We start from the raw sequence: 88,482 nt of genomic DNA, 5'->3' as shown, positions 1-88,482 counted from the left end.
GGAACGGACGCTTCCTTTGTACTCACCCTCAGAACATTTTCTGGGGCTTTCCTCCGGGCGCTTCCCTTCGGTCTTGCGTTTCCGACTCTATCAGACTCTTTCGTGTCCGATTCCCGGTCGAAGCGGGTTTCGCATTTCCGCTTTCCAGTTCTTCGCTTTCGCGCTTTCCCTTTCGGCGTGTCCACTACTTTAGCGGATTCCCTCGGTGACTCATAATCGAGCCATTCAGGTCGTATTTCGGCACGCCAAAATACGCACCCGCTGAGGGTGAATCGTAGGTAGTGGTTGGCCGCTTCGGGTTGCCAGGCGTGCGATCCGATGGACCGAACCAAAAGCTGTACCCGTGTCAAGCGGCTCGGACTACAGTAGGCGTCCACCAAGGGCGAGTCAAGTCGGCCTGCGGCGTGAGTCATGGGCCGGTAAGGGCTCGTTGCGGGTCATCGTTGATCCGGAAGCGCCACGGAGAGACCGGTTCCGTCACCGCCCACCCCCGTGCAAGGGCTGTTTCACACCTGGTCACCGCGGGTGACTACCCCGCAATACGGGGAGAGGGAAGCCGGGGGCAGGCGATGGCGTCCGCTCATGGAGCGCCCGGCCCGGCGTCGAGGGCCGGGCGCGCGAGGGGGCGGCCCTTTGGCCGGTTCTCTGTCTTTGCGGGCCGAGAACCGACGTGTGAGTGCGACGCCGAGCGCTGGGCGCGCCTCTACTCGGCGGACTCCGGTCCGTGAGGCAGCAGCCTCCCGCCGAGCAGCACCGCGCAGCCCGCGAGGGTCAGCAGTCCTCCGGCGAGGAAGGTTCCCCGCGCATCGGCCAGCGGCAGGATCAGTCCCCCGAGCGCGGCGCCCCCGGCGATACCGGCGTTGTACGCACCGGAGTTCGCCGCGAGTGCGATATCCGTGCGGCCCGGTGCGCAACGCAGCATCTCGTTCTGGGTGGTCATGAACACCGGCCCGAGCGCACTGCCCATCAGCGCCAGGAACACCACCGCCGCCACCGGGTTCGTGCCGGTCGCGTACAGGCCGAGCATGCCCACCGCCTGTGTGGCCACGGCGGTGGTCAGCGCGGCCTGCGGAAAGCGGTCGAGCAGGGCCCCGGTGACGCTCACCCCGGCCAGACACGCGGCGCCGAAGGCGACGAACAGGGTGCTGATCACGCTCGGGGAGAACCCGCTCACCTCTCTGAGGAACGTGACGATGTAGGTGTATCCCGCGAACGCCCCGGTGGCGGACAGAGTCCCGGCCGCCAGCACGATCCCGAACCGCCGGGTGTCGGGACGGATTCCGTAGGCGGCGGGCTCCTCCTCCGGACGCGAGGTCGGCAGCAGCACGGCGACCGTCACCAGAGAGAGGAAGCCCAGGGCCGCCGGCACGGCGAGCGGCACCCGCCAGTCGCTCCGCTGTCCCAGCCACGTCCCGGCGGGAACACCGAGCACGAGGGCGAGCGAACCCGCGACGGACAGAGCCCCTAGTACGCGCCCACGGACTCCGGGCGCGAACAGGCCGACCGCGACCGGTCCCATCACGGCCCAGAACAGCGCCTGGGCGAGCGCGGTCAGGAGCCGTGCCGCGAGGAGCAGCCAGTACGAGGTGGCAAGTGCCGCGGCCAGGCTGGACACGACGAGCGCGGCCAGCAGTCCTGTCAGCACATGACGTCGGGGCAGGGCCCGCGTGGCATGGACGAGCGGCAGTGATCCAACGGCGACCGTCACGCCGTAGCCGGTGACCAGGAGACCGACCTCCGACGGGGAGACCCGAAGGCTTCGGGAGATGAGCTCCAAGAGGCCGATCGGCAGGTTCTCCGCCGTGTTGAAGGTGAAGGCGGCCGCCATGAGGCCCACGAGCACGGCCGGCCCGTGCCACGGAGCCGGTCGCCCCGTGATCGCACGGTCTCTTCCCGCGCTCGTCCGTGGTGCCCGCTCCATGGCATGGTCCATGGAGGTATCCCAGTCGGCTCACCGATCCCCGCGCAACCGCATTCAGCAGCACGGGGCGGGAACAGGGTGGCGGCCCTGCCCCGGAGTTCGGGGTCATCGGTTCATGCCGGATGACACGCCGGCACAGGACCTCCCGGCCGGCTTCCGGTTCCGGTGGGCGGTTCCGCGTCACGGCGCACAGCGGCTCAGGCTCCGGCGGACGGTCTTGCTCTCGGGCTCAGCCGGTATGCCGAGACCGTCGCGTCACCGGCGAGGTAGAACCGGTGCTGCCAGTCGTGGGCCTTGCTCACGCCCACCCGGGGACCGGTCTGGATGAGCGCGGCGGGTACCCGCTCGCCCCCGGACAACCGCACCGAGGTGCCGGCCAGGAGATCCGCGCCATTGTGCTCCGCCGTGATGCCGAGTGCCTGGCAGAAGTTCCCCGGACCTCGGGCAAGACGTGGACCCTCGACCGTCTCCCCTCGGCGCCTGCGTGCCAGGTCCTCGCCCTCGACGACCCTGCCTGCCCGGACGAGGACGGCCGAGGCGATGCCGTCCGTCCCGGTGACGACGTTGGCGCACCAGTGCAGGCCGTGGGACCGGTAGACGTACAGGTGGCCCGCGGGCCCGAACATGACGGCGTTACGTGGGGTCCGGCCCCGGTAAGCATGGGAGGCCGGGTCGGCCGTGCCGGAGTACGCCTCGGTCTCCGTGATGGTGATGCTCACGGTTCCCTCGGGGGTCTTGCAGGTCAGAACGCTCCCGAGCAGTTCGGGGGCGACCTCTTCGGCGGGCCGCGTCAGCAGCCTGCGGTCCTGGCCATCGATCATGACGTCCGAGGCTACCGGGAACCGACTACGGTCATCACGCGTATGTAGGGGTCAGGACCTAGGAGGAGAAAACATGGGCTTCAAGCGGCTGCTCGCGAGCATGGGTGCCGGTGGCGCCTCGGTGGAGACGGAGCTGACCGAGCTCAACGTCGTACCGGGCGGGGTCGTCCAGGGCGAGGTGCGGATCCAGGGCGGTTCCGTGGACCAGCAGATCGAGGGCCTTTCCGTCGGTCTGCAGGCCCGGGTCGAGGTCGAGGGCCAGGACCAGGAGACCAAGCAGGACATCGAGTTCACCAAGCTGCGCCTCGGTGGTGCCTTCGAGGTGCGGGCGGGCGCGGTGCACGTCGTGCCGTTCGGGCTCGAGATCCCCTGGGAGACGCCGATCACGATGTTCGCGGGCCAGCACCTGCACGGCATGAACATCGGGGTGACCACGGAGCTGGCGATCGCGCGGGCGCTGGACTCGGGCGACCTCGACCCCATCAACGTGCACCCGCTGCCGGCGCAGCAGGCCATCCTGGACGCGTTCGGGCAGCTGGGCTTCGGCTTCCGCAGCGCGGACATGGAGCGAGGCCACATCCGCGGCACGCGTCAGCGGCTGCCGTTCTACCAGGAGATCGAGTTCTTCCCGCCGTCGCAGTACCGGGGGCTGAACCAGGTCGAGCTGACGTTCGTCGCGGACGACCGCGAGATGGACGTCGTTCTGGAGATGGACAAGAAGCCGGGTCTCTTCAGTGAGGGCAGCGACTCCTACCGTGCGTTCAAGGTCGGTCTGAACGACTTCCAGGGGACCGACTGGGCGGCGTACCTGAACCAGTGGCTGGCACAGGTCGGCGGGCAGCGCAACTGGCTCTAGGGTCGAGGGGAAGGAGACTTTCCGAATCCTTCCCATCCTTCCGCGAGCAGAACCGATCAGGAGAGGTGCTGACGTGACCGAGCCGAAGAGGGCCCCGCTGCCGCACGACTTCCATCCCGAGGTCCCGTCGTTCACCGTGGCGAGCGAGGACCTCGCGCCGGGGGCCGTGCTTGCGGACGCACAGGTCCACGCGGCGGGCAACACCTCGCCGCAGCTGCGGTGGGAGGGTTTCCCCGCGGAGACGAAGAGCTTCGCCGTGACGTGCTTCGACCCGGATGCCCCGACGGGCAGCGGCTTCTGGCACTGGGTGGTCTTCGACATCCCGGCTTCGGTCACGGAACTGCCCGCGGGTGCGGGGAGCGGGACGTTCGAAGAACTGCCCGCGAGCGCCGTCCAGGCCCGTAACGACTACGGGTCGAAGGAGTTCGGCGGCGCCGCCCCGCCGGCCGGCGAGAACCACCGCTACGTGTTCACCGTGTACGCGGTGGACAGCGAGAAGCTCGGTCCGGACAGCGACACCTCTCCGGCGGCGGTCGGATTCAACCTGCGGTTCCACACGCTGGGCCGTGCCCAGCTGATCGGTGAGTACGCGGAGCCCGCCACGAACGGCTGAAGTCAAAGGTTCCACCCCTGTTTGCCCTGCCCTGGTCTTGGAGAGATCAGGGCAGGGCATTTTTTATTGCGTTGTCCATCACGGCCTGCCCGGCCAGAGTTGATCCGGGCCTGCCAGGGGGCGGGCGGCACACGGGAGGTGGGCGAAATGCGGGACACACTGGTGCTGAACGCGAGCTTCGAGCCGCTGTCGACGGTGACGCTGAACCGTGCGGTGGTGCTGATTCTTCAGGACAAGGCCGTCGTCGAGCAGTCGCACCCCGACCTCCGTATGCGTGGTGCCGCCGTGGACATTCCGTTGCCCCGGGTGATCAGGCTCTGCCGGTACGTACGGGTGCCGTTCCGAAGACAGGCACCGTGGTCCAGACGGGGTGTGCTGATCCGGGACCAGCACAGATGCGCGTACTGCGGGCGGCGGGCGAGCACCGTCGACCACGTGGTGCCGCGGGCCCAGGGCGGTCAGGACACGTGGCTCAACACGGTGGCCTCCTGCGCCGAGGACAACCACCGCAAGGCGGCGCGTACGCCGGAGCAGGCGGGCATGCCGTTGCTGAAGCAGCCGTTCGTGCCGTCGCCCGCGGACGCGATGCTGCTGGCGCTGGGGGCCGGTGACCGGTCGGCGCTGCCGGAGTGGCTGGCGCAGTCCGCGGCGTAGCCGCCGTACGCCTGGTGACGTAGGGGAAGCCCGCTTCGGTGAGGAGCGGGCTTCCGTGCGTCAGCGCAGTACCAGCTGGACGATGGCGACCGTGCCGACCGTGACGATGAGGGCGCGCAGGAACGTGGGGCTGAGCCGGCGGCCGATCTTGGCGCCGATCTGACCGCCGAGTGCGGAGCCGACGGCGATCAGCACGACGGCCGTCCAGTCGAAGTCCGCGACGAAGAGGAAGAAGAGCGCGGCGATGCTGTTGACGACGGCCGCCAGGACGTTCTTCACAGCGTTGAGGCGCTGCATGGTGTCGTCGAGCAGCATGCCCATCAGGGAGAGGTAGATGATCCCCTGGGCGGCGGTGAAGTAGCCGCCGTACACGCTGGCGAGCATCAGGCCGACGAAGAGCAGCGGGCCGCCGTCGGGCCGGACTGTGGCACCTGTGTGTTCGCGGCGGCGCTGGACCGCTTTGCTGATGCGCGGTTGCAGGATGACCAGGACGAGCGCGAGAGCGACCAGGATCGGGACGATGGTCTCGAAGGCGCTGGACGGCAGCTTGAGCAGCAGCGTGGCGCCGGTGAGGCCGCCGATCAGGGCGCCGGCGGAGAGCTTGAGGACGCGGCGGCGCTGTCCTTGGAGTTCCTTGCGGTAGCCGATCGCGCCGCTGATGGATCCGGGGATCAGACCGAGTGCGTTGGAGACGGTGGCGGTCACCGGAGGCAGGCCGGTGGCGAGCAGCACCGGGAAGGTGATCAGTGTCCCCGACCCGACGATCGTGTTGATCGCGCCCGCGCTGACGCCCGCGACGAAGACCGCGAGCATCTCCCAGATGGTCATACCGACTCCCCCGTGCATGATCGGTGCTTGGTGCACTGATCATGCATGAGGGGGTGTACACGTCATTCGACCGGGGGCTGCTCGCGTCGCTCCTTGCCGCCGGTGTCGAAGCCGGGCATGCCGGTGCCGAGGTTCCCGAAGGCGCCGCTGAGGCCCTTGAGGGCGTCGCCGATCTCGCTGGGCACGATCCACAGCTTGTTGGCGTCGCCCTCGGCGATCTTCGGGAGCATCTGGAGGTACTGGTACGAGAGGAGCTTCTGGTCCGGGTCGCCTGCGTGGATCGCCTCGAAGACCGTACGGACCGCCTGGGCCTCGCCCTCCGCGCGCAGGGCGGCCGCCTTGGCCTCACCCTCGGCGCGCAGGATCGCGGACTGCTTCTCGCCCTCCGCGGTGAGGATCGCCGACTGGCGGGTACCTTCGGCCTGGAGGATCGCGGCGCGCTTGTCACGGTCGGCGCGCATCTGCTTCTCCATCGAGTCCTGGATGGAGGTGGGCGGCTCGATCGCCTTCAGCTCGACGCGGTTGACGCGGATGCCCCACTTGCCGGTGGCCTCGTCGAGGACTCCGCGCAGCGCGGCGTTGATCTCCTCGCGGGAGGTCAGGGTCCGCTCCAGGTCCATGCCGCCGATGATGTTGCGGAGCGTGGTGACGGTGAGCTGCTCGATGGCCTGGATGTAGCTGGCGACCTCGTACGTCGCCGCCCTGGCGTCGGTCACCTGGTAGTAGATGACCGTGTCGATGTTGACGACCAGGTTGTCCTGGGTGATCACCGGCTGCGGTGGGAAGGGGACGACCTGTTCACGCAGGTCGATCCGGTTGCGGATCGAGTCGATGAACGGAACGACGATGTTCAGGCCCGCGTTGAGGGTGCGGGTGTACCGGCCGAAACGTTCCACGATGGCGGCGCTGGCCTGGGGGATGACCTGGATCGTCTTGATCAGGGCGATGAAGACGAGCACCACCAGAATGATCAGGACGATGATGATCGGTTGCATCGTTTCCTCGTGCCCTTCGGTTGCCGACGGATCGCGATGAGCGAGGTCGAGATCGGATGGGCCGTGGGTCAGGTCGGTTGTCCTGCCGGTCCGGTTTCCATGATGATCGACATCGAGTCTCGCAGAACGGGCGCTGCTGTGGGGGCCGTTCGCCTCACATGACGACGGCCGTGGCCCCGTCGATGTCGACGACATCGACCTGTTGGCCCGGTTCGAAGCTGAGCTCCGCGTCGAGGGAGCGGGCCGACCAGATCTCTCCGGCCAGCTTGATCCGGCCGCCGCTGCCGTCGACCCGTTCCAGCACGACGGCCTGACGGCCCTTCAGCGCGTCGATGCCGGTGGCCAGGTGGGGCCGGTCCCCGCGATGCCGGTTGGCGATCGGGCGGACCACGGCGATGAGGGCCACCGAGACGATGACGAAGACCAGGACCTGGGCCACGACTCCGCCGCCGAGTGCCGCGACGACCGCCGCGACCACCGCTCCGACGGCGAACATGCCGAACTCGGGCATCGCGGTCAGGACGAGGGGGATGCCCAGTCCCACCGCGCCGATCAGCCACCACACCCACGCGTCGATGTCCACGTGGTCATCGTATGACCGGGAGTCCCTCCGGGGACAGTGCGCAAGCGGTCGGGTCCGGCGGCGCCGGGACCAACGCCCCTCAGCCGAGCGGCAGTCCGCGGGCCGTGTAGCGCTCGCCCTGGTGCTCGACGACAAGCGGCAGACCGAAGCAGAGGGAGAGGTTGCGGGAGCTGAGCTCGGTCTCCATGGGGCCGGCGGCGAGGACCTTGCCCTGGCGGATCATCAGGACATGGGTGAAGCCGGGGGCGATCTCCTCGACGTGGTGGGTCACCATGATCATGGAGGGCGCGTACGGGTCGCGGGCCAGCCGGCCGAGGCGGCGGACCAGGTCCTCGCGGCCGCCGAGGTCGAGACCCGCGGCCGGCTCGTCGAGGAGGAGCAGCTCGGGGTCCGTCATCATGGCGCGGGCGATCAGCGTGCGCTTGCGCTCGCCCTCGGACAGCGTGCCGAACTTCCGGTCGAGGTACTCGGTCATGCCGAGCCGGTCGAGGAAGGCGCGGGCGCGGTCCTCGTCGACCTTGTCGTAGTTCTCGTTCCAGGTGGCGGTCATGCCGTACGCGGCGGTGAGCACCGTCTGCAGCACGGTCTGGCGCCTGGGCAGCTTCTCGGCCATGGCGACGCCCGCGATGCCGATGCGGGGGCGCAGGTCGAAGACGTCGGTTCCGACGCCGCCGAGCTGCTCGCCGAGGACCGTGGCGGTGCCCTTGGTCGGGAAGAGGTAGCTGGACGCGATGTTGAGGAGGGTGGTCTTGCCGGCGCCGTTCGGGCCGAGGATGACCCAGCGCTCCCCCTCCTTGACCGACCAGGAGACGTCGTCCACCAGAGCGCGTCCGTCGCGGACCACTGATACGTCCACCAGCTCCAGTACATCGCTCATGAGCGCGTTGTCTCCCCATGCAGTCTCGAGATCGTCGCGTGCCTGTGGGCACAGCTCCCAGGGAAAACCTACGCCACTGCGCGAGCGCTTCAGGCGCTGGGCCCGTCGTCGCCCGGTTGTCGTACGGTCCCCGCCCGGCCGGACGCAGGGCCGGACGGTACTTCGCGGGCACCACCTAGGCTGTCGCCATGCTTTCGGAACCACGCTCAGGACTGCTGGCCGCTTGGGGCAACGCGTTGCTGGCCGGGCTCGTGTCGCCGGACGACGCGGCGCTCGCCATCGTCGGACAGGACGCGGTGCACCGCGTCGAGGGGCTGCCGGGTGAGGCGGGGCCGGTCGGTCTCACGCTCGCGCTCGGGCGGCTGCGCGGGCTGGGGGTGACGGGCTTCCGGGTCGCGCTGCCGGTTCCCGGGCATCCGCTGGGCCTCAGCGGCCCGGCGGAGTTCAACGCCAGGGCCCTGGAGGCCGAGGAGGCCGTGGTGACCTTCGGTGCGCCGTACGGGCTGGTGCCCGAGGTGCGGGAGGCGGGGCCCGCGGGAGACCTCCGCGTCGATGTGGTGTGGCAGTGCCTGGCGGTACGCGAGGCCCCGCCGGCCGATGTGCCGTCGCTGGGCGAGGCGGAGCGGGAGCTCGCCGAGGCGTTGCGGGACGCGACGGCGCTGCTGTCACGGCTCGATGTGGCCGGATCGGGCCCGGTGGCCGAAGCCGCGGTGGACGCGTACCGGGCGCGGGCGGAGCGGGGGCGCGAGGTGCTGGCCCCGGGATATCCGCCGCGGGCGGTACGGGTGCTGGAGCTGGCGCAGCGGGTCGGGCTGCTGGTCTCGGTGGCGTACGAGAACGGGCACGGCGGTGCGGTCAGCGCGTCGGAGATGGCGGCGCGGGGGGAGGCGCTGCGGCCGGTGGAGCGGGTGGCCCGGCGGGCGCAGGTGGCGGCGTACAACGCGTATGTGGAGGAGCGGGCGCGGTAGGCGCGCAGGTCCGGACGGCACGGCGCGGTGGACACGCGAGGGCGCACAGGACCGGGCCGCACGACGCGGCACGGTCGGCACGCGGGGCCCGGTCGGACGGCGCGATGCCGCCGGCCCGGCCCTCGTGGGCCGGGCCGGCGGCATCGCCGTGGCTGCGGCGCCTCAGCCGTTCAGGCCGAAGTTGCCGAAGGCAGGGTTGAGCAGGCCGATCACGTTGACGGTGTTGCCGACCACGTTCACCGGGACGTGGACCGGGACCTGGACGAGGTTGCCGCTGGCCACACCCGGGGAGTGGGCCGCGACACCGTGGGCGCCGGCACCGCTGTGACCGGTGGCGGAGGCCGCTCCGGCACCGGCGGCGATGATGCCACCGGCGATCATGGTGACGGCAGCAGCCTTCTTCAGGTTCTTCACTTCAGGATCCTCCTAGCGTCGCTGCGGCCGGCCGCCGCAGCACGCCATGAAGAACGCATCCGGCCGGAAGAGGATGCGCCGTTCGGGTGACGTACACACGGGAGTGTGAAACCCGCGCTCGGGGAGTGACGCCCGGATGCGGCCGCCGGTTCAGCCCGCCGCCCCGTTCCGGACCGCCCAGAGCGCTGCCTGGGTGCGGTCGGAGAGGTCCAGCTTCATCAGGATGTTCGAGACGTGCGTCTTGACGGTCTTCTCGGAGAGCACCAGGGCCCGCGCGATCTCCCGGTTCGACCGGCCGTCGGCGATCAGGCCCAGAACCTCCCGCTCCCGCTCGGTGAGGCTGCTCCCCCGGCCCGTGCCGCTGCCCGGGTCGTCCTGGGCCAGCAGCGCACCGGCCACTTCCGGCTGGAGCAGGACGTGGCCCGCGTACACCGAGCGGATGGCACCGGCCAGTGCGTCCGGGTCGACGTCCTTGTACACGTAGCCGGAGGCACCGGCGCGCAGGGCGGGGACGACGGTGCGCTGTTCGGTGAAGCTCGTGACGATCAGGACCTTGGCCGGGTTCTCCAGCTCGCGGAGCCTGCGCAGGGCCTCGATGCCGTCGGTGCCCGGCATCTTGATGTCCATCAGCACCACGTCGGGCCGCAGCTCCTCCGTCCTGGCCACGCCTTCGGCACCGTCGGCCGCCTCGCCGACGACCTCTATGTCGTCCTGGATCTCCAGGAACGTGCGCAGACCTCGGCGGACCACCTGGTGGTCGTCGACCAGCAGCACCCTGATGAGCCTGTCAGCCACCGGGCACCTCCATCTCGATCGTGGTGCCCTTGCCGGGCGCCGATTCAACGGTGAGCTTGCCGCCGACGCCGTCGGCGCGGTCCCGCATCGAGACGAGGCCCAGGTGCCTGCCCGCCAGGCGGGTGGCCGCCGGGTCGAAGCCGCGGCCGTCGTCCGAGATCCGCAGCACCGTGCCGCCGTCGCGGCGGGCGAGCGTGACGTCGACGTGCCCAGCTCCCGAGTGGCGCAGGGCGTTGTGCAGGGCCTCCTGGGAGACCCGGAGCAGGGCCTCCTCCTGGGCGGCCGGCAGGGCCCGTACCGCAGTGCTCGCGAAGGTGACACGGGCGGTGTGGGCGCGGTCCAGGACCTGGATCTGGGTCCGGAGGGTGGCGATGAGGCCGTCCTCGTCGAGGCCTGCGGGGCGCAGTTCGACGACGGCGGCACGCAGTTCGTCGACGGCCTCGGCCGCCAGGGCCGCGACCTGCTGGAGCTCGCCCTTGGCGCGGGCCGGGTCGCGGTCGACCAGCGCGGCGGCGGCCTGGGCGGTGAGCCGGAGGGAGAAGAGCTTCTGGCTGACCGCGTCGTGCAGCTCGTGGGCGAGCCGGGAGCGTTCCTCGGCGATGGTCAGCTCACGGCTGCGCTCGTAGAGCCGGGCGTTCGTCAGGGCGATCGCGGCGTGCTGGGCGAGTATCCCCAGCAGTTCCTCGTCCTCCGCGGTGAAACCGCAGGTTCCCTCGGGCTTCGGGCAGCGCTTGTTGGCGAGGAAGAGGGCGCCGATGACGTCGTCGCCGTCCCTGATCGGCAGCCCGAGGAAGTCGGACATGTCGGGGTGGGCGGCCGGCCAGCCCTCGAAGCGCGGATCCTTGCGGACGTCGGCCAGCCGCTCGGGCTTCGCCTCGTGGAGCATCGCGGCGAGGATGCCGTGCTGCCGCGGGAGCGGGCCGATGGCCTTCCACTGCTCGTCGCTGACGCCGTCGACGACGAACTGGGCGAAGCCGCCGTGGTCGTCCGGGACCCCGAGGGCCGCGTACTCGGCGTCCAGCAGTTCACGGGCCGACGCGACGATCGTCTTCAGGACGTCCCGCATTTCGAGGTGCCTGCTCATGGCGAGCAGCGCGGCACTCACCGCAGCGAGGCCCGACGGTGGGCGATGGCTCATGGCCTCACCGTACCGGCGGGCCCACCGGCTCCGTATCGGGCTGTGGACGGCCCTGACCGGGGCTCTGGGACTAGGACCACGAGCCGGGCCGCTCCCCCGTGCCTCCCGGGGTGCCCCCTCAAGCCGCTCGACCGATCCGCACTGCACTGCACTGCACTGCACCGCACCGCACCGCACCGCACCGCACCGGAACCTAACATTCCGAATTGCTGTCGCAACGGACGGTGAAACTGTTACCCACCCGATGTGAGGCCATGCATAGGACCCACGTCACTTACGAAGCTCCCTAGTGGAGCGATAAGGGCGATTTGGGTGGTCATGAGCAGGGATGAAGGGTTCAAAACACCCTCCTGTTCCACTACCCGGCTTCGTACGTCACACCTTTGCCACGCCGTTTTGCTGCCGCTAACAATTGCACTCGTCCCCGACGGAGAAGCGAAGTCGCCTCCCGTCTTCGTCCTCCGTGAGGACCTTCCGCGATTCGAAGAGGTATGCCTGTATGTCCGCGTCCCGCATTCCCGGCCGTATCCGTAACCTGAACAAGACCCAGAAGCTCTCCGCCGCCGGCATCTCCGCCGTCGCCGCCGCTGCCCTCTCCTTGTCCCTGGTGCCGGGTAACGCCGCGGCCGAGACCGAGCCGCAGGCCCTCTCCGCGTCTCCCGTCGTCTTCGACTCCACCGCGCCGCAGGCGAAGACGATCCAGAACAGCATCCTGGAGCAGCACTCCACCGCCGAGCAGCTGGTCAAGGCCGTCGACGCCGCGAAGGCCGAGAAGGCCGCCGCCGCCAAGGCCGAGAAGGCCAAGGTCGAAGCCGTCGCCAAGGCCGAGAAGGTGAAGAGCGAGGCGCACATCAAGGCCAAGGCGAAGAAGGCCAAGGCGAAGAAGGACGTCTCCGAGCGCCGCAACCACGCCGCGAGCCGCTCCGAGTCCCGTAGCCCGGTCTACTCCGACAACCTGGACGGATGGATCAAGGAGTCGCTCGCCATCATGAAGGAGCGGGGCATCCCGGGCACCTACGAGGGCCTGCACCGCAACATCATCCGTGAGTCCAGCGGCAACCCGAACGCCATCAACGACTGGGACATCAACGCCCAGAACGGCGTGCCGTCGATCGGTCTGCTGCAGATCATCAAGCCGACGTTCGACTACTACCACGTCAGCGGTACCCCCCACACCCAGTACGACCCGGTCGCCAACATCACCGCGTCGGCCAACTACGCCGCCGACAAGTACGGCTCGATCGACAACGTCGACAGCGCGTACTGAGCAGTTCCCGACCGACGCCGAAGGGCGGCACCCCCGCGGGGTGCCGCCCTTCGGCGTCGTGCTGTGCGCAGGGGCTGCCCGCTACTTGCGCATGACCTCGGGCTCGTGGCGGCGCAGCAGCCGGGCGACCGCCACCCCGCAGATGATGCCGAGGACCAGCAGCACCGCGACGTTGATCCCCCACTGGCCGGCCGAGTGCTCCCACAGCGGGTCCAGGTCCGTGGGGTTCTTCTGGTCCCACGGCGGCATCAGGTGGGCGAGGTCGAGCGTGGAGCCCGCGCCCGCGATGGCCCAGCGGGACGGCATCAGCCAGGCGAACTGCTCCAGGCCGGGCGATCCGTAGACCTGGAAGAGGATGCCGGTGAAGACGACCTGGACGATCGCGAACATGACCAGCAGCGGCATGGTCTTCTCGGAGGTCTTCACCAGCGAGGAGATCACCAGGCCGAACATCATCGAGGTGAAGCCGAGCGCGATGATCGTCACGCAGAGCTCCACGGCGGGCGGCATGATCAGGCCCTCGGCGGGCAGGTCGCGGGTGGCGAAGCCGATGCCGCAGATGATGACGCCCTGGATGGCCGTGATCACGCCGAGCACGATCACCTTGGACATCAGGTAGGCCGAGCGGGAGAGGCCGGTGGCCCGTTCCCGTTCGTAGATGACCCGTTCCTTGATCAGCTCTCGTACGGAGTTGGCCGCGGCGGAGAAGGTCATCCCGATCACCAGGATCAGCATGATCGTGCCGGCGTCGCCGTTGAACCGGGACGGCGGCTTCGGCGGGGCGAGGCCGAAGTCGGCGGGGATGACCACGCTGACGATGCCGAGCACCGCCGGCAGGATCACCATCAGGCCCATGAAGCCCTTGTCGGACGCGATCACCGAGACGTAGCGGCGCATCAGCGTCCACAGCTGGGTCATCCAGCCCTGCGGCTTCGGCGGGCGCATCTGCTGGTGCGGCGGCATGTGGACGGGCTGCGCGGCGACGGCGTCGATGTCCGCGGCGTACATCTGGTAGTGCTGCGAGCCGCGCCAGCGGCCCGACCAGTCGTAGTCGCGGTAGTTCTCGAACGCGGAGAAGACGTCGGCCCAGGTGCTGTAGCCGAAGAAGTTGAGCGCTTCCTCCGGCGGGCCGAAGTAGGCGACGGAACCGCCGGGCGCCATCACCAGGAGCTTGTCGCAGATGGCCAGCTCGGCGACCGAGTGCGTGACGACCAGGACGGTACGTCCGTCGTCGGCCAGGCCGCGCAGCAGCTGCATGACATCGCGGTCCATGCCCGGGTCGAGGCCGGAGGTCGGCTCGTCCAGGAAGATCAGCGAGGGCTTGGTCAGCAGCTCCAGGGCCACGGAGACGCGCTTGCGCTGGCCGCCGGAGAGTGAGGTGACCTTCTTGTCCTTGTGGATGTCGAGCTTGAGCTCGGCGAGGACCTCGTGGATCCGGGCCTGGCGCTCGGCCTCCGTGGTGTCCGCGGGGAAGCGGAGCTTGGCGGCGTACTTGAGGGCCCGGGTGACGGTCAGCTCCTTGTGCAGGATGTCGTCCTGCGGGACCAGACCGATGCGCTGGCGCAGCTCGGCGAACTGCTTGTAGAGGTTCCGGTTGTCGTAGAGGACGTCGCCCTGGTTGGCGGGCCGGTAGCCGGTGAGTGCCTTGAGCAGGGTGGACTTGCCGGAACCGGACGGGCCGATGACTCCGATCAGCGACTTCTCCGGGACGCCGAACGAGACGTCCTTGAGGATCTGCTTCCCGCCGTCGACCGTCACCGTGAGGTGGCGGGCGGCGAAGGAGACCTCACCGGTGTCGACGAACTCCTCGAGCCGGTCGCCGACCAGCCGGAACGTCGAGTGACCGACGCCGACGATGTCGTTCGGGCCGATGAGCGCGGAGCCGGACTTCGAGAGCGGCTGACCGTTGACGTACGTGCCGTTGTGGGACCCGAGATCGCGGATCTCGAACCGGCCGTCGGGTGTCGCGTGGAACTCGGCGTGGTGGCGCGAGACCTGGAGGTCGGAGACGACCAGCTCGTTCTCCAGCGCACGGCCGATCCGCATCACCCGGCCGAGCGCGAACTGGTGGAACGTGGTCGGGCTGCGGTCGCCGTAGACGGGCGGTGCCCCCGCCGCGCCGCCCGGGCCGCCGCCGTGAGGTCCCGGTGCCATGCCCTGCTGCGGCGGCACATAGGGCTGCTGCTGAGCCGGGGGCTGCTGCGGCCAGGCCTGCTGCTGGGCCTGCGGGGCCGGCGGCTGCTGCTGTACGCCCGGCGTCGGCTGGTACGGCTGCTGCTGCGGGGCCTGCTGCGGCTGCTGGGCCGGGGCCTGGGCGCCCGCGGCCGCCTGCCCGCTGTACGCGCCGGCTCCGCTGAGGCTCAGCCGGGGGCCGTCGGTGGCGTTGCCCAGGTTCACGGTGGAGCCGGGCCCGATCTCCATCTGGTGGATCCGCTGGCCGTGCACATACGTGCCGTTGGTGCTGCCGTGGTCCTCGATGAACCAGCCGCGTCCGCTCCAGCTGATCGTGGCGTGCCGCCACGACACTCTGGCGTCGTCGATCGTCATGTCCCCCTGCGGATCACGTCCGAGGGTGTACGACCTGGACGGATCGAGCGTCCAGGTCCTGCCATTCAATTCCAGTACGAGTTCCGGCACTCCGCGCCCCACTAGTTGTCCCCCGAATTACCCCCGTTGCAGGGAGTCTAGGGATGCTGAACATCGTGGGGAACTATTCCAGGAGCAGTCCCCGATGCGAAAGCCGGGCGGGCGGTTGACCGAACCGAGACCGCACCGTTGCGAACGACCCGGAGTAAAACGCCGGTTATCACCGCGACTGCCGGCAGAGCATGCGGACGGCACCGAAGGCGAACATTCCCGGCACCGGACCGGCTGTCCGGTCCTCGGGACGGGCCGTCGGGGGCGTACCGCGGACCGATACGGTGGGAGCACCATGAGCGCATCTCAGCCCCCTCAGTCCTCGCTGTCCCCTGAGCCTCCTGAGTCACGTCGGGACGCGGACACGCCGACCCTCCTCGTGAAGATCTTCGGGAAGGACCGGCCCGGCATCACCGCCGGGCTCTTCGACACCCTCGCCGCCTACTCGGTCGATGTGGTCGACATCGAGCAGGTCGTCACCCGTGGCCGTATCGTCCTGTGCGCGCTGGTCACCGCGCCGACCGCGGGCGGGACCACCGAGGGCGACCTGCGGGCCACCGTGCACAGCTGGGCGGAGTCGCTGAAACTGCAGGCCGAGATCATCTCCGGCACGGGCGACAACCGTCCGCGCGGCGACGGCCGTTCCCATGTGACGGTGCTCGGGCACCCGCTGACCGCGGAGTCGACCGCGGCCATAGCGGCCACGATCACCTCGACCGGCGGAAACATCGACCGTATCTTCCGGCTGGCGAAGTATCCGGTCACCGCCGTCGAGTTCGCGGTGTCGGGCACCGGGACCGAGACGCTGCGCACCGCGCTGGCCGTCGAGGCCGCCGGGATCGGCGTCGACGTGGCGGTCGTCTCGGCCGGGCTGAGCCGCCGGGCGCAGCGGCTCGTCGTGATGGACGTCGACTCGACGCTGATCCAGGACGAGGTCATCGAACTCTTCGCGGCCCATGCCGGCTGCGAGGCCGAGGTCGCCGCCGTGACCGAGCAGGCGATGCGGGGCGAGCTCGACTTCGAGCAGTCGCTGCACGCGCGCGTGGCGCTGCTGGCGGGGCTCGACGCGTCGGTGGTGGAGAAGGTGCGCGCCGACGTCCGGCTGACGCCGGGTGCCCGCACCCTGATCCGTACGCTGAAGCGGCTCGGCTACCAAGTGGGCGTCGTCTCCGGCGGGTTCACGCAGGTGACGGACGATCTCAAGGAGCGGCTCGGGCTCGACTTCGCCTCTGCCAACACCCTGGAGGTCGTCGACGGGAAGTTCACCGGCCGGGTGACCGGGGACATCGTCGACCGGGCGGGCAAGGCCCGGCTGCTGCGGAGCTTCGCCGCGGAGGCCGGGGTGCCGCTGGCGCAGACGGTGGCGATCGGTGACGGGGCGAACGACCTGGACATGCTGAACACCGCGGGGCTCGGGGTCGCCTTCAACGCCAAGCCGGTGGTCCGCGAGGCGGCGCACACCGCGGTGAACGTGCCGTTCCTGGACACCGTGCTGTATCTGCTCGGCATCACCCGCGAGGAGGTCGAGGCCGCCGACGGTCTCGTCGAATAGGGGCACGCGTACAACAGGGCCCGGGTCCGCACGCCGAGGCATGCGGACCCGGGCCCTGTCGTCGGCCGGGGCGGTCAGTCGTTCGGAGTCCAGTACTCGACGAGCTTGCCGACGCCGTGCTCCACGCTCTTCCAGGTGCCGGGGAGCTCGACCACGGCGAACGCGGCGGTCGGGAAACCGCCGCTGGTCATCCGGGCCAGAGCGTCACCCTCCGCCCCGCCCGACAGGGCGTCGGCGACGGCGTGCATGCCGGGGTTGTGGCCGATGACCAACAGATCGCGGACGTCGTCGGGGGTCTCGTTGATCAAGGCGATCAGCTCGCCGAGCGAGGCTTCGTAGAGCCTCTCCTCGTACACGGTCCTGGGACGCTCCGGCATCTCGTGCACGGCCAGCTTCCAGGTCTCACGCGTCCTGACCGCGGTCGAGCAGAGGGCCAGATCGAAGACGATTCCGGAATCGGCGAGTCTGCGGCCTGCCACGGGGGCATCCTTGCGGCCGCGCTCCGCGAGCGGCCGCTCATGGTCGGAGTCCTGCGACCATTCCGCCTTCGCGTGCCTGAGAAGGACGATCCTGCGAGGTGTATCGACGCTCATACACCTCAGCTTCGCATGAAATGTGCCAGCTGGCGCAGGGTGTTGGAGGGCTTCCCCGCCCCGTGCTCCGGAGGTCAGGCGGTCAGCAGCTCCACGATTCGCTCCAGCAACCGGCCGACCACGGGATCACCCGTGGCGGCCTGCGCCTGCCCCGGTCCGGCGATCAGCAGCAGGAGCGCGCCGAAGGCCACGGCGGGCAGCGCGACGGCCCACCACGGCAGCCTGACCTCGACACCGGCGGCGTCCGGGCGGGTGGAGCGGGTGTGCGTACGGGTCGGCATGTCCGCCTCCGTGGGTGCTGGATTCCGGTACTCAGAACCTACGGATCCGGGGGCGCCGCTCCCATCCGGTGAGCCACCCACTTCACCCTGACCCTGGCCCCCTAGGGGATGGTGGGGCCAGCCCCACCATCGCACCGGGAGCCGGGCGTCACGGAGAGGCGATGGAGGCGATGATGCCGACGACGACGGTGATCAGCAGCATGGTCCCGAAGACCATGAGCAGCTTCTTCTGACCGTTCTGGGGATTCGGATCGAGCACAGGAGACATGGCCCCAGTCTCGCATCTCAGCATTCGTCCTCGATCGTCCGGTCCCGGCCGGCCAGGATGCCGGCCACCATCTGGGGCACCATCAGGGCCGCCATGAGCGCGATGGGCAGCTCCCAGCCGCCGCTGTGCTGGTAGAGCACGCCGACCAGGAGCGGTCCGGGGATCGAGATGAGGTAGCCGGTGGACTGCGCGAACGCGGACAGCCTGACCACTCCGGCGCCGCTGCGGGAGCGCATGCCGATCATGGTGAGAGCGAGCGGGAAGGAGCAGTTCGAGATGCCCAGGAGCACGGCCCAGACCCAGGCCCCGCCGGACGGGGCGAGGTAGAGGCCCGCGTAGCCGATGAGGCCGCAGACGCCGAGGAAGACGACGATCGGGCCCTGGTTCCTCATCCGCGCGGCGACCCTGGGGATGACGAAGGCGAGCGGCACGCCCATGGCCATGGTGACGGCGAGCAGGACGCCCGCCGTACCGGCCGAGACCCCGGCGTCACGGAAGATCTGGGGCATCCACCCCATGGTGATGTAGGCGGCGGTGGCCTGGAGGCCGAAGAAGCAGGCGAGGGCCCAGGCGGTACGGCTGCGGGTGATCCGGAGCGCGGGGGCCTCGGTCCGGTGGGCCGCGGCGTGTCCGGCGGCGCCGCTGCGGTCCCGTACCAGCGGGATCCACGGCAGGATCGCGGCGGCGGCGAGCGCGGCCCAGACGCCGAGGCCTGCCTTCCAACTGCCACCCATCGCCTCGGTCATGGGTACGGTCACGGCCGCGGCCAGCGAGGTGCCGAGGGCCAGGGCCATGGAGTAGAGGCCGGTCATGGAGCCGACGCGGTCCGGGAACCAGCGCTTGACGATCACCGGCATCAGGACGTTGCTGACGGCGATGCCCATGAGGGCGAGCGCGCTCGCGGCGAGGAAGCCCGCCGTGCCTCCGACGAGGGGCCTGATCACCAGGCCCGCGGTGATGGCGACCATGCCCGCGCAGACGACCGCGCCCGGTCCGAATCGGCGGGCCAGGCGTGGGGCCATGATGCCGAAGACCGCGAAGCAGAGGGGCGGTACGGAGGTGAGTACGCCGGCGACGCTGCCGCTCATGTGCAGCCCGTCGCGCACCTCTTCGAGGAGGGCGCCGAGGCTGGTGATGGCGGGGCGGAGGTTGAGCGCGGTGAGGACGAGCCCGACGGCGACCAGGCGGAACACCCACGGCGCGGGTCCGGCGGCCCGGGCCGGCGCCTCGGTGCGGGGGGCCGCCGGCGCCGCCGGGTCCAGTGTCCTGGTGGGGGTCCGGGGAGAGGTTTCGTCGTCACGCATGGGGCCATCATAGAATCATGGGATGATTACTTGTCCAATCCTCTGAGAAGATTCGGATACCTCCGCGAGACGGCGGGGCGCCCGCCGTCCCGCCGCACACCCGAGCAAGGAGCACCATGGCGCTGACGTCCCCGCGGCGTTCGGCACTCGCCGACCAGGTGATTGCCCAGTTGCGGAACCAGATCACCTCGGGCGAGTGGCCCGTGGGTTCGCGCATCCCCACCGAGCCCGAGCTGGTCGAGCAGCTGGGGGTGGCCCGCAACACCGTCCGCGAGGCGGTGCGCGCGCTCGCGCACAACGGGCTGCTCGACATCCGGCAGGGTTCGGGCACCTATGTGGTGGCCGTCAGCGAGCTGGCCGGGGTGATGCACCGCAGGTTCGCGTCCGCCGATCCGCGCCATGTGGCCGAGCTGCGCTCGACGCTGGAGTCGTCGGCGGCACGCCTGGCCGCCGGCCGTCGCACCGAGCGGGACCTGAAGCAGCTGGACGCGCTCATGCTGCGCCGGGAGGAGACCTGGGCTGCGGGGGACGCCGAGGCGTTCGTGGCGGCGGACGCGACACTGCACCTGGCCGTGGTCGCCGCCTCGCACAACGAGGTGCTGACCGGGCTCTACGCCGACCTGGGCGACCTGCTGCGGGATTATCTGCGGGACGACATCGGCCATGAGCTGCGGCCGGAGAACCACATGGACCACAGCCGGCTCGTCGAGGCGATCCGGGCCGGGGACGCGGAGACCGCTGCCGCGGAGGCCGCGAGCCACGCGCTGAGCTGCCTGGTGGACCGGGTCTGACGCCACACCGGGCGCCCGTACCTGCGGCCGGGCCGCCTCATGGGCCCGGACGGGCCCGGGCCGGGGAACTGTCCGGCGGTGCGAACAGGTAGCCGGTGTACGGACCCGCGTCCCGGGTCTCCGCCAGGAAGACGGGCGGCCCCGAGGGTGCGTACGACGGCCGGGGGCCGCCGCCGGCGACGAGTACGGCCGTGGGGACCCGTCGGGCGGCGTCCCGGAGACCGGCGGGGGTGATGCTTCCGTCGTGCCCGGCGGTCTGGCGTGAGGCGCAGCCCGCGTAGTAGGCGATCGGGACCGCCTGGTCGCCGCTGATCACGCAGGGCGGGCGGATTCCGTGGCGGTGGAGCGCGGCGGCCACGGCCGTGAAGTCCGCGCTGGTGGAATGGCTGCTGGCGGACACCCGGCTCGTCACCTGGAGCTGCACGGCCAGGTGGGCGGTGAGGACGGCGGCGAGCGCGACGACGCGCCACTGCCCCGTGAGCCGTCCGGCGGGCCGGCGCGCCCGGTCGTACAGGCGCACCAGGCACTCCGCCACCGGCAGGGACAGCAGTGCGTAGGCGGGCAGCAGGAAGCGGGGCGCGGCGTACTCGATCAGGAAGAGGTACGGCACCGCCAGCGACACCGCGGTCCCGGTCGCCAGGAGGATCACCGCGGACCGGCCCGTCCGGCGGGCGGCGACCACGCCCGAGACGGCGAGGAACGGCAGCAGGGCCCACCAGACCGTCGTACCGGGCCGCTTCCACCCGATGGTGCAGGGACGGCACAGGGTGCGCCCTTCCAGTGCCTTGGCCTGGTCGTCCACCGCCAGGTTCCAGCCCAGCCCGCCCTGGATCTCGCTGGCCCGGTGCAGCCGGGTGAGCGGCCCTCCGTAGTGCGTGAACGCCTCCAGGATCCACGGCGCGGCGCCCGCGAGCAGCCCGACGGCAAGCGCGGCGAACATCCGCGGTCGCACGACAGTGACCAGCAGCAACGGCAGAGCGAGCCACATCCCGTCGGCCGGCCGCATCAGGACCACGACCGCTGTCGCCGCGCCCGCGCCGAGGAGCTCGGCCCGCCCCGCCCCGCGCAGCACGGCGCGCGCAACCCATCCGGTGGCGGCCAGGGCGCCCAGCGCGCACCAGAGGTTCGGCATGGCCATGGAGCCGTAGAACAGGGTCGGCCAGAGAGTGGCGAACAGGGCTCCCGCGCAGACCAGGACACGGCAGGGCACCAGGGTGCGCCAGACCTGGAAGGCGCCGACGAGCGCGCCGGCCGAGAGCAGGGCGAGGTAGATCCGCAGAGCGGCCGTGGACGCGGTGAGGGCGGCGACCGGAGCGACCAGGTAGGAGATGCCGCGGGCGCGGGGAGCGCTGAAGAACGCGGCCGGGGTGTCGCCTCCGGCCTGGCTGACGTAGACGGTTTCGTCCCAGCCCAGGCCCGACCCCGGTACGACGAAGGCCAGTTGGACGGCGACGCAGACCACCGCGATCACCGCGAGGCAGGGCAGCGACCGCGACGAGGCCCCGGGAGCCGGCTCAGCCGACGCGCGCACCGGGGCAGGGCTCGGGGTCCGTAGTCCGTACATGACCGCTCCTCGGCAGGGCGGTCGGGATGAGCCCTGACCGGGGCCAGCCTGCCCGATCACCGCGTGACGGGACGGCCGGGCGCGCCGTGCCGGCACGAGGCCTTGTCCCTGGGGCCTCCGCCCGGGACCGTGGCCCTGCCCGCTCCCGCGGCTCTAGGACGCCTTGGCCCTGTGTGTCCCGGTGGAGTGTGTGACCCAGGCGGAGCGGACTTCCTTCCAGCAGCGGTCGTCCAGCCGTACGGTCCGGCCCGCGGGGACCTCGACCGGCCTGGAGTCGGCGTCGATGTCCCACCAGCGGGCGCATTCGGTGTGCAGCTGGACGCGGTCGGCGGACGGGTACGGGTTGTGGCAGTACGCGACGACCCGGGAGCCCTTCACCGATGTACGGCATTCGGCGCCGGAGGGCTCGGGGTCGGGCGTGGGCGGCGCTGACGCGCCCGCGGCGCCGACGTACCCCGCCGCGTACAGGCCTGCGGGCACGAGCAGCCCGGCGACGACGGCGGAGGCCACCAGCAGGGATCGGGTTCGGTGACGAGTGCAGCGCACAGCGATCTCCTCCCCTCGGCCTGACCAGAAGTCCGGTTCCTCCACATTCTGCGGTGGATCGACCAGCTTTTCGACCTGAGCGCCGGGAGGCCGGGCGGGGCAAGGAAAACGGCCGCGCACCGCCCCCGGAGGAGGCGGTGCGCGGCCGTGATGCGCGAAAGGGTCAGGCACCCATCATGTGCACGCCACTGTCGACGTGGATGATCTCGCCCGTGGTCCTCGGGAAGAAGTCCGAGAGCAGCGCGACGATGCCGCGGCCCGCCGGCTCCGGGTCCTTCATGTCCCACGCCAGCGGCGCGCGGGTGTTCCACACGTCGGCGAGCTCGCCGAAGCCCGGGATGGACTTGGCCGCCATGGAACCGATCGGTCCGGCCGAGATCAGGTTGCAGCGGATGCCGTCCTTGCCCAGGTCACGGGCGAGGTAGCGGGAGGTCGCCTCCAGGGCGGCCTTCGCCGGACCCATCCAGTCGTACTGCGGCCAGGCGTACTGGGCGTCGAAGGTGAGGCCGACGATCGAGCCACCCTCGCTCATCAGCGGCTTGCACGCCATGGCGAGCGACTTCAGCGAGAACGCCGAGACGTGCATCGCCGTGGCGACCGACTCGAACGGGGTGTTGAGGAAGTTGCCGCCCAGCGCGTCCTGCGGGGCGAACCCGATGGAGTGGACGACGCCGTCGAGCGAGCCGAGCTCGTCGCGCACCAGACCGGCCAGCCGGTCCAGGTGCTCGGCGTTGGTCACGTCCAGCTCGATGACCTTGGCGGGCTTGGGCAGCTTCTTGGCGATGCGCTCGGTCAGCGTGGGCCGCGGAAAGGCGGTCAGGATGATCTCCGCGCCCTGCTCCTGGGCCACCTTGGCGGTGTGGAACGCGATGGACGACTCCATCAGCACCCCGGTGATGAGGATGCGCTTGCCGTCGAGAATTCCGCTCATGGTGATCAGTGACCCATGCCCAATCCGCCGTCAACGGGGATGACGGCTCCAGTGATGTACGACGCGTCGTCGGAGGCGAGGAAGCGCACCGCGGCGGCGATCTCGTCGGGCTGCGCGTAACGGCCCAGCGGCACCTGGGACACGATGCCCTTGCGCTGCTCCTCGGTGAGCGCCTGCGTCATGTCGGTGTCGACGAAACCGGGCGCGACGACGTTGAAAGTGATGTTGCGCGAACCGAGCTCGCGCGCCAGCGACCTGGCGAAACCGACCAGACCCGCCTTGGACGCGGCGTAGTTGGCCTGTCCGGCCGAGCCGAGGAGGCCGACGACGGAGGAGATGAGGACGACGCGGCCCTTCTTGGCGCGCAGCATGGCGCGGTTGGCGCGCTTGACGACCCGGAAGGTGCCGGTGAGGTTGGTGTCGAGTACGGAGGTGAAGTCGTCCTCGGACATCCGCATCAGCAACTGGTCCTTGGTGATACCGGCGTTGGCGACCAGTACCTCCACGCTGCCGTGCTTCTCCTCGATCTCCTTGTAGGCCTGCTCCACCTGCTCGCTGTCGGTGATGTCGCAACGGACCGCGAGGACACCGGCCTCGGTGAGCGCCGCGGGCGGCTCTCCGGAGCGGTAGGTGATCGCGACCTTGTCGCCGTTGTCGGCGAAGGCGCGGGCGATGGCGAGGCCGATGCCCCGGTTTCCTCCGGTGACGAGAACCGAGCGGCTCAACGGATCACCCTTTCGGTAGCGGTCTGGTTACCTCGAAAACCTATCGGTACCGCCCGCTCCACGAGGAATCGGCCCCTGACAGCGCCTTCCCGCAGTCACTGTGGGGTTCCTACAGTGACGGACCCGGTCCGGGCGCCGCGGGGCCATCCCCCGCGCGCGGCCGGGAAATCGGCCGCGACGCCGCTGTGGCCGTGCTTCACTGCCTCGTAATCGATCCGAGGGTATGTGAGAGCAGAGGAGAGGCCGCCCGTGGCCCATGAGGTAGATCAGTCGTTCCTGGCGCTCCCGCTACGGGCGCTCGCCGACGCGGCGCTCGCCCGCGCGCGGGCGCTCGGGGCCGTGCACGCCGACTTCCGCTTCGAGCGGGTGCGCAGCGCCACATGGCGGCTGCGCGACGCCCGGCCGGCCGGGTCGTCGGACACCACCGATCTCGGGTACGCGGTACGGGTGGTGCACGGCGGGGCCTGGGGGTTCGCTTCCGGAGTGGATCTGACCATGGACGCCGCGGCGAAGGTGGCCTCGCAGGCCGTCGCCATGGCGAAGCTGTCGGCGAAGGTGATCGCGGCGGCGGGGTCGGACGAGCGGGTGGAGCTCGCCGACGAGCCCGTGCACGGGGAGCGGAGCTGGGTCTCGGCGTACGAGACCGACCCCTTCGACGTACCCGCGGAGGAGAAGGCGGGGCTGCTCGCCGAGTGGAGCGGCAGGCTCCTGGGGGCGGAGGGCGTCGCGCATGTGGACGCCTCGCTGATGACCGTCCACGAGAACAAGTTCTACGCGGACTCCGCGGGCACGGTCACCACCCAGCAGCGGGTTCGGCTGCATCCGCAGTTCACCGCGGTCGCCGTGGACGCGACGACCGGCGAGTTCGACTCCATGCGCACGATCGCGCCGCCGGCGGGGCGCGGCTGGGAGTACCTGACCGGGACCGGCTGGGACTGGGACACGGAGCTGGAGAGCATTCCGGGGCTGCTGGCCGAGAAGATGCGGGCCCCGAGCGTCGAGGCGGGGACGTACGACCTGGTCGTCGATCCGTCCAATCTGTGGCTGACCATCCATGAGTCGATCGGCCACGCCACGGAGCTCGACCGGGCGCTGGGGTACGAGGCGGCGTACGCCGGGACCTCGTTCGCCACGTTCGACCAGCTGGGCAAGCTGGCGTACGGCTCCCCGGTGATGAACGTGACGGGCGACCGCACCGCCGAACACGGGCTCGCGACGATCGGGTACGACGACGAGGGCGTCGAGGCCCAGTCCTGGGACCTGGTCAAGGACGGGACGCTGGTGGGCTACCAGCTGGACCGCCGGATCGCGAAGCTGACGGGTCTGGGCCGGTCCAACGGGTGCGCGTACGCGGACTCGCCGGGCCATGTCCCCGTACAGCGCATGGCGAACGTGTCGCTCAGGCCGGATCCGGGCGGGCTCTCCACGGAGGACCTGATCGGCGGGGTGGAGCGCGGGATCTACGTGGTCGGCGACCGGTCCTGGTCGATCGACATGCAGCGGTACAACTTCCAGTTCACCGGGCAGCGGTTCTTCCGGATCGAGAACGGGAAGCTCGCCGGGCAGTTGCGCGATGTCGCCTACCAGGCGACGACGACCGACTTCTGGGGCTCCATGGAGAAGGTGGGCGGCCCGCAGACATACGTCCTGGGCGGCGCCTTCAACTGCGGCAAGGCCCAGCCGGGCCAGGTCGCGGCCGTCTCGCACGGTTGCCCCTCCGCCCTCTTCCGGGGCGTGAACATCCTCAACACGACGCAGGAGGCCGGGCGATGAACGGCGACCACGGAACCGGCCGGGGGTCCGGGGGTCGTCCCCCGGGCAGGCACACTCTCAACACGACGCAGGAGGCCGGGCGATGAGCCGCGTCAGCAAGCCGCACGAGATCGTCGAGCGCGCGCTCGCGCTGTCCACCGCCGACGGCTGTGTGGTCATCGCCGACGAGGAGTCGTCGGCCAATCTGCGCTGGGCGGGCAACGCGCTGACGACGAACGGGGTGACCAGGGGCCGCACCCTGACCGTCATCGCCACCGTCGACGGGTCCGAGGGCGCCGCCTGCGGTGTGGTGTCCCGGTCGGCCGTCACCGCGGCGGACCTGGAGCCGCTGGTGCGGGCCGCCGAGGCCGCCGCGCGTGGGGCCGGACCGGCCGAGGACGCGCAGCCGCTGGTCACCGGGGTGCCGGAGTCCCCCGACTTCACGGACGCGCCCGCGGAGACGGGCTCGGACGTCTTCGCGGCGTTCGCGCCCGCGCTCGGCGACGCCTTCGGCCGGGCCCGTTCCGGGGGCCGTGAGCTGTACGGTTTCGCCCATCACGAGATGACCTCGACCTACGTGGGCACGTCGACGGGGCTGCGGCTGCGCCACGACCAGCCGAACGGGACGCTGGAGCTGAACGCCAAGTCGCCGGACCGCTCGCGCTCGGCCTGGGCGGGGCGCTCGACCCGCGACTTCAAGGACGTCGACCCGGCGGAAATGGATGCCGAGCTGGCGCGGCGGCTGGTCTGGGCGGAGCGCCGGATCGAGCTGCCCGCCGGGCGCTACGAGACGCTGCTGCCGCCGACCGCCGTGGCCGACCTGCTGATCTACCAGCTGTGGTCGGCCACCGCACGGGACGCCGTCGAGGGCCGGACGGTGTTCTCCAAGCCGGGCGGCGGGACCCGGCTCGGCGAGAAGCTCTCCCCGCTGCCGCTGACCCTGCGCAGCGACCCGAACGCGCCGGGGCTCGAATCCGCGCCCTTCGTCATCGCGCACTCCTCCGGGGACGGTGCTTCGGTCTTCGACAACGGGCTGCCGCTCGGCCGGACCGACTGGATCGGCGACGGCCGGCTCGACCGGCTGACGACGACCCGGCACACGGCCGGCCAGACCGGGCTTCCGGTGGCCCCGGCGATCGACAACCTGCTGCTGGAGGGTGGTGGTGAGCGGTCCCTGGAGGAGATGGTGGCCGCGACGACCGGCCGCGCACTGCTGCTGACCTGCATGTGGTACATCCGGGAGGTCGACCCGGCGACGCTGCTGCTGACCGGGCTGACCCGCGACGGGGTCTATCTCGTGGAGGACGGCGAGGTGGTCGGTGAGGTGAACAACTTCCGCTTCAACGAGTCGCCCGTGGACCTGCTGTCGCGGGCCACCGAGGCGGGCAGGACGGAGAAGACGCTGCCGCGCGAGTGGGGCGACTGGTTCACCCGGGCCGCGATGCCCGCGCTGCGCATCCCGGACTTCAACATGAGCTCGGTGAGCCGGGGCGTATGACCCGCCTAGACTGGCTGTTGCCTTTCGATACACAGATCGACACACGTAGCTGAGGAGACACGGAACCGTGACGGACATCGTCGACGAGCTGAAGTGGCGCGGGCTGTTCGCCCAGTCCACTGACGAGGACGCCCTGCGCAAGGCTCTCGCGGACGGTCCCGTCACGTTCTATTGCGGCTACGACCCCACCGCGGCGAGTCTGCACGTCGGTCATCTGGTGCAGGTGCTCACCATGCGCCGGCTCCAGCAGGCCGGTCTGCGGCCGCTCGCCCTGGTGGGCGGCGCCACCGGCCAGATCGGTGACCCGCGGCCGACCGCGGAGCGCACGCTGAACGACCCGGAGACGATCGCCGCCTGGGTGGCGCGGCTGCGGTCCCAGATCGAGCCGTTCCTGTCCTTCGAGGGCGAGAACGCCGCGGTCATGGTGAACAACCTGGACTGGACCGCGGGCATGTCCGCGATCGAGTTCCTCCGGGACATCGGCAAGCACTTCCGCGTCAACAAGATGCTCACCAAGGAGTCCATCGCGCGGCGGCTGGAGTCCGACGAGGGCATCAGCTACACCGAGTTCAGCTACCAGCTGCTCCAGAGCATGGACTTCCTGGAGCTGTACCGGCGCCACGGCTGCACCCTCCAGCAGGGCGGCAGCGACCAGTGGGGCAACCTGACCGCGGGTCTCGACCTGATCCACCGCCTGGAGCCGGGCGCCGAGGTGCACGCGCTGGCGACCCCGCTGATGACGAAGGCGGACGGCACCAAGTTCGGCAAGTCGGAGAGCGGCGCCGTCTGGCTCGACGCGGAGATGACCACGCCGTACGCGTTCTACCAGTTCTGGCTGAACGTGGACGACCGCGACGTCTCCCGCTACATGCGCATCCTCAGCTTCCGGAGCATCGACGAGCTGACGGAGCTGGAGCAGGTCACCGAGGAGCGGCCCCAGGCCAGGACGGCGCAGCGCGCGCTGGCCGAGGAACTGACGACGCTGGTGCACGGCGCGGACCAGTGTGCCGCGGTCATCGCCGCGTCGAAGGCGCTGTTCGGCCAGGGCGAGCTCGGCGAGCTGGACGAGGCGACACTGGGTGCCGCTCTCTCCGAGGTGCCGCACGCGCAGGTCGCCGAGCTCGGTCCGCTGGTCGACCTGCTGGTCGAGGTCGGTCTGGCGCCGAGCAAGTCGGGCGCGCGCCGCACCGTGAAGGAGGGCGGCGCCTACGTGAACAACGTGAAGGTCGTCGACGGCGAGGCGGCTCCGTCCCGCGAGGAGCTGCTGCACGGGCGCTGGCTGGTGCTGCGCCGGGGCAAGAAGAACCTCGCGGCGATCGAGGTCACGGCCGGCTGAGCCACGTACGGGAAGCACGACGGCGGGGCACGCGTGATGCGTGCCCCGCCGTCGTGCGTGTGCCTGTGCGTGGCTCAGGTCTTCTGCCTGTTGCCCCGGAGCGAGGTCCACAGCATGTCGCCGACCCCGACGACGACCACGGCTCCGATCAGCTGGAGCAGATGGCGCGTCCAGTCGATGCCCTTGGTGTCGTTGACACCGATCCAGGTGGCGACAGCATTGCCGAGGATGCTGCCGATGATGCCGAAAATGGTCGTCAGCCAGAGTGGGATCTCCTGCTTGCCCGGCAGGATCGCCTTGGCGATCAGACCGAGCACGAAGCCCACGATGATTGCCCACAACCAGCTCATGCCGCCTCCTCGTGCGACGCGGTGTCGCGCATGTCCGCCCAGTCTTGGTCCTGGGCCGGTACGCCGCATGTCGGACAGGTCCGTACGTGCGACGGAGTGGTGGGGTGTACGCATGCGGCGCGCCCCGGTCTCGAACCCGGGGGAGGCCGGGCGTACCGTGGGATCCGGTCCGGTCCGGGGAGCGTCCGGCGCAGGAACGGGGTCTCCCCCAGTTCGTCATGAGCTCGGGGAAGGGTGGTGGAGACGTGTTGGGGAAACAGAGCGGTGCGGAGGTCTTCCGGATCACGGGGGCGCGGCAGGGGCTCGCCGAGGATGTGCGCGGCAGGCAGCGGCGCTACGTGATCTCGATGTCCGTGCGCACGGTTTCGGTGGTCGCGGCCGCGGTCCTGTGGAACGTGGAACGCCATGTGGCGATCGTGGCGCTCGCGTTGGGGGTTCTCCTTCCCTACGTCGCGGTCGTCATCGCCAACGCGGGCCGGGAGAACAGCCCTTCCCTCCCTTCGACCTTCGTGCCCGCCGCCACGCGGCCCGTGCTGGAAGCCGCGCCGACGGCCGGTCCGGCGGAGTCCGGTCCGGAATCCGGACATGCTTTCCGAAGCCCGGATCCACAGGGGCACGGCTGAGCCCGGGGCGGTCCCAAGCTCAAGAAAAGCTCAGATCAATCATGAAGTTCCAGTGCACCGCAGGCCGGTCTGCGTGACATACTTCGTGAGCGCTCCGCATCCCCCGTCGGAGCGACGGACCGACGCCGGGCAGCTCCCCCCGTGGCTGCTCGGCGTCGCCATTTCTCCGGCGGGGATGCCGCAGGATCCGCGCTCCCGCTCACGCTCTAGGGTTGAGTCCGTGAACTCCCCCGGATCCGATTCCGCCGTCCCGTCCGCGAACGCCGCCACCGCGCCCGTCTGCTCGGCCAAGGGCTGTCGCGCCGATGCCGTATGGGTGCTCGCCTGGAACAACCCGAAGCTGCACACTCCGGAGCGCCGCAAGACCTGGCTGGCCTGTGACGACCACCGGGAACATCTTTCGTCGTTCCTGGGCGTCCGGGGTTTCCTGAAGGACGTGGTGACCCTGACGGAGTGGGAGTCGCGGGACTCGCCGCCGGCGTGACGGCCGACGGTCCCGCAGTTCCTGGCGTGACAGCCCTCAGCCGCCGATCGCCGACATCGGGCGGTCGGGCTGGAGGAACGTCGGGTCGTCGAGACCGGAACCGGCCTTCTTGCCCCACATCGCGACCTTCCAGAGCCGGGCGATCTCCTCGTCCGGGGCCTCGGAGCGCAGGGCGCCGCGCAGGTCGGTCTCCTCGCGGGCGAACAGGCAGGTGCGGACCTGCCCGTCGGCGGTGAGCCGGGTGCGGTCGCAGGCCCGGCAGAACGGCCGGGTGACGGAGGCGATGACGCCGACCCGGTGGGGGCCGCCGTCCACGAGCCAGCGCTCGGCCGGGGCGGAGCCGCGCTCGCCGTCCTCCTCGGCGGTGAGGTCGAAGCGGGTGCGCAGCGACTCGAGGATGTCGCCTGCCGTGATCATGCCGTCGCGCTTCCAGCCGTGCTGGGCGTCGAGCGGCATCTGCTCGATGAAGCGGAGCTCGTAGCCGTTGTCCACGGCCCAGGCGAGGAGGTCGGGTGCTTCGTCGTCGTTGAGCCCCGGCATCAGGACGGTGTTGACCTTGACGGGGGTGAGCCCGGCCTCGCGGGCGGCTTCCAGTCCGGCCAGCACGTCGTGGTGGCGGTCGCGGCGGGTGAGGGTCTTGAACGCCTCGGGGCGCAGGGTGTCCAGGGAGACGTTGACCCGGTCAAGGCCTGCGGCCCTGAGCGCGGCGGCGGTCCGCTTCAGCCCGATGCCGTTGGTCGTCAGCGACATCCTGGGGCGGGGCTCCAGGGCCGCGCACTGCTCGACGATGGAGACGAGTCCGGGGCGCAGCAGCGGCTCTCCGCCGGTGAAGCGGACCTCGGTGATGCCGAGCCGGGTGACGGCGATGCGGACGAGCCGGACGATCTCGTCGTCGCTCAGCAGGTCGGGCTTGGCGAGCCACTGCAGGCCTTCTTCGGGCATGCAGTAGGTGCAGCGCAGATTGCAGCGGTCGGTGAGCGATACACGCAGGTCGGTGGCGACCCGGTCGTAGGTGTCGATGAGCACGGTGGGCCCCCTCCCCCGGTGACTTCCCGGTTGCGGATTCTGACTCTTCCGAGACTACGCGAGCCCAGTGACAACGGAGGGGCCCGTTTGACACGAGGAGCGGCGCGGCCGCGTCGTAGGACTCTACGACGCGGCCGCGCGAAGGAAGGGTGCGGGCACCCGTCCCGTGTGTGAACTTCTGCTCTCAGTGGGCTCCGATGCCGGTGAGGGACTTGACCTCCAGCTCGGCGTACTTGCCCTTGTCGGGCTCCTCCTTGGACAGGAGGGAGCCGATCCAGCCGAGCAGGAAGCCCAGCGGGATGGAGATCAGGCCCGGGTTCTCCAGCGGGAACCAGGCGAAGTCGACGCCCTTGAACATCGAGGTCTTCGCGTTCCCGGAGACGACCGGCGAGAACAGCACCAGGATCACCGAGCTGGCGAGGCCGCCGTAGATGGACCACAGCGCACCCTGGGTGGTGAAGCGCTTCCAGAAGAGGCTGTAGAGGAGCGTCGGCAGGTTGGCCGAGGCGGCGACGGCGAAGGCGAGCGCCACCAGACCGGCGACGTTCATGTCGCGGGCGAAGGCGCCCAGGACGATCGCCGCAGCGCCGATGAAGACGGTGGCCCAGCGCGCGGCCTTCATCTCCTCCTTCTCGGTGGCCTTCCCCTTGCGGATGACGTTGGCGTAGATGTCGTGCGCGAAGGACGACGAGGAGGCGAGGGTGAGTCCCGCGACGACGGCGAGGATGGTGGCGAAGGCGACGGCGGAGATCACGGCGAGCATGATCGCGCCGCCGGTGGTGCCGACGCCGCCGAGGTATTCGGCGAGCTGCGGGGCGGCCGCGTTGCCCGCCGGGTTCTTCGCCTTGATCTCGTCCGGGCCGATGAGGGCCGCGGCGCCGAATCCGAGGGCGATCGTCATCAGGTAGAAGGCGCCGATGATGCCGATGGCCCAGTTGACCGACTTACGGGCGGCCTTGGCGGTCGGCACCGTGTAGAAGCGGATCAGGATGTGCGGCAGGCCGGCGGTGCCCAGCACCAGGGCGATGCCGAGGGAGAGGAAGTCCAGCTTCGAGGTGCCGGTGGCCCCGTACTTGAGTCCGGGCTCCAGGAACGAGGCTCCGTGGCCGCTCTTCTCGGCGGCCGTGCCCAGCAGGTCGGAGACGTTGAAGTCGAACTTCCACAGCACCATGAAGGTCATCAGGATGGCGCCCGCGATGAGGAGCACGGCCTTGACCATCTGGACCCAGGTGGTGCCCTTCATGCCGCCGATGGTGACGTAGACGATCATCAGTACGCCGACCAGCGCAACGATGAGGATCTTTCCGGCGTCACTCGTGATGCCGAGGAGCAGCGAGACCAGAACTCCCGCGCCCGCCATCTGTGCCAGCAGGTAGAAGATCGACACGACGATGGTGGAGACACCCGCGGCGGTGCGGACCGGGCGCTGGCGCATCCGGTAGGCGAGGACGTCGCCCATGGTGTAGCGGCCTGAGTTGCGCAGCGGTTCGGCGACCAGCAGCAGCGCCACCAGCCAGGCGACGAGGAAGCCGATCGAGTAGAGGAAGCCGTCGTAGCCGAACAGGGCGATGGCTCCGGCGATGCCGAGGAACGAGGCGGCGGACATGTAGTCGCCGGAGACCGCGAGGCCGTTCTGGAAGGCGGTGAACTGGCGGCCGCCCGCGTAGAAGTCGGAGGCGCTCTTGGTCTGGCGGCCGGCCCAGACGGTGATGCCGAGGGTCGCGGCGACGAAGACCGCGAAGAGGGAGATGATCAGCGGCCGGTGCTCGCTGGTGGACGAGGCGGCGAGCGTCACGACGGTGTGGGAGTGGTACGCGGCGCTCATGCGTCGGCCTCCATACGGGACTTGATGGCCTCGGCCTTCGGGTCGAGCTTCGCGTTGGCGTGCCGCGAGTAGAACCAGGCGATGAGGAAGGTGGTGAGGAACTGGGCGAGTCCGAAGACGAAGGCCACGTTGAAGTTGCTGTACACCTTGGTGCCCATGAAGCCGCCGGCGTAGTTGGAGAGCAGCACGTACAGCAGGTACCAGAGGACGAAGGCGATGGTCAGCGGAAAGGCGAACGAGCGGTACGAGCGGCGGAGTTCGCCGAATTCCTGGCTCGCCTGCTCCGCGACGAACGCCTCGGTCGTGGGCTGGGCGGGGCCGGTCTCCGTACTGCCCTCGGGCGGCGGTGCATCGGTAGCCACGGAATCTCCTCGCGACGCGGGTGCGGTGGTGGTGGGGACGGTGGATTTCACTGGGGACCTCGATATCGGGGAGTGATGTACGCCTCCCCTGACAACGGCACGCAGCGCGCGGCGAAGCGGTTCACCCGGGTTTCCGGCGGCCCCGTGTCACCCCTTCGGGCGCTCCGGCCGCAATCGGTTCTCCCGAACTCATTGATGAGCCGGGATGATCAGCGATAGCTTCACTGGTCATGTACGCGACTGGACACACCCCGTGTCCGTCGACTGACACGGATGAAGTGGAGACCCCATGGCTCATCTGGGATCCAGACGGAAGCGCGCACTGACGCTGCCCGTCGGATTGGCCCTCACCGCATCGCTCGGCTTCCTGCCGACGGGGACCGCCTCCGCCGCCCCGGCGCAGGAGACGCCCTCGGCGGCGGTGTCGGCGGACGGTCCGAAGCTGTCGTACGTGGTCAACACCCGCGGGGGTCAGGGCACCGTCAAGCAGGTGCGCAAGGCCGTCGAGCGGGCCGGCGGCACGGTGGTGATCGCCTACGACCGGATCGGGGTCATCGTCGCCCACTCGCAGAACCCGCAGTTCGCGCAGTCGATGCGCCGGGTCAGGGGTGTCGACTCGGCCGGCGCCACGCGTACCAACCCGATCGTTCCGCAGGCCACGAAGGACATCGGGGTCGAGCAGCCGCTGACCGCGCAGCAGGAGCGGACCGCGGCGGCGCAGGCCACGGCGGACCAGGACCCCATGGAGCCCCTGCAGTGGGACCTGCCCGCCATCAAGGCGGACCAGGCGCACAAGAGGTCGCTGGGCAGCTCGAAGGTCACGGTCGCCGTCATCGACACGGGTGTCGACGACACCCATCCGGACCTCGCCGCCAACTTCGACCGCGCCGCCTCGGCGAACTGCGTGTCCGGCGCCCCGGACACCACGGAGGGCGCCTGGCGTCCGAAGGCCGGTGAGAGCGATCACGGCACGCATGTCGCGGGCACCATCGCCGCCGCGAAGAACGGCATCGGGGTGACCGGGGTCGCGCCGGGCGTGAAGGTGTCCGGCATCAAGGTGGGCAACCCGGACGGCTTCTTCTACACCGAGGCCGTCGTCTGCGGCTTCATGTGGGCGGCCGAGCACGGCGTGGACGTCACCAACAACAGCTATTACACCGACCCGTGGATGTACAACTGCAAGGACGACCCGGACCAGGGCGCACTGGTCGAGGCCGTCGCCCGGGCCACCCGGTACGCCGAGCGCAAGGGCGCGGTCAACGTCGCCGCGGCCGGCAACTCGGCCGAGGACCTTGCGGCCGACACGATCGAGGACGCGTCGAGCCCGAACGACACCACGCCCGTCACCCGGACCCTCGACCCGAAGGTGTGCCTCGACATCCCGACGATGCTGCCGGGTGTCGTGACGGTCTCGGCGACGGGGGCGAAGGGGCTGAAGGCCTCGTACTCGAACTACGGCGACGGCGTCATCGACGTGGCCGCGCCGGGCGGGGACTCGACGGTCTACCAGACGCCCGCGCCGCCGGCGACGAGCGGTCTGATCCTGTCCACGCTGCCCGGCGGGAAGTACGGCTACAAGGCCGGTACGTCGATGGCCTCCCCGCACGTCGCGGGCGTCGTGGCCCTGATCAAGTCGAGGCACCCGTACGCGTCGGCCGCCGCCGTCAAGGCCCTGCTGACGCTGGAGGCCGACGCCACGGCGTGCGGTGAACCGTACGACATCAACGGTGACGGCAAGATCGACGCGGTCTGCGAGGGCGGCAAGAACCGCAACGGCTTCTACGGGGCCGGAGTGGTCGACGCACTGGACGCGGTGCGCTGGTAGAGGGTGTGTGAGGGGCCGGCACGTGCACCTTCCGGGCCGGCCCCGGTACCGGTCCGTGCCCCTTTTCGGTCCGCCCCTGTTCCCGCCTGGCACTCAGTGCCATAGTGCGGAGATGAAGATCATCCCCGACTCCGCCACCGGGCAGGCCTGGGCCGCCCTCGGCGGTGCCCCCGCGCTTCTCTCCCTGATCGGGACCACCGGGCCGGATGGGCTGCTTCCCGCGCGGCTGCCCGTGCGGGAGCTGGCCCGCGCCGCGGTCGGGGTCTGTTCCCTGGCCGCCGCGGAGCTTGCGGCCCGCCGCACCGGCGGGCCCGTTCCCGCGGTCCGGATCGATGACGGCGCGGTGGCCACCGCGTTCGTCAGCGAGCGCCATCTGCGGATCGACGGCCGCGCGCCGGCCAACTTCGCCCCGCTCTCCCGCTTCTGGCGCACAGCCGACGGCTGGATCCGTACACACGCCAACTACGCGCACCACCGCGCCCGGCTGCTGGGCACGCTGGGGCTGCCCGCGGACACCGCCGACGACCTGGCCGTCGATGCCGTGGCCGCGTCCTTCGCCGGTCGGCGGGCGGCCGAGATCGAGCAGACGGTGTACGCGGCGGGCGGGCTGGCCGTGGCTGCCAGGACGCCCGCACAATGGGCGGCCGACCCGCGCCGCGTGGCGCTCTCCGGTGTGCCGCTGGTGCAGCGGGAACGGCTGGACGCCGCCCCGGTGCGGCGGACGGCCGCCCTCGCCGGCACTCCGCTGCGGCCCGCGGCCGGACTGCGCGTCCTGGACCTCACCCGGGTCACCGCGGGGCCGGTCGCCACCCGTACGCTCGCGCTGCTCGGCGCCGACGTCCTGCGGATCGACGCCCCGCAGCTCCCGGAGAGCCAGGACGCGCACAGCGACACGGGGTTCGGGAAGCGGTCGGTGAGCATCGACCTGGCCAGCGGCGCCGGCCGCGAGGTCTTCGACGGGCTGCTCGCCGGGGCGGACGTGGTCGTCACCGGGTACCGGCCCGGTGCGCTCGACACGTTCGGCCTCGCGCCGCAGTCCCTCGCCGCGCGCAGGCCGGGTCTGGTGATCGGACGGCTCTCGGCCTGGGGGAAGGGCCCGTGGGCCGGTCAGCGCGGCTTCGACAGCGTGATGCAGGCCGCCACCGGCATCGCCGTGACCGAGGCCGGACCGGGAGATCCCGACGGTCCGCCGGGTGCGCTGCCCGCCCAGGCGCTGGACCACGGCACCGGCTATCTGCTGGCCGCGGCGGTACTGCGGGCGCTGACCGAGCAGCACGACGAGGGCGGTACACGGCTGGCCACCCTCTCACTCGCCCGTACCGCTGCCTGGCTGACCGACGAGATCCCGGCCCCGCCGGACCGTACGGCACCCGAGGACCACGACCCGCGGAAGTGGCTCACCGAGACCGACAGCACGCTGGGCCGCCTGCGTCACGCGTTGCCGCCGGTCGCCTTCGACGGGGCACCCGCCGACTGGTCGCGCCCGCCCGGACCGCTGGGGGCGGACGCGGCCGTCTGGCTCACGGCTTGATGAGGACCTTCAGCGCCGTGCGCTCGTCCATCGCCTTGTAGCCGGCCGGCACCTCGTCGAGGCCGACCGCCAGGTCGAAGACGGGCGACGGGTCGATGGTGCCGGACAGCACGTCGGGGAGCAGCTCCGGAATGTACGTGCGTACGGGGGCGACGCCGCCGCGCAGGGCGATGTTGCGGTCGAACATGATGCCGAGGTCCAGTCCGGTGCCGCTGCCGTGCGGCACTCCGACGTAGCCGATGGAGCCGCCGTCGCGGGTGATGCCGACGGCGGTGCGCATCGACTGCTCGGTGCCGACGGCCTCGATGACCGCCTGGGCGCCCTCGCCGCCGAGCAGTTCCCGTACCGCCTCGACGGCCGCGTCGCCGCGCTCGGCGACGACGTCGGTGGCGCCGAAGTCGCGGGCGATGTCCGTGCGGACCCGGTGGCGGCCGAGCGCGATGATCCGCTCGGCGCCGAGCCGCTTGGCGGCCATGACGCCGCACAGCCCGACGGCTCCGTCGCCGACGACGGCGACCGTGGAACCCCGCTTCACGCCCGCGCCGACAGCGGCGTGGTGGCCGGTGCCGAGGACGTCGGAGAGGGCCAGGAGCGCGGTGAGCAGGTGGTCGTCGGAGGCCGCGGCGGCGGGAAGCCTGACCAGCGTGCCGTCGGCGAACGGGACGCGCACGGCCTCGCCCTGCCCGCCGTCGGAGCCGACCGAACCCCAGAAGCCGCCCTGCGGGCAGGACGTGGTCAGCCCTTCGGCGCAGTAGGCGCAGGTGCCGTCGGACCAGACGAAGGGCGCGACGACGAGGTCGCCGACGGCGAAGCCGTTGACCTCGGAGCCCGCCTCCTCGACGATCCCCAGGAACTCGTGGCCGATGCGCTGGCCGGGCCGGCGGGCGGACTCGCCGCGGTAGGCCCACAGGTCGCTGCCGCAGATACAGGCCCGCAGGACCCGCAGCACCACGTCGGTGGGCTGCTGGATCACCGGGTCCGGGACCTCCTGCACGCGGATGTCGTGGGGGGCGTGAATGACGGTGGCGCGCATGCGTGGGGGTCCTTGCTGATCTCAGATGCTGATACTCCGCTCACGGTACGCCCCGAGGACCGCACCGGCTCCTTTCGCCCCCGGCGCGAGCACGCCGACGGTGAGCAGGAACTGCGCCGCGACGTAGGTGAGCATGACCCAGAAGCCGGGGGCGGGCAGCTGCGGCCAGTCGGCGATGCCGGTGGCGATCAGTGCGTCGGAGAGCAGGAAGAGCGCGCCACCGGTGGCGGCGTACCGGCCGAGGACGCCGGAGCGGTAGGCCATGGCGGTCAGCAGCAGGCTGTAGCCGGCCATCGGGACCCGCAGCCCGGCCGGCAGCCCGTCCCAGATGAGCGTGACGAAGACCGTCAGGACGACCGCGTACCCGATCCCGGGAAGCAGCGCGCCCCGGGCCCGTCCGAAGAGCCGCAGATAGCAGAGGTGGCCCGCCGCGAAGCCGCCCATCCCGACGAGGAAGGCGAGGTCGGCGTCGAACAGCAGGAACACGTCGCCGATCCAGCCGCAGAGCAGGGCGGCGATCAGCAGCCGGGGCCCGCGCCGGGCGGCGGCGTACGCGGCGAGGAGCGGCATCAGCAGCGGCTTGGCCACCAGATGGGGGGCGGCGAGGCCGGTGAGGACACCGGCGAGGTCGACGGCGCAGGCGACGAGGAAGGCGGCGAGCAGGGGGCGTACCCAGCGCTCCCGCCGGTCCGCGAGCGGGGCGGCGCTCATCCGGTGCGCTCCCGGGCCGGGGCGGCGGGGGCCTCGGCCGGGCGCGCCACCGCCGGGGCCGGCTGCCACCCGGGCCCGCGGAAGACCCGCCCGGCCCGCTCGCCCCAGCTGCCCGCGGCGCGCACGTCGCGGGCGATGGCTGCGTACTCGTGGGTGGCGACCCGCAGCGGGTTGTAGGTCTCGATGTTCTTGGTGAGCCCGAACACGGGCCGTTCCGTCTCCACGGTGAAGGACCCGAACCACCGGTCCCACACGATGAGGATGCCGCCGAAGTTCCGGTCGAGGTAGCCGCCCTGGGAGGCGTGGTGCACGCGGTGGTGGGAGGGCGTGTTCAGCACGTACTCGAAGGGCCGGGGCAGCTTGTCGACGCGCTCGGTGTGCACCCAGAACTGGTAGACGAGGTTGGCCGACGAGCAGAAGGCGAGCGCCGCCGGGTGGACGCCGCACGCGATGAGCGGAAGGTAGAAGGGCCAGGAGGTCAGCGAGGTCCAGGGCTGGCGCAGCGCGGTGGAGAGGTTGAACTTCCGGCTGGAGTGGTGGACCACGTGGCAGGCCCAGAGGATCCGGATGACGTGGTGCCCGCGGTGGGACCAGTAGTAGAAGAAGTCCTGCCCGAGCAGCATCAGCGGGACGGTCCACCACAGGAGCGGGATGCTGAGCGGGGTCAGTTCGTACACCGCGGTGTAGATCGCCACGATGGGCACTTTCCACAGCAGGTCGAAGGCCAGACTGCCCAGCCCCATGGAGATGCTGGTGGTGGCGTCCTTCGCCTCGTAACCGGCGGCGTCCTCGTCGGGGTGGAAGTGGTGGAGCGCCATTTCCAGAACGGTGAGCAGGACGAAGGCCGGTATGGACCAGAGCACTACATCGGGCAGGTTCGTCGGCATGCCTGCACCGTAGAGCCGCAGGTCGGCCCCCGACTAGACGTTGTTACCAACAAGTATGCGAGACGTGCTGTCAGCGGCCTTTGGCACCTTCCAACAGGACGGGCCGGTCGCTCCTACACCCCCGCCGCCCCCAGCAGCTCCCCCGCCGCGTACGTCACGGCCATCGCCACCGCTCCCCCGCCCATGTTCCGCAGCACCGCCGGGCCCACCGCCGCGTCGCCCAGCCGGGCGCTCCACCAGCCCGTCAGGGCCAGTGCCGCGAGCACCGACAGCACTGTGACGAGCAGCCGCAGCGACGACGGCGGCAGCACGATCGCCATCAGCGGCAGCAGCGCGCCCACCGTGAACGCGAGGAAGCTGGCGCCCGCCGCGTGCCAGGGGTTCGTCAGGTCGTCCGGGTCGATGCCCAGCTCGACCTCGGCGTGGGCGCGCAGGGCGTCGCGTTCGGTGAGCTGGACGGCGGCCTCGCGGGCCACCTCCCGGCTGAGCCCCTTGCCCTCCAACAGGCCGGTGAGCTCGGCGAGTTCCGCCTCCGGGGTCTCCTTCAGCTCCTGCTTCTCCGTGGCCAGCGCGGCCTTCTCCGAGTCCCGCTGGGTGGAGACGGACACGTACTCGCCCGCCGCCATCGACATGGACCCGGCCAGCAGCCCGGCCAGCCCCGCCGTCAGCAGGGTGCCGCGGTCACCGGTCGCGCCCGCGACGCCGACGACGAGGCCCGCGGTGGAGACCACGCCGTCGTTGGCCCCGAGCACCGCGGCGCGCAGCCAGTTCAGCCGCGCGCCGAGGCCGTTGCCGTGCGGTTCGTGGTGCGCCTGGGTATCCGTCACCCGGGGATGGTCTCACTCCGCGGCGTCACCAGACGCGTACCGACCCACCCGGGGCGAAGGCGGGGCTCGTGGCGTCGGCGGGGACCTCCTTCAGGGGTTCGGCGATCTCCTGGACCGTCGGGCCCACGGAGGCGGCGATACGGTCCAGCGCCGGCAGGTCGAACCCGTAGACGCGGGCCGCGTTGCCGCCGGTCATGGCGGCGACCTCCGCGGGCGGCAGTCCCGCGTACGCGATCCGCAGCCCTTCCCGTGAGTACGGGGCGGTGCCCTCGTCGTGCGGGTAGTCGCTGCCCCACATGATCTTGTCGAGGCCGATCCGGTCGCGCAGCGGCACTTCGTGCGGGCGCATGAAGCTGGCGCCGACGAAGCAGTTGTCGCGCCAGACCTCGCTCGGGCGTGCGCCCATCGAGGCCGACAGCCCCGCACCGAACTTGGACTCGGCGGTGGCCGCGCGGGTCGCCGCCGCGACCAGCCGGCCGTGGTAGTAGTCGAGCATCTCCACGATGCCCGGGATCCAGCCGGAGCCCTGTTCGGTGAGGACCAGCTTGAGCGCCGGGTGGCGGCGGAACGCGCCGCCGAAGATCAGGTGCCACAGCGCCCGGTGCGAGAACCAGGTCGTCTCGACCATGAAGACCGCGCGGGCCGCCGGTTCGTCGCCGAGCGGCGGGGAAGCGGAGCCGCCGTGATGGTTGACGGGTACGTCCAGCTCCGCGCAGACCGACCAGAGCGGGTCGTAGACCGCGGAGTACAGCTCCGGGATGCCGGAGCCGGGCGGCGTGCCGGGCAGCAGGATGCCGCCGGTGAGACCCGCCTCCTTGGTGCGCCGGACCTCGCGGACCGCCTCGGCCGGGTCGTTGAGGAGGATCTGGGCGACGCCCGCCCGCCGGCCCGGTGCGGCGGCGCAGAAGTCGGCGAGCCAGCGGTTGTGGGCGCGCAGGCCCGCCCAGCGCTGTTCGTACTCCTGGCGGGAGGGCGCCGGGGCCATCAGGGAGGCGGAGGGGAAGAAGGGCGGGATGGTGTTGGGGAAGACGACTTCCGCGACGATGCCGTCCGCCTCCAGGTCGGCGAGGCGGCGGTCCGAGTTCCAGTTGCGGTCCGCGGTGTCGGCGACCAGGTCCTCGTACGGGTTGACGTAGGTGGCCGCCCAGGCGTCGAAGTCGTCGTGGTGCTTCGACTCCAGGTACGGCTTGTAGTCGAGCAGGTCGGCGCCCGCGTGGCAGTCGGCGGAGATGACGGTGTAGCGGTCCGTCATGACGCCCCCAGGACGGGGAAGTCGTGGTCGGTCAGCCAGTGCCGGCCGACCTCGCGCGAGCGGGCCCAGGACGCTTCGACCGCGCTCTGGTCGGCGCTCTGGCCCAGGTCGGCGGGGGTGGGGCCGATGCGTGCGGCCAGCGGGGCGAGCTTGTCCGTGTCGAAGCCGAAGACCTCGGCGGCTGCCAGGCCCAGCATCACGCGGGTCTCGGCGACGGGGATGTCGTGGAAGGTGTTGCGCAGCCAGTTCGCGGTGTCGGGCCAGGTGCCCTCGGGGTGCGGGAAGTCGCTGCCCCACAGGATATTGCCGACGCCGATCTCGTACCGCTGGGCGAGTTCGCGGCGTTTGGTGTTGGTGGCGCAGATGAACACCTGCCGGTCGAGGTACTCGTGCGGCGGGCGCTTCAGTTCGGCGAACGGGGAGAGCTTCTTGCCGCCGTGGGCGCCGAGGTAGAGCCGGTCCATGAACCACAGGAGGTTCGGGAGCCACCAGCAGCCGGACTCCGCGACGCCGAACTTCAGCCCGGGGTGCCGTTCGAAGGCGCCCGACCAGAGGAGGAACCAGAGCGGGCGGGACGGCCACCAGGTGACCTCGGAGACGTAGATCCCGAGGTGGTCGCCGTACTCGTGGCGCGGGGCCGCGCCGGAGTGGGTGACGACCGGCATCCCGGTCTCCGCGGCGGCCGCCCACACCGGGTCGTAACGACGGTCGTGGTAGGGGGCCTTGTCCACCCACATGGAGGGGATCATCAGGGCGCCGAGGCCGGACTCCTTGGCCCGGTGGATCTCGGCGACGACCCGGTCGACCTCGCCGGTGACGGGCAGCAGGGCGACACCGCAGTGGCGTTCGGGATGCTGCGAGACGAACTCGGCGAGCCAGCGGTTGTGGGCCTGCGCCCCGGCCATGCCCAGCTCGGGGTCCTGGTCGCCGGAGAGGCCGAGGCCGACCCCGAAGGGGGCCGCGGTGCGGCTGTCGACGGCGTCCGCGTCGGGGAAGACGACCTCGGCCGCGACGCCGTCGCCGTCGAGCTCCTTGAGCCGCTGGGCGGCGTCCCAGCCGCCCCTGAGGCCTTCCTCGTTGTCGTGGAACCACTTGTCGGCGAATGCCTCGTTGCGCACGCCGAGGCGGGTCATCTCCTCGCGGCGGCGGTCGCGGCCGGCCAGGAAGTCGTCGAACTCGCGGTGGAAGCGGCTGTCCAGATAGGGCCGGTACTCCTCGGTGGGGAGCCCGGCGTGGCAGTCGGAGGAGATGATCAGGTACGGGTCGTCGTGGGTCATCGCTGGGTCCTGTCCCCTCAGTCGAGTATGAAGTTCTCCAGGTAGGACGGGTTGGACCGCTCCAGCATCGACTGCGACCTGGCGCGGATCTGCCGGTCGCTGTGCTCGCTGTCGGGCAGCATCCAGAAGCGGTCGGCACGGATCCCGTCCACCACGGTGGCGGCCACGTCCTCCACGGGCGTGAACTCCACCTCGTGGCCGCCCGCCTTCATGGCCTTCTCCCACTGGTCGAGGCTTCTGTACGGGGTCCGGCGCGGGCGTTCCTTGGCGTACCGGTCGGGCCGGTTGCGGTGCGACTCCCACAGCCCGGTGCGCAGCATGTGCGGGCCGGGGAAGAGGACCGAGGCTCCGACCGCCGCGCCCTCCGCCCTCAGGTGCGCGTACAGCGACTCGGTCATCGTGACGACGGCGGACTTGGTGACCGCGTACACGGACGCGGTGGGCAGCGGGGCGATCCCGCCGTCGCCGGACGAGGTGTTGACGACGTGGCCGGGGTCACCGCCGGCCAGCATGCGCGGCAGGAAGGCCTGGATGCCGTGGAACACGCCCCACACGTTGACGGCGAAGGCCCATTTCCAGTCGTTGGGCTCGTGCTCCCACATCCGGCCCTCGGCCCCGGAGCCGACCCCGGCGTTGTTGCACAGCACGTGCACGGCCCCGAAGGCCTCGTACGCAGCCTCGGCCAGGGCCTGTACGGAGTCGCGCTCGCTGACGTCCACGGGCCGGGCCAGCACCTGTGCGCCCTCCGCGCGCAGTTCCCCGGCCGCCTTGCCGAGCGCGCCCTCCTCCACGTCGGCGAGGACGACCCTCAGCCCCTCGGCCGCGAACCTCCGGGCCATCGCGAGTCCGATGCCGCTCGCGGCACCGGTGACGACGGCGACCTGCCCTTCCCGAAGCCTCATCGGACGCTCCCTCGCGGCGGGCCGTCGTGGATCTGCTGCGGGTCGTCGTAGCGCTGGTGGATGTACGGCAGGAGCGCGTCGGCGCTCACCCGCTCGACGGCGCGGCCCTGCTGGTCGCTGGTCTTCTCGCCGATGGTGAGGTCGAGGACGCGCAGGACGGGCAGGTCGGCGACCGGGTCGTACATGGACTCGCGCAGCACCACGTCGCCGGTGATCCGCTCCAGCCGGCGGACCTTCTCGTGGCGGGTGCAGTGGATCAGGACGGGGTCGGCGTCGAAGCCCTCGCCGTCCACCGCGGGCAGGAACTTGAAGTAGAAGTCGAGTTTGGTGGCCGGTCCGGGCAGCGGGAGCGGCTCGCCGACCGCGCCGCGGATCTCGACGAAGGCGATGCCGTGGCGGGCGAGCGAGGCGTGCACGAGGAGCCCATCGCGCTCCACGCTGACCTCGCCGAGCTTCTTCGGCTCGCCGAACACCTCGCGGCCGCCGGTCAGGGCCCGCTCGTGGGTCATCGGCATGACCAGCGGGTACCAGCCCTCGTGCCCGTCATGGACGGCGGCGACCGCGACGGAGCCCGCGCCGAGCGGATACCCGGGCAGGTCGACCTTGCTGATGTTCGCCCGGACGAGCGGGCGCGCCGAGGGTTTCAGGGGCGGTGGGAGGACCGCGGCCACCGCGTCCGGGTCGCTCTCCCAGACGGCGGCGACGCCGGTGGACCAGATGTCGGGGAGCCGTGAGCGGGCCTCGCGGGCCGCAGCGATCTCGGCCTCGGTGCGCGCGCCGTACCGTACACGTGCCATGCGGTGCCACCCTTCTCGGTTGTCCGTGCCGGGTTCTGTAACACAGTTACACCGGAGGTCGCGAAGGGTAAATAGCCGTGCGTGTAACGGAGTTCTGGAGACCGGAGGAGCCGTGACTCGATCGTCGCTGACGCGTGAGGAGGTCCTCGCGACCGCCGCGGGACTCGTACGGCGGCACGGTCCGCAGAGCCTCACCATGCGCAAGCTGGCCGCCGAGCTGGGCACGGCCGTCACGTCGATCTACTGGCACGTCGGCAACCGCGAGTCGCTGCTGGACGCCCTGGTCGAGCGCACCGTCCAGGAGATGGGCACCCTCCGCCCCACCGGCCGGACCCCGGCCGCACGGATCGTCTCCGTGGCCCGCGGGCTGCGCCGGGAGCTGCGTGCCCGGCCCCATCTGATCGCCATGGTCCACGAACGGGGACTGACGGAACGCATGTTCCTGCCGGCCCAGCAGGCGCTCGCCCACGAGGTGCACGCCGCCGGGCTGCGCGGCGCCCGCGCGGCGGACGCGGTGCGGGCGGTGCAGTTCCACACCGTCGGCTTCCTGCTCGTCGAGCGCAACCGGGAACGGTCCCCCGTGCAGTCGCCCGCCGAGGGCGATCTGTGGAGCGCGTCGACGGCCGGCGAAGACCCGGCACTGGCCAGGGCGCTGGCCCGGCCGGCCGACCAGGACCGGCTGTTCGTGACGTCCGTACGGGCTCTGGTGGACGGGCTGCTCATCGGCGTCGGCGCCTTGGGGGTGACGGCCGAATAGGGGACTGTCGGTGTCGGCCCGTATTCTCTGTGACCATGCTCGACGACCGCCAGACCGCAGCACCGTGGCCGACCGCCTACCCGCAGGGGTACGCGGTCGTCGACGTGGAGACCACCGGCCTCGCACGGGACGACCGGATCATCTCCGCCGCCGTCTACCGCCTGGACGCCCGGGGCAACGTCGAGGACCACTGGTACAGCCTCGTCAACCCGGAGCGCGATCCCGGCCCGGTCTGGATCCACGGGCTGACGAGCGATGTCCTGGAAGGCGCCCCGCTCTTCCCCGAGGTGGCCGCGGAGCTCTCCGAGCGGCTCGCCGACCGTGTGCTCGTCGCGCACAACGCCGCCTTCGACTGGTCGATGCTGGCCCGGGAGTACGCACGGGCCGCGGTGATCGCGCCCGTCCAGCAACGGCTGTGCACCATCGCGCTGGCCAAGGAACTGCGGCTGCCCCTGCCCAACCACAAGCTGGAGTCGCTGGCCGCGCACTTCGGCGTGGTGCAGGAGCGCGCGCACCACGCCCTGGACGACGCCCGGGTGCTCGCCGAGGCGTTCCGCCCCAGCCTGCACGCGGCGGCGCGGGACGGCATGCGGCTGCCGCTGCTGGAGTGCCGGCCGCTGACCGAGTGGTCGGACTCCCCCGTCACCCCGCGGATCGGCTACCAGCCCTCGTACGGGGCGCAGAACAGCTGGCGTCCCTCGCGCAAGCGCCCGGCCTGCCCGTATCCGAACCCGGGACGGTACGAAAAGGAGAAACCTCTCATGCAGGGCATGCGGGTGGCTTTCTCGGGCGACACCTCGGTCGACCGCGAGCTCCTGGAGGACCGGGCCGTGGAGGCGGGGCTGCATGTGGCGACGAGCGTCTCCCGGCTGACGAGCCTGCTGGTCACCAACGACCCGGACGCGGCGACCTCGAAGACGGTGAAGGCGAAGTCGTTCGGCACGCCGATCGTGGACGAGAGCGCCTTCACCCACCTCCTGCGGGACGTGGCCGCGTCCGCCACGGTGCCGGCGCCGACGCCGTCATCGGAGTGAACCGGGGGCGACTCGCCCGCCCGCCGCTCGCCCGTCGCCGCCCGGCGTCCCACCCTGTGGCGCATGGCACGTTGCGAGGTATGCGGAAACGACTACGGGATGTCCTTCGAGGTGCACGCGCAGGGCGCGGTGCATGTCTTCGACTGCTTCTCCTGCGCCATCCACCGCATGGCGCCCATCTGTGAGCACTGCCGGGTCCAGGTCATCGGCCAGGGTGTCGAGGTCGACGGACACTGGTTCTGCGGCGGCCACTGCGCCCGCGCGGAGGGGAAGGTGGGCATCGTCGACAAGGTCTGAACGCCTGGGGTCTTCCGTTCGGATCATGCCGGGCTCGCGGGCCCCGGCACGCGCGTCTGCGGCGTTGCCGTCGGTCGCCCGTGCTCCGCGGTGACTCCATCCTCCGCTGTGCAGCCGCACGCACCGGGCCCGCTCCCTGATCCGGCCTGATCCAAACGAAAGACCCCGGCGCCGCACTCCCGCCCCCACCCCTCCGCGATGCGCCCCATGACGCAGTTGTACCGTCATGGGGTGTACCGCTTCCTGTTGACCCGGCAGTGGCTGATCCTCGCCCTCATCGCCCTCGTCCTGATTCCGACGATGGTCGAACTGGGTTTCTGGCAGCTGCACCGGCACGAGCACAAGGTCGCACAGAACGCCCTGATCTCGCAGAACCTCAAGGCGAAGCCCGTGCCGGTCGCGGGCCTCACCTCACCCGGTCATGTCGTTCCGCGCTCGGACTACTGGCGTGCGGTGACCGCCACCGGGACGTACGACGAGAAGCACGAGGTCGTCGTCCGGCGCAGGACCGCCACCGACGGCTCCATCGGCGTCCATGTGCTGATCCCGTTCGACCTCAAGGGCGGCGGCACGGTCATGATCAACCGCGGCTGGGTCCCGTCCGCCGCCGACCAGCACGCCTTCCCCGACGTACCGGCCGTGCCCAAGGGCGAGGTGACCGTCACCGGGCGGCTCAAGGCCGACGAGACGACGAGCGCCAGCGGCATCAAGGACCTCTCGGACCTGCCGGACCGCCAGGTGATGCTGATCAACAGCGCCCAGCAGGCGAAGCTCCTCTCCCGCCCGGTGCTCGGCGGCTACATCGAGCAGACCGGACCGGAGCCGAAGGGTGACTCCCCCGAGCTGATCGAGGCTCCCGACGACAGCTCCATCGGCCCGCACATGGCGTACGCCGTGCAGTGGTGGCTGTTCGCCGCCGGTGTCCCGGTCGGCTATGTGGTGCTGGCCCGCCGGGAGAAGCGCGACCGGCTGGCGGCGGCCGCCGGGCAGGCCGATGCGGCGGAGCCCGAGCCCGCGAAGGCCTGACGGCGCGTCCGGTCCGGCGTCCGCGGGGGTGACACGCGCCTCTCCTGCCCCCGTGGCTGCTTAGCGGGCGCCAGGTTCGGGAACACGCCAGAACGTGACCCCACGCATCGAGGACTACGCCCTCATCGGCGATCTCCAGACAGCCGCCCTGGTCGGCAGGAACGGTTCTGTCGACTGGCTGTGCCTGCCCCGCTTCGACTCGGGCGCCTGCTTCGCCGCACTGCTCGGCGACGAGGAGAACGGCCACTGGCGCATCGCCCCGAAGGGCGCGGAGACCTGTACGCGCCGTTCCTACCGCGGTGACTCCCTGGTCCTGGAGACGTTCTGGGAGACCCGCACCGGCACCGTCAAGGTCATCGACTTCATGCCGCAGCGCGACCACGAGCCCGATGTGATGCGGATCGTCGAGGGCATCAGCGGCACGGTCGACATGGCCTCGGTGATCCGGCTGCGCTTCGACTTCGGCTCCGTCGTGCCGTGGATGCGCCGCTCGCAGGGCCACCGGGTGGCGGTCGCGGGGCCGGACTCCGCCTGGCTGCGCAGCGAACCTCCCGTCAAGACCTGGGGCCAGCAGTTCTCCACGTGCTCCTCGTTCAGCGTCGCCGCGGGCGAACAGGTGGCCTTCGTCCTGACCTGGCATCCCTCGCACTCGCCGCGCCCCGATCTCGTCGACCCGTACGAGGCCCTGGAGAACACCCTGTCCGACTGGGCCGAGTGGTCCGGACGGTGCAAGTACGAGGGGCCCTACCGGGACGCCGTGATCCGTTCGCTGATCACCCTCAAGGCGCTCACCTTCGGTCCGACCGGCGGCATCGTGGCGGCCCCCACCACCTCGCTCCCGGAGGACATCGGCGGCGTACGGAACTGGGACTACCGCTACTGCTGGCTGCGGGACTCCACCCTCACCCTCGGTGCGCTGACCTCGGCCGGCTATCTGGAGGAGGCCGCCGCGTGGCGGGACTGGCTGCTGCGCGCGGTCGCCGGGGATCCGGCCGATCTGCAGATCATGTACGGCCTCTCCGGCGAGCGCCGGCTGCCCGAGGCGGAACTCCCCTGGCTGCGCGGCTACGAGAACTCCGCCCCGGTCCGGATCGGCAACGCCGCCGTGCGCCAGCGCCAGCTCGACGTCTACGGAGAGGTCATCGACTCGCTCCGGCTGGCCCGGGTCGCGGGCCTGGACGACGCGCCGCACGCCTGGAGCCTCCAGCTCAGCCTGCTCGGCTTCCTGGAGTCCACCTGGCGCGAGCCGGACGAGGGGCTCTGGGAGATCCGCGGCCGTCGCCGCCACTTCGTGCACTCCAAGGTGATGGCCTGGGTGGCGGCCGACCGCGCGGTGCGCAGCCTCGAGGAGGACCCGTCGCTGTCCGGCGACGCGGACCGCTGGCGGGCGATGCGGGACGCCGTGCACCGCGAGGTGTGCGAGAAGGGGTACGACCCGGTACGCAACACCTTCACCCAGTCGTACGGGTCGCGGGAGCTGGACGCCGCGACGCTGCTGATCGCCCGGACCGGGTTCCTGCCGCCGGACGACCCGCGCGTCATCGGAACGGTGGACGCCGTCCGGGACGAGCTGGGCAGCGACGGACTGGTGCGCCGCTACAGCACGGACAACACCGCGGTGGACGGTCTCCCGGGCGGCGAGGGCGCGTTCCTCGCCTGCTCGTTCTGGCTGGCGGACGCGTTGCGGATGACCGGACGCACCGACGAGGCGACCGAACTCTTCGAGCGGCTGCTGGCGCTCCGCAACGACGTGGGGCTGCTCGCCGAGGAGTACGACACCACGGCCATGCGCCAGCTCGGCAACTTCCCGCAGGCGTTCAGCCACATCGGGCTGGTCGGCACGGCGGTGTCACTGGCCGAAGCGCAGGCCGCCGAGGACGTGGCACGGGGACAGGAGGCAGGATAGGGCCATGGATCTTGGACTGAAGGACCGTGTGTACATCGTCACCGGAGCGACCCGGGGGCTGGGCAACGCCACGGCGCGCGCCCTGGTCGCCGACGGCGCGAAGGTGATCATCACCGGCCGCGACGAGAAGAGCGTCCGGGAGGCCGCCGACGAGCTGGGCCCCGACGCGGTGGGACTCGCGGCCGACAACGCCGACCCGAGCGTGGCACAGCGGCTGGTGGAGTCCGCGCAGGAAGGTTTCGGCCGGCTCGACGGCATCCTCATCAGCGTCGGCGGCCCCGCGCCGGGCTCCGCCGCGGACAACACCGACGAGCAGTGGCAGTCGGCGTTCGAGTCGGTGTTCCTGGGCGCGGTGCGCCTGGCCCGGACGGCGGCGGCGGCGCTCGGCGAGGGCGGGGTCATCGGCTTCGTGCTCTCCGGCTCCGTCCACGAGCCGATCGCCGGCCTGACCATCTCCAACGGACTGCGCCCCGGCCTGGCGGGCTTCGCGAAGTCGCTGGCCGACGAGCTCGGCCCGCGGGGCATCCGCGTGGTGGGCGTGCTTCCGGCCCGCATCGACACGGACCGGGTCCGTGAACTGGACGCGCTGTCCGGCGACGCGGCCGCCTCGCGCACCGCCAACGAGGCGGCCATCCCGCTGCGCCGCTACGGCACTCCGCAGGAGTTCGGCCGGACCGCGGCCTTCCTGCTCTCGCCCGCCGCCTCGTATCTGACGGGCATCATGGTGCCGGTCGACGGCGGGTCCCGGCGCGGTTTCTGAGCCGCCCCCGACGCCCGTCCCGGCGGACATTCCGGCCGCCGCGGAGATCAGATCCGGGCGAACGCGGCCGGGGGGCGGGCGCCCCGGGGGGGGCGGGCCCCCCCCCCCGGGGGGGGGGGGCCGGGGGGCCCCCCCCCGGGGGGGGGCCCCCCCCCGGCCGCGTCGTCCGCTGCTCGTCAGCTCACCCGTTCCGCCCGGTGCTTGACCGCCTTGAGCCGTACCTCGGCCGGCAGCTTCGCCAGCCCGGCCGAGTCCCGGGCATGGGCCAGCGCCTCGTCGGTGAGCCGGCCCAGCGCCTCGTCCGGACCGGCGTGCGGTTCCATGAGGAGCCGGACCCTGGCCTGCGGCTCGCTGCGCCTGCCGGTCAGGACGACCTGGGCGCGGGCCACCCCGTCCAGGGCGCCCGCCTCCTGCGCGAGCACACCCTCCAGGGCGCGGCCTCGCAGCAGCGCACCCTCGCCGTCGCCGCTGTCCACGAGCACCTCGGCGAGGCGGGCCCGGCGCAGCTGGGCCAGCAGCCACCACAGGGCGAGCACCACCAGGACCGCGAGGACCGCGATCACGACCGGCCACCACCAGCCCTCGGAGCGCCAGCGGTCGCGGTCCGCGTCGCTCAGCAGGACGTCGTTCTTGCCGTACCAGGGCCACCAGGACGGTACGGAGAGACCGACCGCCGCGGCCAGCACCCCGCCGCCCACGCAGACCAGCACCAGCCCGGCCAGGCCCAGCAGTACCCGGTTGACGGTCCCGATCACGCGGCTCACCCCTTCTTCGCCGGACGGCGGACGTGCACGGACAGGCTCGGCTGCCTGGCCAGTCCGAGTTCCCTGATGCCGGTGGAGAGCACGGTGTCCAGATCGGCCCGTACGTCGTCGAGTTCACGGAAGTGCGAGACGGCCCGCACCCCCACCTTGCTCCGGCCCATCCGGACCCGGACCGACTGCACACCGGAGACCTCCACGGCCCGGTCGCGCAGGACCATGGCCGCCGCGGTCCGGTCGAGAGCCGCCCGTACGTCCGGACCGCGCCGGCGCATCGGCAGCAGATCACGCAGTCCGGGCGTGAGAGCGAGGAGGAGCAGCCACAGGCCGACGGCCGCGGCGACCGAGGCTCCCGTGAGTACCCAGACGTCGTCCAGCCGGCGCTCGGCCAGTTCGTCGGCGAGCGAGCGGCGCCACTGCATCGCCGGATGGTCCGCGCGCACGGCCGCCACGTCGTAGAGGAGCAGTCCGGCGCCGCCCAGGACCACCAGGGCGGTGATGCCCGCGGGGATGCGGCGGGCCGACCGGAAGCGGCCCGAGCCGCCCTCGCTCCGTTCCTTGGCCGGGACCGGGTCGTAGGCCGCGGACGACGCCGACTGGTCGAGCGCGAGCACGTCTCCGTGTTCCACGGTGTGCTCCGCGCTGTTCTCCGGGTTCCGGGGCTCGGTCATCGGATCCTCCCCTGCGCCGCGAGGCTCGCTCCTGAGGGATGCAGGCGCTCGACCTGTACGGCCACTTCGGGCACCTCCATCCCTGCCAACGCCTCTACCCGCTCGGCGACCCGGCGACGCACGGCACCGCACTGACGCCCGATGTCGCTCGGATACCCGAGCTCCAGACTCACCCGTACGCGCGCGGTGTCACGGTGCACCGTGACCGTGGCCCGCGGCGACGCGGCGTCCTTCGCGGGCTCGTCGACCGCCTCCTTCGCCGCCTGAGCGGCGATCTTCGCGACGACCCGGTCGGCGATCCGGGTCTCCCCGCGCTCCGCGGCGGCGACCCGGCCGCCCGCCCCCGACAACGCCGTCACCGCCGTCGGTCGCCGCGATCGCGACTCCGGAAGAAGTCGCCGGGCTCCAGGTCACCGTCGAGGAAGCGACCGGCGATGAAACCGATCGCCCCCAGGGCAGCCACCAGCAGAAAGGCTCCGAACCCGCCGAAGTACCCGGCGAACCCGAGCGCCATGCCGGCCACCATGCCGACCACAGCCATGCTCATCTGCGCTCCTCAACTGCCTCTGACGGAGGACTACTGGACACGTGGCTCGGACTGGTCCTCGTCGTCGTCCTCGTCGGGCAGCTTCACATCGCTCACCGCGATGTTGACCTCGATGACTTCGAGCCCCGTCATCCGCTCGACCGCCGCGACAACGTTCTCCCTCACATCGCGGGCGACATCGGCGATCGACACGCCGTAGTCGACGACGATCTCCAGGTCGAGGGCCGTCTGGGACTCGCCGACCTCGGCCTTCACCCCACGGGTGACCGACTTGGAACCGCCGGGGACGCGATCGCGCACCGCGCCGAACGTCCGCGAGAGTCCACTGCCCATCGCGTGGACACCGACCACGTCGCGTGCCGCCATTCCGGCGATCTTCTCGACGACACCGTCCGCGATCGTCGTACGGCCGCGGGTGGCCGGGGCTCCCCCGCCGCGCTTGGTCAGCGAGCTGCTCCTGCTGTCGCCCCCCGTCGCGTCCTTGTCGGGGTTCTCGGGCCGGTTCCGCTGTGGGGTCTCGGTCATCGCCGTTCTTCCCTTCGGGGCAGATTGGACTTCCTTGCCCAGATTAAGTGCGCTTGCCCGGTCTCGCGCCGTGGATGCGGCAGGCTGGAGCAATGACGACGGCTGACGGCTCGCAGAGGGCTCAAGGATGGACGGCCGCGGTCCGGCAACGGCTCGGCCTCGGCCGGCTCCTGCCGCTGGGCGGCCCGGCGGACGGGGCCTGGATCTCGGAACGGGCGGCGGCGGCCGTACTGCACCGGGCGGTGGGCGCTTCGGGACCGGTGCTCCTGGAGCTGCGCATCGCCGTGGCCGACACCGAGGCGGCTCCCGCCCCGCAGGTGCCGCCGCCCCCGAGCGCGCTGCCGCCGGGCCCGCTGCGGATCGAGGCCACCGTGGCCGCGACGGCACACCTGCCGATCCCGGCCGCCGCCGCGGCGCTGCGCTCCGCGCTGCTGACGGCTGCCGCCCGGCGGCTCGGACTGGTGGTCGACGAGGTGGATGTCCAGGTGACGGAGTTGCTGGACGCCGAACCGGAACGGGCCGCACCACCCGCTGTCGAGGTGCGCCCGGCGGATCCGCAGGACGCGGTGGGCCGTGCCGCCGCTGGAGTGACGGGGGTCGCGACGCTGACGCGGGTGCTCGGCGCGTCCGTGCACCCCGGCCCGGACCACGTACGGGTCGAGCTGGCGACGGACGGCGGCCACCGGGCACTGGACGTGGCCCGCTCGGTGCGGGCGGCCGTGACACAGGCGGCGGACGGGCACGTGGCGGTCGCGGTGCTGGTCACGGCGGTGACGGAGGGGCCCGGACCGCAGGACCCGCCCGGCGCCGACATGGCGGCGGGCCCGGGGTGATGCGCCCGGGCCCGCGGTCGGACGTGCTCAGTCGGCCGTGCCCGAGAGGTCACGCAGCCGGCGGCCCTGTGCGGCGCGCTCGGCGACGCGCTGCTCCTCGTACGTACGGGAGACGGCGCCGGCGATCAGGGCCTTGGTCTCGATGACGGCGTCGCGCGGGGCCGTGATCAGGGCACCGGCCAGATCGCGGGCGGCCCCTTCGAGCTCCGCGGCGGGCACCACGAGGTTGGCCAGGCCGGTGCGTTCGGCCTCGGCTGCGTGCACGAAGCGGCCGGTGGCACAGATTTCGAGCGCGCGTGCGTACCCCACCAGGTGCACCAGGGGGTGCGTGCCGGTGAGGTCGGGGACCAGTCCGAGGCTGGTCTCGCGCATGGCGAACTGCACGTCCTCGGCGACGATCCGCAGATCGCAGGCGAGGGCGAGCTGGAAGCCCGCGCCGATGGCGTGCCCCTGGACGGCCGCGATCGACACGATGTCGTTGCGGCGCCACCAGGTGAACGCCTCCTGGTACTCGGCGATGACCGCGTCGAGCTCGGCCTCCGGGCCGCGCCCCATGTCGAGGAACGACGGCTCGCCGTCGAAGCCCTCGGGGGTGAACGCCTGACGGTCGAGTCCGGCGGAGAACGACACACCTTCGCCGCGCAGCACGACGACCCGCACACTGCCGGGCAGAGCCCGTCCGGCCTCTGTCAACGCCCGCCACAGAGCGGGGGACTGAGCGTTGCGCTTGGCCGGATTGGTGAGGGTCACCGTGGCAACCGCGTCGTCGACGGTGAGTCGTACGCCGTCCTTGTCGAGCACAGTGTCGAGCGAGGTCATGGGGCGCCTCCGGATCGGGGTGCGGTCAGTACAGTTAGCACAGAGCTAAGTGACTGAACAGTAACCACCCGGTCGACCGCACGACCGACCGGGTGGTCACCACCCGAAACCGATGAGCCCCGGGACAGGTCGAGCGACCCGCCCCGATCCGAGACGGCCGTCAGGCCGCCGCGGCCTTCTTGCCTCGTGTCGCTCCGCCACGTCCCCGCAGCGTCACTCCGGACTCACTGAGCATCCGGTGGACGAATCCGTAGGAGCGGCCGGTTTCCTCGGCCAACGCCCGGATGCTCGCACCGGAGTCGTACTTCTTCTTCAGGTCTGCCGCGAGCTTGTCGCGCGCGGCGCCGGTTACCCGGCTGCCCTTCTTCAGAGTCTCGGCCACCCGTGCCTCCTCATGGGAAGTGCGCTCTGGACTCTCATGATCACCCCTCGGGGCCGTCCTGGCCACCCATTCGGCAAGGTCCGTGCAAGCGGATCGGCGCCCCGGCAGGGCGAGGACACGAGCGGAATCCTTGATTCCGCGGGGCCGTGGCACCGGCCGGGCCACCATGCCGGAGGAACGGCCTGGTCAGGGCCGCATGGGATCCGGGGCCCCTCATGCGTGCACCCGGCAGCTAACTGCCGGGTGCCGCGCCGAGGTACGAGACGCCCTCACACAGATGATGGATCACGCGTAGGCCGAATGATCCGGTGCCAGTGGATCAGCGGGCCACGAGGGCCGGAACGCGGCCGCCGCGCGCGCCGGCGACGGCCGGGAACGGGCCCCGGCACCCGCCCGGGCCGGATCAGGCCAGCGAGACCAGGTCCCGGTAGTCCGCACCCCACAGGTCCTCGACGCCGTCGGGCAGCAGGATGATGCGCTCGGGCTGGAGCGCCTCCACGGCGCCCTCGTCGTGCGTGACGAGGACGACGGCGCCCTTGTACGTGCGCAGCGCGCCGAGGATCTCCTCACGGCTGGCCGGGTCGAGGTTGTTGGTGGGCTCGTCGAGCAGCAGCACGTTGGCGGAGGAGACGACCAGCGTCGCCAGGGCGAGCCGGGTCTTCTCGCCGCCGGAGAGCACTCCGGCGGGCTTGTCCACGTCGTCCCCGGAGAAGAGGAACGAGCCGAGGGTCTTGCGGACCGCCACCAGGTCGAGGTCGGGCGCCGCGGAGCGCATGTTCTCCAGGACGGTGCGGTCCGGGTCGAGGGTCTCGTGCTCCTGGGCGTAGTAGCCGAGCTTCAGCCCGTGGCCCTCGATGATGTCGCCGGTGTCGGGCTTCTCCGCGCCGCCGAGCAGCCGGAGCAGCGTGGTCTTGCCGGCGCCGTTGAGGCCGAGGATGACGACCCGGGATCCCTTGTCGATCGCGAGGTCGACATCGGTGAAGATCTCCAGCGACCCGTAGGACTTGGAGAGGCCCTCGGCCATCAGCGGGGTCTTGCCGCACGGCGAGGGGTCGGGGAAGCGCAGCTTGGCGACCTTGTCGGAGACCCGGACGGCCTCCAGGCCGGAGAGCAGCCGGTCGGCGCGCTTGGCCATGTTCTGCGCGGCCACGGTCTTGGTGGCCTTGGCGCGCATCTTGTCGGCCTGGGCGTTGAGGGTCGCGGCCTTCTTCTCCGCGTTCTGCCGCTCGCGCTTGCGGCGCTTCTCGTCGGCCTCGCGCTGCTGCTGGTAGAGCTTCCAGCCCATGTTGTAGACGTCGATCTGCGAGCGGTTGGCGTCGAGGTAGAAGACCTTGTTGACGACCGTCTCGACGAGCTCGACATCGTGGGAGATCACGATGAAGCCGCCGCGGTAGCTCTTGAGGTAGTCGCGCAGCCAGACGATCGAGTCCGCGTCGAGGTGGTTGGTGGGCTCGTCGAGGAGCAGGGTGTCGGCGTCCGAGAAGAGGATCCGGGCCAGCTCGACACGGCGTCGCTGACCACCGGAGAGCGTGTGGAGCGGCTGGCCCAGCACCCGGTCGGGCAGGCTGAGCGCCGCGGCGATGGTGGCGGCCTCGGCCTCGGCCGCGTAGCCGCCCTTGGTGAGGAACTCCGTCTCCAGGCGCTCGTACTTCTTCATCGCCTTCTCGCGGGTGGCGCCCTTGCCGTTCGCCATCCGGTCCTCGTTCTCCCGCATCTTGCGCAGGATCTCGTCGAGGCCGCGGGCGGACAGGATGCGGTCCCGGGCGAGCACGTCGAGGTCGCCGGTGCGCGGGTCCTGCGGCAGATAGCCGACCTCGCCGGAGCGGGTGATGATGCCGGCCGCCGGGGTGCCCTCGCCCGCGAGGCACTTGGTGAGGGTGGTCTTGCCCGCTCCGTTGCGGCCGACGAGGCCGATGCGGTCGCCCTTGGCGATCCGGAAGGAGGCGGATTCGATGAGCATGCGGGCGCCGGCGCGCAGCTCGATGCCGGAAGCGGTGATCACGGGGAAAACTCCAGAGCGGTATGGACGGCGGAGGAACGGCTAGCGATTCACGACTCGACGCCGTTACTCACGCACACGCACAAGGAGAATTGCCATGAGAACCAGTCTACTGGCGGTGTCCAGCCACTTTTCCGCCTGCTCCCACCGCAGTTGCCGAAAGCCCGCCCGGCACGCCCGACGATCCCCACCCTGCGGGAAAAAAGGGGCATTGCGGTGTGAATTATCCGATACTCGGCGCAGGGCTGTGCGGCAGCCGCGCGCGGAGCAGAGGGTGGTGCCATGCAGTTCGACGACGACGCCGATCTGGACACGTCCGAGGTGCAGGACACCCGCGGCAGCCGCATCCCTGGCGGCAGGGCCACCGTGGGCGGCGGGATCGCCGGGGTCATCGCGCTGATCCTGGGGCTGCTCTTCGGGGTCGGTCCCGATCAGCTCGGACTCTCCTCCGGCGACTCGGGCACGACCGCGACCGCCTCGTCGGCGGCGCAGGTCGCGCAGAACTGCCGGACCGGCCGGGACGCCAACACCAAGGACGACTGCCGGACGGTCGCGGTGGTCAACAGCGTGCAGGACTACTGGGGCCAGGAGTTCCAGCGGCGCGGCGCCACGTACGGCAGCGCCCGCACCGTCCTGTTCACCGACCGGGTCGGCACGGCCTGCGGGTCGGCCACCTCGGCCGTGGGGCCGTTCTACTGCCCCGGCGACCGGCAGGTCTATCTGGACCTGGGCTTCTTCGACGAGCTGCGGACCAAGTTCGGGTCGAGCGGGGGACCGTTCGCCGAGGCCTACGTCGTCGCGCACGAGTACGGACACCACGTGCAGAACCAGATGGGGACGCTGGCCCGCTCGCAGGACGGGCGTACCGGCGAGAACAGCAACGCGGTGAAGGTGGAACTGCAGGCGGACTGCTACGCCGGGGTCTGGGCGAACCACGCGACGACCACGCCCGACGAGTCGACCGGCAGGCCGCTGATCACCGAGCTCACCCGGGCGGACATCCGGGACGGACTCGACGCGGCCGCGTCGGTCGGCGACGACCGGATCCAGGAGAAGTTCCAGGGCCGGGTCACCCCCGAGTCCTGGACGCACGGCTCGGCCGCGCAGCGCCAGCAGTGGTTCACCACGGGCTTCACCAGCGGCGACCTGGATGCCTGCGACACCTTCCGCTGACCTGCGCGGACGGCGGGGGCCCGGCGTTGCGCAGGTCGTTGTCAGCACCCGGTGGAAGACTGAGACGCAGATCACAGTCGGGTCGCATGGACCCGGTGCGGCGCGAGAAGGGAACGAGCACGATGGCAGACGCGACGGCAGGCGTACCGACGATCTATCCGACGATTCTGTACGACGACGCGAAGGCCGCGATCAAGACGCTGACGGAGGGCCTCGGCTTCACCCGGGAAGCTGTGTACGAGGGCGAGGACGGCACGGTGATGCACGCGGAGCTGTCCTGCGGCAACGGCAGGGTGATGCTGGGCTCCAAGGGCCGCGAGGGCGTCTTCGCCCGGGCGATGCGGGACGCGGGGCCGGCCGGCGTCTACGTGGTGGTCGACGAGGTGGACGCCCACCACGCCCGGGCCGTGGAGCACGGGGTGGAGATCCTCATGCCGCCCACCGACCAGGACTACGGCTCACGGGACTACATGGCGCGGGACGCGGAGGGCAACGTGTGGAGCTTCGGGACGTACGCACCGGGATCGGCGGGCTGAGCGGCATCGTCACCCGGGGCCCGGGTGACGATGCCGCCGTGACCGCGAGCCCGGCGGCGGGCCGCGACGGTTCAGGCGCCGCCGGTGTGCACCTGGAACGCCGCCTTGCGGACCGCCTTGGCGAGCGCGGGGTCGGGGTGCGCGGCGGCGAGGGCGACCAGGACCTGGACGGTACGCGGATGGCCGACGGCCCGTACCTCCTCCAGCAGCGCCGGGACGGTGCCCTGCACGGCCGAGTCGAGGTGGCGGACCAGCAGTCCCGTCTCTCCGTGGTCGGCGACGGCCGCCGCGGTGTCGACCCAGAGCCAGGTGGCCTCCTCACGGCTGAGGACCTCCTGGGCGTCCTCGGGGTCGGTTCCGTCGTACTCCGCGAGCCAGAGCAGCGCGTACGGGCGCAGTGACGGGTCGGCGACGACGGAGCGCACCTCGGGCTCGGCCGGTGCGCCGACGACCCGGAGGGCCTCGAAGGCGAGCCCGCGCAGCAGCGCGTCCTCGCCCCGGGCCACGCCGAGCAGTTCGGCGACGGCGCTGCCGACGGGGCGGGCGGCCAGCCAGGCCCGGTATTCGGCGCGGGCCGGGCCGGGCGTGAGACGGGCACAGCCGAGCAGCATGTCGGCGGCGGACTGTTCGATGTTCCCGGCCGGGCTCTGGGCGGCGACGCAGATCTGTTCCAGCTTGACCCAGACCGCCCAGTTGCCGAGCGGGGTCAGGGTGGCGGTCCCGGCGCCGAGGGTGAGCGCACCGACCGCGGCCAGCCCGTCGAGGGCCCAGTCCAGCAGGAGGGCGACCAGTGCGGCGGGGTGGGCGGCGGGTGCCGGTTCGGCGGGGGCGGGCAGCGGCTGCGGCCCGTACGGCACCTCGCAGCGCTCCTCGTGCAGTTCCGCCACGCGCTGGCCGAGCAGGTCCAGGAGGGCGGGCACCGTGACCGGGCCGGCCGAGAGCTGAAGGAGCGAGAGCACCTGGGGCACGGCCTCGACGGCCTCGGCGACCGCGGTGGACTCGATGTCCTGGGGCGCGGGGTGGACGAGCGACCAGGCGTCGAAGAGCGCCACCCAGCCACGGAGCACGGCGGAGTCGTCGCGGTCCCAGGCACGCAGGCGCCAGCCGGGCCGGGCGGTCTCGCCGTGCAGTTCCACGAGGCCGGCGAGCCGGGCCCGGTCCCAGCCCGAGCGCACCTGGGCCGGGGACAGCGCCAGCGCGGCCGCGGCCCGTTCCAGGGCCTGGGCGGCCAGGGGCGGCGTGCCGGGGCTCGCGCCGCCGGCCGCCCAGCGGGCGATCCGTACGGCGTCATCGAGAGCGGTCCTGGCCTGACGGGCCAGTTCCGCCCGGGGCGGAGTGCCCTCGGGCGGGCGGGGCGCCGGCCTGGCGCGCCGGGTGGTCACGGCCTTGCGAGCGGTGGCGAGGGGTCGCGGGCGGACAAGTCGCAGCCTGGAGTCGCGCGGGGTACGGGACGTCACGGGGAGCAGTCTTGCCTCTGACGGCCCGAAAGCCCAAACGGAACCCGGATCACCGGTGTCGGGACGGTGCCGCACCGGCCGGGACCAATCGGCCGAAGCAGCACATCAGCTCACATCAGGGGCGTGAGGAAGCGCCGCAGCGTCTCTTCGTAGCGAGCCGGGCCGGCGTTCCACATCGCCGCATGCGGAGCCTGGGGAACTGCGTGCAGAGCGATCAGGTCGGGGCGGCGGGCAGCGAGTTCCCGGGACGGCTGCCACGGGGCCAGGGTGTCGTCGGGTCCGTGGAAGATCAGCGTCGGCGCGTGCAGGGTCGCGGGCAGCGACGTGTCGAGCAGCCGGGCTCCGCGCAGTCCGGTCTTCCCCTGGGCGGCGCGGACGGCGAGGGGCAGCAGGGCGGAGGGGACGCCGTGGGCGGCGGCCAGGGCGCGCAGCGTGGCCTGCCAGTCCAGCACCGGCGAATCGAGGACGAGGCCGCAGATCCGGTCCCGCAGCGCGGAGTTCACGCAGGCGTGCAGGGCCATCGAGGCGCCGGTGGACCAGCCGTGCAGGACGACCTTCTCCGCGCCGTAGCGCACGGCGAAGCGGATGGCCGCGTCCAGGTCCCGCCACTCGGACTCGCCGAGGTGGGAGAGCCCGTCCGGGGAGCGGGGCGCCCCGGGGTCGCCGCGGTAGGCGAGGCCGAGCACGGGGAGCTGCTGTCCGTGCAGGAAGGCCGTCAGGTTCAGCGGGTGTTCCCGGGTGGTGCCGAGGCCGTGCACGGTGATGACCCAGGTGTCGCGGGGGCCCGGTACGAACCAGGCGGGCAGACCGCCGAGTTCCCCGGGGATCTCGACCTCGCGGAAGGCGAGGCCGAGGGAGGTGGCGGGGTCGCCGCTGTGGAGCTCCGGCGTGATGCGGACCTTGGCGCCGGGGCGCAGGATGCCGTGGTTCACGCGCTCCAGCCGGCGCACGACGGTGTCGGCCGCCTCGTGGGCCTGGTCGATCACCGGGCCCACGACGGCGTGGACGTCGTCGCCCACCAGCCCGTAGGTGCCCGGCCGGAGCGAGGTGAAGGACCGGGTGAGGGTGACCTGCCCGGCCGCCGTCGCGTGGACGGTCAGCCGGCGGTCGGCGGGGAGGGGGCGTCCGGACGGTGCCTTGAGGGCGACGTCGCCGGCGTACCGGCCGGCGGCGACCGCGGCCGCGCCGACGCCGAGGATCGTGGTGACGGCTGCTGCCGTTGCTGTAGCGGGGCGCACGGCTTCAGTCTCCGGGGCGTCGCCGCACGCTGCCAGTGGGCGGGGGCCGTCCGGTGCGCCGGCCGGGCCCCCTACCGGTCTCCGCGGGGGCCGGGTTCCTTACCCGTGTCTCCACGCCGACCGGGTCCCCTACCGGTCTCCGCGCGGCTGGCCGTAGCCCTTCAGCGCCTCGCCGACGTCGCTCAGCTGCTCCGGCGTGAGCAGGGCCGGGGTCCGGCCGGGCAGCGAGCTCGCGGTGAGCCAGAGGCGGCACAGCCATTCGAGCTGGGCCGTGCGGTCGTACGCCTCGTCGAGGGAGGCGCCATAGGTGACCGTGCCGTGGTTGCCCAGCAGGCAGCCGGTGCGGCCGCGCAGGGCCGTGAGCATGTTCTCGGCCAGTTCGTCCGTGCCGTAGCGGGCGTAGGCGGCGACCCGGACGGGACCGCCCAGCATCGCTGCGGCGTAGTGCACCGACGGCACCTCGGCGACCAGCGTGGAGACGGCCGTGGCGTGCACCGCGTGGGTGTGCACCACGGCAGCGGCCTCGGTGTTCCGGTACACCGCGAGATGGAGCGGAAGTTCGCTGGTGGGAGCCAGGGTGCCGAGGATCTGCTTGCCCCCCAGATCGACGCCGGTCAGGTCCTCGGGACGGAGCCGGTCGTACGGCACTCCGCTGGGGGTGACCAGAACGGTCCCGCCGACCCGCGCCGAGACGTTGCCCGAGGTGCCGACGACGAGTCCCTCGGAGGCCGTCCGGCGGGCGGTGGCGACGACCGCACCCCAGGCCTGTTCGATCGAATCCCGCCACTCGTCGCTCATACGAAGATCCTTTCAACGGATGAGCGGCACTCTGCCACCCCTCCCCCAACGACCATCCCGGACGCCGGATTCCGGGCCCACACCGGCCCGTACCGGAATCCCGCCGTCAGCCGACGGACGAAAAGGGCGGCGGCACTCCGGTTGGGGTCACCACAACGCCCTGCCCAGTTCATCTTCCGTTCACCCAGATTGCCTACGGTCCACGTGCCACTGACGTCGAACGATTGCCTGGGTAAATGGAACACATCACGCTGCTGCTCGCGATTGTGATCGTGACAGCTCTAGTGTTCGATTTCACGAACGGTTTCCACGACACCGCCAACGCGATGGCCACCACCATCTCGACCGGCGCACTCAAACCCAAGACAGCGGTGGCCATGTCCGCCGTTCTCAACCTCGTAGGCGCGTTCCTGTCGGTGGAGGTCGCCAAGACGATCTCCGGCGGGATCATCAACGAAGACGGGCTCAGAACCGAGGTCATCTTCGCGGCGCTCGTCGGCGCCATCCTGTGGAATCTCCTGACCTGGCTGGTCGGCCTCCCGTCCAGCTCCTCGCACGCACTGTTCGGCGGCCTGATCGGCGCCGCGGTGATGTCCGCGGGCTGGTCGTCGGTCGACGGCGGCACCGTCGTCACCAAGGTGCTGCTCCCCGCGGTCGCCGCGCCGGTCGTCGCCGGTCTGGCCGCGCTGCTGGCCACCAAGCTGACGTACCGCATCGGCGGGAAGGTCACGGGCGGCGCCCAGGAGAAGGCCACCGCGAAGGGGTACCGCGCCGGCCAGATCGCCTCGGCCGGGCTCGTGTCGCTCGCGCACGGCACCAACGACGCGCAGAAGACCATGGGCATCATCACGCTCGCCCTGGTCACCGGCGGCGTCCTCTCCCCCGGCGCCAACCCGCCGGTCTGGGTCATCGTCGCCGCCGGCCTCGCCATCGCGCTCGGCACCTACCTGGGCGGCTGGCGCATCATCCGCACCATGGGCAGCGGCCTGACCGAGCTGAGGCCGCCGCAGGGATTCGCCGCCCAGACCAGCGCGGCCACCGTCATCCTGGCCTCCTCGCACCTCGGTTTCTCGCTCTCCACGACCCAGTCGTGCTCCGGCGCGGTCATGGGCGCGGGCCTCGGCCGCAAGGGCGGTGTGGTCCGCTGGTCCACCGCCACGCGGATGTTCGTCGCCTGGGGCCTGACCCTGCCGGCCGCCGGTCTGGTCGGCGCGGGCGCGGAGCTCCTCACCAAGCAGGGCACCTGGGGTGTCGTGGTCGTCGCGGCGCTGCTGGTCGCGGGCTCCGGTGCGATCTGGATGCTGTCGCGGCGCAAGCCCGTCGGCCATGACGACGTCGCCCCGGCCGGCGAGGACGCCGAGCCCGCGGGCGTCGTCACCCAGGCCATCGCGGCCGTCAGCCCGCCGCCCACCGCGGCGGCCGCTCAGCCCCACGACCTCACGGCCACCATCCCGGCCCCCGCCGGGCCGGTCGCCGACCCGGCCCGACCCGCCACGGTCTAAGAGCCTCGGTTAAGGACAGATCCCCATGAACATCGACTGGGCAGCCCTCGGCACCGTCTTCGGCGTCTCCCTCGTCGCCACCGTCGCACTGGTGGGCCTCTTCACCCTCGGCATCGTCGGACTCTCCAAGCAGCCCGGACCGGCCGCACAGGGCGGCTCGGCGGACGGTCCGGCGGCGGGCGGTTCGGTCGTGCCGGCCCGCGTCGGCGCGTACGTCTGCTTCGGACTGTGTGCCGCGGCCGTGGCCTACGGCATCTACCTGATCGTCGCCTGATCACCGCCTGAGCCCCACCACTCCCACCCGTATCGGGCCGGACGCACCTCTGGTGTGTCCGGCCCGATGTGCGTCTGCGCACACTGCGCCGTCGCAGGTCAACGGCAAGTTGACGGGCGTTCGCGGAGCGTGGTGGACTGCCGGAGCCATTACGGCGACAGCAGAGGAAGCCGGTGCGAATCCGGCGCGGTCCCGCCACTGTCACCGGGGAGCAGTCCCCACCACGGAAGTCACGGTCCACGCAAGCGGACTGGAAGGCCGGGGTAACTGCGGATCCGGAAGCCAGGAGACTCTCGTCGCCGTCACGTCGAACCAGGGCGCGGACCCTGAGTGAGGACATATCGCCATGCCCGGCTGCCGTGCGTCCCTTCCTGTGCAACGCAGAACAGGTCCTGAGGTCCTTCGAGGCGCAACGGCCGGCTGAACCGTGCGTGCCGATCGCATCTTCGCGTACGGCGCCACGGCCGGTCTGATCGGCGATCTGCTGCTCGGTGACCCCCGCAGGGGGCACCCGGTCGCCGCCTTCGGGCGGGCCGCGGCAGGCGTCGAACGCCGTCTGTGGCGCGACCACCGCGGGTGGGGCGCCCTGCACACCCTGGTCTGCGCCGGAGGCGCTGCCGGGGGTGCCGCGCTGGCCTCCCGCGCCCTGCGCCGCCACCCCGTCGCGTCCGTCGCCCTGACCGCCGCCGCCACCTGGTCCGTCGTCGGCGGTACGTCCCTGGGCCGCGAGGCCCGCTCCATCGGCGGCGCGCTCGCCGCCGGGGACCTCGGCCTGGCCCGGGAGCGGCTGCCGCATCTGTGCGGCCGCGACCCGCAGTCCCTGGACGGTCCGCAGATCGCCCGCGCCGTCGTGGAATCCGTCGCCGAGAACACCTCGGACGCCGTGGTCGGCGCCCTGGTGTGGGGCGCTCTGGGCGGGGTCCCCGGTCTCGTCGGGTTCCGGGCCGCCAACACGCTCGACGCGATGGTCGGTCACAAGTCGCCCCGCTACCTGCGTTACGGCTGGGCCTCGGCCCGCCTCGACGATCTCGCGGGCTGGCCGGGCGCCCGGCTGACGGCCCTGCTCGCCGTGGCCGCCGGGGGGCGTCCTCGGGGAGCCGTCCGCGCGTGGCGGGCGGACGCGGCCAAGCACCCGAGCCCCAACGCGGGCCCGGTGGAAGCCTCGTTCGCCGGCGCGCTCGGCGTGCGGCTCGGCGGGACCCTCGCCTACGGCGGCCGGGTCGAGCACCGCCCCGTCCTCAACGGGGAGGCGGGCCGCGCGGTGGAACCCGCCGACATCGAGCGGGCCGTACGGCTGTCGCGCCGGGTGAGCGCGCTGGCCCTCGGCGTGAGCGTGGCGGCCCGGCTCGGCGCGGGGCTCGCGGCACGCAGGATCGCGGAGGCCCGCACCACCGGCGCCCGCACCCACGGATCCGGACTCCCAGGATCTCGAATCGCGGGAAATCAGCTCCCGGGATCCCGACTCGCAGGATCCCTAATCTCAGGACGGAGACCGACATGAGCGGCGGACTGCTGGTCGCCGGCACCACATCGGACGCGGGCAAGAGCGTCGTCACGGCGGGCATCTGCCGCTGGCTGGTGCGCCGGGGCGTGAAGGTGGCTCCGTTCAAGGCGCAGAACATGTCGCTCAACTCCTTCGTCACCCGCGAGGGCGCCGAGATCGGCCGCGCCCAGGCCATGCAGGCGCAGGCCGCCCGGGTGGAGCCGACCGCGCTGATGAACCCGGTGCTGCTCAAGCCCGGCAGCGACCGCTCCAGCCAGGTCGTCCTGATGGGCCGTCCGGTCGGCGAGATGAGCGCCCGCGGCTACCACGGCGGCCGGCAGGAATCGCTGCTGTCCACCGTCGTGGACTGCCTGGAGCAGCTTCGGGGCACGTATGACGCGGTGATCTGCGAAGGGGCGGGCAGTCCGGCCGAGATCAACCTGCGGCGCACGGACATCGTGAACATGGGCATCGCACGGGCGGCACGGTTCCCGGTGGTGGTCGTCGGCGACATCGACCGCGGCGGCGTCTTCGCCTCGTTCTTCGGTACGACGGCGCTGCTCTCGGCCGAGGACCAGGCGCTGATCGCCGGCTACCTGGTCAACAAGTTCCGCGGCGACGTCTCGCTGCTGGAGCCCGGCCTGGACATGCTGAGCGATCTGACGGGACGTCCGACGTACGGGGTGCTGCCCTTCGCCCACGGCCTCGGCATCGACGAGGAGGACGGCCTGCGGGTCTCGCTGCGCGGCGCCGTACGCGAGTCGGCCGTCGCGCCGCCGCACGGCGAGGACATCCTGCGCATCGCCGTGTGCGCCGTGCCGCTGATGTCGAACTTCACGGACGTGGACGCGCTCGCCGCCGAACCGGGCGTCGTCGTACGGTTCGTGGACCGCGCCGAGGAACTCCACGACGCCGACCTCGTCATCGTGCCCGGCACCCGCGGCACCGTGAAGGCGCTCGGCTGGCTGCGCGAGCGCGGGCTCGCCGACGCACTGCTGCGGCGCGCCGCCGAAGGCCGCCCGGTCCTCGGCATCTGCGGCGGCTACCAGATGCTCGGCGAGCACATCGAGGACGACGTCGAGTCGCGCGCCGGGCAGGTCGACGGGCTCGGCCTGCTGCCCGTACGCATCCGGTTCGACCGTGAGAAGACCCTCGCCCGCCCGGCCGGGGAGGCCCTCGGCGCCCCGGTCGAGGGGTACGAGATCCACCACGGCGTCGCGGACGTGCGCGGCGGCGAACCCTTCCTCACCGACGGCCGGGGACAGCGCCTGGACGGCTGCCGGTCCGGCGCCGTGTGGGGCACCCACTGGCACGGCTCGCTGGAGAGCGACACCTTCCGCCGCCGCTTCCTGACCGAGATCGCGCAGGCCGCCGGCCGCCGTTTCGTGCCCGCCCCCGACACCTGCTTCGCCGCGCTGCGGGAGGAACAGCTCGACCGCCTCGGCGACCTGATCGAAGAACACGCGGACACCGATGCGCTGTGGCGACTCATCGAGTCGGGCGCACCGGCAGGACTTCCCTTCATCGCCCCCGGAGCCCCTGGAGCACGCGCATGAACGCCCCACTCAACGCCCCGCTGAGCACCGTGCTGCTGCTGTCGACCGCCGACACGGACCTCCTCGCCGCCCGCGCGTCGGGCGCGCCCTACCGGATCGGCAACCCGACCCGGATCGACGTCCGGGAGGAGCTGCCCGCACTGATCGAGGGCTCCTCCGTCGCCGTGGTCCGCCTGCTGGGCGGCAGGCGCGCCTGGGAGGACGGCCTCGCCGCGCTCAGGGCGTCGGGCATCCCGACCGTGCTGCTCGGCGGTGAGACCGTGCCGGACGCGGAGCTGATGGCCGAGTCGTCCGTACCGGCGGGCGTCGTCGCCGAGGCGCTGCGCTACCTGGTGGAGGGCGGCCCGGGGAACCTCGTCGAACTGGCCCGTTTCCTCTCCGACACCGTCCTGCTGACCGGGCACGGCTTCGCCGGACCTCAGAAGATGCCCGAGTGGGGGCTGCACGGCAGCCGTACGTTCACCGAAGGCCGCCCGACCGTCGGCGTGCTCTTCTACCGGGCGCACCAACTCTCCGGCAACACCTCGTTCGTCGACGTGCTGTGCGACGCCGTCGAGGCGCGCGGCGCCAACGCCCTGCCCGTGTACTGCGGTTCGCTGCGCGGCGCCGACGCCGGTCTGTACGAGCTCCTCGGCCGGGCCGACGCCCTGGTCGCCACGGTCCTCGCGGCCGGCGGCACCCGCGCGTCGGACGCCTCCGCCGGGGGCGACGACGAGGCCTGGGACATCGGCGCGCTCGCCGATCTGAACGTTCCGGTGCTGCAGGGGCTGTGCCTGACGTCCTCGCGGGCGGCGTGGGACGCGTCGGACGCCGCGCTGTCCCCCATGGACGCGGCGATGCAGGTCGCCATCCCGGAGTTCGACGGACGGCTGATCACGGTCCCGTTCTCCTTCAAGGAGCAGGGCCCGGACGAGGTGCCGGTGTACCGCGCCGACCCCGAACGTGCGGCCCGCGTCGCCGGGATCGCCGTGCGTCACGCCGTCCTCAAGCACAAGACCAACGCCGAGAAGAAGCTCGCCCTGGTCTTCACCGCCTACCCCACCAAGCACTCCCGTGTCGGCAACGCGGTCGGCCTGGACACACCCGCCTCCGCGGTCCGTGTCCTGGACGCGCTGCGCGACGCCGGGTACGGGGTCGCGGAACACCCGGACAACGGCGACGAGCTCATCCACCGCCTCATCAACGCCGGTGGCCACGACGTGGAGTGGCTGACCGAGGAGCAGCTCGCGGCAGCCCCCGCGCGGGTGCCCCTGGCGGACTACCGGGAGTGGTTCGCGAAGCTGGAGCCGGGGCTGCGCGACTCGATGCTGGAGCACTGGGGCGAGCCGCCGGGCTCGCTGTACGTGGACGGCGACGACATCGTCCTCGCCTCGCTCCAATTCGGGAACGTGGTGGTGCTGATCCAGCCGCCGCGCGGGTTCGGCGAGAACCCCATCGCGATCTACCACGATCCCGACATGCCGCCCTCGCACCACTACCTGGCCACCTATCGCTGGCTGGAGAACACGTTCGGCGCGGACGCCGTCGTCCACATGGGCAAGCACGGCACGATGGAGTGGCTGCCCGGCAAGGGCCTCGGCCTGTCCGCCGGCTGCGGCCCGGACGCGGTGCTCGGCGAACTGCCGCTGATCTACCCGTTCATCGTCAACGACCCGGGCGAGGGCACCCAGGCCAAGCGCCGCGGCCACGCCACCGTGGTGGACCACCTGGTCCCGCCCATGGCCCGCGCCGACACGTACGGCGACCTGGCGAAGCTGGAGCAGCTGCTCGACGAGTACGCGCTGGTCAGCGACCTGGACCCGACGAAGGCGCCCGCGGTGCGGGCGCAGATCTGGACGCTGGTCAAGGCCGCGGAGCTGCACCACGACCTGCATGTCGACGAACAGCCGGGCGAGGACGCCTTCGACTCGTTCGTCATGCACATCGACGGCTACCTCTGCGAGATCAAGGACGTCCAGATCCGCGACGGTCTGCACATCCTGGGCGGCGGTCCGGCCGACGAGGCCCGGGTCAACCTGGTCCTGGCGGTGCTGCGCGCCTCGCAGGTGTGGGGCGGGACGGCAAACGCGCTGCCGGGGCTGCGGGCGGCCGTCGCCGGGCACTTCGGGCTCAGCGAGAAGGAGTTGCTGGGCGAGCCGGGTGCGGCGGTCAAGGTGCCGGCCGAGCTGACGGCGCTGGTGGACGGCCCCGCCCGGACCGGCGCGGACGCGATCGATCTGCTGGAGCAGCTGTGCCGCCGCCTCGCGGAGGGCATGGAGGCGCGCGGCTGGGACGTGAGCGCCGCCGCCGGTCTCGTACGGGAGGTACTGGGCTTCGCGCTCCCGGACGCCGTCGCCGTCCTGGGCTTCGCCTGCGAGGAGGTCGTGCCCCGGCTGGCCCGGACGACCGACGAGATCGACCACATCCTGCTCGCGCTGAACGGCGGCTTCGTCCCGGCGGGCCCCTCGGGTTCGCCGACGCGCGGACTCGTGAACGTCCTGCCGACGGGCCGCAACTTCTACTCCGTCGACCCGAAGGCGATCCCGTCCCGGCTGTCGTGGGAGGTCGGCCAGTCGCTCGCGGACTCGCTGATCGCCCGGTACCTCGCCGACACGGGCGACTACCCGAAGTCGGTCGGCCTGACCGTGTGGGGCACCTCGGCGATGCGCACCCAGGGTGACGACATCGCGGAGATCCTGGCGCTGCTGGGCTGCCGCCCGGTGTGGGACGACGCCTCGCGCCGGGTGACGGGCTTCGAGGTCGTGCCGGTCGGCGAGCTGGGCCGGCCGCGCATCGATGTGACGGTCCGTATCTCGGGCTTCTTCCGGGACGCGTTCCCGCATGTGGTGGGCCTGATCGACGACGCGGTACGGGCGGTGGCGGAGCTGGACGAGCCGGCCGACGCCAACTACGTACGGGCGCACGCCGACGAGGACACGGCGGAGCACGGCGACCGCCGCCGGGCCACGGCACGCATCTTCGGCTCGAAGCCGGGGGCGTACGGGGCGGGGCTGCTGCCGCTGATCGACGCGCGCAACTGGCGCAGCGACGCGGACCTGGCCGAGGTGTACGCGGTCTGGGGCGGATACGCGTACGGGCGCGGGCTTGAGGGCCGGGCTGCGCGCGGGGACATGGAGACGGCGTTCCGGCGGATCGCGGTGGCGGCGAAGAACGTCGATACGCGGGAGCACGATCTGGTCGACGCGGACGACTACTTCCAGTACCACGGCGGCATGGTCGCCATGGTGCGGCACCTGACCGGGGAGTCGCCCGAGGCGTACGTGGGGGATTCGGCGACGCCGGATCAGGTGAGGACGCGGACGCTGGGCGAGGAGACGCACCGGGTGTTCCGGGCGCGGGTGGTGAACCCGCGCTGGATGGCGGCGATGCGACGGCACGGGTACAAGGGCGCCTTCGAGATGGCGGCGACCGTGGACTACCTGTTCGGGTACGACGCGACGGCGGGCGTCGTCGACGACTGGATGTACGAGAAGTTGTCGGCGGAGTACGTGTTCGACGAGACCAACCGGGACTTCATGAAGAAGTCCAACCCCTGGGCGCTGCGCGGGATTTCCGAGCGGCTGCTGGAGGCGGCGGAGCGGGGGCTGTGGGCGGAGCCGGACGCGCAGACGCTGGAGCGGCTGCGGGCAACGTATCTGGAGCTCGAGGGCGACCTGGAGGGCGACGCGTGAGCGGGCGACGCGTGGCGGGCCCGTCCCCTGCCCGCCCCTTCCCGAACCGGGGCTCCGCCCCGGACCCAGCTCCTCAATCGCCGAAGGGGCTTCGTCGCTCCCTTGCCAAGGAGGCCTTGTGAGTACGCCTTATCCCTTCACCGCCATCGTCGGGCAGGACGACCTCCGGCTCGGACTGCTGCTGAACGCCGTCTCACCCGCCGTCGGCGGGGTGCTGGTGCGCGGCGAGAAGGGCACCGCCAAGTCCACCGCCGTGCGCGCCCTGGCCGCGCTCATGCCCGAGGTCTCCGTCGTCCCCGGATGCCGGTTCTCCTGCGCCCCGGACGCGCCCGACCCGGCGTGTCCCGACGGGCCCCACGAGGCCGGAACCGGCGTGTCGCGGGCGGCGCGGACCGTCGAGCTGCCCGTCGGCGCGTCCGAGGACCGGCTCGTCGGGGCGCTCGACATCGAGCGGGCGCTCGCCGAGGGCGTGAAGGCCTTCGAGCCGGGGCTGCTCGCGGACGCGCATCGCGGGATCCTGTACGTCGACGAGGTCAACCTCCTCCATGACCATCTGGTCGACCTGCTGCTGGACGCCGCGGCCATGGGTGCCTCGTACGTGGAGCGCGAAGGCGTCTCCGTACGGCATGCCGCCCGTTTCCTGCTGGTCGGAACGATGAATCCGGAGGAGGGGGAGCTCAGGCCGCAACTCCTCGACCGGTTCGGGCTGACCGTCGAGGTCGCCGCCTCCCGTGAGACCGCTCTGCGGGTCGAGGTCGTGCGGCGGCGGCTGGCGTACGACGACGATCCGGCCGCGTTCGCGGCCCGGTGGGCCGACGAGGAGGGCGCGTTGCGGGCCCGGATCGTGGCCGCGCGTGCGCTGCTGCCGCAGGTCCGCCTCGGCGACGGTGCGTTGCGGCAGATCGCGGCCACCTGCGCCGCCTTCGAGGTCGACGGGATGCGGGCCGACATCGTGATGGCCCGGACCGCCACGGCGCTCGCCGCCTGGGCGGGGCGTACCGATGTGCTCGCCGAGGACGTGCGGCAGGCCGCCCTGCTCGCGCTCCCCCACCGGCGCCGGCGCAATCCCTTCGACGCGCCGGGGCTCGACGAGGACAAGCTCGACGACACGCTGGAGCAGAACAGCGGCGAGGACGACGATCCGGACCCGGACGGCCCTGACGGCGGCGGTCGGCCGCCGGAGGGCGACGGACCCGACGCGCCGCCGCAGCCCGAGGGCGGCGCCGACGACACGCCCGCGCAGTCCGTGCCCGAGCAGGGCGTGGAGAAGGAGCGGGAGCCCGTTCAGGGGCAGTCCGCCGGGAGCGGCGAGCAGCAGCCCGTCCGGGCCGGAGAGCCGTTCCGTACGAAGGTGCTGAGCGTGCCCGGTCTGGGCGAGGGCGCGGCGGGGCGGCGGTCCCGGGCGCGTACCGAGCACGGTCGGACGACCGGGGCGCGGCGTCCGCAGGGAGCGCTGACCAAGCTGCATCTGGCCGCGACCGTGCAGGCCGCCGCCCCGCATCAGCGGGCGCGGGGCCGGTCGGGACGGGGTCTGGTGGTGCGGCGGGACGATCTGCGGCAGGCGGTGCGGGAGGGGCGTGAGGGCAATCTCGTGCTGTTCGTCGTGGACGCCTCCGGATCGATGGCCGCCCGGCAGCGGATGACCGCGGTCAAGGGCGCGGTGCTCTCGCTGTTGATGGACGCGTACCAGCGGCGCGACAAGGTCGGGCTGATCACCTTCCGGGGCAACGACGCCGAGGTGGTGCTGCCGCCGACGTCGTCCGTGGACGCGGCTGCCGCGCGGCTGGAGATGCTGCCGACCGGCGGGCGTACCCCGGTGGCCGCCGGGTTGCTGAAGGCGCACGACGTGTTGCGGGTGGAGCGGCTGCGCGATCCGTCGCGGCGGCCGCTACTGGTCGTGGTGACCGACGGACGGGCGACGGGCGGGCCGGAGCCGGTGACGCTCGCCGCGCGGGCGGCCCGGCTGCACGATGCGCAGGGCACGGCGTCCGTCGTCGTGGACTGCGAGTCGGGGCCGGTGCGGCTCGGGCTCGCGGTGAGCCTCGCGGGCGAGCTGGGCGGCACCGCCGTCACGCTCGACGAGCTGCGCGCGGACGCGATCGCCGGGCTGGTCAAGGACGTTCAGGGCTACAGCAGGAGGGCCGCGTAATGCCGCAGGGACAGCCGGTCAGCGTGCCGGACGACGGGCTCACCACCCGTCAGCGCCGCAACCGTCCGCTGCTGGTGGTGCACACCGGCATCGGCAAGGGCAAGTCGACGGCGGCCTTCGGGCTCGCGCTGCGTGCCTGGAATCAGGGATGGCCGATCGGGGTCTTCCAGTTCGTGAAGTCGGCGAAGTGGAAGGTCGGCGAGGAGAACGCGCTGAAGGTCCTCGGCGCGAGCGGCGAGGGCGGGTCCGTCGCCTGGCACAAGATGGGCGAGGGCTGGTCCTGGGTCCAGCGCGACCGGCAGCTGGACAACGAGGCGGCGGCGCGGGAGGGCTGGGAGCAGGTCAAGCGTGATCTGGCGGCCGAGACGTACCGGCTGTACGTCCTCGACGAGTTCGCCTATCCGATGCACTGGGGATGGGTCGACACCGAGGAGGTCGTCGAGGTGCTGCGCCGGCGGCCGGGCAGCCAGCACGTGGTGATCACCGGGCGCAACGCGCCTGCCGCGCTGGTGGACGCCGCCGACCTGGTGACCGACATGTCGAAGGTCAAGCACCCGATGGACACCGGGCAGAAGGGCCAGAGGGGCATCGAGTGGTGAACGTTCCGCGCCTGGTCGTCGCCGCGCCGTCGTCCGGCAGCGGGAAGACCACCGTCGCGACGGGCCTGATGGCCGCCTTCGCCGGGCGGGGGCTCGCCGTGTCCGGGCACAAGGTGGGGCCCGACTACATCGATCCGGGCTACCACACGCTCGCCACCGGGCGGCCGGGGCGCAACCTCGACGCGTACATGTGCGGGCCGGAGCTGATCGCTCCGCTGTTCGCGCACGGTGCGCAAGGGTGTGACCTGGCGGTCGTCGAGGGCGTGATGGGGCTGTACGACGGGGCGTCGGGGCAGGGTGAGCTCGCCTCCACGGCGCAGGTCGCGAAGTTGTTGCGGGCGCCGGTGGTGCTGGTCGTGGACGCGTCGTCGCAGTCGCGGTCCGTGGCGGCGCTGGTGCACGGGTTCGCCTCATGGGACACGCAGGTGCGGATCGGCGGCGTGATCCTGAACAAGGTGGGCTCCGACCGGCACGAGGCGTTGCTGCGGGAGGCGTTGGACGAGTCCGGGGTGCCGGTGCTGGGGGTGCTGCGGCGGGCGGAGCAGGTGGCTGTGCCGTCGCGGCATCTGGGGCTGGTGCCGGTGGCCGAGCGGCGGGGCGATGCCGTGGCCGCTGTCGCTGCGATGGGGGAACGGGTGCGGGGTGGGTGTGATCTGGAGGCGCTGCTCGCCTTGGCACGGTCCGCGCCTCCCGTGCCGGGTGCGGGTGCGTGGAGCGCGGCTGAGGCTGTGGGCGCCCGCGGCGGGCCTGTTCCCCTCCCCGCCCCTTCCCGTGACCGGGGCTCCGCCCCGGACCCCGCGCCTCAGACGCCGGAGGGCCGGGGAGTGGTGGTGGCCGTTGCCTCCGGGCCGGCCTTCACCTTCTCCTACGCCGAGCACGGCGAGCTGCTCGCCGCCGCCGGGGCCACCGTCGTGCCCTTCGATCCGCTGCGGGACGAGGCGCTGCCCGAGGGGACGGCCGGGATCGTCATCGGGGGCGGGTTTCCCGAGGTGTACGGCCCCGGGCTGTCGGCCAACGAGCCGTTGCGCAAGGCCGTTGCGGAGCTGGCCGGCTCCGGGGCTCCGGTGGCCGCCGAGTGTGCGGGGCTGCTGTATCTGGCGCGGTCGCTGGACGGGCTGCCGATGTGCGGGGTGCTGGATGCCGAGGCGCGGATGTCGGAGCGGCTGACGCTCGGGTACCGGGATGCCGTGGCGGTCTCCGACAGCGTGCTGGCCGCCACGGGGACGCGCGTGCGGGGGCACGAGTTCCACCGCACCGTGCTGGAGCCCGGGGCCGGGGATGTCCCGGCCTGGGGCATGCACCGGCCGGAGCGGCGCGTGGAGGGGTTCGTGCAGCAGGGCGTGCACGCGAGTTATCTGCATACGCACTGGGCTTCCGCGCCCGGTACGGCCCGCCGATTCGTGGAGAGGTGCAAGGGATGAACACACTGGTGGGGGTCGGAGTCGGGCCCGGTGATCCGGAGCTGGTGACCGTCAAGGGTGTCAACGCGCTGCGTGATGCCGCGGTCGTCGTGGTGCCGGTGATGGACACGGGTGAGCGGGGGCGCGCCGAGGCGACGGTGCTGCACTACGTCGGGGCCGAGAAGGTCGTGCGGGTCGTGTTCGCGCTGAACGAGCGGACGGACCGGGCACGCCGGGAGGCGGCGTGGGACGCGGCGGGTGCGCGGGTCGCGGAGCTGCTGCGTACGCATGGTTCGGTGGCGTTCGCCACCATCGGCGACCCGAACGTGTACTCGACGTTCACGTATCTCGCGCACACGATCGGTGAGCTGCTGCCGGGCACGGCCGTGGTGACGGTGCCGGGGATCACCGCGATGCAGGATCTGGCCGCGCGCAGCGGTGCGGTACTGACCGAGGGCACCGAGCCGCTGACGCTGGTTCCGGTCACGGCCGGGGCCCAGGTGCTGAAGGAGGCGCTGAAGGGGCCCGGGACGGTCGTCGCGTACAAGTTCGGGCGGCTGGCCACGGAGGTCGCCGGCGCGTTGCGCGAGACGGGGCGGACCGGGGACGCGGTGTGGGGGTCGGCGCTCGGGCTGCCGGAGGAGTCGATCCGGCCCGCGGCGGAGCTGGCCGACGGGCCGTTGCCGTACCTCTCCACGCTGATCGCGCCCGCGCCGCGCGACGGCGGGCGGGGCGGCAAGTTGTGAGGCGGTCACTGCGCCAGGCCCACCACCAGCCAGATGAAGCCCACCCCGGCCACCGTGCACAGCAGGGTGGAGCGGGCCGGGTGTTCGTGGTGCGCCTCGGGGAGGATCTCGGCTGCGGCGAGGTAGAGCAGGGCACCGCCGAAGAAGCCGAGATAGCAGCCGAGAAGTTGCTCCGGAAGGGTGAACACGAGCGTCGTCGCCGCGCCGACGACGGGCGCCGCCGCGTCCGCGTACAGCATCGTCAGGGCCTTGCGGCGGGCGTTTCCGTACAGGCTGGTGATCGTGTACGTGTTGAAGCCGTCCGCGAAGTCGTGGGTGATGACGGCGAGGGCGACGGCCGCTCCCATGCCGCCACCGACCTGGAACGCCGCGCCGAGCGCGACGCCGTCCATCAGGCTGTGCAGGACCATGGCGGCCGCTGCGGTGAGCCCGACCTGGGGCACGCGTTCCTCGCTCGCCCCGTGCGCCGCCTGGCGTACGGCGAGCAGACGCTCCACCAGGTGCGCGAAGAGGAAGCCGCCCACGAACAGCAGCAGGGCCGCCGGTACGCCGAAGACGAGGCCGCCCGCGGCCTCGATGGCCTCCGGCAGCAGGTCGAGGCCGACGACGCCGAGCATCAGTCCGCCGGCGAATCCGAGCACCAGGTGGCGGCGGTCGGTGACGCGCTGGGCGACCCAGCCGCCGACCAGGGTCATCAGGAACGCGCCGAGCGCGACGAACACCGCCATGGGCTCTTGCTAGCCGATTGACCCCGGTGCGCGCATCCCCGAATCCCCCGATCCACGTTCTCGAAAGGACCCGTCCCATGTCCGAAGCAGCCGCCGCAGCCGCCGCGCCCACCCGTGGCACCGTGACGTTCGTCGGTGCCGGCCCCGGCGCCGCCGATCTGCTGACCTTCCGGGCGGCGCGGGCCATCGCGGACGCCGACATCGTCATCTGGGCGGCCAGCCTGGTGCAGGAGGAGGTCCTCGAACACGCCCGGGAGGGTGCCGAGATCCTCGACTCGGCGCAGATGTCCCTCGAAGAGGTCGTCGCCGTGTACCGGCGGGCGGCCGGGGAAGGGCTGAAGGTCGCCAGGATCCACTCCGGTGACCCGGCGCTGTGGGGTGGCACCCAGGAGCAGGTCGACCGGTGCGGCGAGCTGGGGGTCGGGGTCGAGATCGTGCCCGGGGTGTCGTCGTTCTCCGCGGTCGCGGCCATCGCACAGCGCGAGCTGACGATTCCCGAAGTGGCGCAGTCGGTGATCCTGACCCGGCTCGGCGGCGGCAAGACGCCGATGCCGCCCGGCGAGGAGGTACGGGAGTTCGCCCGGCACGGCACGACGATGGCGCTGTTCCTGTCGGCGGCCCGGTCCGGTCAGCTGACGCAGGAACTGCTGGAGGGCGGCTATCCGACGTCGACGCCGGTGGTGATCGCGTACCAGGCGACGTGGCCGGAGGAGCTGATCCTGCACTGCACGATCGAGACGCTGGAGGCCACGGTCAAGGAGCACAAGCTCTGGAAGCACACGCTGTTCCTGGTCGGCCCGGCCCTGTCGGCGTCCGGAACGCGTTCGCACCTGTACCACCCGGGCCACTTCCACGGGTACCGCAAGGCCGACAGGGCCGCGCGGGCCGAGTTGCGCGCCCAGCGGTCCGGCTCGTGATCAGGGTCTTCGGTACGGGGACGGGGGCGCCGCCCACGCCCGAAGCCGTCCGGGCGGTGGCCGGGGCCACGCTGGTGGCCGGGGCCCGGCGTCATCTGGACGCCGGGCCGCTTCCCGCGGGCGCCGGGCGGGTGGTGCTGGGGCCGCTGGCGCCTGCCCTCGACCGGATCGGCAAGCACCTCGCCGAGGACGACGGGGCGCGGGTGGTCGTGCTGGCCTCCGGTGATCCGGGGTTCTTCGGGATCGTGCGGGCGCTGGCGGAACGGTTCGGGCCCGCGGCGCTCGACGTGCGGCCGGGGGCGCCGTCGATCGCGGTGGCGTTCGCCCGGCTGGGTCTCCCGTGGGACGACGCGGTCGTCGTGAGTGCGCACGGGCGGGATCCGCGGACCGCGGTGAACGTGTGTTTCGCGCATCCGAAGGTCGCGGTGCTGACGGGGCCGGGCGCCGGGCCCGCCGAGCTCGCGGCCGGGCTGCTGTACCGGTGCGAGGAGCGGACCCTGGTCGTCGCGACGGCGCTCGGGGATCCGGAGCACGAGCGCGTCGAGCGCCTGACGCTCCATGAGGCGGCGGGCCGCGAGTGGCCTGATCCGGTGAGCGTGGTGCTGTGCCTGGACGAGTCGCGGGCCCTCTCGCCGGTACGCACGGTGGCGGGTCCGGCGGCCGGTCCGGCCGGCTGGGCGCTGGACGAGGCGGAGTTCGAGCACCGTGACTCGATGATCACCAAGTTCGAGGTGCGGGCACTGGCGCTGGCCAGGCTCGGGCCGCGCACGGGTGATCTGGTGTGGGACATCGGCGCCGGTTCGGGTTCGGTGGCGGTGGAGTGCGCGCGGCTCGGAGCGGCCGTCGTGGCTGTCGAGAAGACGGCGGACGGGGTCGAGCGGATCCGGTCGAACGCCGCCGCGCACGGGGTGTACGTACGGGCGGTGCACGGTGCCGCGCCCATAGTGCTGTCCGATCTGGCGGACCCGGACGCGGTGTTCGTCGGGGGCGGCGGTCATGAGCTGCCCGCGATCGTGACGGCGTGCGCCCGGCGGGCCAGGCGGGCGGTCGTGGTCGCGGTGGCGGCCCTGGACCGGGTCGGGCCGGTGCGGTCGGCGCTGGCCGCCGCCGGGCTGGAGCCCGAGGGTGTGCTGCTTCAGTCGTCGCGGCTGGCGCCCCTGCCCGGTGACGTGACCCGGCTCGCCGCGGCCAACCCGGTCTTTCTGCTGTGGGGCGTCCGCCCCTCGGCCGGTGCGAACGAAGGAGCAACCCAGTGATCGGCCTGATCTCCGCGACGGCGGCGGGCGCCGTCGCCCGTGACCGGCTGGCCGCGGCCTGGCCCGGCCGTGCCGTGGTCTACGACGGTCCGGTGCGCGAGGCCGTGCGGCGGGCGTTCGGCGAGTGCGAGCAACTGGTGTGCTTCCTCGCGACGGGGGCCGTGGTGCGGCTGGTCGCGCCGCTGCTCACGGACAAGACGGCCGACCCGGGTGTCGTCTGCGTCGACGAGGCGGGGCGCCACGCCGTGGCGCTGCTCGGCGGGCACGGCGGCGGGGCGAACGCCCTGGCGGTGGCGGTCGGTGAGGTACTGGGTGCGGCGCCGGTGGTGACGACGGCGACGGACGCGGTGGGCGTGCCCGGTCTGGACATGCTGGGGCTGCCCGTGGAGGGCGATGTCGCGGGGGTGTCGCGGGCGATGCTGGACGGTGCTCCGGTGGCGTTGCGGGCGGACGCGGTACGGCCGTTGCCGGCCCTGCCGTCGCATGTCCGTCCCGGGGCGACCGGATCCGCGGTGCTGTACGTCACCGACCGGGTCGTGGAACTCGGGCCGCGGGAGGCCGTGCTGCGGCCGGCGTCGCTCGCCGTCGGGGTCGGTGCGTCCAAGGACGCGCCCGCGGACGAGGTGTCCGCGCTGATCCGGGACTCTCTGGCCAAGGCCGGTCTCTCGCCGTTGAGCATCGCGGAGCTGGTGACCGTGGACGCGAAGGCGCAGGAGCCCGGGATCGTGGCCGCAGCGGCACGGCTGGGGGTACCGCTGCGTACGTACCCCGCCGAGGAGCTGGCCCGGATCGAGGTGCCGCATCCGTCGGACGCGCCCCTCGCCGCGGTCGGCACGCCCTCGGTCGCGGAGGCCGCGGCGCTCGCGGGCGGCGGTGAACTCCTGGTACCGAAGCGGAAGTCGGCTCCCGAGGGGCGGGCGGCGATGGCCACGTGCGCGGTGGTGCGCCGGGCGCCGCGCGGGCGGCTCGCGGTCGTGGGGCTCGGTCCCGGGGCGCGCGACCTGCTGACGCCTCGGGCCCGCGACGAGCTGCGGCGGGCGTCGGTGCTCGTCGGGCTCGATCAGTACGTCGACCAGATCCGGGATCTGCTGCGGCCGGGTACGACGGTTCTGGAGTCGGGGCTCGGGGCCGAGGAGGAGCGGGCCCGTACGGCGGTCGCCGAGGCGCGCAAGGGACACGCGGTGGCGCTGATCGGCAGTGGCGACGCGGGCGTGTACGCGATGGCGTCGCCGGCGCTGGCCGAGGCGGGCGCCGACATCGACGTGGTGGGTGTGCCGGGGGTGACGGCGGCGCTGGCGGCGGCGGCGATCCTGGGTGCCCCGCTGGGCCACGACCACGTCTCGATCAGCCTCTCCGATCTGCACACCCCGTGGGAGGTCATCGAGCGCCGGGTCCGGGCCGCGGCCGAGGCCGACATCATCGTGACGTTCTACAACCCGCGCAGCCGGGGCCGCGACTGGCAGCTCCCGAAGGCGTTGTCGATCCTGTCGGAACACCGGGATCCGGCCACTCCGGTCGGGGTCGTGCGCAACGCCTCCCGGCCCGACGAGTCCAGCCGGTTGACCTCGCTCGCGGCGCTGGACCCGGCGGTCGTCGACATGATGACCGTCGTCACCGTGGGCAACACCGCCACCCGTGAGATCGCGGGCCGCATGGTCACCCCGCGCGGCTACCGCTGGCAGTCGGCCACGGCCGCCCCGGCGCCGGAGGCGGCGTCGTGAACCGGCCCGCCCCCGCCACCGAGAACCCCACCCCCCACGCACACCCAGGAGCCTCCGTGAACACCCTGTCGCCCCAGCCCGCCCTGCTCATCGCCGGCCACGGCACCCGGGACGAGGGCGGAGCCACCGCCTTCCGTGACTTCGTGGCCGAACTCGGCGCCCGTAACCCGCAGTTGCCTGTAGCGGGCGGCTTCATCGAGCTGTCGCCGCCGCCGCTCGGCGACGCCGTGACCGAGCTCGTCGAGCAGGGCGTCAGGCACTTCGCGGCCGTACCGCTGATGCTGGTGTCGGCCGGGCACGCCAAGGGCGACATCCCGGCGGCACTGACCCGCGAGAAGGAGCGCCACCCCGGCATCTCGTACACGTACGGACGTCCGCTGGGCCCGCATCCGGCGCTGCTGAAGGTGCTGGAGCGGCGGGTGGACGAGGTGCTGGGCGACACGGACCGGTCCGAGGTGACGATTCTGCTGGTGGGGCGCGGTTCCACCGACCCGGACGCCAACGCCGAGGTGCACAAGGCCGCGCGGCTGTTCTGGGAGGGCCGGGGCTACGCGGGGGTGGAGACGGCCTTCGTCTCGCTGGCCGCCCCTGATGTGCCGTCGGGTCTGGACCGTTGCGTGAAGCTGGGTGCGGGGCGCATAGTCGTTCTGCCGTACTTCCTCTTCACGGGCATCCTGCCGGACCGGGTGCGTCACCAGACCACGGAGTGGGCCGCCGCCCACCCGGAGCTGGACGTCCGGCCGGCCGAGGTGATCGGTGCCGCGGAAGAACTGCTCGATCTGGTCATGGAGCGCTACCGGGAGGCCGTCAAGGGCGATCTGCGGATGAACTGCGACTCTTGCGTGTACCGGATCGCACTGCCGGGCTTCGAGGACAAGGTGGGACTGCCGCAGCAGCCGCACTTCCACCCTGACGACGACGGCCATCACCACCACCCCCACCATGGCGGTCATGCACACTCCCATTGAGAGCTCCGACGCCACAGGCGCGGGCACGCACGATCTGCGTCATCACGGTGACGCGGAGGTACGGGGACGGGGCCGGGATCTGACCGATCTCGCCGTCAACGTACGGGCCGGGACCCCACCGGCCTGGCTGAAGGAGCGGATAGCCGCGTCCCTGGGCGCGCTCGCCGCATACCCGGACGGGCGCGCGGCACGCGCCGCGGTCGCCGGCCGGCACGGGCTGCCGCCCGAGCGGCTCCTGTTGACGGCGGGTGCGGCGGAGGCGTTCGTGCTGATCGCCCGCGCGCTGCCGGCCCGAAGACCGGTCGTGGTGCATCCGCAGTTCACCGAGCCGGAGGCGGCGCTGCGCGCGGCCGGGCACGAGGTGGGCCGGGTGCTGCTGCGGGCCGTGGACGGCTTCCGGCTGGATCCGTCGGCCGTGCCGGCCGACGCGGATCTGGTGGTGGTCGGCAATCCGACCAACCCGACGTCGGTGCTGCATCCGGCGGCCGTGCTGGAGCGGCTGGCGCGTCCCGGGCGGACGCTGGTGGTCGACGAGGCGTTCATGGACGCGGTGCCGGGCGAACGCGAGGCGCTGTGCGGCCGCACGGACATCCCGGGGCTCGTGGTCCTGCGCAGCCTCACCAAGACGTGGGGGCTCGCCGGACTGCGGATCGGGTATGTGGCGGCCGCGCCGGAGACCATCCGCACGCTGGAGGAGGCACAGCCCTTGTGGCCGGTGTCGTCACCGGCGCTGGCCGCGGCCGAGGCGTGTGTGGAGCCGCGGGCGCTGGCCGAGGCGGCCGCGGCGGCGGACCGGATCGCGGTGGACCGCTGCCATCTGGTGGCGGGGCTGCGGGAGTTCACCGAGATACGGGTCGTGGAGCCGGCACAGGGACCGTTCGTACTGGTCCGGCTGGAGCGGGCCGCGGAGATACGGGAGCGGCTGCGGATGCTGGGGTTCGCGGCACGGCGCGGCGACACGTTTCCGGGGCTCGGCGGCGAGTGGCTCCGGCTGGCCGTCCGGGACCGCACGACGACCAACCGGTTCCTCCAGGCGTTCGACCAGGCCCTTCAGGCCGTTTCCGCGGTCAGCCGCTGACGATGTCCGGCTTGAGAGGGGCCAGTCGCGCGGCGATCAGGCCGATGGTGGCGGCATCGACGCCGCCGTCGGCCAGCGCTGCGGCGAGATGCTCCACGACCCGGTCGAAGTGCGGCCCGGTGATGCCGAGTTCCTGGTGGGCGCGGCCCATGGCCCGGCCGATGTAGGGGGTCGTGGCGCCGAGCGCGCTGCCGACGAAGAGGCGCTGGTGCGCCTTGAGGCGGGTCATGTCCTTGCCCGCGAAGTACGGCGTCAGGTCGGGGTCGGCCAGGACGCGTGCGTAGAAGAGGTCCACCACGGCGGCGACGGCCGCGGCGCCGCCGATCTGCTCGAAGAGGGTCTCCGGCTGCTCGGCCGGGGTCTCCGGCGCCGGTTCGTCCGGGGCTGCCTGGTCTGTGGTCTGGTCCATGGCAGCCGAACATAGCGCCGATCCCCGCCGCCCGGGAACAGTCGTCCGAATTCGGCGGCGCGGCCGCACAAGTGGGAAGCGACGCTCCGCCTGCGGAACGCCGCTTCCCCTCCCTCCCCACACCCGGCCGCCCCCCTCGGGCCCATGGGTGATGGGTGTCAGTCCTGCGTACGCCTCCGGGCCACGACCATGGCTCCGGCGCCGACCGCCAGCAGAAGGGCGGCACCTCCGGCGACGTACGGCGTGGTGGAGCTGCTGCCCGTCTCGGCGAGGTCCGCGCCGGTGGCGGTCTGCGGTGCGTCACCGGTGCCGGTCTGCGGCTTCACGTCGCCGCCGGTGTCTCCGGCCGTGTCACCGGCCGTGGAGCCCGCGGTGGAGCCTGCCGTACCACCGGCCGTGGAGCCCGCGGTGCCGGATCCGCCGTCGGTGGATCCGCCGTTGCCGGAACCGCCGTTGCCCGAACCGCCGTCGGTGGACCCGCCGTCCGTCGAACCGCCGTCGGCCGAACCCCCGTTGTCACCACCGCCGTTGCCATGTCCGCCGTTCTCGCCGCCGCCGTTGTGGCCGCCGCCCGTGGACGCCGCCTCGGGCGTCTCGCAGGTGGCCTCGGCGAGCGTGACCTCGCCCTTCACATCGGCGACGTTCAGCTCGCCCGGGTTGACCGAGACCTTCAGCCGCAGCGCGACGGCGGCCGCGGTGCGCGAGGTGGTGCTCGTCTTCGACAGGTCGAGCGTCACCGAGCCGACGCCCTTCACCGCGATCTGCGTGGTGCCTGCGGCGGTCAGGGTGACGCGCTTGCCGAGGACCTTCACATGGCCCAGCACGTTCGACTCGGCGACCGGCTTGCGGCCCACCTCGCAGACCGCCCTGGACGTCACCTGCTCGACCTCGACCAGGGAGAGCAGCGGCAGACCGGGCAGGTGCAGCCTCGCCTTCACCACATTGCTGTAGCCCTCGGCGCGGTGCTTGCCGACGGTCGCCCTCGCCGTGGCCACATCGGCGCGCAGCACGCGGACCGGCGTCCCGCCCTCCACCCCGTCGAGCTTCACGCTGAGCGCGGTCTTCTCCGCGCTCCGCGGCGCCTGCACCTCGTTGAGCGTGGCCGTGAGCGGCACGTCGATCGTCTTGTTCAGGAGCGAGACGTCGAGTGCGGTACGGAGCACGACCGCGCTCGCCTTCCCGTCGCCGGTGGTCGTGGTGGTCGCCGTGGTGGCGTGCGCCGGGACGGCGACCAGCAGGGCGACGGGCGCGGCGGCGACCGCCAGGGCGGCGAGGCGGAAGGTGTTGCTGTTCAAGATGGTGGAACCCCCACATGAGACATGGAGCCACCGGCGCCGTCCAATGGGGGACATCGCGGGCACCGGTGGCCTCGACTCCGTGAATCTTTACGCACAGAGGGTGAACTGGCAGACACCTGAAGTGAGTTCACCCCAAAGGGGGGTTTCCGCGCCTGTATTCGAATATTCCGGCACGTGCGTTCCTTGAGTTCACCCGTTTCACCGAACGCGGGCGCCTCGGAAGGTCCCCGTCCCGGAGTGCGCGGAGTGATTCAACGAGCGACCGCGCTCCGGGACACTGCCGGTCAACACGGCGCATCCTGGGCCCGTCCGGGCCCGGGACACCCGGATCAGCCGATCACGCGCCCGTTCAGGACGACCCGGCGCGGGGCCGCCAGCACGCGCACGTCCGCCCGCGGGTCCTCGTCGTACACCACCAGGTCGGCCGGCGCGCCCTCCTCGAGCCCCGGCCTGCCCAGCCACGCCCTGGCCCCCCATGTCGTCGCGGACAGCGCCTCCAGGGCGGGGATGCCCGCCTTGACGAGCTCCGCGACCTCGTCGGCCACCAGACCGTGGGCGAGCACTCCCCCGGCGTCGGTGCCGACGAACACCGGCACCCCGGCGTCGTACGCGGCGCGCACGGTGTCGTAGCGGCGCTCGTGGAGCCGGCGCATATGGGCGGACCAGCGGGGGTACTTGGCTTCGCCGCCGTCGGCGAGCGTGGGGAAGGTGGCGATGTTGACCAGGGTGGGGACGATCGCGACCCCTCGCTCGGCGAAGAGCGGAATGGTCTCCTCGGTCAGCCCGGTCGCGTGCTCGATGCAGTCGATCCCGGCCTCGACGAGATCGCGCAGCGAGTCCTCGGCGAAGCAGTGCGCGGTGACCCGGGCCCCCAGCCGGTGCGCCTCGGCGATGGCGGCCCCCACCTCCTCGCGCGGCCAGCAGGCGGTCAGGTCGCCCACCTCGCGGTCGATCCAGTCGCCGACGAGCTTCACCCAGCCGTCCCCGCGGCGTGCTTCCTGCGCGACGTACGCCACCAGTTCGTCCGGCTCGATCTCGTACGCGTAGTTCCTGGTGTACCGCCGGGTCCTGGCGATGTGCCGGCCGGCCCTGATGATCTTCGGCAGGTCCTCGCGGTCGTCGATCCACCGGGTGTCGGCGGGCGATCCCGCGTCCCGCAGGAGCAGCGCGCCCGCTTCCCGGTCGTCGAGCGCCTGCTTCTCGGTGGTCGCCCGCTCGACGGCGCCGTGGTGGTCGAGCCCGACGTGGCAGTGGGCGTCGACCAGTCCGGGCAGGGCCCAGCCGGTGACGACGACCGCCTCGTCCGCACCCGGGGGCCGCTCGTACGTCACCCGTCCGCCGACCGCCCAGATCTCGTCCCTGACGTCCTCGGGGCCGACGAGCACCCGCCCCTTCACCTGCAGCACCCGCGGCGCCTCGTGATCACTCATGGACAGCACTGTACGAGGCGCCGGACCGGGCGCCACCCCCTGCCGGATCCCGTCCGGCGGACGGGTCCGGGCCGCCCCCGGAGGGCTCGGTACCCTCGGTGCAGGCCTGGCCCACAGGCCGGTCCGCACACCGATCCGATCCCGAAGAGAGCACCACCGTGACGCACCCCTTCCTCGACCTGACCCCGCTCACCGCCGCACACTTCGCGGCGATCGAGCGGCGCGTGGCCGGTCTCCTCGCCACCGAGCAGGACGTCGTCATCATGCAGGGCGAGGCGCTCCTCCCCCTCGAAGGCTGCATCAGGGGCGGCGCCCGGCCCGGATCGACGGCGCTGAACGTCGTCACGGGGCCGTACGGGCAGACGTTCGGCAACTGGCTGCGCGACTGCGGTGCCGAGGTCATCGATCTGGCGGTGCCCTTCCACACGGCCGTCACCGCCGCCCAGGTGGCCGACGCGCTGGCCGCGCACCCGGAGATCGACTTCGTCTCCCTGGTGCACGCCGAGGCCGCCACCGGCAACACCAACCCGGTCGCGGAGATCGGTGAGGTCGTCCGCGCGCACGGGGCGCTGTTCATGCTGGACGCCGTCGCCTCGGTGGGTGCCGAGCCGCTGCTGCCGGACGCCTGGGGCGTGGACCTGTGCGTGATCGGGGCGCAGAAGGCGATGGGCGGTCCGGCCGGGGTGTCCGCGGTGTCGGTGAGCGCGCGCGCCTGGGAGCGGATCGCCGCCAACGCGCAGGCCCCGCGCCGCTCGTACCTGTCCCTGCTGGACTGGAAGGAGCGCTGGATCGACGGCGGCCGCCGGGCGCTGCTGCACGCCCCGGCCCAGCTGGAGATGCTGGCCCTGGAGGCCTGCGTGGAGCGGATCGAGGCGGAGGGCCTGGACGCGCTGATGGCGCGCCACGCAGCCGCCGCCGCGGCCACCCGGGCGGGCGCGGTGGCGCTGGGCGGCGGCCTGGCGCCGTACGTGCACGAGGCGCGGGACGCCGCTCCGGTGGCGACCACGCTGCGGGCGCCGGACGGCGTGGACGCCGCGGAACTGGTGGCGCAGGCACGGGCGGCCGACCCGTCGCTGCCGCTGATCGCGGGAGGCGGGGCGCTGTCCAAGGAGATGATCCGGGTCAATCATTACGGCGTGGACGCGACGCGGGGCGCGGTGCTCTCCTCACTCGCGGCTCTGGGTGCGGCGCTGGCCGATTCCGGACGGCAGGTCGATCTGGAAGCTGCCCGGAAGGCCGTTTCGGAAACCTGGACCGGCGCTTAAATTCCTGGTGTTATCAATAAATGCGGGGAGCTGCCTTATTCAGAGCAGCTCCCCGCATTCTTCTGCCCGGTTTCCCGAAGGCTAAACACCCCAGTTTCAGCAGCGTCCGATCTCCACAATTCGGTTGCGTCGCGCGAGAGTTACGACCTTGTGACCGACTCCACACACGGGGGCGTTATGCCGGATATATGCGTACCAAATCGGAAGAAAGCGTAGCGGTTTCGCGCAGGGGCGCACGCTCGCGTGATAACACAGAACACCGCTTCACCCAACCCCTTGGGCCGATGCAATTTCGAAATTTGCTGGGTAAATTCAATTCGCATGACCGCCGCACCAGCAGATTTTGCACGTGCCCGAAGCGAATTCATCACCATCGACACCCCGCGAGTGGAGGACGGAGCCGCGATCTGGCGTATAGCCCGCGATTCCGAGGTCCTGGACCTCAACTCCTCGTACAGCTACCTGCTGTGGTGCCGTGACTTCGCGGCGACCTCCGTGGTCGCCCGCGACGAGACCGGCGCCCCGGTCGCCTTCGTGACGGGGTACATCAGGCCCGACCGCCCCGAGACGCTCGTCGTCTGGCAGGTGGCCGTCGACCACGGCCACCGGGGAACCGGCCTGGCCGCGAAGCTGCTGGACGACCTGACCGCCCGCGTCGCCGCGGAGCAGGGCCTCGCCTCGGTCGAGACGACCATCACCCCGGACAACAAGGCCTCGGACCGCCTGTTCACCTCCTACGCGCAGCGCCACGACGTGCCACTGGAACGCGAGGTGCTCTTCGACGGCGGCCTGTTCCCCGAGGGCACCCATCTGCCGGAAGTCCTCTACAGCATCGGCCCGTTCCACGCCTGAGCAGGCTCTTTCCGGCGGGTGCCGCCCGTCGTAGTCACCTTCACCTCCGCCCGTCACACCCCCCTCACGCAGGAGACCCGCTGTGACCATCACCCCGCCCGCCCTCAGTGTCTTCGAGACCCTGGAGTCCGAGGTACGGAGCTACTGCCGCGGCTGGCCCGCCGTCTTCGACCGTGCGCAGGGCGCCCGGCTGACCGACGAGGACGGCCACTCGTACCTCGACTTCTTCGCCGGGGCCGGCTCGCTCAACTACGGCCACAACAACCCGGTGCTCAAGCGCGCGCTGATCGACTACATCGAGCGCGACGGCATCACCCACGGCCTCGACATGGCGACCACCGCCAAACGCGCGTTCCTGGAGACGTTCCAGAACGTCATCCTGCGGCCCCGCGACCTGCCGTACAAGGTGATGTTCCCCGGCCCGACCGGCACCAACGCGGTCGAGTCGGCGCTGAAGCTGGCCCGCAAGGTCAAGGGCCGCGAGTCCGTCGTCTCGTTCACCAACGCCTTCCACGGCATGTCGCTCGGCTCGCTGGCCGTCACCGGCAACGCCTTCAAGCGCGCCGGCGCCGGCATTCCGCTGGTGCACGGCACCCCGATGCCGTTCGACAACTACTTCGACGGCCAGGTCCCCGACTTCCTCTGGTTCGAGCGGCTCCTGGAGGACCAGGGCTCCGGGCTCAACAAGCCGGCCGCCGTGATCGTGGAGACCGTCCAGGGCGAGGGCGGCATCAACGTCGCCCGCGCCGAATGGCTGCGTGCGCTCCAGGACCTGTGCCACCGCCAGGACATGCTGCTGATCGTCGACGACATCCAGATGGGCTGCGGCCGCACCGGCGACTTCTTCTCCTTCGAGGAGGCCGGCATCACGCCGGACATCGTGACGCTGTCGAAGTCGATCAGTGGCTACGGACTGCCCATGTCCCTCTGCCTGTTCAAGCCGGAGCTGGACATCTGGGAGCCGGGCGAGCACAACGGCACCTTCCGCGGCAACAACCCGGCCTTCGTCACCGCGGCCGCCGCGCTCGACGCCTACTGGTCGGACGGCCAGATGGAGAAGCAGACGCTGGCCCGCGGCGAGCAGGTCGAGCACGCCTTGCTGGCCATCTGCGGCGAGCACGACAGCGCTCAGTTCCGCGGCCGCGGACTGGTGTGGGGCCTGGAGTTCACCGACCCGGCACGTGCCTCCGCCGTCTGCGCCCGCGCGTTCGAGCTGGGCCTGCTGCTGGAGACCTCCGGCCCGCAGAGCGAGGTCGTCAAGCTGCTGCCGCCGCTGACCATCACCCCCGAGGAGCTGGACGAGGGCCTGCGCACACTGGCCCGCTGCGTCCGGGAGACCGCCTGAGAGGCGGGGGGGGGGGGGGGGGGCCCCCGGGCGGGGGGCCCCCCCCCCCCCCCCCCCCCCCCCCCCCCCCCCCCGCCCCCCCCCCCCCCCCCCCCC

The 88,482-nt window shown here is 71.9% G+C and carries 84 protein-coding genes, 1 pseudogene and 1 riboswitch; of the genes and pseudogenes, 40 read left to right on the top strand and 45 right to left on the bottom strand.

What is annotated here, in order from left to right:
* Window positions 1–703 precede the first annotated feature (703 nt).
* Window positions 704–1,828: an MFS transporter gene (locus ACIQMX_RS23460; protein ID WP_402480778.1), complete on the bottom strand. Its 1,125-nt coding sequence runs from the start codon at window positions 1,826–1,828 to the stop codon at window positions 704–706.
* Between the two features lie 290 nt (window positions 1,829–2,118).
* Window positions 2,119–2,742: a DNA-3-methyladenine glycosylase gene (locus ACIQMX_RS23455; RefSeq protein ID WP_402480741.1), complete on the bottom strand. Its 624-nt coding sequence runs from the start codon at window positions 2,740–2,742 to the stop codon at window positions 2,119–2,121.
* 73 nt (window positions 2,743–2,815) lie between these two features.
* On the opposite strand from ACIQMX_RS23455, the gene ACIQMX_RS23450 reads away from it, so the two are divergent.
* The 3 genes from ACIQMX_RS23450 to ACIQMX_RS23440 all read left to right on the top strand — a co-directional run bounded on the left by ACIQMX_RS23450 (window position 2,816) and on the right by ACIQMX_RS23440 (window position 4,865).
* A complete protein-coding gene (locus tag ACIQMX_RS23450; RefSeq protein ID WP_363078740.1) occupies window positions 2,816–3,598 on the top strand; it encodes a sporulation protein in 783 nt (260 codons plus the stop codon).
* A 73-nt stretch (window positions 3,599–3,671) separates the two neighbouring features.
* Window positions 3,672–4,211 carry a YbhB/YbcL family Raf kinase inhibitor-like protein gene (locus ACIQMX_RS23445; protein WP_402480738.1) on the top strand — a complete coding sequence of 180 codons (540 nt, stop codon included), beginning with the start codon at window positions 3,672–3,674 and terminating at the stop codon, window positions 4,209–4,211.
* A 147-nt stretch (window positions 4,212–4,358) separates the two neighbouring features.
* Window positions 4,359–4,865: an HNH endonuclease gene (locus ACIQMX_RS23440; RefSeq protein ID WP_402480736.1), complete on the top strand. Its 507-nt coding sequence runs from the start codon at window positions 4,359–4,361 to the stop codon at window positions 4,863–4,865.
* A gap of 60 nt (window positions 4,866–4,925) precedes the next feature.
* Here ACIQMX_RS23440 and ACIQMX_RS23435 read toward each other — a convergent pair whose 3' ends face one another.
* The 4 genes from ACIQMX_RS23435 to ACIQMX_RS23420 form a co-directional block, all read right to left on the bottom strand.
* Window positions 4,926–5,693: a sulfite exporter TauE/SafE family protein gene (locus tag ACIQMX_RS23435; RefSeq protein WP_363078746.1), complete on the bottom strand. Its 768-nt coding sequence runs from the start codon at window positions 5,691–5,693 to the stop codon at window positions 4,926–4,928.
* Window positions 5,694–5,755: 62 nt separating this feature from the next.
* A complete protein-coding gene (locus tag ACIQMX_RS23430) occupies window positions 5,756–6,688 on the bottom strand; it encodes an SPFH domain-containing protein (RefSeq protein WP_363078748.1) in 933 nt (310 codons plus the stop codon).
* A gap of 154 nt (window positions 6,689–6,842) precedes the next feature.
* A complete protein-coding gene (locus tag ACIQMX_RS23425; protein ID WP_363078750.1) occupies window positions 6,843–7,271 on the bottom strand; it encodes an NfeD family protein in 429 nt (142 codons plus the stop codon).
* Between the two features lie 79 nt (window positions 7,272–7,350).
* Window positions 7,351–8,148, bottom strand: a complete 798-nt coding sequence (locus tag ACIQMX_RS23420; RefSeq protein ID WP_402480732.1) for an ABC transporter ATP-binding protein — start codon at window positions 8,146–8,148, stop codon at window positions 7,351–7,353.
* 188 nt (window positions 8,149–8,336) lie between these two features.
* Here ACIQMX_RS23420 and ACIQMX_RS23415 point away from each other — a divergent pair, with 188 nt between their 5' ends.
* A complete protein-coding gene (locus tag ACIQMX_RS23415; RefSeq protein ID WP_363078752.1) occupies window positions 8,337–9,116 on the top strand; it encodes a hypothetical protein in 780 nt (259 codons plus the stop codon).
* Window positions 9,117–9,278: 162 nt separating this feature from the next.
* On the opposite strand, the gene ACIQMX_RS23410 is transcribed toward ACIQMX_RS23415, so the two are convergent.
* The 3 genes from ACIQMX_RS23410 to ACIQMX_RS23400 form a co-directional block, all read right to left on the bottom strand.
* Window positions 9,279–9,530, bottom strand: a complete 252-nt coding sequence (locus ACIQMX_RS23410) for a chaplin family protein (RefSeq protein WP_219572718.1) — start codon at window positions 9,528–9,530, stop codon at window positions 9,279–9,281.
* 150 nt (window positions 9,531–9,680) lie between these two features.
* Entirely contained in the window at window positions 9,681–10,325 is a 645-nt protein-coding gene (locus tag ACIQMX_RS23405) for a response regulator transcription factor (RefSeq protein WP_363078756.1), read from the bottom strand.
* The gene (locus ACIQMX_RS23400; RefSeq protein ID WP_402480727.1) at window positions 10,318–11,463 is read right to left on the bottom strand and encodes a GAF domain-containing sensor histidine kinase; all 1,146 of its coding nucleotides are present in this window, start codon (window positions 11,461–11,463) and stop codon (window positions 10,318–10,320) included. Before ACIQMX_RS23400 ends, ACIQMX_RS23405 begins: the two co-directional genes overlap by 8 nt.
* Before the next feature lie 499 nt (window positions 11,464–11,962).
* On the opposite strand from ACIQMX_RS23400, the gene ACIQMX_RS23395 reads away from it, so the two are divergent.
* Window positions 11,963–12,730 carry a transglycosylase SLT domain-containing protein gene (locus tag ACIQMX_RS23395; RefSeq protein WP_402480725.1) on the top strand — a complete coding sequence of 256 codons (768 nt, stop codon included), beginning with the start codon at window positions 11,963–11,965 and terminating at the stop codon, window positions 12,728–12,730.
* 81 nt (window positions 12,731–12,811) lie between these two features.
* Here the strand turns inward: ACIQMX_RS23395 and ACIQMX_RS23390 are convergent, their stop codons facing one another.
* Entirely contained in the window at window positions 12,812–15,379 is a 2,568-nt protein-coding gene (locus ACIQMX_RS23390; protein ID WP_363078762.1) for an FHA domain-containing protein, read from the bottom strand.
* A gap of 283 nt (window positions 15,380–15,662) precedes the next feature.
* Between ACIQMX_RS23390 and serB the strand changes: the two genes are divergently transcribed.
* The gene (serB, locus tag ACIQMX_RS23385) at window positions 15,663–16,919 is read left to right on the top strand and encodes a phosphoserine phosphatase SerB (protein WP_363078764.1); all 1,257 of its coding nucleotides are present in this window, start codon (window positions 15,663–15,665) and stop codon (window positions 16,917–16,919) included.
* Between the two features lie 74 nt (window positions 16,920–16,993).
* On the opposite strand, the gene ACIQMX_RS23380 is transcribed toward serB, so the two are convergent.
* The 4 genes from ACIQMX_RS23380 to ACIQMX_RS23365 all read right to left on the bottom strand — a co-directional run bounded on the left by ACIQMX_RS23380 (window position 16,994) and on the right by ACIQMX_RS23365 (window position 19,365).
* Window positions 16,994–17,512, bottom strand: a complete 519-nt coding sequence (locus ACIQMX_RS23380) for a histidine phosphatase family protein (protein ID WP_363077584.1) — start codon at window positions 17,510–17,512, stop codon at window positions 16,994–16,996.
* A 74-nt stretch (window positions 17,513–17,586) separates the two neighbouring features.
* Window positions 17,587–17,793 carry a hypothetical protein gene (locus ACIQMX_RS23375; protein ID WP_363077582.1) on the bottom strand — a complete coding sequence of 69 codons (207 nt, stop codon included), beginning with the start codon at window positions 17,791–17,793 and terminating at the stop codon, window positions 17,587–17,589.
* Between the two features lie 148 nt (window positions 17,794–17,941).
* On the bottom strand, window positions 17,942–18,052 hold the full coding sequence (locus ACIQMX_RS23370) for an SGM_5486 family transporter-associated protein (protein ID WP_363077592.1): 111 nt from the start codon (window positions 18,050–18,052) through the stop codon (window positions 17,942–17,944).
* A gap of 26 nt (window positions 18,053–18,078) precedes the next feature.
* Entirely contained in the window at window positions 18,079–19,365 is a 1,287-nt protein-coding gene (locus tag ACIQMX_RS23365; protein ID WP_363077580.1) for an MFS transporter, read from the bottom strand.
* Window positions 19,366–19,481: 116 nt separating this feature from the next.
* Between ACIQMX_RS23365 and ACIQMX_RS23360 the strand changes: the two genes are divergently transcribed.
* On the top strand, window positions 19,482–20,156 hold the full coding sequence (locus tag ACIQMX_RS23360; protein ID WP_363077578.1) for a FadR/GntR family transcriptional regulator: 675 nt from the start codon (window positions 19,482–19,484) through the stop codon (window positions 20,154–20,156).
* A 37-nt stretch (window positions 20,157–20,193) separates the two neighbouring features.
* Here the strand turns inward: ACIQMX_RS23360 and ACIQMX_RS23355 are convergent, their stop codons facing one another.
* The 4 genes from ACIQMX_RS23355 to fabG all read right to left on the bottom strand — a co-directional run bounded on the left by ACIQMX_RS23355 (window position 20,194) and on the right by fabG (window position 23,922).
* Entirely contained in the window at window positions 20,194–21,720 is a 1,527-nt protein-coding gene (locus ACIQMX_RS23355) for a hypothetical protein (RefSeq protein WP_402480719.1), read from the bottom strand.
* A 153-nt stretch (window positions 21,721–21,873) separates the two neighbouring features.
* Window positions 21,874–22,266, bottom strand: coding sequence for a hypothetical protein (locus ACIQMX_RS23350; protein WP_402480717.1), 393 nt, complete (start codon window positions 22,264–22,266; stop codon window positions 21,874–21,876).
* Window positions 22,267–22,429: 163 nt separating this feature from the next.
* The gene (gene fabI / locus ACIQMX_RS23345) at window positions 22,430–23,197 is read right to left on the bottom strand and encodes an enoyl-ACP reductase FabI (protein WP_148016005.1); all 768 of its coding nucleotides are present in this window, start codon (window positions 23,195–23,197) and stop codon (window positions 22,430–22,432) included.
* A 5-nt stretch (window positions 23,198–23,202) separates the two neighbouring features.
* Entirely contained in the window at window positions 23,203–23,922 is a 720-nt protein-coding gene (gene fabG, locus ACIQMX_RS23340) for a 3-oxoacyl-[acyl-carrier-protein] reductase (protein ID WP_363077573.1), read from the bottom strand.
* A 249-nt stretch (window positions 23,923–24,171) separates the two neighbouring features.
* Here fabG and ACIQMX_RS23335 point away from each other — a divergent pair, with 249 nt between their 5' ends.
* The 3 genes from ACIQMX_RS23335 to tyrS all read left to right on the top strand — a co-directional run bounded on the left by ACIQMX_RS23335 (window position 24,172) and on the right by tyrS (window position 28,508).
* Complete coding sequence (locus ACIQMX_RS23335) at window positions 24,172–25,695, top strand: TldD/PmbA family protein (RefSeq protein ID WP_402480714.1); 1,524 nt, start codon at window positions 24,172–24,174, stop codon at window positions 25,693–25,695.
* An 82-nt stretch (window positions 25,696–25,777) separates the two neighbouring features.
* Window positions 25,778–27,172 carry a metallopeptidase TldD-related protein gene (locus ACIQMX_RS23330; RefSeq protein ID WP_363077569.1) on the top strand — a complete coding sequence of 465 codons (1,395 nt, stop codon included), beginning with the start codon at window positions 25,778–25,780 and terminating at the stop codon, window positions 27,170–27,172.
* Between the two features lie 67 nt (window positions 27,173–27,239).
* Window positions 27,240–28,508, top strand: coding sequence for a tyrosine--tRNA ligase (gene tyrS / locus ACIQMX_RS23325; RefSeq protein ID WP_363077567.1), 1,269 nt, complete (start codon window positions 27,240–27,242; stop codon window positions 28,506–28,508).
* A 74-nt stretch (window positions 28,509–28,582) separates the two neighbouring features.
* Here tyrS and ACIQMX_RS23320 read toward each other — a convergent pair whose 3' ends face one another.
* A complete protein-coding gene (locus ACIQMX_RS23320) occupies window positions 28,583–28,858 on the bottom strand; it encodes a GlsB/YeaQ/YmgE family stress response membrane protein (protein WP_363077565.1) in 276 nt (91 codons plus the stop codon).
* Window positions 28,859–29,103: 245 nt separating this feature from the next.
* Between ACIQMX_RS23320 and ACIQMX_RS23315 the strand changes: the two genes are divergently transcribed.
* Both ACIQMX_RS23315 and ACIQMX_RS23310 read left to right on the top strand, forming a co-directional pair.
* Window positions 29,104–29,481: a DUF3099 domain-containing protein gene (locus ACIQMX_RS23315; protein ID WP_363077563.1), complete on the top strand. Its 378-nt coding sequence runs from the start codon at window positions 29,104–29,106 to the stop codon at window positions 29,479–29,481.
* 220 nt (window positions 29,482–29,701) lie between these two features.
* Window positions 29,702–29,965 (top strand): hypothetical protein, encoded by a 264-nt coding sequence (locus ACIQMX_RS23310; RefSeq protein ID WP_363077561.1) that lies wholly within the window; start codon window positions 29,702–29,704, stop codon window positions 29,963–29,965.
* Between the two features lie 36 nt (window positions 29,966–30,001).
* Here ACIQMX_RS23310 and moaA read toward each other — a convergent pair whose 3' ends face one another.
* The 3 genes from moaA to ACIQMX_RS23295 form a co-directional block, all read right to left on the bottom strand.
* The gene (moaA, locus tag ACIQMX_RS23305) at window positions 30,002–30,991 is read right to left on the bottom strand and encodes a GTP 3',8-cyclase MoaA (protein WP_363077559.1); all 990 of its coding nucleotides are present in this window, start codon (window positions 30,989–30,991) and stop codon (window positions 30,002–30,004) included.
* A gap of 184 nt (window positions 30,992–31,175) precedes the next feature.
* The gene (locus tag ACIQMX_RS23300; RefSeq protein ID WP_363077557.1) at window positions 31,176–32,816 is read right to left on the bottom strand and encodes a cation acetate symporter; all 1,641 of its coding nucleotides are present in this window, start codon (window positions 32,814–32,816) and stop codon (window positions 31,176–31,178) included.
* Complete coding sequence (locus tag ACIQMX_RS23295) at window positions 32,813–33,178, bottom strand: DUF485 domain-containing protein (RefSeq protein ID WP_148015995.1); 366 nt, start codon at window positions 33,176–33,178, stop codon at window positions 32,813–32,815. Before ACIQMX_RS23295 ends, ACIQMX_RS23300 begins: the two co-directional genes overlap by 4 nt.
* A 289-nt stretch (window positions 33,179–33,467) precedes the next feature.
* On the opposite strand from ACIQMX_RS23295, the gene ACIQMX_RS23290 reads away from it, so the two are divergent.
* A complete protein-coding gene (locus ACIQMX_RS23290) occupies window positions 33,468–35,003 on the top strand; it encodes a S8 family serine peptidase (protein WP_363077555.1) in 1,536 nt (511 codons plus the stop codon).
* Window positions 35,004–35,115: 112 nt separating this feature from the next.
* Window positions 35,116–36,534: a CoA transferase gene (locus tag ACIQMX_RS23285; RefSeq protein WP_363077553.1), complete on the top strand. Its 1,419-nt coding sequence runs from the start codon at window positions 35,116–35,118 to the stop codon at window positions 36,532–36,534.
* Here ACIQMX_RS23285 and ACIQMX_RS23280 read toward each other — a convergent pair.
* From ACIQMX_RS23280 to ACIQMX_RS23245, 8 genes are all read right to left on the bottom strand, one after another.
* Entirely contained in the window at window positions 36,524–37,567 is a 1,044-nt protein-coding gene (locus ACIQMX_RS23280; protein ID WP_363077551.1) for a zinc-dependent alcohol dehydrogenase family protein, read from the bottom strand. The two genes, ACIQMX_RS23285 and ACIQMX_RS23280, sit on opposite strands and share 11 nt — an antisense overlap.
* 21 nt (window positions 37,568–37,588) lie before the next feature.
* On the bottom strand, window positions 37,589–38,278 hold the full coding sequence (locus tag ACIQMX_RS23275) for a lysoplasmalogenase (RefSeq protein ID WP_363077549.1): 690 nt from the start codon (window positions 38,276–38,278) through the stop codon (window positions 37,589–37,591).
* A complete protein-coding gene (locus ACIQMX_RS23270) occupies window positions 38,275–39,165 on the bottom strand; it encodes a sterol desaturase family protein (protein ID WP_402480705.1) in 891 nt (296 codons plus the stop codon). The genes ACIQMX_RS23275 and ACIQMX_RS23270 overlap by 4 nt, the downstream gene beginning before the upstream one ends.
* 113 nt (window positions 39,166–39,278) lie before the next feature.
* On the bottom strand, window positions 39,279–39,992 hold the full coding sequence (locus ACIQMX_RS23265; RefSeq protein WP_402480703.1) for a VIT family protein: 714 nt from the start codon (window positions 39,990–39,992) through the stop codon (window positions 39,279–39,281).
* Between the two features lie 25 nt (window positions 39,993–40,017).
* The gene (locus tag ACIQMX_RS23260) at window positions 40,018–41,244 is read right to left on the bottom strand and encodes an amidohydrolase family protein (protein WP_363077541.1); all 1,227 of its coding nucleotides are present in this window, start codon (window positions 41,242–41,244) and stop codon (window positions 40,018–40,020) included.
* Entirely contained in the window at window positions 41,241–42,521 is a 1,281-nt protein-coding gene (locus ACIQMX_RS23255; RefSeq protein WP_363077539.1) for an amidohydrolase family protein, read from the bottom strand. The genes ACIQMX_RS23260 and ACIQMX_RS23255 overlap by 4 nt, the downstream gene beginning before the upstream one ends.
* A gap of 17 nt (window positions 42,522–42,538) precedes the next feature.
* Window positions 42,539–43,423, bottom strand: a complete 885-nt coding sequence (locus tag ACIQMX_RS23250) for an SDR family NAD(P)-dependent oxidoreductase (protein WP_363077537.1) — start codon at window positions 43,421–43,423, stop codon at window positions 42,539–42,541.
* Window positions 43,420–44,220 (bottom strand): acetoacetate decarboxylase family protein, encoded by an 801-nt coding sequence (locus tag ACIQMX_RS23245; protein WP_363077535.1) that lies wholly within the window; start codon window positions 44,218–44,220, stop codon window positions 43,420–43,422. Before ACIQMX_RS23245 ends, ACIQMX_RS23250 begins: the two co-directional genes overlap by 4 nt.
* A gap of 112 nt (window positions 44,221–44,332) precedes the next feature.
* Between ACIQMX_RS23245 and ACIQMX_RS23240 the strand changes: the two genes are divergently transcribed.
* The 6 genes from ACIQMX_RS23240 (at window position 44,333) to ACIQMX_RS23215 (ending at window position 50,000) form a co-directional block, all read left to right on the top strand.
* A complete protein-coding gene (locus ACIQMX_RS23240) occupies window positions 44,333–44,977 on the top strand; it encodes a TetR/AcrR family transcriptional regulator (RefSeq protein WP_402480698.1) in 645 nt (214 codons plus the stop codon).
* A 29-nt stretch (window positions 44,978–45,006) separates the two neighbouring features.
* Window positions 45,007–46,011: a DEDDh family exonuclease gene (locus tag ACIQMX_RS23235; RefSeq protein WP_363077531.1), complete on the top strand. Its 1,005-nt coding sequence runs from the start codon at window positions 45,007–45,009 to the stop codon at window positions 46,009–46,011.
* Between the two features lie 63 nt (window positions 46,012–46,074).
* A complete protein-coding gene (locus ACIQMX_RS23230) occupies window positions 46,075–46,308 on the top strand; it encodes a hypothetical protein (RefSeq protein ID WP_136330261.1) in 234 nt (77 codons plus the stop codon).
* Window positions 46,309–46,539: 231 nt separating this feature from the next.
* The gene (locus ACIQMX_RS23225; RefSeq protein WP_402480775.1) at window positions 46,540–47,334 is read left to right on the top strand and encodes an SURF1 family protein; all 795 of its coding nucleotides are present in this window, start codon (window positions 46,540–46,542) and stop codon (window positions 47,332–47,334) included.
* Between the two features lie 94 nt (window positions 47,335–47,428).
* Window positions 47,429–49,240, top strand: a complete 1,812-nt coding sequence (locus tag ACIQMX_RS23220; protein ID WP_363077529.1) for a glycoside hydrolase family 15 protein — start codon at window positions 47,429–47,431, stop codon at window positions 49,238–49,240.
* 4 nt (window positions 49,241–49,244) lie between these two features.
* Window positions 49,245–50,000, top strand: a complete 756-nt coding sequence (locus ACIQMX_RS23215) for an SDR family oxidoreductase (RefSeq protein ID WP_363077527.1) — start codon at window positions 49,245–49,247, stop codon at window positions 49,998–50,000.
* A 176-nt stretch (window positions 50,001–50,176) separates the two neighbouring features.
* Here ACIQMX_RS23215 and amaP read toward each other — a convergent pair whose 3' ends face one another.
* Genes amaP through ACIQMX_RS23190 form a run of 5 tightly spaced genes read right to left on the bottom strand, consistent with a single transcriptional unit; the run spans window position 50,177 to window position 52,504 of the window.
* Window positions 50,177–50,755, bottom strand: a complete 579-nt coding sequence (gene amaP, locus ACIQMX_RS23210; protein WP_402480693.1) for an alkaline shock response membrane anchor protein AmaP — start codon at window positions 50,753–50,755, stop codon at window positions 50,177–50,179.
* Window positions 50,756–50,760: 5 nt separating this feature from the next.
* Window positions 50,761–51,432 (bottom strand): DUF6286 domain-containing protein, encoded by a 672-nt coding sequence (locus tag ACIQMX_RS23205; RefSeq protein WP_363077523.1) that lies wholly within the window; start codon window positions 51,430–51,432, stop codon window positions 50,761–50,763.
* Window positions 51,429–51,791, bottom strand: coding sequence for an Asp23/Gls24 family envelope stress response protein (locus ACIQMX_RS23200; protein ID WP_148015978.1), 363 nt, complete (start codon window positions 51,789–51,791; stop codon window positions 51,429–51,431). The genes ACIQMX_RS23205 and ACIQMX_RS23200 overlap by 4 nt, the downstream gene beginning before the upstream one ends.
* The gene (locus tag ACIQMX_RS23195; RefSeq protein WP_136330255.1) at window positions 51,788–51,979 is read right to left on the bottom strand and encodes a hypothetical protein; all 192 of its coding nucleotides are present in this window, start codon (window positions 51,977–51,979) and stop codon (window positions 51,788–51,790) included. Before ACIQMX_RS23195 ends, ACIQMX_RS23200 begins: the two co-directional genes overlap by 4 nt.
* A 30-nt stretch (window positions 51,980–52,009) precedes the next feature.
* Window positions 52,010–52,504: an Asp23/Gls24 family envelope stress response protein gene (locus ACIQMX_RS23190; RefSeq protein ID WP_402480688.1), complete on the bottom strand. Its 495-nt coding sequence runs from the start codon at window positions 52,502–52,504 to the stop codon at window positions 52,010–52,012.
* 92 nt (window positions 52,505–52,596) lie between these two features.
* On the opposite strand from ACIQMX_RS23190, the gene ACIQMX_RS23185 reads away from it, so the two are divergent.
* Entirely contained in the window at window positions 52,597–53,337 is a 741-nt protein-coding gene (locus ACIQMX_RS23185) for a hypothetical protein (protein ID WP_402480685.1), read from the top strand.
* Between the two features lie 27 nt (window positions 53,338–53,364).
* Here ACIQMX_RS23185 and ACIQMX_RS23180 read toward each other — a convergent pair whose 3' ends face one another.
* The 3 genes from ACIQMX_RS23180 to ACIQMX_RS23170 all read right to left on the bottom strand — a co-directional run bounded on the left by ACIQMX_RS23180 (window position 53,365) and on the right by ACIQMX_RS23170 (window position 56,540).
* A complete protein-coding gene (locus tag ACIQMX_RS23180; RefSeq protein ID WP_402480682.1) occupies window positions 53,365–54,156 on the bottom strand; it encodes an enoyl-CoA hydratase/isomerase family protein in 792 nt (263 codons plus the stop codon).
* A 160-nt stretch (window positions 54,157–54,316) separates the two neighbouring features.
* Window positions 54,317–54,538 (bottom strand): helix-turn-helix domain-containing protein, encoded by a 222-nt coding sequence (locus ACIQMX_RS23175; RefSeq protein WP_007263382.1) that lies wholly within the window; start codon window positions 54,536–54,538, stop codon window positions 54,317–54,319.
* A gap of 403 nt (window positions 54,539–54,941) precedes the next feature.
* Complete coding sequence (locus ACIQMX_RS23170) at window positions 54,942–56,540, bottom strand: ABC-F family ATP-binding cassette domain-containing protein (RefSeq protein WP_402480678.1); 1,599 nt, start codon at window positions 56,538–56,540, stop codon at window positions 54,942–54,944.
* 279 nt (window positions 56,541–56,819) lie between these two features.
* Between ACIQMX_RS23170 and ACIQMX_RS23165 the strand changes: the two genes are divergently transcribed.
* Both ACIQMX_RS23165 and ACIQMX_RS23160 read left to right on the top strand, forming a co-directional pair.
* The gene (locus ACIQMX_RS23165; protein ID WP_402480675.1) at window positions 56,820–57,710 is read left to right on the top strand and encodes a neutral zinc metallopeptidase; all 891 of its coding nucleotides are present in this window, start codon (window positions 56,820–56,822) and stop codon (window positions 57,708–57,710) included.
* Window positions 57,711–57,832: 122 nt separating this feature from the next.
* On the top strand, window positions 57,833–58,246 hold the full coding sequence (locus tag ACIQMX_RS23160) for a VOC family protein (RefSeq protein ID WP_363077511.1): 414 nt from the start codon (window positions 57,833–57,835) through the stop codon (window positions 58,244–58,246).
* Between the two features lie 71 nt (window positions 58,247–58,317).
* Here ACIQMX_RS23160 and ACIQMX_RS23155 read toward each other — a convergent pair whose 3' ends face one another.
* From ACIQMX_RS23155 to ACIQMX_RS23145, 3 genes are all read right to left on the bottom strand, one after another.
* Window positions 58,318–59,628, bottom strand: coding sequence for a hypothetical protein (locus ACIQMX_RS23155; protein ID WP_402480772.1), 1,311 nt, complete (start codon window positions 59,626–59,628; stop codon window positions 58,318–58,320).
* Window positions 59,629–59,813: 185 nt separating this feature from the next.
* Window positions 59,814–60,941 carry a hypothetical protein gene (locus tag ACIQMX_RS23150; protein WP_363077509.1) on the bottom strand — a complete coding sequence of 376 codons (1,128 nt, stop codon included), beginning with the start codon at window positions 60,939–60,941 and terminating at the stop codon, window positions 59,814–59,816.
* A 129-nt stretch (window positions 60,942–61,070) separates the two neighbouring features.
* Window positions 61,071–61,739, bottom strand: a complete 669-nt coding sequence (locus ACIQMX_RS23145; RefSeq protein WP_402480672.1) for a class II aldolase/adducin family protein — start codon at window positions 61,737–61,739, stop codon at window positions 61,071–61,073.
* A 236-nt stretch (window positions 61,740–61,975) separates the two neighbouring features.
* Here ACIQMX_RS23145 and ACIQMX_RS23140 point away from each other — a divergent pair, with 236 nt between their 5' ends.
* From ACIQMX_RS23140 to cobI, 9 genes are all read left to right on the top strand, one after another.
* Entirely contained in the window at window positions 61,976–63,241 is a 1,266-nt protein-coding gene (locus tag ACIQMX_RS23140; RefSeq protein WP_363077505.1) for an inorganic phosphate transporter, read from the top strand.
* A gap of 25 nt (window positions 63,242–63,266) precedes the next feature.
* Window positions 63,267–63,515: a hypothetical protein gene (locus ACIQMX_RS23135; RefSeq protein WP_363077503.1), complete on the top strand. Its 249-nt coding sequence runs from the start codon at window positions 63,267–63,269 to the stop codon at window positions 63,513–63,515.
* A 162-nt stretch (window positions 63,516–63,677) separates the two neighbouring features.
* A riboswitch (cobalamin riboswitch) is annotated at window positions 63,678–63,808 on the top strand.
* Window positions 63,809–63,942: 134 nt separating this feature from the next.
* Window positions 63,943–65,016: a cobalamin biosynthesis protein gene (locus tag ACIQMX_RS23130; RefSeq protein ID WP_402480668.1), complete on the top strand. Its 1,074-nt coding sequence runs from the start codon at window positions 63,943–63,945 to the stop codon at window positions 65,014–65,016.
* Window positions 65,013–66,554, top strand: coding sequence for a cobyric acid synthase (locus ACIQMX_RS23125; protein ID WP_363077499.1), 1,542 nt, complete (start codon window positions 65,013–65,015; stop codon window positions 66,552–66,554). The genes ACIQMX_RS23130 and ACIQMX_RS23125 overlap by 4 nt, the downstream gene beginning before the upstream one ends.
* A gap of 20 nt (window positions 66,555–66,574) precedes the next feature.
* Window positions 66,575–70,225, top strand: coding sequence for a cobaltochelatase subunit CobN (gene cobN / locus ACIQMX_RS23120; RefSeq protein ID WP_402480769.1), 3,651 nt, complete (start codon window positions 66,575–66,577; stop codon window positions 70,223–70,225).
* 118 nt (window positions 70,226–70,343) lie between these two features.
* Window positions 70,344–72,374 carry a putative cobaltochelatase gene (locus ACIQMX_RS23115; RefSeq protein WP_402480665.1) on the top strand — a complete coding sequence of 677 codons (2,031 nt, stop codon included), beginning with the start codon at window positions 70,344–70,346 and terminating at the stop codon, window positions 72,372–72,374.
* Window positions 72,374–72,973, top strand: a complete 600-nt coding sequence (cobO, locus tag ACIQMX_RS23110) for a cob(I)yrinic acid a,c-diamide adenosyltransferase (protein WP_402480662.1) — start codon at window positions 72,374–72,376, stop codon at window positions 72,971–72,973. The genes ACIQMX_RS23115 and cobO overlap by 1 nt, the downstream gene beginning before the upstream one ends.
* Window positions 72,967–74,394 carry a cobyrinate a,c-diamide synthase gene (locus ACIQMX_RS23105; protein ID WP_363077493.1) on the top strand — a complete coding sequence of 476 codons (1,428 nt, stop codon included), beginning with the start codon at window positions 72,967–72,969 and terminating at the stop codon, window positions 74,392–74,394. Before cobO ends, ACIQMX_RS23105 begins: the two co-directional genes overlap by 7 nt.
* Window positions 74,391–75,119 (top strand): precorrin-2 C(20)-methyltransferase, encoded by a 729-nt coding sequence (gene cobI, locus ACIQMX_RS23100; RefSeq protein ID WP_363077492.1) that lies wholly within the window; start codon window positions 74,391–74,393, stop codon window positions 75,117–75,119. Before ACIQMX_RS23105 ends, cobI begins: the two co-directional genes overlap by 4 nt.
* Window positions 75,120–75,124: 5 nt before the next feature.
* Here the strand turns inward: cobI and ACIQMX_RS23095 are convergent, their stop codons facing one another.
* A complete protein-coding gene (locus ACIQMX_RS23095; protein WP_363077490.1) occupies window positions 75,125–75,847 on the bottom strand; it encodes a ZIP family metal transporter in 723 nt (240 codons plus the stop codon).
* 77 nt (window positions 75,848–75,924) lie between these two features.
* Here ACIQMX_RS23095 and cobM point away from each other — a divergent pair, with 77 nt between their 5' ends.
* The 5 genes and pseudogenes from cobM to cobC form a co-directional block, all read left to right on the top strand.
* Complete coding sequence (cobM, locus tag ACIQMX_RS23090) at window positions 75,925–76,764, top strand: precorrin-4 C(11)-methyltransferase (protein ID WP_363077488.1); 840 nt, start codon at window positions 75,925–75,927, stop codon at window positions 76,762–76,764.
* Window positions 76,761–78,020 carry a precorrin-6y C5,15-methyltransferase (decarboxylating) subunit CbiE gene (cbiE, locus tag ACIQMX_RS23085; protein WP_363077486.1) on the top strand — a complete coding sequence of 420 codons (1,260 nt, stop codon included), beginning with the start codon at window positions 76,761–76,763 and terminating at the stop codon, window positions 78,018–78,020. Before cobM ends, cbiE begins: the two co-directional genes overlap by 4 nt.
* Window positions 78,017–79,741: a precorrin-3B C(17)-methyltransferase gene (cobJ, locus tag ACIQMX_RS23080; protein WP_363077484.1), complete on the top strand. Its 1,725-nt coding sequence runs from the start codon at window positions 78,017–78,019 to the stop codon at window positions 79,739–79,741. Before cbiE ends, cobJ begins: the two co-directional genes overlap by 4 nt.
* A 56-nt stretch (window positions 79,742–79,797) precedes the next feature.
* Entirely contained in the window at window positions 79,798–80,709 is a 912-nt protein-coding gene (locus ACIQMX_RS23075; protein ID WP_363077482.1) for a sirohydrochlorin chelatase, read from the top strand.
* Window positions 80,678–81,787, top strand: a pseudogene (cobC, locus tag ACIQMX_RS23070) (Rv2231c family pyridoxal phosphate-dependent protein CobC); the annotation flags it as partial. The gene ACIQMX_RS23075 and the pseudogene cobC, both read left to right, overlap by 32 nt.
* Here cobC and ACIQMX_RS23065 read toward each other — a convergent pair.
* The 3 genes from ACIQMX_RS23065 to ACIQMX_RS23055 all read right to left on the bottom strand — a co-directional run bounded on the left by ACIQMX_RS23065 (window position 81,777) and on the right by ACIQMX_RS23055 (window position 84,924).
* The gene (locus ACIQMX_RS23065; protein ID WP_363077480.1) at window positions 81,777–82,196 is read right to left on the bottom strand and encodes a group 1 truncated hemoglobin; all 420 of its coding nucleotides are present in this window, start codon (window positions 82,194–82,196) and stop codon (window positions 81,777–81,779) included. The pseudogene cobC and the gene ACIQMX_RS23065 sit on opposite strands and share 11 nt — an antisense overlap.
* 158 nt (window positions 82,197–82,354) lie before the next feature.
* The gene (locus ACIQMX_RS23060; protein ID WP_363077478.1) at window positions 82,355–83,491 is read right to left on the bottom strand and encodes an SCO1860 family LAETG-anchored protein; all 1,137 of its coding nucleotides are present in this window, start codon (window positions 83,489–83,491) and stop codon (window positions 82,355–82,357) included.
* A 332-nt stretch (window positions 83,492–83,823) separates the two neighbouring features.
* Window positions 83,824–84,924 carry an amidohydrolase family protein gene (locus ACIQMX_RS23055; RefSeq protein ID WP_402480655.1) on the bottom strand — a complete coding sequence of 367 codons (1,101 nt, stop codon included), beginning with the start codon at window positions 84,922–84,924 and terminating at the stop codon, window positions 83,824–83,826.
* Between the two features lie 158 nt (window positions 84,925–85,082).
* Here ACIQMX_RS23055 and ACIQMX_RS23050 point away from each other — a divergent pair, with 158 nt between their 5' ends.
* From ACIQMX_RS23050 to ectB, 3 genes are all read left to right on the top strand, one after another.
* Window positions 85,083–86,189: an aminotransferase class V-fold PLP-dependent enzyme gene (locus ACIQMX_RS23050; RefSeq protein WP_363077474.1), complete on the top strand. Its 1,107-nt coding sequence runs from the start codon at window positions 85,083–85,085 to the stop codon at window positions 86,187–86,189.
* 321 nt (window positions 86,190–86,510) lie between these two features.
* On the top strand, window positions 86,511–87,041 hold the full coding sequence (gene ectA, locus ACIQMX_RS23045; protein WP_363077472.1) for a diaminobutyrate acetyltransferase: 531 nt from the start codon (window positions 86,511–86,513) through the stop codon (window positions 87,039–87,041).
* Window positions 87,042–87,123: 82 nt separating this feature from the next.
* The gene (gene ectB / locus ACIQMX_RS23040; protein ID WP_363077470.1) at window positions 87,124–88,386 is read left to right on the top strand and encodes a diaminobutyrate--2-oxoglutarate transaminase; all 1,263 of its coding nucleotides are present in this window, start codon (window positions 87,124–87,126) and stop codon (window positions 88,384–88,386) included.
* Window positions 88,387–88,482 lie beyond the last annotated feature (96 nt).

It is taken from the genome of Streptomyces sp. NPDC091416, from assembly GCF_044756845.1.
In the GTDB taxonomy this organism is placed as follows: Bacteria; Actinomycetota; Actinomycetes; order Streptomycetales; family Streptomycetaceae; genus Streptomyces.
This window is presented reverse-complemented; position numbering and strand designations above follow the sequence as displayed.

Bases quoted from the DNA above. Each gene is read 5' to 3' on its own strand.
- ACIQMX_RS23375 (WP_363077582.1), bottom strand. From the start codon at position 17,793: ATGCCGACCCGTACGCACACCCGCTCCACCCGCCCGGACGCCGCCGGT.
- ACIQMX_RS23415 (WP_363078752.1), top strand. From the start codon at position 8,337: ATGCTTTCGGAACCACGCTCAGGACTGCTGGCCGCTTGGGGCAACGCG.
- ACIQMX_RS23355 (WP_402480719.1), bottom strand. From the start codon at position 21,720: ATGTACGGACTACGGACCCCGAGCCCTGCCCCGGTGCGCGCGTCGGCT.
- ACIQMX_RS23180 (WP_402480682.1), bottom strand. From the start codon at position 54,156: ATGACCTCGCTCGACACTGTGCTCGACAAGGACGGCGTACGACTCACC.
- cobO (WP_402480662.1), top strand. From the start codon at position 72,374: ATGCCGCAGGGACAGCCGGTCAGCGTGCCGGACGACGGGCTCACCACC.
- ACIQMX_RS23320 (WP_363077565.1), bottom strand. From the start codon at position 28,858: ATGAGCTGGTTGTGGGCAATCATCGTGGGCTTCGTGCTCGGTCTGATC.
- ACIQMX_RS23160 (WP_363077511.1), top strand. From the start codon at position 57,833: ATGGCAGACGCGACGGCAGGCGTACCGACGATCTATCCGACGATTCTG.
- ACIQMX_RS23055 (WP_402480655.1), bottom strand. From the start codon at position 84,924: ATGAGTGATCACGAGGCGCCGCGGGTGCTGCAGGTGAAGGGGCGGGTG.
- cobI (WP_363077492.1), top strand. From the start codon at position 74,391: ATGAACACACTGGTGGGGGTCGGAGTCGGGCCCGGTGATCCGGAGCTG.
- ACIQMX_RS23280 (WP_363077551.1), bottom strand. From the start codon at position 37,567: ATGCGCGCCACCGTCATTCACGCCCCCCACGACATCCGCGTGCAGGAG.
- ACIQMX_RS23215 (WP_363077527.1), top strand. From the start codon at position 49,245: ATGGATCTTGGACTGAAGGACCGTGTGTACATCGTCACCGGAGCGACC.
- ACIQMX_RS23380 (WP_363077584.1), bottom strand. From the start codon at position 17,512: ATGAGCGTCGATACACCTCGCAGGATCGTCCTTCTCAGGCACGCGAAG.
- ACIQMX_RS23450 (WP_363078740.1), top strand. From the start codon at position 2,816: ATGGGCTTCAAGCGGCTGCTCGCGAGCATGGGTGCCGGTGGCGCCTCG.
- ACIQMX_RS23190 (WP_402480688.1), bottom strand. From the start codon at position 52,504: ATGACCGAGACCCCACAGCGGAACCGGCCCGAGAACCCCGACAAGGAC.
- ACIQMX_RS23165 (WP_402480675.1), top strand. From the start codon at position 56,820: ATGCAGTTCGACGACGACGCCGATCTGGACACGTCCGAGGTGCAGGAC.
- cobM (WP_363077488.1), top strand. From the start codon at position 75,925: ATGTCCGAAGCAGCCGCCGCAGCCGCCGCGCCCACCCGTGGCACCGTG.
- ACIQMX_RS23400 (WP_402480727.1), bottom strand. From the start codon at position 11,463: ATGAGCCATCGCCCACCGTCGGGCCTCGCTGCGGTGAGTGCCGCGCTG.
- ACIQMX_RS23260 (WP_363077541.1), bottom strand. From the start codon at position 41,244: ATGACGGACCGCTACACCGTCATCTCCGCCGACTGCCACGCGGGCGCC.
- ACIQMX_RS23245 (WP_363077535.1), bottom strand. From the start codon at position 44,220: ATGGCACGTGTACGGTACGGCGCGCGCACCGAGGCCGAGATCGCTGCG.
- ACIQMX_RS23095 (WP_363077490.1), bottom strand. From the start codon at position 75,847: ATGGCGGTGTTCGTCGCGCTCGGCGCGTTCCTGATGACCCTGGTCGGC.
- ACIQMX_RS23205 (WP_363077523.1), bottom strand. From the start codon at position 51,432: ATGACCGAGCCCCGGAACCCGGAGAACAGCGCGGAGCACACCGTGGAA.
- ACIQMX_RS23395 (WP_402480725.1), top strand. From the start codon at position 11,963: ATGTCCGCGTCCCGCATTCCCGGCCGTATCCGTAACCTGAACAAGACC.
- ACIQMX_RS23435 (WP_363078746.1), bottom strand. From the start codon at position 5,693: ATGACCATCTGGGAGATGCTCGCGGTCTTCGTCGCGGGCGTCAGCGCG.
- ACIQMX_RS23360 (WP_363077578.1), top strand. From the start codon at position 19,482: ATGGCGCTGACGTCCCCGCGGCGTTCGGCACTCGCCGACCAGGTGATT.
- ACIQMX_RS23285 (WP_363077553.1), top strand. From the start codon at position 35,116: ATGAAGATCATCCCCGACTCCGCCACCGGGCAGGCCTGGGCCGCCCTC.
- ACIQMX_RS23455 (WP_402480741.1), bottom strand. From the start codon at position 2,742: ATGATCGATGGCCAGGACCGCAGGCTGCTGACGCGGCCCGCCGAAGAG.
- ectA (WP_363077472.1), top strand. From the start codon at position 86,511: ATGACCGCCGCACCAGCAGATTTTGCACGTGCCCGAAGCGAATTCATC.
- ACIQMX_RS23145 (WP_402480672.1), bottom strand. From the start codon at position 61,739: ATGAGCGACGAGTGGCGGGATTCGATCGAACAGGCCTGGGGTGCGGTC.
- ACIQMX_RS23275 (WP_363077549.1), bottom strand. From the start codon at position 38,278: ATGAGCGCCGCCCCGCTCGCGGACCGGCGGGAGCGCTGGGTACGCCCC.
- ACIQMX_RS23195 (WP_136330255.1), bottom strand. From the start codon at position 51,979: ATGAGCATGGCTGTGGTCGGCATGGTGGCCGGCATGGCGCTCGGGTTC.
- ACIQMX_RS23140 (WP_363077505.1), top strand. From the start codon at position 61,976: ATGGAACACATCACGCTGCTGCTCGCGATTGTGATCGTGACAGCTCTA.
- ACIQMX_RS23440 (WP_402480736.1), top strand. From the start codon at position 4,359: ATGCGGGACACACTGGTGCTGAACGCGAGCTTCGAGCCGCTGTCGACG.
- ACIQMX_RS23250 (WP_363077537.1), bottom strand. From the start codon at position 43,423: ATGAGGCTTCGGGAAGGGCAGGTCGCCGTCGTCACCGGTGCCGCGAGC.
- fabI (WP_148016005.1), bottom strand. From the start codon at position 23,197: ATGAGCGGAATTCTCGACGGCAAGCGCATCCTCATCACCGGGGTGCTG.
- ACIQMX_RS23185 (WP_402480685.1), top strand. From the start codon at position 52,597: ATGACGACGGCTGACGGCTCGCAGAGGGCTCAAGGATGGACGGCCGCG.
- ACIQMX_RS23430 (WP_363078748.1), bottom strand. From the start codon at position 6,688: ATGCAACCGATCATCATCGTCCTGATCATTCTGGTGGTGCTCGTCTTC.
- ACIQMX_RS23460 (WP_402480778.1), bottom strand. From the start codon at position 1,828: ATGGCGGCCGCCTTCACCTTCAACACGGCGGAGAACCTGCCGATCGGC.
- ACIQMX_RS23135 (WP_363077503.1), top strand. From the start codon at position 63,267: ATGAACATCGACTGGGCAGCCCTCGGCACCGTCTTCGGCGTCTCCCTC.
- ACIQMX_RS23255 (WP_363077539.1), bottom strand. From the start codon at position 42,521: ATGACCCACGACGACCCGTACCTGATCATCTCCTCCGACTGCCACGCC.
- ACIQMX_RS23420 (WP_402480732.1), bottom strand. From the start codon at position 8,148: ATGAGCGATGTACTGGAGCTGGTGGACGTATCAGTGGTCCGCGACGGA.
- ACIQMX_RS23125 (WP_363077499.1), top strand. From the start codon at position 65,013: ATGAGCGGCGGACTGCTGGTCGCCGGCACCACATCGGACGCGGGCAAG.
- ACIQMX_RS23065 (WP_363077480.1), bottom strand. From the start codon at position 82,196: ATGGACCAGACCACAGACCAGGCAGCCCCGGACGAACCGGCGCCGGAG.
- ACIQMX_RS23230 (WP_136330261.1), top strand. From the start codon at position 46,075: ATGGCACGTTGCGAGGTATGCGGAAACGACTACGGGATGTCCTTCGAG.
- serB (WP_363078764.1), top strand. From the start codon at position 15,663: ATGAGCGCATCTCAGCCCCCTCAGTCCTCGCTGTCCCCTGAGCCTCCT.
- ACIQMX_RS23300 (WP_363077557.1), bottom strand. From the start codon at position 32,816: ATGAGCGCCGCGTACCACTCCCACACCGTCGTGACGCTCGCCGCCTCG.
- ACIQMX_RS23330 (WP_363077569.1), top strand. From the start codon at position 25,778: ATGAGCCGCGTCAGCAAGCCGCACGAGATCGTCGAGCGCGCGCTCGCG.
- ACIQMX_RS23270 (WP_402480705.1), bottom strand. From the start codon at position 39,165: ATGCCGACGAACCTGCCCGATGTAGTGCTCTGGTCCATACCGGCCTTC.
- ACIQMX_RS23290 (WP_363077555.1), top strand. From the start codon at position 33,468: ATGGCTCATCTGGGATCCAGACGGAAGCGCGCACTGACGCTGCCCGTC.
- ACIQMX_RS23365 (WP_363077580.1), bottom strand. From the start codon at position 19,365: ATGCGTGACGACGAAACCTCTCCCCGGACCCCCACCAGGACACTGGAC.